The 115,343-nt window shown below is 63.3% G+C and carries 101 protein-coding genes, 1 tRNA gene and 1 pseudogene (2 of these 103 running past the window's edge); 48 read left to right on the top strand and 55 right to left on the bottom strand.

What is annotated here, in order from left to right:
• From B9N93_RS12925 to B9N93_RS12945, 5 genes are all read right to left on the bottom strand, one after another.
• Positions 1 to 3,647 carry the 5' portion of a flagellin N-terminal helical domain-containing protein gene (locus tag B9N93_RS12925; protein ID WP_085214272.1) on the bottom strand. The gene continues 499 nt to the left of window position 1, outside the view, so only the first 3,647 of its 4,146 coding nucleotides appear in the window; its start codon is at positions 3,645 to 3,647; the stop codon falls past the left edge of the window.
• Between the two features lie 138 nt (positions 3,648 to 3,785).
• Positions 3,786 to 5,000, bottom strand: a complete 1,215-nt coding sequence (locus tag B9N93_RS12930; protein ID WP_085214274.1) for an ATP-grasp domain-containing protein — start codon at positions 4,998 to 5,000, stop codon at positions 3,786 to 3,788.
• Positions 5,001 to 5,110: 110 nt separating this feature from the next.
• Complete coding sequence (locus B9N93_RS12935) at positions 5,111 to 6,220, bottom strand: J domain-containing protein (protein ID WP_085214276.1); 1,110 nt, start codon at positions 6,218 to 6,220, stop codon at positions 5,111 to 5,113.
• Positions 6,221 to 6,360: 140 nt separating this feature from the next.
• A complete protein-coding gene (locus B9N93_RS12940; RefSeq protein ID WP_085214278.1) occupies positions 6,361 to 7,047 on the bottom strand; it encodes a TMEM165/GDT1 family protein in 687 nt (228 codons plus the stop codon).
• An 11-nt stretch (positions 7,048 to 7,058) separates the two neighbouring features.
• Positions 7,059 to 7,979 (bottom strand): ZIP family metal transporter, encoded by a 921-nt coding sequence (locus tag B9N93_RS12945; RefSeq protein WP_085214280.1) that lies wholly within the window; start codon positions 7,977 to 7,979, stop codon positions 7,059 to 7,061.
• A 240-nt stretch (positions 7,980 to 8,219) separates the two neighbouring features.
• On the opposite strand from B9N93_RS12945, the gene surE reads away from it, so the two are divergent.
• The 4 genes from surE to B9N93_RS12965 all read left to right on the top strand — a co-directional run bounded on the left by surE (position 8,220) and on the right by B9N93_RS12965 (position 13,068).
• A complete protein-coding gene (gene surE, locus B9N93_RS12950; protein WP_085214282.1) occupies positions 8,220 to 8,975 on the top strand; it encodes a 5'/3'-nucleotidase SurE in 756 nt (251 codons plus the stop codon).
• A complete protein-coding gene (locus tag B9N93_RS12955; RefSeq protein WP_085214284.1) occupies positions 8,972 to 9,631 on the top strand; it encodes a protein-L-isoaspartate(D-aspartate) O-methyltransferase in 660 nt (219 codons plus the stop codon). Before surE ends, B9N93_RS12955 begins: the two co-directional genes overlap by 4 nt.
• A gap of 80 nt (positions 9,632 to 9,711) precedes the next feature.
• Positions 9,712 to 10,323 (top strand): DedA family protein, encoded by a 612-nt coding sequence (locus tag B9N93_RS12960; RefSeq protein WP_085214286.1) that lies wholly within the window; start codon positions 9,712 to 9,714, stop codon positions 10,321 to 10,323.
• Between the two features lie 51 nt (positions 10,324 to 10,374).
• The gene (locus tag B9N93_RS12965) at positions 10,375 to 13,068 is read left to right on the top strand and encodes a bifunctional acetate--CoA ligase family protein/GNAT family N-acetyltransferase (protein ID WP_085216273.1); all 2,694 of its coding nucleotides are present in this window, start codon (positions 10,375 to 10,377) and stop codon (positions 13,066 to 13,068) included.
• Positions 13,069 to 13,201: 133 nt separating this feature from the next.
• Here B9N93_RS12965 and B9N93_RS12970 read toward each other — a convergent pair.
• A pseudogene (locus tag B9N93_RS12970) lies at positions 13,202 to 14,163 on the bottom strand (IS3 family transposase); the annotation flags it as partial.
• A 462-nt stretch (positions 14,164 to 14,625) separates the two neighbouring features.
• Positions 14,626 to 14,910 carry a PilZ domain-containing protein gene (locus B9N93_RS12980; RefSeq protein ID WP_085214293.1) on the bottom strand — a complete coding sequence of 95 codons (285 nt, stop codon included), beginning with the start codon at positions 14,908 to 14,910 and terminating at the stop codon, positions 14,626 to 14,628.
• A gap of 151 nt (positions 14,911 to 15,061) precedes the next feature.
• On the opposite strand from B9N93_RS12980, the gene recB reads away from it, so the two are divergent.
• From recB to B9N93_RS12995, 3 genes are all read left to right on the top strand, one after another.
• On the top strand, positions 15,062 to 18,688 hold the full coding sequence (recB, locus tag B9N93_RS12985) for an exodeoxyribonuclease V subunit beta (RefSeq protein ID WP_085214295.1): 3,627 nt from the start codon (positions 15,062 to 15,064) through the stop codon (positions 18,686 to 18,688).
• Positions 18,689 to 18,751: 63 nt separating this feature from the next.
• Positions 18,752 to 18,946, top strand: coding sequence for an MbcA/ParS/Xre antitoxin family protein (locus B9N93_RS12990; protein ID WP_085214298.1), 195 nt, complete (start codon positions 18,752 to 18,754; stop codon positions 18,944 to 18,946).
• Between the two features lie 43 nt (positions 18,947 to 18,989).
• Positions 18,990 to 19,307, top strand: a complete 318-nt coding sequence (locus B9N93_RS12995) for an RES family NAD+ phosphorylase (protein WP_217807303.1) — start codon at positions 18,990 to 18,992, stop codon at positions 19,305 to 19,307.
• 11 nt (positions 19,308 to 19,318) lie between these two features.
• Here B9N93_RS12995 and B9N93_RS13000 read toward each other — a convergent pair whose 3' ends face one another.
• From B9N93_RS13000 to B9N93_RS13035, 9 genes are all read right to left on the bottom strand, one after another.
• Positions 19,319 to 19,543 (bottom strand): hypothetical protein, encoded by a 225-nt coding sequence (locus B9N93_RS13000; RefSeq protein ID WP_085214302.1) that lies wholly within the window; start codon positions 19,541 to 19,543, stop codon positions 19,319 to 19,321.
• A 52-nt stretch (positions 19,544 to 19,595) separates the two neighbouring features.
• Positions 19,596 to 20,186: a YcbK family protein gene (locus tag B9N93_RS13005; RefSeq protein WP_254899390.1), complete on the bottom strand. Its 591-nt coding sequence runs from the start codon at positions 20,184 to 20,186 to the stop codon at positions 19,596 to 19,598.
• A complete protein-coding gene (locus B9N93_RS24740) occupies positions 20,183 to 20,482 on the bottom strand; it encodes a hypothetical protein (protein WP_125468974.1) in 300 nt (99 codons plus the stop codon). The genes B9N93_RS13005 and B9N93_RS24740 overlap by 4 nt, the downstream gene beginning before the upstream one ends.
• Positions 20,483 to 21,163, bottom strand: coding sequence for an acireductone synthase (gene mtnC, locus B9N93_RS13010; protein WP_085214304.1), 681 nt, complete (start codon positions 21,161 to 21,163; stop codon positions 20,483 to 20,485).
• Positions 21,160 to 21,720, bottom strand: a complete 561-nt coding sequence (locus tag B9N93_RS13015) for a 1,2-dihydroxy-3-keto-5-methylthiopentene dioxygenase (protein WP_085214306.1) — start codon at positions 21,718 to 21,720, stop codon at positions 21,160 to 21,162. The genes mtnC and B9N93_RS13015 overlap by 4 nt, the downstream gene beginning before the upstream one ends.
• Positions 21,717 to 22,331 (bottom strand): methylthioribulose 1-phosphate dehydratase, encoded by a 615-nt coding sequence (locus B9N93_RS13020; RefSeq protein ID WP_085214308.1) that lies wholly within the window; start codon positions 22,329 to 22,331, stop codon positions 21,717 to 21,719. The genes B9N93_RS13015 and B9N93_RS13020 overlap by 4 nt, the downstream gene beginning before the upstream one ends.
• Before the next feature lie 108 nt (positions 22,332 to 22,439).
• Positions 22,440 to 23,693, bottom strand: a complete 1,254-nt coding sequence (locus B9N93_RS13025) for a right-handed parallel beta-helix repeat-containing protein (protein WP_085214310.1) — start codon at positions 23,691 to 23,693, stop codon at positions 22,440 to 22,442.
• Entirely contained in the window at positions 23,690 to 25,531 is a 1,842-nt protein-coding gene (recD, locus tag B9N93_RS13030; protein WP_085214312.1) for an exodeoxyribonuclease V subunit alpha, read from the bottom strand. The genes B9N93_RS13025 and recD overlap by 4 nt, the downstream gene beginning before the upstream one ends.
• Positions 25,532 to 25,583: 52 nt before the next feature.
• On the bottom strand, positions 25,584 to 26,066 hold the full coding sequence (locus B9N93_RS13035) for a thiosulfate oxidation carrier protein SoxY (RefSeq protein ID WP_085214314.1): 483 nt from the start codon (positions 26,064 to 26,066) through the stop codon (positions 25,584 to 25,586).
• A 196-nt stretch (positions 26,067 to 26,262) separates the two neighbouring features.
• Between B9N93_RS13035 and B9N93_RS13040 the strand changes: the two genes are divergently transcribed.
• The 13 genes from B9N93_RS13040 to flgL all read left to right on the top strand — a co-directional run bounded on the left by B9N93_RS13040 (position 26,263) and on the right by flgL (position 39,292).
• Positions 26,263 to 27,492 (top strand): tetratricopeptide repeat protein, encoded by a 1,230-nt coding sequence (locus B9N93_RS13040; protein ID WP_085214316.1) that lies wholly within the window; start codon positions 26,263 to 26,265, stop codon positions 27,490 to 27,492.
• A gap of 88 nt (positions 27,493 to 27,580) precedes the next feature.
• On the top strand, positions 27,581 to 28,690 hold the full coding sequence (locus tag B9N93_RS13045; RefSeq protein ID WP_085214318.1) for an LBF_2804 family protein: 1,110 nt from the start codon (positions 27,581 to 27,583) through the stop codon (positions 28,688 to 28,690).
• A gap of 235 nt (positions 28,691 to 28,925) precedes the next feature.
• Entirely contained in the window at positions 28,926 to 29,327 is a 402-nt protein-coding gene (gene flgB / locus B9N93_RS13050) for a flagellar basal body rod protein FlgB (RefSeq protein WP_085214320.1), read from the top strand.
• Between the two features lie 2 nt (positions 29,328 to 29,329).
• The gene (gene flgC / locus B9N93_RS13055) at positions 29,330 to 29,767 is read left to right on the top strand and encodes a flagellar basal body rod protein FlgC (protein WP_085214322.1); all 438 of its coding nucleotides are present in this window, start codon (positions 29,330 to 29,332) and stop codon (positions 29,765 to 29,767) included.
• A 12-nt stretch (positions 29,768 to 29,779) separates the two neighbouring features.
• The gene (locus tag B9N93_RS13060; RefSeq protein ID WP_085214324.1) at positions 29,780 to 30,463 is read left to right on the top strand and encodes a flagellar hook assembly protein FlgD; all 684 of its coding nucleotides are present in this window, start codon (positions 29,780 to 29,782) and stop codon (positions 30,461 to 30,463) included.
• 24 nt (positions 30,464 to 30,487) lie between these two features.
• A complete protein-coding gene (gene flgE / locus B9N93_RS13065) occupies positions 30,488 to 31,756 on the top strand; it encodes a flagellar hook protein FlgE (RefSeq protein WP_085214326.1) in 1,269 nt (422 codons plus the stop codon).
• A 40-nt stretch (positions 31,757 to 31,796) separates the two neighbouring features.
• A complete protein-coding gene (gene flgF / locus B9N93_RS13070; protein WP_085214328.1) occupies positions 31,797 to 32,537 on the top strand; it encodes a flagellar basal-body rod protein FlgF in 741 nt (246 codons plus the stop codon).
• Positions 32,538 to 32,575: 38 nt separating this feature from the next.
• Positions 32,576 to 33,364, top strand: coding sequence for a flagellar basal-body rod protein FlgG (gene flgG / locus B9N93_RS13075; RefSeq protein ID WP_085214329.1), 789 nt, complete (start codon positions 32,576 to 32,578; stop codon positions 33,362 to 33,364).
• A gap of 11 nt (positions 33,365 to 33,375) precedes the next feature.
• A complete protein-coding gene (flgH, locus tag B9N93_RS13080; RefSeq protein ID WP_085214331.1) occupies positions 33,376 to 34,068 on the top strand; it encodes a flagellar basal body L-ring protein FlgH in 693 nt (230 codons plus the stop codon).
• Positions 34,069 to 34,082: 14 nt separating this feature from the next.
• Positions 34,083 to 35,207: a flagellar basal body P-ring protein FlgI gene (locus B9N93_RS13085; protein WP_085214332.1), complete on the top strand. Its 1,125-nt coding sequence runs from the start codon at positions 34,083 to 34,085 to the stop codon at positions 35,205 to 35,207.
• A 12-nt stretch (positions 35,208 to 35,219) separates the two neighbouring features.
• Positions 35,220 to 36,131, top strand: a complete 912-nt coding sequence (gene flgJ / locus B9N93_RS13090; RefSeq protein WP_085214334.1) for a flagellar assembly peptidoglycan hydrolase FlgJ — start codon at positions 35,220 to 35,222, stop codon at positions 36,129 to 36,131.
• A gap of 160 nt (positions 36,132 to 36,291) precedes the next feature.
• Positions 36,292 to 37,992 carry a flagellar hook-associated protein FlgK gene (flgK, locus tag B9N93_RS13095; protein WP_125468975.1) on the top strand — a complete coding sequence of 567 codons (1,701 nt, stop codon included), beginning with the start codon at positions 36,292 to 36,294 and terminating at the stop codon, positions 37,990 to 37,992.
• 4 nt (positions 37,993 to 37,996) lie between these two features.
• On the top strand, positions 37,997 to 39,292 hold the full coding sequence (gene flgL / locus B9N93_RS13100) for a flagellar hook-associated protein FlgL (protein WP_085214338.1): 1,296 nt from the start codon (positions 37,997 to 37,999) through the stop codon (positions 39,290 to 39,292).
• 58 nt (positions 39,293 to 39,350) lie between these two features.
• Here flgL and B9N93_RS13105 read toward each other — a convergent pair whose 3' ends face one another.
• The 3 genes from B9N93_RS13105 to ilvA all read right to left on the bottom strand — a co-directional run bounded on the left by B9N93_RS13105 (position 39,351) and on the right by ilvA (position 44,817).
• A complete protein-coding gene (locus tag B9N93_RS13105; protein WP_085214340.1) occupies positions 39,351 to 40,931 on the bottom strand; it encodes a peptide chain release factor 3 in 1,581 nt (526 codons plus the stop codon).
• 93 nt (positions 40,932 to 41,024) lie between these two features.
• A complete protein-coding gene (locus B9N93_RS13110; RefSeq protein WP_085214342.1) occupies positions 41,025 to 43,118 on the bottom strand; it encodes a carbon starvation CstA family protein in 2,094 nt (697 codons plus the stop codon).
• A 175-nt stretch (positions 43,119 to 43,293) separates the two neighbouring features.
• On the bottom strand, positions 43,294 to 44,817 hold the full coding sequence (ilvA, locus tag B9N93_RS13115; protein WP_085214344.1) for a threonine ammonia-lyase, biosynthetic: 1,524 nt from the start codon (positions 44,815 to 44,817) through the stop codon (positions 43,294 to 43,296).
• 83 nt (positions 44,818 to 44,900) lie between these two features.
• On the opposite strand from ilvA, the gene rpiA reads away from it, so the two are divergent.
• The 3 genes from rpiA (at position 44,901) to B9N93_RS13130 (ending at position 49,867) form a co-directional block, all read left to right on the top strand.
• Positions 44,901 to 45,557, top strand: coding sequence for a ribose-5-phosphate isomerase RpiA (gene rpiA, locus B9N93_RS13120; protein WP_085216274.1), 657 nt, complete (start codon positions 44,901 to 44,903; stop codon positions 45,555 to 45,557).
• 120 nt (positions 45,558 to 45,677) lie between these two features.
• The gene (locus B9N93_RS13125; protein WP_085214346.1) at positions 45,678 to 49,292 is read left to right on the top strand and encodes an NACHT domain-containing protein; all 3,615 of its coding nucleotides are present in this window, start codon (positions 45,678 to 45,680) and stop codon (positions 49,290 to 49,292) included.
• A gap of 47 nt (positions 49,293 to 49,339) precedes the next feature.
• Positions 49,340 to 49,867: a metal-dependent hydrolase gene (locus B9N93_RS13130; protein ID WP_085214348.1), complete on the top strand. Its 528-nt coding sequence runs from the start codon at positions 49,340 to 49,342 to the stop codon at positions 49,865 to 49,867.
• A 111-nt stretch (positions 49,868 to 49,978) separates the two neighbouring features.
• Here the strand turns inward: B9N93_RS13130 and B9N93_RS13135 are convergent, their stop codons facing one another.
• The 6 genes from B9N93_RS13135 to B9N93_RS13160 form a co-directional block, all read right to left on the bottom strand.
• Positions 49,979 to 50,602: a glutathione S-transferase family protein gene (locus B9N93_RS13135; protein WP_085214350.1), complete on the bottom strand. Its 624-nt coding sequence runs from the start codon at positions 50,600 to 50,602 to the stop codon at positions 49,979 to 49,981.
• 100 nt (positions 50,603 to 50,702) lie between these two features.
• The gene (locus tag B9N93_RS13140) at positions 50,703 to 51,317 is read right to left on the bottom strand and encodes a TetR/AcrR family transcriptional regulator (protein ID WP_085214352.1); all 615 of its coding nucleotides are present in this window, start codon (positions 51,315 to 51,317) and stop codon (positions 50,703 to 50,705) included.
• Positions 51,318 to 51,347: 30 nt separating this feature from the next.
• Complete coding sequence (locus tag B9N93_RS13145) at positions 51,348 to 51,929, bottom strand: Uma2 family endonuclease (RefSeq protein WP_085214355.1); 582 nt, start codon at positions 51,927 to 51,929, stop codon at positions 51,348 to 51,350.
• Positions 51,930 to 51,944: 15 nt separating this feature from the next.
• A complete protein-coding gene (locus tag B9N93_RS13150; RefSeq protein ID WP_085214357.1) occupies positions 51,945 to 52,940 on the bottom strand; it encodes a zinc-dependent alcohol dehydrogenase family protein in 996 nt (331 codons plus the stop codon).
• A gap of 4 nt (positions 52,941 to 52,944) precedes the next feature.
• Positions 52,945 to 53,496 (bottom strand): C40 family peptidase, encoded by a 552-nt coding sequence (locus B9N93_RS13155; RefSeq protein WP_085214359.1) that lies wholly within the window; start codon positions 53,494 to 53,496, stop codon positions 52,945 to 52,947.
• A 44-nt stretch (positions 53,497 to 53,540) separates the two neighbouring features.
• The gene (locus tag B9N93_RS13160; protein ID WP_085216275.1) at positions 53,541 to 54,746 is read right to left on the bottom strand and encodes a type III PLP-dependent enzyme domain-containing protein; all 1,206 of its coding nucleotides are present in this window, start codon (positions 54,744 to 54,746) and stop codon (positions 53,541 to 53,543) included.
• A gap of 203 nt (positions 54,747 to 54,949) precedes the next feature.
• Between B9N93_RS13160 and B9N93_RS13165 the strand changes: the two genes are divergently transcribed.
• From B9N93_RS13165 to B9N93_RS13180, 3 genes are all read left to right on the top strand, one after another.
• Complete coding sequence (locus B9N93_RS13165) at positions 54,950 to 57,304, top strand: DUF1631 domain-containing protein (RefSeq protein WP_085214361.1); 2,355 nt, start codon at positions 54,950 to 54,952, stop codon at positions 57,302 to 57,304.
• Positions 57,305 to 57,740: 436 nt separating this feature from the next.
• Positions 57,741 to 58,625: a hypothetical protein gene (locus B9N93_RS13175; protein ID WP_085214365.1), complete on the top strand. Its 885-nt coding sequence runs from the start codon at positions 57,741 to 57,743 to the stop codon at positions 58,623 to 58,625.
• Between the two features lie 33 nt (positions 58,626 to 58,658).
• Positions 58,659 to 59,759, top strand: a complete 1,101-nt coding sequence (locus B9N93_RS13180) for a hypothetical protein (protein WP_085214367.1) — start codon at positions 58,659 to 58,661, stop codon at positions 59,757 to 59,759.
• Positions 59,760 to 59,825: 66 nt separating this feature from the next.
• On the opposite strand, the gene lspA is transcribed toward B9N93_RS13180, so the two are convergent.
• Genes lspA through murJ form a run of 4 tightly spaced genes read right to left on the bottom strand, consistent with a single transcriptional unit; the run spans position 59,826 to position 65,684 of the window.
• Positions 59,826 to 60,290: a signal peptidase II gene (gene lspA / locus B9N93_RS13185; protein WP_176225369.1), complete on the bottom strand. Its 465-nt coding sequence runs from the start codon at positions 60,288 to 60,290 to the stop codon at positions 59,826 to 59,828.
• Between the two features lie 8 nt (positions 60,291 to 60,298).
• Positions 60,299 to 63,121 (bottom strand): isoleucine--tRNA ligase, encoded by a 2,823-nt coding sequence (gene ileS / locus B9N93_RS13190; protein ID WP_085216276.1) that lies wholly within the window; start codon positions 63,119 to 63,121, stop codon positions 60,299 to 60,301.
• A 56-nt stretch (positions 63,122 to 63,177) separates the two neighbouring features.
• Entirely contained in the window at positions 63,178 to 64,110 is a 933-nt protein-coding gene (gene ribF / locus B9N93_RS13195; RefSeq protein WP_085214371.1) for a bifunctional riboflavin kinase/FAD synthetase, read from the bottom strand.
• Positions 64,111 to 64,127: 17 nt separating this feature from the next.
• Entirely contained in the window at positions 64,128 to 65,684 is a 1,557-nt protein-coding gene (gene murJ / locus B9N93_RS13200) for a murein biosynthesis integral membrane protein MurJ (protein WP_085214374.1), read from the bottom strand.
• Between the two features lie 258 nt (positions 65,685 to 65,942).
• On the opposite strand from murJ, the gene B9N93_RS13205 reads away from it, so the two are divergent.
• The 3 genes from B9N93_RS13205 to B9N93_RS13215 all read left to right on the top strand — a co-directional run bounded on the left by B9N93_RS13205 (position 65,943) and on the right by B9N93_RS13215 (position 70,394).
• Positions 65,943 to 66,659, top strand: coding sequence for a PEP-CTERM sorting domain-containing protein (locus B9N93_RS13205; RefSeq protein WP_125468976.1), 717 nt, complete (start codon positions 65,943 to 65,945; stop codon positions 66,657 to 66,659).
• A 120-nt stretch (positions 66,660 to 66,779) separates the two neighbouring features.
• On the top strand, positions 66,780 to 67,349 hold the full coding sequence (locus tag B9N93_RS13210; RefSeq protein ID WP_085214379.1) for a Uma2 family endonuclease: 570 nt from the start codon (positions 66,780 to 66,782) through the stop codon (positions 67,347 to 67,349).
• 51 nt (positions 67,350 to 67,400) lie between these two features.
• Entirely contained in the window at positions 67,401 to 70,394 is a 2,994-nt protein-coding gene (locus tag B9N93_RS13215; RefSeq protein ID WP_085214381.1) for a UvrD-helicase domain-containing protein, read from the top strand.
• A 70-nt stretch (positions 70,395 to 70,464) separates the two neighbouring features.
• On the opposite strand, the gene argJ is transcribed toward B9N93_RS13215, so the two are convergent.
• Positions 70,465 to 71,676 (bottom strand): bifunctional glutamate N-acetyltransferase/amino-acid acetyltransferase ArgJ, encoded by a 1,212-nt coding sequence (gene argJ / locus B9N93_RS13220; RefSeq protein WP_085214383.1) that lies wholly within the window; start codon positions 71,674 to 71,676, stop codon positions 70,465 to 70,467.
• 18 nt (positions 71,677 to 71,694) lie between these two features.
• The gene (gene secA / locus B9N93_RS13225) at positions 71,695 to 74,424 is read right to left on the bottom strand and encodes a preprotein translocase subunit SecA (RefSeq protein WP_085214385.1); all 2,730 of its coding nucleotides are present in this window, start codon (positions 74,422 to 74,424) and stop codon (positions 71,695 to 71,697) included.
• 142 nt (positions 74,425 to 74,566) lie between these two features.
• On the opposite strand from secA, the gene B9N93_RS13230 reads away from it, so the two are divergent.
• Entirely contained in the window at positions 74,567 to 75,076 is a 510-nt protein-coding gene (locus tag B9N93_RS13230; protein WP_085214386.1) for a DciA family protein, read from the top strand.
• Between the two features lie 139 nt (positions 75,077 to 75,215).
• On the opposite strand, the gene B9N93_RS13235 is transcribed toward B9N93_RS13230, so the two are convergent.
• From B9N93_RS13235 to B9N93_RS13255, 5 genes are all read right to left on the bottom strand, one after another.
• Complete coding sequence (locus tag B9N93_RS13235; protein ID WP_085214388.1) at positions 75,216 to 75,530, bottom strand: RNA recognition motif domain-containing protein; 315 nt, start codon at positions 75,528 to 75,530, stop codon at positions 75,216 to 75,218.
• A gap of 60 nt (positions 75,531 to 75,590) precedes the next feature.
• Positions 75,591 to 75,857 carry an RNA recognition motif domain-containing protein gene (locus B9N93_RS13240; protein WP_085214390.1) on the bottom strand — a complete coding sequence of 89 codons (267 nt, stop codon included), beginning with the start codon at positions 75,855 to 75,857 and terminating at the stop codon, positions 75,591 to 75,593.
• A 271-nt stretch (positions 75,858 to 76,128) separates the two neighbouring features.
• Complete coding sequence (locus tag B9N93_RS13245) at positions 76,129 to 76,449, bottom strand: DUF3301 domain-containing protein (RefSeq protein WP_125468977.1); 321 nt, start codon at positions 76,447 to 76,449, stop codon at positions 76,129 to 76,131.
• 126 nt (positions 76,450 to 76,575) lie between these two features.
• Positions 76,576 to 77,430: a bestrophin family protein gene (locus B9N93_RS13250; RefSeq protein ID WP_085214393.1), complete on the bottom strand. Its 855-nt coding sequence runs from the start codon at positions 77,428 to 77,430 to the stop codon at positions 76,576 to 76,578.
• A 55-nt stretch (positions 77,431 to 77,485) separates the two neighbouring features.
• On the bottom strand, positions 77,486 to 77,971 hold the full coding sequence (locus B9N93_RS13255) for a hypothetical protein (protein ID WP_085214395.1): 486 nt from the start codon (positions 77,969 to 77,971) through the stop codon (positions 77,486 to 77,488).
• A 469-nt stretch (positions 77,972 to 78,440) separates the two neighbouring features.
• Between B9N93_RS13255 and B9N93_RS13260 the strand changes: the two genes are divergently transcribed.
• Both B9N93_RS13260 and xrtE read left to right on the top strand, forming a co-directional pair.
• Positions 78,441 to 78,665 (top strand): hypothetical protein, encoded by a 225-nt coding sequence (locus B9N93_RS13260; protein WP_085214397.1) that lies wholly within the window; start codon positions 78,441 to 78,443, stop codon positions 78,663 to 78,665.
• Between the two features lie 221 nt (positions 78,666 to 78,886).
• Entirely contained in the window at positions 78,887 to 80,479 is a 1,593-nt protein-coding gene (gene xrtE / locus B9N93_RS13265; protein WP_254899391.1) for an exosortase E/protease, VPEID-CTERM system, read from the top strand.
• Positions 80,480 to 80,510: 31 nt separating this feature from the next.
• Here the strand turns inward: xrtE and gloB are convergent, their stop codons facing one another.
• Both gloB and B9N93_RS13275 read right to left on the bottom strand, forming a co-directional pair.
• Positions 80,511 to 81,275, bottom strand: coding sequence for a hydroxyacylglutathione hydrolase (gloB, locus tag B9N93_RS13270; RefSeq protein ID WP_085214402.1), 765 nt, complete (start codon positions 81,273 to 81,275; stop codon positions 80,511 to 80,513).
• A gap of 4 nt (positions 81,276 to 81,279) precedes the next feature.
• Positions 81,280 to 82,887: a MutS-related protein gene (locus B9N93_RS13275; protein WP_085214404.1), complete on the bottom strand. Its 1,608-nt coding sequence runs from the start codon at positions 82,885 to 82,887 to the stop codon at positions 81,280 to 81,282.
• A gap of 273 nt (positions 82,888 to 83,160) precedes the next feature.
• Between B9N93_RS13275 and B9N93_RS24745 the strand changes: the two genes are divergently transcribed.
• From B9N93_RS24745 to B9N93_RS13320, 10 genes are all read left to right on the top strand, one after another.
• Positions 83,161 to 83,712 (top strand): hypothetical protein, encoded by a 552-nt coding sequence (locus B9N93_RS24745; protein ID WP_125468978.1) that lies wholly within the window; start codon positions 83,161 to 83,163, stop codon positions 83,710 to 83,712.
• 142 nt (positions 83,713 to 83,854) lie between these two features.
• Entirely contained in the window at positions 83,855 to 84,061 is a 207-nt protein-coding gene (locus tag B9N93_RS13280) for a type II toxin-antitoxin system HicB family antitoxin (RefSeq protein ID WP_085214406.1), read from the top strand.
• Complete coding sequence (locus tag B9N93_RS26860; protein ID WP_085214408.1) at positions 84,061 to 84,285, top strand: type II toxin-antitoxin system HicA family toxin; 225 nt, start codon at positions 84,061 to 84,063, stop codon at positions 84,283 to 84,285. Before B9N93_RS13280 ends, B9N93_RS26860 begins: the two co-directional genes overlap by 1 nt.
• A gap of 306 nt (positions 84,286 to 84,591) precedes the next feature.
• Positions 84,592 to 86,439: a patatin-like phospholipase family protein gene (locus tag B9N93_RS13290; protein WP_085214410.1), complete on the top strand. Its 1,848-nt coding sequence runs from the start codon at positions 84,592 to 84,594 to the stop codon at positions 86,437 to 86,439.
• A gap of 175 nt (positions 86,440 to 86,614) precedes the next feature.
• On the top strand, positions 86,615 to 90,295 hold the full coding sequence (locus B9N93_RS13295; protein WP_085214413.1) for a pyridine nucleotide-disulfide oxidoreductase: 3,681 nt from the start codon (positions 86,615 to 86,617) through the stop codon (positions 90,293 to 90,295).
• Between the two features lie 33 nt (positions 90,296 to 90,328).
• On the top strand, positions 90,329 to 91,651 hold the full coding sequence (locus B9N93_RS13300) for a P-loop NTPase family protein (protein ID WP_085214415.1): 1,323 nt from the start codon (positions 90,329 to 90,331) through the stop codon (positions 91,649 to 91,651).
• Entirely contained in the window at positions 91,648 to 94,062 is a 2,415-nt protein-coding gene (locus tag B9N93_RS13305) for a tetratricopeptide repeat protein (RefSeq protein WP_085214416.1), read from the top strand. The genes B9N93_RS13300 and B9N93_RS13305 overlap by 4 nt, the downstream gene beginning before the upstream one ends.
• 70 nt (positions 94,063 to 94,132) lie before the next feature.
• Positions 94,133 to 94,420, top strand: a complete 288-nt coding sequence (locus tag B9N93_RS25505; protein WP_176225253.1) for a type II toxin-antitoxin system Phd/YefM family antitoxin — start codon at positions 94,133 to 94,135, stop codon at positions 94,418 to 94,420.
• Entirely contained in the window at positions 94,417 to 94,851 is a 435-nt protein-coding gene (locus B9N93_RS13315; RefSeq protein ID WP_085214421.1) for a type II toxin-antitoxin system VapC family toxin, read from the top strand. Before B9N93_RS25505 ends, B9N93_RS13315 begins: the two co-directional genes overlap by 4 nt.
• A 283-nt stretch (positions 94,852 to 95,134) precedes the next feature.
• Positions 95,135 to 95,503, top strand: coding sequence for a hypothetical protein (locus B9N93_RS13320; RefSeq protein ID WP_085214423.1), 369 nt, complete (start codon positions 95,135 to 95,137; stop codon positions 95,501 to 95,503).
• Positions 95,504 to 95,574: 71 nt separating this feature from the next.
• On the opposite strand, the gene icd is transcribed toward B9N93_RS13320, so the two are convergent.
• The 3 genes from icd to B9N93_RS13335 form a co-directional block, all read right to left on the bottom strand.
• Positions 95,575 to 96,810 (bottom strand): isocitrate dehydrogenase (NADP(+)), encoded by a 1,236-nt coding sequence (gene icd, locus B9N93_RS13325; RefSeq protein ID WP_085214425.1) that lies wholly within the window; start codon positions 96,808 to 96,810, stop codon positions 95,575 to 95,577.
• Between the two features lie 94 nt (positions 96,811 to 96,904).
• Positions 96,905 to 98,488, bottom strand: a complete 1,584-nt coding sequence (gene gshA / locus B9N93_RS13330; RefSeq protein ID WP_254899392.1) for a glutamate--cysteine ligase — start codon at positions 98,486 to 98,488, stop codon at positions 96,905 to 96,907.
• A gap of 49 nt (positions 98,489 to 98,537) precedes the next feature.
• A complete protein-coding gene (locus B9N93_RS13335; RefSeq protein ID WP_085214429.1) occupies positions 98,538 to 98,876 on the bottom strand; it encodes a DUF2782 domain-containing protein in 339 nt (112 codons plus the stop codon).
• Between the two features lie 143 nt (positions 98,877 to 99,019).
• Here B9N93_RS13335 and B9N93_RS13340 point away from each other — a divergent pair, with 143 nt between their 5' ends.
• Positions 99,020 to 100,258, top strand: coding sequence for a BaiN/RdsA family NAD(P)/FAD-dependent oxidoreductase (locus B9N93_RS13340; protein ID WP_085214431.1), 1,239 nt, complete (start codon positions 99,020 to 99,022; stop codon positions 100,256 to 100,258).
• A gap of 191 nt (positions 100,259 to 100,449) precedes the next feature.
• Here the strand turns inward: B9N93_RS13340 and B9N93_RS13345 are convergent, their stop codons facing one another.
• On the bottom strand, positions 100,450 to 100,638 hold the full coding sequence (locus tag B9N93_RS13345) for a hypothetical protein (protein WP_085214433.1): 189 nt from the start codon (positions 100,636 to 100,638) through the stop codon (positions 100,450 to 100,452).
• 191 nt (positions 100,639 to 100,829) lie between these two features.
• On the opposite strand from B9N93_RS13345, the gene B9N93_RS13350 reads away from it, so the two are divergent.
• The 5 genes from B9N93_RS13350 to B9N93_RS13370 all read left to right on the top strand — a co-directional run bounded on the left by B9N93_RS13350 (position 100,830) and on the right by B9N93_RS13370 (position 104,305).
• Positions 100,830 to 102,152, top strand: coding sequence for a POT family MFS transporter (locus B9N93_RS13350; protein ID WP_085214435.1), 1,323 nt, complete (start codon positions 100,830 to 100,832; stop codon positions 102,150 to 102,152).
• Between the two features lie 204 nt (positions 102,153 to 102,356).
• Complete coding sequence (locus B9N93_RS13355; RefSeq protein WP_085214437.1) at positions 102,357 to 103,082, top strand: helix-turn-helix domain-containing protein; 726 nt, start codon at positions 102,357 to 102,359, stop codon at positions 103,080 to 103,082.
• Between the two features lie 422 nt (positions 103,083 to 103,504).
• Positions 103,505 to 103,687 carry a hypothetical protein gene (locus tag B9N93_RS13360; protein ID WP_085214439.1) on the top strand — a complete coding sequence of 61 codons (183 nt, stop codon included), beginning with the start codon at positions 103,505 to 103,507 and terminating at the stop codon, positions 103,685 to 103,687.
• Between the two features lie 26 nt (positions 103,688 to 103,713).
• Positions 103,714 to 104,163: an META domain-containing protein gene (locus tag B9N93_RS13365; protein ID WP_176225254.1), complete on the top strand. Its 450-nt coding sequence runs from the start codon at positions 103,714 to 103,716 to the stop codon at positions 104,161 to 104,163.
• 68 nt (positions 104,164 to 104,231) lie between these two features.
• Positions 104,232 to 104,305: transfer RNA gene (locus tag B9N93_RS13370), tRNA-Gly, on the top strand.
• Positions 104,306 to 104,834: 529 nt separating this feature from the next.
• Here B9N93_RS13370 and B9N93_RS13375 read toward each other — a convergent pair.
• From B9N93_RS13375 to B9N93_RS13430, 13 genes are all read right to left on the bottom strand, one after another.
• Complete coding sequence (locus B9N93_RS13375) at positions 104,835 to 105,188, bottom strand: hypothetical protein (RefSeq protein ID WP_085214444.1); 354 nt, start codon at positions 105,186 to 105,188, stop codon at positions 104,835 to 104,837.
• A 280-nt stretch (positions 105,189 to 105,468) separates the two neighbouring features.
• Complete coding sequence (locus B9N93_RS13380; protein ID WP_085214447.1) at positions 105,469 to 106,269, bottom strand: S49 family peptidase; 801 nt, start codon at positions 106,267 to 106,269, stop codon at positions 105,469 to 105,471.
• Positions 106,270 to 106,286: 17 nt separating this feature from the next.
• Positions 106,287 to 106,640 (bottom strand): hypothetical protein, encoded by a 354-nt coding sequence (locus tag B9N93_RS13385; RefSeq protein ID WP_085214450.1) that lies wholly within the window; start codon positions 106,638 to 106,640, stop codon positions 106,287 to 106,289.
• Positions 106,641 to 106,652: 12 nt separating this feature from the next.
• Positions 106,653 to 107,219 carry a hypothetical protein gene (locus B9N93_RS13390; protein WP_085214452.1) on the bottom strand — a complete coding sequence of 189 codons (567 nt, stop codon included), beginning with the start codon at positions 107,217 to 107,219 and terminating at the stop codon, positions 106,653 to 106,655.
• A complete protein-coding gene (locus B9N93_RS13395; protein WP_085214454.1) occupies positions 107,219 to 107,662 on the bottom strand; it encodes a hypothetical protein in 444 nt (147 codons plus the stop codon). Before B9N93_RS13395 ends, B9N93_RS13390 begins: the two co-directional genes overlap by 1 nt.
• A gap of 41 nt (positions 107,663 to 107,703) precedes the next feature.
• Complete coding sequence (locus tag B9N93_RS13400; protein WP_085214457.1) at positions 107,704 to 108,396, bottom strand: hypothetical protein; 693 nt, start codon at positions 108,394 to 108,396, stop codon at positions 107,704 to 107,706.
• A 316-nt stretch (positions 108,397 to 108,712) separates the two neighbouring features.
• Positions 108,713 to 109,144, bottom strand: a complete 432-nt coding sequence (locus B9N93_RS13405) for a hypothetical protein (protein ID WP_085214459.1) — start codon at positions 109,142 to 109,144, stop codon at positions 108,713 to 108,715.
• Between the two features lie 156 nt (positions 109,145 to 109,300).
• On the bottom strand, positions 109,301 to 109,582 hold the full coding sequence (locus B9N93_RS13410; RefSeq protein ID WP_085214461.1) for a hypothetical protein: 282 nt from the start codon (positions 109,580 to 109,582) through the stop codon (positions 109,301 to 109,303).
• A 297-nt stretch (positions 109,583 to 109,879) separates the two neighbouring features.
• On the bottom strand, positions 109,880 to 113,095 hold the full coding sequence (locus tag B9N93_RS13415; RefSeq protein WP_085214463.1) for a PriCT-2 domain-containing protein: 3,216 nt from the start codon (positions 113,093 to 113,095) through the stop codon (positions 109,880 to 109,882).
• A gap of 168 nt (positions 113,096 to 113,263) precedes the next feature.
• A complete protein-coding gene (locus B9N93_RS13420; RefSeq protein ID WP_085214465.1) occupies positions 113,264 to 113,773 on the bottom strand; it encodes a hypothetical protein in 510 nt (169 codons plus the stop codon).
• A gap of 388 nt (positions 113,774 to 114,161) precedes the next feature.
• Positions 114,162 to 114,401 (bottom strand): helix-turn-helix domain-containing protein, encoded by a 240-nt coding sequence (locus tag B9N93_RS13425; protein ID WP_085214467.1) that lies wholly within the window; start codon positions 114,399 to 114,401, stop codon positions 114,162 to 114,164.
• Positions 114,402 to 114,553: 152 nt separating this feature from the next.
• Positions 114,554 to 115,051, bottom strand: a complete 498-nt coding sequence (locus tag B9N93_RS24750; RefSeq protein ID WP_125468979.1) for a hypothetical protein — start codon at positions 115,049 to 115,051, stop codon at positions 114,554 to 114,556.
• Positions 115,052 to 115,054: 3 nt separating this feature from the next.
• On the bottom strand, positions 115,055 to 115,343 hold the final stretch of the coding sequence (locus B9N93_RS13430) for a tyrosine-type recombinase/integrase (RefSeq protein ID WP_176225255.1). Its footprint extends 1,082 nt past the window's final position; only the last 289 of its 1,371 coding nucleotides appear in the window; its start codon lies beyond the right edge, outside the window; the stop codon is at positions 115,055 to 115,057.

Genomic DNA, 115,343 nt, shown 5'->3' on the forward strand with positions numbered 1-115,343 from the left:
CCGCCGAAATCGACCGAGATATTCTGCCCGGAAGCCGCCTTCAAGGTCAGGGCGCCGGTGGTGCTATCCGCCGTGGCGGTGACGCCGGTCTTGTCGGCGATGCTGTTGATGGCGTTGGCGAGGTCCTGCCCCTGCACGGCGCTGGTATAACCGGCCCCATCGCTGGACGAGTTCAGCGAGAACGTGCCGGTGCTGACGCCGTTGATGCTCAAGGACCCGGTCTGTTTGGCGGCCGTGGCGGTCGGCCCCGTTCCCGTCACCGTCGTGGTGGTGTTGTTCGAGACCAAGCCGGTGTTGGCCCCGCTCAAACCGCCGTTGAACTGGATGTTCACGTTCCTGCCATCGTCGGCGACGAGTTGCACCCCGCTGGTGGTGCTATTGGTATCGACCGCGCGTACCCCGGTTTGCTCGGAAATGGCGTTGATCGCCTTGACGACGTTGGCACGGGTGGTCGCAGCGTCGATATCATTGCCGCCACCGACCGAGGCGATCACGGAGGTGTTCTGGCCGTTGATCGTGATGGTGCCGGTACCGGCCGCGCTGCCGGTCATGTCGCTGCCGTCCGCCTGGGTGGCGTTCACGGTCGCGGTGACGCCGGATTTTTCCGAGATCGCGTTGATCGCCGCCACCTTGGAGATGGCGCTGGCCGCCGTCCATTTGGCGGCCTGTTCGCTGGACACCACCGAGGCGTAGTTCGACGCCGTGTCGCTGGCGGCGGTGGATGCGCCGATCAACACGCCGTTGATCTTGGCATCGCCGCTCTGGATGGCCTGGCCATTGTTGGAGGTGGTCGAAGTGTAGGCGGTCTGTGCGCTGTAGGTGCCCGACGCCAAGCCGGCATGGGCGACGCTGACCCCGGTGCCGGAACCGGCGGTGATCTCGATCTTCTCGTTGGAAGTCAGGGTATAGCTGCCGTAGTTGGTGCCCTCGGCGGCATTGCTGCCCTGGGTGTTGGACAACGAATCCAGGCCCAGTTGCCCGGCGGTCAAGGCCATGCCATTGCTCTTCGAGCCGGTCAGGTCGATGGTGCCGCCCGAGCTGGAAGTGAACACCACGCCGTCGCCGGCCTCGTTGAGGGCCGCGCTGACGCCGGTCTGGGTGGATACGCTATTGACCGCCTTCACGATGTTACCGGCGTTGGTGCCAGCGTCGGTGCTGCTCAGGTCCACGTTGGCGCTGGCTGTCACCCCGTTGACGACGATGATGGAGTTGTCGCCCAGGGTGCCGGTGTTATCGACCGTGCCACCCACGGCGTTGTTAGCGGTAGCCATATCCCGGACGGCGGTGGCCCCCTTGGAGAAATTGCCATCCACGTCCATGGTCATGCCCAGCTTGGCCGCCACGGAAGTGGTGCTGTTGTTGCCATTGATGGTCGATCCGGTCAGGTCGATCTGGCGGCCATCCTTGGAATTGAAGGTCAAGGCACCGCCGGTCTGGCTGGCGGTGATACCGGTCTGGTTGCTGATGGCGTTGACGGCGGCGACGATGGTGTCCGCATCATCACTGGAGGTTCCCGTGCCGGTGATCGCGGCGGTCTTCACACCGTTAATACTAAGCTGCAAGGTATCCGAGGCAGTGGTCGATACGGTGTTGAGACTCGTCCAGTTGTTCTCCAAACCCTTGCCGTTGGCGGTGGCCGCCGAAGCCTCGCCCGAAATGGTGAAGCCCGCGCTGACCACGTCGGTGCTGGTGTTGGAGAAGCCCAGCGTGGTGCCGGCGGTGGCGGAAGCCATGTCGCCCAGGTTGCCGCTCAACACGATGTCGCTGCCATCGGCCGCTTGCAATTGCAATTGGCCGGAGGAATCGGTCGCGGTGATGCCGGTGGTCGCGGTATCGAGGTTGATGGTCGCGGCCAGCGTCGCCGAGGTATCGGTGGTCGCGACATTGTAGGTTTTACCGTTGATGGCGAAGCTGAACGCGCTGCCGGCGGCGAACGCCGTGGCGGCCGTGGCGCCGCTGTGGATCGTCATGGTGCCGGACTGGGCCGCGTAGCCCAGGTCGTCGGCGAGCAGCGCGCCCGCGCCGGTGGTGGCATTGCCCTCCGAGCTGATCGTGATATCCCGCCCGTCGCCGGTCGCGGTGTTCATCGCCAAGGTGGCGGTGTCCGCCTTCACGCCGGTCTGTACCGACACGTTGTTGATGGCGTCGGCCAAGTCGGCGGTGAGGGTCGCGGAACCCGCGTCGAAGCTGATGGACTGGCCGTTGATGGTCAGGTTCTCGGTGTTGGCGGCACCCTCCGCCGTGGTGGTGGTGGCCGCCACCTGGGTTTGGGCCAAGGTGCTGTTGGTGCCCCGCCCCGCGCTGACGCCGGTGGTGGTGGCATCGAAGGTGCCACTCACCACGGTGCGGGAAATCTCGATCGCGCGGCCATCGGCGGCGACCAATTTCACGCCGTCGGCGTCGCTGCCGCTATCGACGGCGGTGACGCCGGTCTTGTCGGAAATCGCGTTGATGGCGGCGACCACGCTGGCGCGGGTGGTGACGGTATCGCTGGAGGTGTTGACGATGGAGGTGCCCACGCCATTGATGGTGAAGGAACCGCTGCTGTTGGCACCCGTCATCGTGGTGCCCTGCAACACATTGCCGACGCCCACACTGCTGTCCTCGGTCCCGAGCGCACGGACGCCGGTCAGGCTGGCGTCGAAGCGGGTATTGGCATCGGTCGGCGCGGAATACTTGACCGTGACATTGCGCCCGTCGGCGGCCGACAGCGACACGCCGGTGTCGGTGGAGCCAGTGTCGTTGGCGGTGATGCCGGTCTTGTCGGAAATCGCGTTGATCGCTTGCGCCACGGCGGCGCGGTTGCTGGCCAGGTCGGCGGTCAGCGAAATCTTGGCGGTCTGTACCCCGTTGATGGTGAGGGTGCCGGAACCGGCATCGCCCGCGAACTTCGGGGCGACCTGGGTGGCGCCCGCGACGGTGTTGACATCCGCCGTCGCGGTCACGCCGGTCTGGGCGGTGCTGGCATTGATGGCGGCGACCTTGGCGATGGCGCTGCTGGATTTGCTGGAAGCCGGATAGGAAGCCAAATCGTCGCTGGCGGAAGAAGACCGGATCGCCACGCCGTTGATGATGAGGTCGCCGCTGTTGATGGCGGCGCTGTTGCCCTTGGCGGTGAGGGCGGCGGCGTTGTTGGTGCCGAGCTGGCTGGCCTTGGCCCCGCTCACGTTCACGCTGATGGTCTGGCCGGCGTTGGCGCCGACCTGGAAGCTCTGCTGTTTGAAACTGCCGTCCAGGAGGGTGATGCCGTTGAATTGGGTCTGGCCCGCCACGCGGTCGATTTCCGACAGCAGCTGGCCGGCTTCCTGTTGCAGAGCAGCGCGGTCGGAAGCGGTGTTGGTGGCGTTGGACGATTGCACCGACAATTCGCGCAGGCGTTGCAGGCTGTTGGTGATCTGCCCCAAAGCGCCCGTGGCGGTCTGGGCCAGGGAGATACCGTCGTTGGCGTTGCGGACGGCCTGGTTCATGCCGGTGACCTGGGCCGACATCCTATCGGAAATCGCCAGGCCGGCGGCATCGTCGGCGGCGCTGTTGATACGCAGTCCCGAAGACAACCGGGTCATCGCTGTCTGTTGCGACATCTGCGATTTATTCAGTTGCATCTGGGTCGTCAGTGAGGTGACGTTGGTATTGATGTACATGGGCATGGCGGCGGTACTCCTTGAAGGGTGGGCCAATCCGGGCCGGTGGCCCGTTTCTTCAACTCTCGTAGGAGTTATCGGGCGGACCTGGCAAAACTTTACAGCCTGGAACGCCGCGCCGGGCGGGCCACCCGCCTCCCGCCGTTAAGCTCCCATACCCGCCGCCCGCAGCAACATCGCCCGGAAACCATCGAACAACCGCCGCAGCGCGGGCTGCTTATAAGGGAACAGGTCCACCGGGTCCAGGGCGTGGACGATCATGCAGCTATCCACCTCGAACACCAGCAATTCCCCCCAGGGCGTCTCGGCGCAGTCGATCCCGACATAATCCAACCCCGCCCGCGCGTGGATGGTCCGCAAGGCTCCGGCGTGGCGTTGAGCAAATCCAGTCTCGAACTCCACCATGGCGCGGGCTTCTTCCGCCCGCTTGTCGGCGCTGTCCGCCATCCCAGCATTCAGATAATGGATCATCCAATGCGCCGAAACCGCCATATGGCACAGATAGGGCCGACCCTGGATCAAGATGATCCGGTATTTGCGGAACAGCCCATCCGGTCCCCGGTAATCGACGAAACGCGAAAGATAAAAGCCCGCGGCGGCCGCCGTTTCCAGGTAGGCGGCCAGTTCCGCCCCATCGTCCAGCTTGGCGAGACCATGGCCCGCGTGGGAATCGACGGGCCGCACGATCAGCGGGAAATCCCCATCCGCGAGCAAGTCGGCGACAGCCGCGCCGCCGCGCGCGAGGCGTTCGAGAGCGGCCCGTTCCACCCGCGCCACCGGCGGCAACACCAAGCCGGGCGCGTCCTTGAGCCAAGCCGCCACGCCGTCCCGCGATAAACCGGCGATGCGGCCCGGCGGATTCAGCACCGGGCGCGGCCAATGCGCGACATAGGCCGCGATGGCGGCGAGCAAGGGCTGGTTGGCGTCGGATTCGGCCACGGCGACGAACAGCACATCGTGGTCGGGGACGCTAGCGGGGAAAGGCCGGTCCGGTGTCAGATAAAGCAGATGCAAATCCACATCCGACTGTTCCAGCAGGCATTCCACCGGGGAATTCGCCATCAAATCGCCCGGACCCAGGATGACCAATAGGCGCAGCGCCATTGGAGCCGGAGCCGGGAGGTGGTACAGCGGATCGATTCCCAAGGCCAAGGACTGCACCGACAGCGCTGCTTCCCGCTGGCCGCGCAACAGCAGCACGGTGGACAAATCCAGCAAGGTCGTGGCCTCGTCCGGGTATTCTCGGGCGCGGGCCAGCAATTGCTCGCCGAGGGGGGCGAGGTCTTGGTCCGCGAAGGCTAGGCGCATGAGACGGGTCAGGCCGATGAGGGGGCGGGGGGTGGGAGCGTCGGGGGTCATGGCGGATTTGGAGTGCGGGCGCGGGTTGTGGGAGCCGGGCTTTCCTGCGGGCGTTGGCATCCGAATCCCGACGGTGGAGCGCCGGGCCCGGCGCGGGAAAACGCCGACGGTCAGAATAGCTCGAAATCGGGATAGCGGGCCGGACGGCGCAAGGTGATGGTTTTCAGCCATGCCTTGGCTGACTTCACGTCGCCGGCCGCGGCCAATTGACCCTGTAGTTCATCCAAGCGGGCTTCCGTGGTGGCGATATCCTCCCGGAGCCAGGCCATGAGTACCGCCGGCGACAACTTCACGGTCGGGGCACAGCCGAATTCCATGGCGAGGCCATACCGGACCCGCTGGAGTTGTCCATCCAGTTCGCGCATTTGGTCCTTGAGTATCTTGATGTAGTGCTTGAGCCGCTGCCCCTCCAGGTTGGCCAGATGGGCCGGGTCGATGTGTTCGAGTTGGAGTTGCAGTTCCAGCAGTTCCAGCAAACCACCCCGCTCGTAGGCTTCGTTGACCCGTTGCATCAGCGCGGTCTTGCGCCGACTTTCCTCCGGGTCGGACTCCCGGTCGGGATGCAGGGCGCTGGCGAGCTTGCGGTAGATGTCCCGGAGCGACTGGGAAAGCTGCTTGGCCTCGGCCTCGCGCTGGGTTTCCCGCTCCCGTTGCTTGGCGGATGGCTTGCGCGGCTTGGACTGGGGCCGGGCTTCCGCCTGGGCTTGGAACTGCGTCCGCAGCCGCTCGAACATCGCCTCCGGCGAACGCAGGTCCAGGTCGTCGCCCAAGTCCACGCCCAGGACATCCTCGAACATGGATTTCATCTGTCCCAACTGGGCGGCTTCCTCGGCGTCGAAATCCGACTGGCTGTACTTGTTGTACAACGCCTTCATCGCCTCTTCCTGTTCGCCGTATTCGATCACTTCGCATGCCAGATTGACGATGAGGGCAGAGAGCTTGCGCCGTTCGGTCTGGGTCACGCCTTTCTGGTCGTGGACCTTGTCCAACTGCGCGGCGAGTTGGGCTTTGAGCATGGTTTCCCGTTCCAGTAACGGTTCCAAATCCTGGCCATAATGGTGCCGGAACAACGGCAGACCCGCGTCCCATTCGGCCAACCGGGCGCGCCGGTCCTCGATTTGCTTGATGAGGCGGTTGAAGGTTTTTTGGTCCGGGGTCAGCGGGGCGGAACCCGATAAGGTCAGGCCGGAGAGGGAAACGGGCTTGGAATCGGCAGTCATGTTCGGCTGTGGGTTGCGGTGAGGAGGGGCATTTTACGCCAGCGATGTAGGCCGGTCATCGCGTTTCCGTTTGTATCCGGGTCTTCCAGGATTTGAAATTCTCGATCCGCACCCGTTCAAGCATCGCCCATTCCTCCCAATCAACCGGCCCAAGCCTTAACCCAAGCCTCAGCCAAATCCCACCACCCCGGCGGCACCGCCTCATGCGCCGCGAACAGCGCGAACCCCAGGAACAACACCCCGCCGATCCGGTGTATCACATGCTGCGGCAGTTTCCGTAACACCGTCCGCCCGGCCCAGATACCGAGGGCCGAAGTGGTGGACAAGGCCAAGGTCGCGCCCAGCCACACCGGCACCACGGGTTCCGCCGCGCCCAACCCCGCCACCGCGATCTGGGTCTTATCGCCAAACTCGGCCAGGAAGATCATCAGGAAGGTGGTCACGAAGATGCCATGCCCGGTCTTTTCCTCGACCTCGCCGTCCGCGTCTTCCTCTTGCGCGAGCAAGGCGCGGATGCCGAACCCCGCGAACAACACCGCCACCCCACCCGCCACCACATTTGGCGGCAACCATTCCCCCGCCGCCGCGCCGAAAGCCACGGCGATCAGATTCAACAAAGCGAACGCCAGCACCGAACCCCACAACACCGGGCTATGCCGATGCCGTGCCGCCAGCGCCATGCACACCAGTTGGCTCTTGTCGCCGAATTCCGCCGCGCCCACCAGGGCGAAGGTGGTCCCCGCCGCGCCCCAGCCCCGCGCCCAATCCAAGGCGGGCAAGGTCCGCTCCGCCCAGGCCGCAACCTCGGCAATCAATCCGCACGCCATCGCCGCCCCGCTCAGGTCAAGAGGTTGTCGAGGATCATCATGACGATGAAGCCGAACAGCACCGCGAAGGTGGCGTAACGGGCCTTACCCCGCGATTGGGTCTCGGGGATGATATCGTCGCTGATGACGAACAGCATCGCCCCCGCCGCGAACGCCATGCCGATGGGCAGCAAGGGCAGGAACACCGTCACCATCGCCACGCCCAGGAACCCGCCCACCGGCTCGATCAAGCCGGTCAGCAAGGCGATCAAGGCCGCTTGTTCGCGCTTATAGCCCAGGGCCACCAAGGGCATCGCCACCGCCAAGCCTTCCGGGATATTCTGCAAACCGACGGCGATGGCGATGGCAACCCCGTTATGCCAATCGCCGCTGCCGAAACTCACGCCCACCGCCCCGCCTTCCGGCAGGTTGTGCAGGACGATGGCGGCGATGAACAGCCAGACCTTGCGCAGCGAATCGAAGCGCTCGCCCTCTTCCAGGTATTTTTCGTAGGGCAGCCATTGATCGGCCAGCACCAGGAACACCGCCCCGGCCATGATCCCCGCCGCCACCACGTACACCCCCCAGCCCGGCCACAACTGGTTGCCGAACTGAATCCCCGGCACGATCAGCGAAAATGCCGTCGCCGCCAGCATCACCCCGGCGGCACCGCCCAGCATGGCGTTCAAGGCGGTGCGCGACACCTCCTTGACGAACAGCGCGGGCAAAGCCCCCAAGCCGGTGGCGAGTCCCGCCAGGATGCTGGCCAAGGCGCCCAGGGCGATGATGCGGTCCACGAAGTAATAGAGGAAGGCCAGGAGGGCCGTGGCGAAAAAGGCGAGCGAGCCGACCAGCACCAGTTTTTGGGCCAAGGGCGGCAAGGCGGCGTATTTCCGATAAAGCGGCTGGGTTTTGATTTTGGCGGCGAAGGCGCAGCAAGCGTTCGGGTTCATGGTCCGCGTTCCTGGGTAAGATAAGGGCCGCTCACGGCGGGGGACCGGCAATGGTCGGGGAATCCACCCCGCAGCGTCAAGGCGGATGATCAAGGAACCACCAAGTTCCCACGGCCCGGTATTCCCTGTCTCCCCGGCATGACAAGCCAACCTGCCATCCCCGGAAAAACCCCGGAACACGCCCGTCCCGTCTCCGCCGTTCTTGTGTAGAATGCCTGCAATCTTAGGGAGTTAACGGATATGCATATCTTGTTGAGCAACGACGATGGCTATGCCGCCGAGGGTCTGGCGGCCTTGGCGCAAGCCCTCAAACCACTGGCCGATTTGACCGTGGTCGCCCCCGAGCGCAACCGCAGCGGCGCGAGCAATTCCCTGACCCTGGACCGCCCGCTGCGGGTCGGGAAAGCCCACAATGGCTTCCTCAAGGTGGACGGCACGCCCACCGATTGCGTACACCTCGCCATCACCGGCCTGTTGGAACGGGAACCGGACATGGTGTTCGCCGGCATCAACCACGGGGCCAACCTGGGCGACGATGTGATCTATTCCGGCACCGTGGCCGCCGCCACCGAAGGCCGGTTCCTGGGCCTGCCCGCCGTCGCCATTTCCCTGGCCGGCAACAACCCCAGCCATTTCGACACGGCGGGCCGGGTCGCCGTGGCCTTGCTCAAGCGCATAGAGGCCCAGCCGCTGCCGCCCGACACCTTGCTCAACGTCAACGTGCCCGACCTGCCCTGGGACAGCCTCAAAGGCTTCCGCTCCACCCGCCTGGGCCAGCGCCACAAGGCCGAACCCGTGGTCCGCACCAGCGATCCCAGGGGTCGGGAAATCTACTGGGTCGGCTGCGCCGGCCCCGAGCAGGACGCCGGGCCGGGCACCGACTTCCACGCCATCCGCCACCACTATGTCTCGGTCACGCCCTTGCAGATCGACCTGACCCGCTACGAGAGCCTGGACCCGCTGGGGGATTGGCTACCCCAGGAGATCGACTTATGAACCAACGCCTTCAGGGCATCGGGATGACCTCCCGCCGTACCCGGGAGCGCATGATCCACCGCCTGAAAGAACAAGGCATCACCCATCCGGCGGTGTTGAAAGTCATGCTGGAAACCCCCCGGCATATCTTCGTGGAGGAAGCCCTGGAAAGCCGGGCCTACGAAGACACCGCCCTGCCCATCGGCTTCAACCAGACCATTTCCCAACCCTATATCGTGGCGCGGATGACCGAGTTGCTGCTGGAACCCGGCGTCCCCGACAAGGTGCTGGAAGTCGGCACCGGCTCCGGCTACCAAACCGCCATCCTGGCCCAACTCGCCAAGCGGGTGCATACGGTGGAGCGCATCTATCCCCTGCAACAGCGCGCCCGCCGTTGCCTGCAAGACCTCAACCTCCGCAACGTGCGCATGAAACACAGCGACGGCGGCTGGGGCTGGGAGGAATACGCGCCCTACGACGCCATCATCGTCACCGCCGCCCCCGCCGAAATCCCGCCCGCCCTGCTCGAACAAATGGCCCGGCGCAGCGTCATGGTGATCCCGGTCGGCGATGGCCGGGCGCAGATGTTGAAGCGGGTGGTCCGCACCGAGGTCGGCTACCAGGCGGAGGAGGTGGAGCCGGTGATCTTCGTGCCGCTGTTGCCGGGTGTGGTCTAAACCCAGACCGCGCCGATTGGATACGGCCCGAATCCGGCATAACCGGGCGCACCGCCTCTTCAACCTCCACAAGGAATCCCATGCACGAACTCATCAACTGGCTGGTAGAAACCATCGGCACCCTGGGCTATCCCGGCATCTTCCTGCTCATGGCGATGGAAAGCTCGATCTTCCCCATCCCCAGCGAAGTGGTGATGCCTCCCGCAGGCTACCTCGCCCAGCAGGGCAAGATGGATATGACCCTGGTCATCCTCTGCGGCACCCTGGGTAGCCTGGCGGGTGCCTATGCCAATTATTTCGTGGCGCGGTGGCTGGGGCGGCCCTTGGTCATCAAATACGGGCGCTATGTCTGGATCACCGAACAACATTTCGACCGGGTGGAAAGCTTCTTCCTGCGCCATGGCGAAATCTCCACCTTCATTGGGCGCTTGCTGCCGGTGATCCGGCACTTGATTTCGATCCCGGCCGGCATCGCCCGCATGGACCATCTCAGGTTTTCGCTCTACACCACGGTGGGCGCGGGACTATGGGTATCGATCCTGAGTTGGATCGGTTATTTCATCGGCGCGGAACGGGAATTGATCGTGCGCTATTCGCATCAGGCGGTGTTGGGCGCGGTGGGATTCAGCGCGGTGCTGGTGGCGGTCTATGTCGTCCTACATCGGCGCAAGCTGGCCAAAGCCGCCCAGTAACCCGTCGCCCGGATTCCGTTGCCCCCCCGGGCCACCTCGATGGCACCCACCATGAGCCAGCATTACCTGCAACCCCTGTTCGCCCCACAAGCCATCGCCGTATTCGGTGCCTCCGACCAAACCGGCACGGTAGGCGGACGGGTCTACCGCAACCTCGTGGCGGGCGCTTACGGCGGGCCGATCTACCCGATCCAGCCCGGACCGGCCACGCTCGGCGACCGGCCTTGTTTCCCCAGTCTCGAAGCCCTCCCGGCGCGGGTGGACCTCGCCATCCTCGCGGTCCCGGCAACGGCGGCTCCCAAACTCATCCACGCCTGTGGCGCGGCGGGGGTGAAAGCGGCCTTGATCCTGCCCGAAGACCACGAGGACGCCACCAGCCCGGCCCTGGAACGCCCTTTACAGGAAGCCGCCACCCGCCAGGGCGTCCGTCTGCTCTGCCCCCGCGGTTTCGGCTTCATGCGGCCCGGACTCGGCCTCAACGCCACCGACAGCCACAACACCGCCGAACCCGGCTCGCTGGCCCTGGTTTCACAATCGGGGGCGATGTGTACCGCGATCCTGGATTGGGCCTGCGCCCATCGGATCGGCTTTTCCGCCGTGGTCGCGGTGGGCGGCGGGCCGGGGGTGGATTTCGGCGATACCCTGGACTATCTGGCCCTGGACCCCCACACCCGCAGCATCCTGGTCTATCTCGAAGGACTGCGGGACGCCCGCCGCTTCATGAGCGGCCTCAGGGCGGCGGCGCGGCTCAAACCGGTCATCGCCATCAAGGCCGGGCGCTATGCCGAGGGTTCCCGCGCCGCGCTATCACATACCGGGGCGTTGATCGGCAGCGACGATGTGTTCGACGCGGCCCTGCGCCGGGCCGGCGTGGTACGGGCCAAGAGCATCGAGCAGATGTTCGCCGCCGCGCAATTGTTCGCCACCCGCCACCGCCTGCGCGGCCAACGGCTCGCCATCGTCACCAATGCCGGCGGTCCCGGCGTGATGGCGACCGACCGGGCGGTCGAACAAAACATCCGCCTCGCCGAACCCGGCCCGGCCACCCTGGCACAACTCGACGCCGACCTGCCCGCCACCTGGTCCCGCGCCAACCCGGTGGACCTCTCGGACGCCGCCACACCCGAACACTACGCCGCCGCCGTCACCGCCTGCCTGAAAGATGAACAGGTCGATGGCGTCCTCGTCCTGCTGACACCGCAGGCCACCACCCAACCCACCCAAGCCGCCGCAGCCGTGATCCAGGCGGCGGCGCACACCAGCAAGCCCCTCCTGGCCTGCTGGCTGGGCGCGGCCCAGGTCCAGGAAGGCCGCGAATTGTTCGCCCACCATAAAATCCCCAGCTTCACCAACCCGGAAAGCGCCCTCGAAGCCTTCGCCTTCCTCGCCGCCTTCCACGACAACCAAAAGCTGCTGCTGCAAGCCCCCGGTCCGCTCGCCAGCCAGACCCCGCCGGATATCGTGGGTGCCCGCCTGATCGTCGAAGGCGCATTATCGGAACGCCGCAGCCAGCTCAGCGACCTGGAAACCCGCGCTCTGCTCCGCGCCTTCCACATCCCCATGGCCCCGGCCCTCACCGTGCATACGCCCAACGAGGCGCTGGCGGCGGCGGAATACCTGGGCTTCCCGGTGGCGCTGAAAATCCTCGCGCCCGAGTTGGTCCATAAATCCGACGTGGACGGGGTCAAACTCAATGTCGAGGGGGCCGGGACCGTGCGCCCGGCCTATAACGATCTGCTGGCGGCGGTCCGCGCCCGGCGTCCCGGCCTCCAAATCGAGGGCGTCACGGTGGAAAAGATGTACCGCGACCCCAAAGGCCGGGAACTGCTGGTCGGCATCGTCGACGACCCGGTGTTCGGCCCGGTCATCGCCTTCGGCGCGGGCGGGACCACAGTGGAAGTGCTGCGCGACCGCGCCGTCGCCCTGCCGCCGCTCAATGAACATCTGGCCGAGACCCTGATCCAGGCAACCCGCACCGCCAAACTGTTGGATGCCTTCCGCAACCTGCCCCCGGTCGATCACGCGGCCCTGGTCGGCGTGTTGCTGAGATTGTCGGAACTGGCCTGCGAACTCCCGGAAATCAAGGAACTGGACATCAACCCGCTGATGGCCGACGACCGCGGCGTCCTGGCCCTGGACGCCCGCATCGTGGTCCAGCCCCGCCCGGCGGGACGCCACCGCTACGGCCATATGGCGATCCACCCCTATCCCCTGCATTGGGTCGAACACCTGCAACTCAACGACGGCACCGATATCCAAATCCGCCCGATCCGCCCGGAAGACGCCGAACTGGAACGGGCCTTCGTGCGCGGCTTGTCGCCGGAAGCCCGCTTCTTCCGCTTCATGAACACGATCCAGGATTTGAGCCAGGATTTGCTGATCCGCCTGACCCAGTTGGACTACGACCGCGAACTGGCCCTGCTCGCCACCACCGTGCAGGACGGGCGCGAAACCGCGCTGGGCGTGGCCCGCTACGCCACCAACCCGGATGGACGCACCGCCGAATTCGCCCTGGTCATCGCCGACGGCTGGCAACAGCACGGCCTGGGCACGCGCTTGATGCACAGCCTGATCGAAGCGGCGCGGGATAAGGGTTATGTGGCTTTGGAAGGCGAGGTGTTGGCGAACAATACCAAGATGCTGGGCTTGATGAAGAAGCTGGGTTTCGCCAGCCGGATCAGCCCGGAAGATGCGGGTTTGATGTGGGTCAGCAAGGCGCTTTTATCCGGGGCGTTGAATGAATAGCGGGAGTGGCGAGTTGTTCTTTTTATTGTCAAAACTATCGGACTGTATTTTGATTTGCGTGCGTTATTCGTGACATTAAGCGGATTATTTTCCTAACATCCCGATTCAGGGTGTTAGGCAGGTCCGCCGCTCACAGCCGTTCGACGAAGATGTTGTCCAGGGCCCGCCCGCGCCCGTCCATGCTGATGGCGACGCCGTGCTCCTTCAGCTTTCCCGTGAAGGCGTCCGAAGTGAACTGGCAGCCTTGGTCGCTGTTGAAAATCTCCGGGGCACCGTAGGCACCCAGCGCCTGTGCCAGGCAGTCCACGCAGAAGCCGCTGTCCAGCGTGTTCGAGACCCGCCACGCCAGCACCTTGCGCGAGTACCAGTCGATCACGGCCACCAGGTAGACGAAACCGCGCGGCAAACGCACGTAGGTGATGTCGGCTGACCAGACCTGGTTTGGACGGTCGATCTCCACGCCGCGCAGCAGATAGGGATAGATTTTGTGCCGGGGATGCGGCTGGCTGGTGTTCGGCCCCGGCGCCATTCCCGCCAGCCCCAACTTCCGCATCAGCCGCTGGACCCGCTTGCGGTTGACCCGGTGCCCCAGGTCGCGCAGGTGGCGCACCATCCGGCGGCTGCCGTAGAACGGATGCCGGGTGTATTCCGCGTCGATCAGCGCCAGGAGTTCCAGGTCCCGGGCGCTGGGCTCACGCTCGCGGCGGGGCGCGTACAGCGCCGAGCGGGACACCCCCGCCAAGGCGCACTGACGGCTCGGCGCTAATGGCCCTCCCCGGTCGATCCAGCCCTGGCGTTCCCTCAGTGGCCGATCCCGGACTTTTTTTTCAACCAGTCCAATTCCATCTTCAGCCGCCCGATCTCCGAGTACAGCCGCTCGGCGCTCGCCGACTCGTCCACCACCTTCGGACCCCGCTTGGCCTCGAACAGGCTTCCCGCCTGCTCCTGGAGTTCCTTCTTCCACAGCCCCACCTGGGTCGGATGCACCCCGAACTCCTGGGCGATCTGGTTGACCGTGCTCACCCCCCGAATCGCCTCCAAGGCCACCTTCGCCTTGAATTCCCCACTGAACACCTTGCGTTTCTTCTCGCTCACTTTTGACTCCGGTTTCTCCACCGTCACCATCTTAAATGACTGTCCGGAAAACGGGGTCCACTATAAAGTCCCTCTTCCGCCACGGACTCGACTTCCTTCGCAACACCGTCTTGAACCTCGCCGAAAAATTCGCCAACTTCATCTGGGCTTTGAAGATTTTGTCCTGTACTTAGGCCTTTTTGTTTTTCCGAAAAAAATTCCGAAAATCATTCCTTCCCGGCGGGTTTCGCCCTCCCCGGCTTGCGGTTGTAGACCCGTTCCGTAATCTTTGGATCGGTGTGCCCTGCCCCGGCCCGGCGCTCGGCTTCCTCGGTGTCGGCAAGTGTTCAACAGGGCTGCGGAATGGACGCGACCGGGATCGCATCGGCTCCGCCAGGACGAAAGGGGAAGCGGTTCGAGCCGATATTTATGGGATGGCAGGCTCGCCCTGGGATTTAGACCTGGAAACCGCGCCTTGCCCGCCTACACCGGCTTCCGGGTCGAAGGGTCGAAATGGAAACCGGCATAATACCGGCCTTTGTCGAGGGGAGTGAGCCGGGTCAAGGTGGCCCAGACTTCAAGGTCCAGGCTGGGTAGCTTCATCCGTACCACGCTACCGGCCTCCAACAGGGGGTCGCCGTTGAAATAACCCCCACAGCCATCCAGAGACAAATCCCGCACGCATAATTGCGGCGAGCCTCCTTGCCGGAGGACCAAGGCGGTGGACCTGAAAGGCCGACGATAATGTTGTCTACGATTTGCATACATGACACCCTCCTTTTATAGCGATTTTATAATGATTATTGAACGTCAGCGAGCCATGCATCCCTGGAATGACTATAACCGCGCCCGATAAGGGTTTTGGCAAGACTTTCATGACCCAAAGCTTATTTTAACGCATCCCTAATCGGACCCATATATGGCCATCTCGCCCAACTCTGAATTCAACGTCTATCAAGCCGAACTCTCCGGGCTCACCCTGGTCGAGGCCAGCGCCGGCACCGGCAAAACCTGGACCATTTCCGGGCTTTACACCCGCTTGATCCTGGAACCCGGCTTGAGCGTGGATCAAATCCTGGTCGTGACCTATACCAAAGCCGCCACCGCCGAGCTACAGGACCGCATCCGCAAGCGTCTCAGGGACGTACTAGCGGCGTTGGAAACCGGCGATGCCAATGGCGACGAATTCTGCCGCGCCATGCTCGAATTCCACCTCCCCAACAAAGCGTTGGCGATCCGGCGCTTGACCCGCGCCATCGGCGGTTTCGACCAGGCGGCGGTGTTCACCATCCATGGCTTCTGCCAGCGGCTCCTGAGCGAGAGCGCCTTCGAGTCGGGCAGCGATTTCGATTGCGAAATCCTGCCCGACGAAACCGAGTTGCTGCGCGAAATCGTCGATGATTTTTGGCGGTGCGAAGTCTATCCCGCCGCGGAAGCCTGGGCCGGGTTCCTGCTCGAACAAAAGCAATCGCCCGATCTTTGGCTGGGGGAAATCGCCGGGCATGTCGGCAAGCCCTTTTTGAAAGTGCTGGGCGCGGAGGACCGGGCCGACACGGCGGCGCTGGAAGCCGCCTTCCACGCCGCCATGCGGCGGACCGCCCTGGCTTGGCATCGAGACCGGGCGGGCATTGCGGCATTGCTGCTGAATCATCGCGGCTTCAATGGCAAGAAGATCACCGCCGCCAAGCTCAAACTGTGGCTGGCCGAGGCCGACGCCTATCTCGCGCCCTGGCCGCTGGACGGTACGGCGGGCCTGCCTAGCCTCGCCCTGCCCGAAGGCATCACCAAGCTGGGCGCGGCCACCCTGGCGACCTGCATGAACAAGGGCCACGAGCCGCCGCAGCATCCGTTCTGCGAAGCTTGCCAAGCCCTCATGAGCGCCGCCGAGTGTTTGCGCACCGCCTATGCCGCCCGGCTCTTGGCCTTGAAACCGCGCTTGCTGGACTTCTGCGACAAGGAATTAGTACGGCGCAAGACCCTGGCCCGCGTGTTCTCCTACAACGATTTGCTGAACCGGCTGGCGACGGCGCTGGACGCCGGACAGGGCGAACGGCTGGCCGCGACCATCCGCCGCCGCTACCAAGCCGCCCTGATCGACGAATTCCAGGACACCGACCCGGTGCAATACCGCATCTTCCGCCGGGTGTACGGCGATGGCGGCCAGCCGGTATTCTTCGTGGGCGATCCCAAGCAGGCGATCTACGGTTTCCGGGGCGCGGACGTGTTCAGCTATCTGGAGGCGCGCGGGGCCGACAACATCCGGCGCGGGACGCTGATGCGCAACCAGCGTTCCGAACCCGGCTTGATCCGGGCGGTGAACGCCTTGTTCCTGGGCCGGGAGCGCCCGTTCCTGCTGGACGATATCCCCTACCCGGAAGTCGCGCCCGCCCACCGCGCCCGCGAGCCGCTGCGCATCCCGGACGATGGCGGCGAACCCTTGCGTTTCCTGATATTGCCCGCCGAGCAGGATAAAGAAGGCGATCCGGTTCCATTGGGCAAAGGCACCGCCGCCAGCCTCGCGGCGGAAGGCACGGCCCACGCCATCGCCCGGCTCTTGCGTGGCGCGGCGGCGGGCCATAACCGCCTGGGCGAGCGCCCGCTCAACGGCGGCGATATCGCCGTCCTGGTGGCGACCCACCACCAAGCCCGGCAGGTCGAGGCGGCCCTGCGCCTGTGCGGCGTGCCCAGCGTGCGCCAGGGCCAGGACAATGTGTTCGAGAGCGGCGAAGCCTTGGAATTGGAACGGGTGCTGCTCGCCATCGCGTCGCCGGGCCGCGAATCCCTGATGAAAGCCGCCCTCGCCACCGAAGTGATGGGCTATAGCGCCAACGCCATCCACCGGCTGCAACAGGACGAACCGGGCTGGGAAAAACTGTTCGAGCGCTTCCAGACTTATCATCAGCTCTGGTTACGCGAAGGTTTCATGCCCATGTTCCGGCGCTGGTTCGAGGAAACGGGCGTCACCCGGAACCTTCCCGACTACCGCGACGGCGAACGCCGCCTGACCAACCTTTTGCACCTCGCCGAACTACTGCAAGTCGAAAGCCGCCGCAAAGCCGGTATCGACACCTTGTTGACCTGGTTCGGCCATACCCTCCGCCAAACCGCGAAAGCCGGCGAAGCCGCCCAACTGCGCCTCGAAAGCGACGCCCAGCGGGTGAAGATCGTCACCGTCCACACCAGCAAGGGCTTGGAATATCCCATCGTGTTCTGTCCCTTCGTCTGGGATGGGCGCTTGATGCAGCGCCTCGCCACGGCCATCCTGTTCCACGACGGCTGCGAGCCAGTGCTGGACCTGGGTTCGCCCCAGATCGAAACCCACCGCGCCCAGGCGGTGTTGGAGGAAATGTCGGAGAAGCTCCGGCTGTTGTATGTAGCGCTGACCCGCGCTATCTACCGCTGCCATGTGGTGTGGGGCGATGTGCGGAACGGGCGCGATCCGGGCGAAGGCTTGCATACCACCGCCCTGGGCTGGCTGTTGCACGGCAATCCCGGGATCGACGTCGCCGCAGATCCCGCCGCCGCGCTGGCACAACGGCTCGCGCAAGGCGGCCATCCCCTGATCCTCAAGGATGTGCAAGCGTTCGCGGCCAAACTGGACGGCGGGGCCAGTGTGGAACCCCTGGATTGCGCGCCATTGAACTATCGCGCCGCCGACATCGACCCGGCCCCGGAACCCGCGGCCCGTGGCTTTTCACGCAAAGGGCTTTATCCCAGTTGGCGCATGAGCAGTTTCACCGGGCTCGCCACCGGCCGCCACAGCGAAGACCCCGATTACGACCTGTCCGCCGAACCCGACACCGACGACGAAGTACCGGCCAGCGATTCCATGTTCGCCTTCCCGCGCGGGGCCAAGGCCGGGACGTGTTTGCACGCCATCCTGGAGGATTGGGATTTCACCCATCCCGACGGCGACAAACTGGGCGAATGGGTGAAACGCAAGCTCAAGGCCCACGGCCTGGACGAAGCCTGGACCGCCACCGTCCGCAAGAACATCGAAGCCCTGCTGGCGACCCCGCTCAACAAGGAAGGCGTGCGCTTGGGCGCGATCCCGCCGGAACAGCGGCTGGTGGAAATGGAATTCACTTATACGATCCGGGGCGGTTCGGGGCGGCGGTTCCAACAACTGTTGGAAAACCCGGAGCACGGCTGCGACCCGCGCTTCGCCCAGGCGGCGCGGCACCTGGATTTCAAGTACATCGAAGGCTATATGAAGGGCTTCATCGATCTGGTATTCGAGGCGGGTGGGCGCTATTACCTGGCGGATTACAAATCCAACTGGCTCGGCAACGCCTATGCCAAATACGCCCCGGCCCGCTTGGGCGCGGCCATCGCCCGCGACCATTATTATCTGCAATACCTGATCTATACCGTGGCTCTGCACCGCTATCTGGGACAACGGCTGCCGGGCTACGACTACGGGCGGGATTTCGGCGGGGTGTTCTACCTGTTCCTGCGCGGCATCAAGCCGGGGCAGAAGACCGGGATTTACTGGGATAGGCCGGGGTTGGCCTTGGTGGAGGGATTGGATGGGGTGATCGGATAGCGGGATGTCCCGCCCCACCGGATTGGTTTACCCTATCCCCTGGTATTCATCGGAGGTCGCACCATGGCAAACATGGAACCCATCGGTTTTCTTGTGCGGGCATCGGGGGAATCAGACCGCCTTGGCCGGATATTGGCCCACGCCAAACGGGTCTTGGGTGCGCGGGATAAAGCATCGGAATGGCTGCACCGCCCCAACCGCGCCCTGGATGGCACGACTCCCCTGGCCTTGCTCGACACCGACAACGGCGCGGCCTAGGTCGATGACATGCTGGGGTGGTGGGGGAACACGGGGTTTTCAGTTGATCCGGGCTTGGTGGTTATGCCAAACGGCGCACGGGGCCGGGGCGTTCGATGGCGAGGATGCCCGGCGGTATGGCGGGCGCTGGAATCACAAGGAAAGTGCGGTCGTCTATACCGCCGCGACCCAATCCCTGGCGGCACTGGAAATCCTGGTCCATACGGATAGCGGTTTGCTGGCGGTAGAATATCTGGCGGTTCCATCCGCGATTATTCCCACCGAAACCAACGATCTCCTCAATCCGGCGCACCGGGATTTCGCCCAGCTGCGGATCGGCGAACCTTCCAACTTCACCTTCGACCCACGGCTCCGGCGCTGAACCCAGCGGCGTTATCCCTCAAAATCCCCTTCGCCCATTAAATCGAACACCAAAGTCACCGTCTTGCCGGTCTTGGTGTTGGTGGCGGTGAAGGTGGCCGCGCCGCCCTCCATCCCCACGCTCTCGATCTCGACCGGCGGATCGTCGTATTCCTCTTCCGGGATATCCAGTTCGTCCATCAAGGATTGATTCTCCTCGGCGCTCAGTTCCATATTGCCATCTTCGTCGATACGCATCGCTGCTACTCCTTAAAATTCAAAAAAGCCGAGGGATCAAGGCCGGTCCCGCTTACCAGGAGCGCACGTCGCCGGTATCCAGATGCACGAAATCATGGCGTGGATAATAACCGACTCCGCCCTGTTGCAGCGCCAAACCCACCCGGCGGATGGTGTGGGTATCCACGTCGGTCATGCGGATGTCCACCGCCTTGCCTTCGATATGCATGGAATGCTCGGCCACGCCGTGGCTGATCTTGCGGAGCCAGCTATTGGTTTCGGGCGAGCGGTAGGCGGAAATGATCTTGAACGTGCCGTTGCTGCCGGTGAAGACCGACACGGCGAAGAGAAGGTCCAACAAAGCCGGGTCCATGGGCCGGGACACCTCGGCGTGGTGGTCGCGCAGGAAATAGTTGAGGCGTTCCAGGAGACGGGCATCGTATTGCTGCTCGGGACAGCACAGGATGTTCATCTCCTCGTCGGTATTCACGTTATGGAACGAGAGCAGGCGTTCGCGGCTGAAGCTCTTGGCGACGGCCTCGGCGGAGGGCAACAGCATCGCGCCGACGGCGGCGGCACCCGCCCGCTTAAGGAAACCGCGGCGCGACAGGCCACGGACCGGAAAATCCTGGCGGTCCAGGACGAGTTTGGATGGGTTGCTCACGGGAAGTCCTCTTCGATGGAAAAGAAGCAAGCGGTCTTCGCATAAGCATCGAGGAATTCTCCGTAGCCCCCTGACACAAGCGGGTGCGGTTGGGCGGGGAATTCTTCGATACTTGGGCGGGAAATATTTCCCTGGTCGAAAGCCGGGCACTTTACTTGGAAAGCCACGGCAGGATCAACCTTTAATTGCGACGAACTACAAAGCACGAACCGCGCCACCCCGGAACCGGCCCGCCGTGGACCAAGGACTCCGGGAATGGACAAAAACAGCATGAAAAACAATGGATTGGCGGACAATCAGGCTATTTCCGCGATGGCGTCGAAATCCGGCACGGCGGGGTGGATTGCAGGACCGGGCCGGGCCGGGCCGCGCACCAGCCAGCGGGTGGCGAATCCCGCCGCCCGGGCCGCGTCCAGTTCGGCGACGATATCGGACAGGAACAGGATCGCGCCGGGTTCCAGGCCGATCTGGCGGGCGATTGCCCGGTAGGCATCCGGCGCCTGCTTGGGGCCGGTGCGGGTATCGAAATAACCCGAGAACAAGGGCGTCAAATCGCCATATCCGGTATGGGCGAACAGCAGTTGCTGAGCCTGGACCGAGCCGGAGGAAAACACGTACAGGGCCAGCCCCGCCGCGTGCCACTCCTTCAACTTCCGCGCCGCATCCTCGTAGACATGGCCGAAGAACGCGCCGGAACGATAGCCTTCTGCCCAGATCATCCCTTGCAGCGCCTTGAGCGGCGGGGCTTTGCGGTCTTCCGCGATCCAAGCCAAAAGCTGGGCGATAGCCCGTTCACACTCCGGCGCGAAACCGCCCAACGCACTGGTTTCGTCCAGCAAACGCACCACTTCGGGATCGTCGCCATGGGCGCGGACGAATCCTGGCAAGCGTTCGCGGGCATAGGGGAACAGCACATCCTTGACGAAGGACAGCGAGGAAGTCGTGCCTTCGATATCGGTGAGGATCGCCTTAATCATGCGTAGGCGGCCAGATATTGCTCGAACTTGGGGAAGCTTGCGGCAATGGCCGAGCCGGTGAAATTAGCGACCCAGCCCTCGGGCGTGGCGAAGAAGCGGATGCATTTGAAAGCGGGATTTTCGCCCATGTCGAACCAGTGCTGGATGTTGTCCGGCACGCTGATGAGGTCGCCCTGTTCGCATAGCACGGCGTAGACCTTGCCCTCGGCGTGCAGGTAGAACAGCCCCCGGCCCTCGACGAAGAAACGCACCTCGAAATCGTCGTGGGTGTGTTCGCTGAGGAATTTGGCGCGGAGTTCATCTTTCTGGGGATGGTCGGGCTTGAGGCTGACCACATCGACCGAATGGAATTCGTAGCGGTCGATCAGCCGGTCGATGGAATGGCGGTAGGCGGCGATCACCGTGTCTTGATCGGCCTCGTGGGAGAATTCATGCTCGGCCTGCCAGCGCTCGAACAGGACGCCGATCTCCCACAGCCGTTCAGCCATGAGGTCGGGATCGGTGATGCGTTCGGCCTGGGCCGGGTTATCGGCGGGGTGTATGGTGAGTACGCTCATAGGGTTTTGACTCCGTGCAAGCGGATTTCAAGATCGAACAGGAATTCCAAAGCCTCGACATGGCGCAGGGCGTCGGCGACCGAGTCGCCCCAGGTATAGAAACCATGCCCGGCGATGATGTAGCCATAAATATCGCCGTGCAGTTCCAGGTATTCCTCGACCCTGAGGGCCAGCCTCGGGATATTCTGGTCGTTGGGGAAGATCGGGATGGCGATGCGGCTTTCGTGGGTGGCAATCCCGGCCAGCGCCTTCAGCAGTTCATAATCCTCCAGCACCACCTCATCGCGGAACAGTCGGGACACCAGGGTGGCGCTGGGACCGTGCGGATGCAGCACCGCGCCCATCGCGGGATAACGGCGGTAGAGCGAGGTATGCAGCAGGGTTTCGGCGGAGGGCTTTTTGCCGTCGAGGGAACGGCCCTCGGCGTCGATCAGCATGATATCGTCCGGGGTGAGTTGGCCCTTGTGGCGGCCCGAGACGGTGATGGCGATGCGGCCATCAGCCAGGCGGGCGGAGAAATTGCCACTGGTGGCGGGCGCCCAGCCCTTGCCGTGGATGAAACGGCCGGCCTCGATGATCTCGTCGGCGCGGCGCTGGAATTCGTCGTTCATGGATTGCCGGATAGCGCTGAGAAACGCCGCATTGTAGTCGCCGCCAAGGGATGGCTCAATGCGAAGCGATGCTGAGCTTATCGCGGAAATCCCGCCAGCCCATCCATTTCATAAGGCACCGCCCGGCTTCGGCAGCGATTCCAGGGAGCCATCGAATGGCGGCAAACCCGCTTTTTGCCGGTCGTCGAACCAGTGGTCGCCGATTTCGCGGATGGTATCCAAACCGGGCGCGTCCACGCCGACCAGCCGGTTCCCCACCAGGGCGATGGGTCCGAGTTCCCGCCCCCGCAACAACAGCTTGCGCCAACGCCCGCCCGCATCGAACACCACCCAGTTATCCTCCAGCGTGAGCGAATGGCCTCCGGCCAGCATCCGCCCCGGCTCCAAACCCAGCCCGATCATGTCGTTGTTATCCGAATGCGGTCCTTGTTGGATCACGCTGCGCCGCACCACGAGGTTGCCGCCGCCATAGGCGTCGATGGCGCGGGAATTATGGCCGTCCAGGGCGGCGAGGACGCTATCCTCGACCGTCAGTTGACCCAGGCCGGTCTTGAGGGTGTGGCCTTGGTGCTGGATCGACAGGATACGGGTGCGCCGGATCAGGGCCGCGTCGCCCCAAAGATAGAACCCATGCCCGAATTTGCCATGGGTCTGGCCGCCGCGATCCCCGATGAAGGTCGAATCCTCCACCGTCAAGCGCCCGCCGACCTGGCCCAACAATCCATCCTGCACCACATGGCAATGGATATCCCGGATCGTCAAATCGCGGGTGCCGGGATCGAGCCGGACGCACGCCCCGTTGCCGTCCTCGACCTCGGCCCCGGTGATCTCGAAGCCCTCGATGACGATGCCCGTCGCTGCCGTCACCAAGGGCGCTTTGCCCATGCACACCCCGCCTGCCAGGTGGGCGCGTCGCCCATCGGCCCCGCGCAGCCCCTTGAGGACGAGCGGCTTGTCGATGACCGCGCAATCGCCATGGGTCTCCGCCGCGACCCGGATTTCGCCGCCGGGCGCGACCTGCCGCACCGCGCTTTGCAAATCGCGGGCATCGCAGCCCTGGGCGCAGACGCTGAGGCTGGCGCGGGAGGGCGGCGGCGCGGTTGGCGGAGGCGGTGGGACGGACGCGGGCCGGGCCGCTTCGGCACGCGATTCGGGCGGGGCCAGACGTTTGATGGCATCTTCCAACTCGCGCAGACGGCGCTCCTGCGCGGCCATCGCCTGCCGGAACTCCTGGCGCAGGGACTCGACCTGTTGCGCGACCCCGCCATCGCCCGGACAAGCCGGTTCCGGCGCGGCCCCGACCCCGCCCGTCGCACTCAAAACCAGCGCCAGCGCGGCGGCTCTGGCCGATTCGCGGCTCATTGGCCACCACGCCACAAACGTTCCCCCAAGCCCGAAGACGGACGCGGCGAACTTTTGATCGCCCCTTCCAACACCGCGGGCAAACCGCGGATTTCAGCTTTGTGGCGGGCGCGGGTGATGGCGGTATAAACCAAGGGCCGGTCCAATACCGGGCTTTCAGCCTCGGGCAGCAGTAGCAAAACCTCGTCGAATTCCGAACCCTGGCTCTTATGCACGGTCATGGCGTACACGGTCTCATGTTCGGGCAACCGCCCCGGCGCGAAGCCGCGCACCCGGCCATCGGCATCCTCGAAATAGACCCGGAGCTCCCCTTCCAGGAACAAAGCCACGCCGATATCACCGTTGAACAAGCGCAGGTCGTAATCGTTGCGGGTCACGATGACCGGACGCCCGGCATACCAGCGGGTACCGGGCCACAACCGCCGCTGCGCCCATAGCCGCTCCTCGAATTGCCGGTTCACACCCCGCGCCCCGCGTCCGCCCTCGCGATGGGCGGTCAGCACGCGGAAGCGGTCGAAGGCCCGCAGGGTTTCCCGCGGCTCGGCTTCGGCGTCCACCGCCGCGAAATAAGCGGCGTAGCCCTGCGCCATGCGCTCGGCCAAGTCCTGGACCTGCTTGCCGCGCTCGCGCACAAAAGCCAGATCGGCATGATCGCCCTTGTTCAACAAATCCAGCGCGGGCTTGGGGCGGCCTTCGTTGACCAAGCGGGCCAGGGCACCGATGCCGCTGTCCTCGCGGAAGCGATGGCTATGGGTCAGCAGGGCCACGCAATTGGAAAGCGCCGGGGGGAACATATCGCTGCTGGCGACCGGCACGCCCGACGCCTCGCGCAATTGCGCGGCGAAATCCAGGCCGTAGCCCTGGCTGGCGCAAAGATCGCCAAACACCGAACCCGCCTCCACCGCCGCGAGTTGGTCCTTGTCGCCCAAGAGAATCAAGCGGGCGTGTTCCGGCAGGGCATCGACCAGCTTCGCCATCAGGGCAAGGTCGATCATCGAGGCCTCGTCCACCACGGCCACATCAACGGGCAGCGGATTGTCGCGATGATGGCGGAAATACACCGAATCGGGCCGCGCGCCCAGCAAGCGGTGCAAGGTGCAGGCGGTGTCGGGGATGGCGGCGCGGAGGGCGTCGGGGCAATCCAGTTTTTGCTTTTGGTTGCGGATGGCTTCCTGCACCCTGGCGGCGGCTTTGCCGGTAGGGGCGGCGAGGGCGATACGCAAAGGCCGGTCCCCGGCCTGGGCTTGCAGGGCGGCGAGGATACGCACCACGGTCGAAGTCTTGCCGGTACCCGGCCCCCCCGAAATCACGCAAAACCGCCGCAACACCGCCACCGCCGCCGCCAATTTCTGGCGGTCGGGGATTTCCCGGTTATGGGCGAACAAACGGTCGAGATCGGCCCGGAGGCGCGGGAGGTCGATACCTGCCGCAGGGCTTTCGGCCAAATCCAACAACCGCTCGGCCAGTTTGCGCTCGTAATTCCAATAGCGGGCCAGATAGAGGCGCGAACCCGTATCGAGGATCAAGGGCGCGAACTGGCCGGGCGGGCCGACCAAGCGCGAGCGCCCCAACCGTGCCTGCCACTCGGCGAGGGCGGGCAGTTCGACCGGATCGGTCCCGTCCTCGGGCAGGATCGTGGTACCGGCATAATCGGCGAGGCGCAGGCAAACCTGGCCTCCGGCCACCGCCAGACAGGCCAGCCGCACAGCCCAAGCCACCGCCGGATCGTCCTCGCCGCCCAAACGGCACAGATAGGCGGCGAATTGCCGACCCAGAGGTGAACCCTCCGGCACGGGCGGTGGGACGGCGGGTTTGACGGCGGGGGTTTCGGCACTCATGGCACACTCGGCGGAAAGCTTGGGATGCGGAATGATAGGTCGAAACCCCGCCTCAACCACAACCGCCCACCATCACCCTGACCTGTCGGCTCGCGCCATAAAACCGGCCCCCGGCCTCGACGAGGGCCAGCACCGGACCGGAGGCGTTGAGCTTGACCCGGAGCGAGGCGTAACCGTCCGCGCCGTGCTCGAAATCGAAGCGGGCCAACAGCGGTCCGGGATTGTTCTCAGCGAAGATGAACAACCGCGTGGTATCGGGCAAGCGGCTTTCGACCGTGACCGGCACAATGGCCCCGTTCTCGGCCAGGGACGGAACCTCCAGAGCGACCGCCGGGGATTCGGTCCAATCACGCCCGCCCAAGACCGCGGCCAAAGCCGCCGGGAACGCCCCGGATGGCGGGTCGCCCCCTCCGGCGGTGGCCGACCGCGCCGCCCCCCATAGCGGACGTCCACCCGCCAGCGCCGCCGCCCAGCCCGCCAACCACCGCAAAAACCCCCGCCGCGTCCCGGCCCCGTCTTGCGCTTGCATCGTCATATCCACTCCTTAAAATTTCCGCCAAACCGCGTTCGTCCGGTCCCGCCCGCCTGGGAAAAACCGATTGTCTTGTATACTTGCCCCGCCTATCGTACCGTCCGCCCCAACACCCATGAACCCCACCCGCCCCGGTCCGCAAGCACCACGGCGGGCTTATACTTAACCTTCCAAACCGCAGCCCATCCAAGGTAAGCCTATGAGTCTATGGAAAAAATTGCTAAAAATCGGTCGGACGGAACCCGCCAAGCCAGAACCGCAACCCACAGCGGAAGCCACCCCGTCCGCCGCGTCCTCCGATCCGGCTCCCACCGATCCGTCGGAAACTGACGCCCTCATCCAGGAGCCCGAAACCGAAGCGGAACCCACAGCGGTGGAAGAAGAAGCCGAAGACACGGTCGAAGACCCCACCGGGCCACGGCCTGGCGCGACGGCCCAGCGCGGTGCGAAAACCAGGGAATCCGACGCGGTTCTCGCCCAACGCGAAGTCCTCAGGCGCTCCCCAGACGCGGCCGGCTTCGCCCAGTTGGCCCGGCTGCTGATCGAGGATAAAGCCCTCCAGACCGCACTCGCGGAAACCGTGCGGAGCTTGACGCAATACCCGGATTCCACCGAACTCCTCGCGCTCAAGGGCGACATCCATCTGGGGATCAAGCAATGGGCCGAAGCCGAAACCGCCTTCCGGCAAGCCCTGGCGCAAGCCCCCGAGTGGCCCGCCGCCCTGCGCGGCCTCGCCCTGCTGGCGGAAAAGGCCAAGGACTGGGAACAAGCCCTGGTCCGCTGGCAAACCTGCCAACAGTACCATCCCGACCATCCCGACGCCGCCGACTGGCGGGCTGCCGAGGTGCGGGCGCTGATCCGTCTAGGACGTCATGAAACGGCGGAAACCCTGGCTACCGAACTGGCCGCAAGCCATCCCGAGCGGGCGGCCGGCCCTGTCGCCCTCGCCCAAACCGCCGCCGCCCGCCAGGATTGGGAGGCCGCCATCCAGCGTTGGCAAACCTGCCTGGAACGCTTCCCGGACCATGGCGACGCCGCCGATTGGCGGGTCGAACTGGCCGCGGCCCTGGTCCAAGCCGGCCACCATGGCGCAGCGAAACAGCATTACCGGACCCTGCTGGACCAAAACAGCCACCTGCTGGACGCCTACGAAGGCTTGGCCACCATCGCCGAGGCGCAAGACCAAGCCGACAAGGCCATCGACCGCTACCAGGATTGCCTCGCCCTGCGGCCCAAGCATCCCAAGGCCAAGCGCTGGCGGTTCAAGATCGGCAACCTGCTGATGAAGCTCGGCAAGCTCGAAGCGGCGGAATGCGAATTCCAAGCCCTGGCCGACCAATACCCCGGCGAAGCCCTGGGCGAGAAAGGCTTGCAGAGAATCGCCAAGCTGCGCAGCCGACCCACCAAGCCAGCGGCGAAGGCGGAATAGGCGCTCCCCGCCCCGCGGATTCCTTGGAATCCGCGGGGCGGCCCCCCGCGCCCCCGCCGCCGATTTCCCCAAGGCCCAGAGCCCAGCCATGGAACGCCTCTACCATCGCTTCTTCGACGCCCTGCCGATCCGCTTCCCGCACAGCGACGAAGACCTGCATCTGCTGACCCCGGAGGAACTGCGGCGGGTGCGCCGCACCGAACGCCGGGCCATGGTGGCGGCGGTCCTGATCGAACTGGTGGCCTATCTCGCGATCTTCCTGCCGATCTACGCCTTCCCGGATGTCTTCGAAGGCCAAGCCGGGCGTATCGGCGGGCCGTTCCTGCACCTCGGGAACGGCATCCACTGGGAACGCGGGCTTTGGATGCTGGGCATAACCCTGTTGGAATTGTACGCGCTGTTGCTCCTGAATCTCGCGGCGGTCCACGGCATCGCGGTGGCGACCGGCTATATCCGGCGCGACCGGCGGGCCGGGGAAACCCACGGCCTGATCCGCATCGCCCTGGAACGGCGCTCGGGCGAGCAACGGGTCTACGGCATCGACCCGTTCGAGGGCTTGACGCCCTGGCTGGTCTATCTCTACCTGTTGTTCAACCGGCTCAAGGGCTTGATCGGCAGCGCCCTGATGCGGGCGGCGCTGTCGAACCTGTTCGGGCGGGAGTTGCTGCGGGTCTACCTGGATTTCTCGGGGATGCCGATCTACATGGCGGTCAACGCCTACACCACCCATACGATCCTGCGCAACGCCAGGGTGGTGGTGATGGGCCAGACCTCCATCGATCTCATCGTGCGGCGCTTGCCGGAATTCCGGCCCGAGCCTGCGGAACTGGGGCTGATCTACGACACCCTGCAATATATCGCGGTCAACAAGCGCGATTTCCACGCCAACCATTACCATCTCACCAAGGCCGTGGTCGAGTGGTTCGGCATCCCGGTCGAACCCTACCATCCGCTGCCGCCGGATTATCTCCAAAAGCTCAAGACGGCCCGCCCGCGGGTCGCCGATATCTGCCATCTCATCATCGTGCTGGGCTTCCTGCTGGACGGGCGCTTGTCCGGGCGGGAGCGCCGCCAACTGGCCCGGTTGCGGGAACTGGGGGTGTTGGACCTGAGCGCGGCGGACTTGGAAGACTACCTGCGCGATTTCGTCGATGGGCAGGGACTGGAAGCGGTCACGGCCCGCTATCTCGGCGGTTAGCGCCAGGAATCCGTCACTGCTACATTGGCAAATCCTACCCACCCGCACCGCGCCATCCGGCCCGCGACCGGATCGTGCCACCGGCCCTCCGCACCTCATATCTCTTTGAATTCAAAGAATTAGCCTGGGCAAGCGGTCGCGGAACCCGCCCTCCCCGCCCGTCCGAATTCCGCCATTCCCCACTCGTGGCACGGCTTCTGCAAAATCCGTCGCAACCGTACACGAGGATTCCGCCATGGGCAGCATCAGTTTCGCCAACGCCTTAGGGATACACCCGCTCGCGCTCAAGCTGCGCGACCGCCGCACCGAACTCCTGGCCTCCAACCTGGCGAACGTCGATACGCCGCATTACAAGGCCCGCGATATCGATTTCCGCAAGGTGCTGAAGGGCGTGACCGACCCCGACCCCGCGCTCGGCCTGAGCCTGACCCATCCCGCCCATATCGATATCGACCCCATCCCCAAGGAACCCCCGACCCTCTACCGCATCCCGGCCCAGCCCAGCATGGACGGCAACACCGTGGAATCGGAGCAGGAACATGTCCGCTTCGGCGAAAACGCCCTGCAATACGAAGCTTCGCTGAATTTCGTCGGCAGCGATTTCGCCGGTCTCAAAACCGCCATCAAAGGAGAATAACCATGCCTTCCTTCAAGATTTTCGACATCGCCAGCTCCGGCATGGCGGCCCAGACCGTGCGCCTCAACCTGGTGGCGAGCAACCTCGCCAATGCCGAGACCGTCAGCAGCAGCATCAACAACACCTACCGCTCGCGCCAGCCGGTGTTCGCGGCCCAGCTCAAAGACGCTCTGGGCCAAAGGGTGGACAAGGGCCAGGCCGACGAAGCCGTGGGCGTCGAGGTCTTGGGCGTGGTGGAGAGCCAGACACCGATGCGGGTGGAATACGTCCCCAGCCATCCCTTGGCCAACAAGGACGGTTATATCTTCCGGCCCAACGTCAACCCCATCGAAGAACTCACCAACATGATGTCCGCCTCGCGTTCCTACCAGGACAACACCGAGGTGGTGAACACCGCCAAGCAGCTGATGCTGCAAACCCTGCGCATGGGCCAAGCCTAAGGAGCAACCGCCATGGCCGTGGATACCAATACCTTGCAAGCCCTGGGGCTCTCGCCCGCCGCGACGGCGGCGACGAGCGGCACCCGCACCGCCAACAACAAGCTGGTCAGCCAGGACCAATTCCTCAAGCTGATGACCGCCCAGCTCAACAACCAAAACCCGATGAGCCCGCAGGACAGCACCCAATTCCTCAGCCAGATGGCCCAGTTCAGCATGGTCAGCGGCATCCAGGATTTGCAGTCCTCGTTCAACAGCTTTTCCGGCGCGATCCAACAAAACCAATCGCTGTCGGCGTCCAATCTGGTCGGGCATTCGGCTTCGGTCGCCTCGGACAAGGCGATGCTGCCGGGCAATGGCACGCTGAAGGGCGAGATGGTGCTGCCCGCCGCCGCTTCCGCGGTGACGCTGCGGATCACCGACAGCAACGGAACCTTGATGAAGGTGGAAAACCTGGGACCGCAAAGCCAAGGCAACCTACCCTTCGCCTGGGACGGCACCCAGGACGGCGGCGGCCTGGCCCAGCCGGGGCTTTACACCGTCAAGGCCGAGGCGGTCATCGGCGGCCAAACCACGGCCCTGACCACCCAGGCCACCGCGCCAGTGACCGGCGTGACCTTGGGCGGGGCCAAGGGGATGCAGGTGGAACTGCAAGGGCTCGGCAGCTACGCCCTGAGCGATATCCAATCCGTGAATTAACCCGAACGACACGAGGTCGCCCCCATGAGCTTCAGCATCGCCCTCAGCGGACTCACCGCCGCCCAGAACCTCCTCTCCGTGACCGGCAACAATATCGCCAACGCCAATAGCACGGGCTTCAAGGAATCGCGCTCGGAATTCGCCGATATGTACGCCAGCACCTTCGCCAATATCACGGCGACCACGCCGGGGATGGGCGTGCGTATCGCCAACGACGCCCAGCAATTCCGCCAAGGCACCCTGGACAGCACCGGCAACACCTTGGATTTAGGCATCAATGGCGAAGGTTTCTTCGTGCTGGGCCAGAGCCTCGACAACACCCAGGCCCAGCTCTACAGCCGCAACGGCACATTCCACGCCAACCAGGACGGCTACGTGGTGAATAACGACAACCAGCCCTTGCTGCTCCACACCGCCAATGGCGACACCGCCGCCGCCGGCTTCAGCAGTTCGCTACAAGCCCTGCGGCTCGACACCACGCAAAGCGCCCCCCAGGCCACCACGACCGTCAACGAATCGGTGAACCTGAATTCCAACAGCAAGACCCCGGTGGACGCCAACGGCGCCACCCTGGCCTTCAACGCCAACGACGCGACCACCTACAACTGGTCGAACGCCATCACCACCTATGATTCGCTGGGCGATAGCCATCTGGTGACCAATTATTTCGTGAAGGATTTGAACACCGCCGGGCAGTGGAACATGTACAGCGCCATCGACGGCACCGTCCTTTCGACCACCTCGACCCCGCTGGCCTTCGACAGCAACGGCAACCTGACCAATGTCAACGGGGCCGCCTCGACCACGCTCGCCCTGCCCGAATACACCATCCCCGACAGCAACGCCGCCGCGCTCAACATCACCCTGGATCTGGCCAAAAGCACCCAGCTGTCGGGAAGCTCCAGGGTGCTCGGCGTCACCCAGGACGGCTTGCCGGTCGGCAACCTGAGCGGGGTCAGCATCGACAAAACCGGCATCGTCTCCGCCAATTACAGCAACGGCGCAACCAAGACCCTGGGCCAAGTGGCCCTGGCCCGGTTCCAGAACGTGCAGGGCTTGCAGAAGATCGGCGACACCGAATGGACCCAGACCATCAACTCCGGCCCGGCCATCATCGGCGAGGCCGGGACCAGCGGTTTCGGGGCGATCAATTCGGGTTCCCTGGAACAATCGAACGTGGACATCGCCCAGCAGCTCATCAAGCTGATCGTGGCCCAGCAGTCCTACCAAGCCAATGCCCAGAGCATCACCACCGAGAACCAAGCCATCGATTCGGTCCTGAACATCCGCTGATCGGGGTGGGCGCAAGCATTCATAGAGAGGAGCCAAGACCATGGACCGCGGCCTTTACATCGCGATGAGCGGTGCCAAGCAAATCCTGCATTCCCAGGATTCCAACTCCAACAACCTCGCGAACGCCAACACCACCGGCTTCCGCGCCGACCTCGACCAATTCAGGACCATGCCGATGTTCGGCGTGGGCCATCCCAGCCGGGTCTACGCGATGTCGGAACGGCCCGGCGTCAACTTTTCGGCGGCGGCTTTGCAAACCACGGGACGGGAATTGGACGTGGCCATCGATGGCGAGGGCTGGATCGCCGTGCGATCCAAGGACGGCAGCGAGGCCTATACCCGGGCAGGGGACTTGCATATCACCGCCCAAGGACAATTGGTGACGGGCAACGGACTCCAGGTCATGGGCAACAACGGCCCCATCGCCATCCCGCCGCAGGAAAAGATCGAGATCGACCGCGACGGCAGCATCAACATCGTGCCGCAGGCCACGCCCATCGCCAACCTAGCCGTGATCGACCGGATCAAGCTGGTGAAGCCGCCCTTGGACCAGATGGAAAAAGGTACCGACGGCCTGTTCCGGGTCAAGGGCGGACAACCCGCCCCCGCCGACGCCGGCGTGAAGCTGACCACGGGCACCCTGGAAGGCAGCAATGTCAGCACGGTCGGCGAGATGGTGCAGATGATCCAACTGGCCCGGCAGTTCGAGCATCAGATCAAGATGATGAAGACCATCGACGAGGATGGCGGGGCCAGCGCCCAGATCATGCGGATGGGCTGAAGCGACCCAAGAACCGAACCACACAATAGGCAACGACCATGACCACCCCCTCCCTCTGGATCGCCAAAACCGGCCTCGACGCCCAGCAAACCCAAATGGCGGTGATCTCCAACAACCTCGCCAACAGCAACACCTACGGGTTCAAGAAGGAGCGGGCCTTGTTCGAGGACTTGCTATACCAGAACGTCCGTCAGGTCGGCGCCCAATCCACCCAGAACACCACCCTGCCCTCCGGCCTGCAACTCGGCACCGGCGTCCGCACCGTCGCCACCGAGAAAATCCACACCCAGGGCAATATCGTCCAGACCCAGAATTCCCTCGACATGGCGATCAATGGCCGGGGTTATTTCCAAATCCTGATGCCCGACGGCAGCTTGTCCTATAGCCGCGACGGCAGCTTCAAGCTGGATTCCAACGGCCAGATCGTCACCAACGGCGGCTACGCCCTGGAACCCGCCATGACCGTACCGCAAGGGGCGCAAAGCATCACCGTCGGCACCGATGGCACGGTGTCGGTCCTCTCGCCCGGCAATACCGCGCCCACCGTGATCGGCAATCTCCAAATCGCCGATTTCGTGAATCCCACCGGACTCCAGCCGGTTGGCGAAAACCTGTTCAAGGAATCCCTGGCCAGCGGTGCCCCCATCGTCGCCACCCCCGGCCAGGACGGCGCGGGCACCATCCAACAAGGAGCGCTGGAAACCTCCAACGTCAACGTGGTGGAAGAGCTGGTCAACATGATCGAGACCCAACGGGCCTACGAGATGAACTCCAAGGCCATCTCCACCACCGACCAGATGTTGAGCTTCGCCTCCAACAACATGTGAGGACCGCCGCCATGACCGCCTTCCGCGCTTCCGCCCACGCCGCCCTGTGCGCGTGCTTGCTGCTGACCGGCTGCGCCGACCTGCTGCATCCGCCACCCAAGCGCGACCCCAACTACGCCCCCACCCGCGCCGAGGATTCGACGCCGCCCTTGACCAATATGGGCGCGATCTTCCAGCCCGGCTACGAAATCCGCTTGTTCGAGGACGCCAAGGCCCGCCGGATCGGCGACACCCTGACCATCCTGCTGAGCGAGCAGACCAAGGCCCAGAAGAGCGCCAACAGCAGCGCCAGCCGCGAAGGCACCACCACCGTGGACGCCCCGGTGATCCTGGGCCAGCAAGCCGCGCAAATCCTCGGCCACAGCCTGGAAAGCAGCCTGAAGGCCAGCAACGATTTCACCGGCAAGGGCACCAGCAACCAAAACAACGCCCTGACCGGCAGCATCACCGTGACCGTGGTCGAGGTCTTGCCCAACGGCAACCTCCGCATCCAGGGCGAAAAGCGCTTAGGGCTCAACCAGGGCAACGAATACATCAAGCTGTCCGGCATCGTGCGCCCCCTCGACATCGACCCCGCCAACACCGTGGATTCCAGCAAGGTGGCCGACGCCACCATGGTCTACAACGGCGAGGGCCAGATCGACGACGCCAACCGCATGGGCTGGCTGCAACGCTTCTTCACCAGCGTCATCTTCCCCTATTGATCCAGGAACCGGCCATGAATACCCATACATTGTTTCAGACCACGGCCCGCGCCTTGCTCGCGGCCTTGATGCTCTGGGGTTTTGCCGCCAGCGCCCAGGCCGAACGGGTCAAGGACATCGCCGGCGTGGCCGGGGTCCGCAGCAACCAATTGATCGGCTATGGCCTCGTGGTCGGGCTCACCGGCACCGGCGACAAGAACCCCAACCGCTTCACCAGCCAGACCCTCCGCGACATGCTGCTGCAAATGAACATACAACTGCCCGCCGGATTGGACCTCAAATCCCGCAACGTGGCGGCGGTGTCGGTACAGGCCGAACTGCCGCCTTTCTCCAAATCGGGCCAGACCATCGATGTCACCGTGGCGTCCTTGGGCGATTCCAAGAGCCTCCGGGGCGGCAGCCTGCTGATGACCCCGCTCAAAGGCGCGGACGGCCAAATCTACGCCATCGCCCAGGGCAACCTGGTGGTGGGCGGACTCGCCGCCCAAGGCTTGGACGGCTCCAAGATCACCGTGAACGTGCCCAGCGCGGGCCGCATCCCCAACGGGGCCACGGTCGAGCGCGAGGTGCCGACCGGCTTCGCCCAGGGCGGGCATATCCTGCTGAACCTGCACAATCCCGATTTCACCACCGCCAACCGGCTGGCCGAGGAAATCAACCGCACCTATGGCGGCGAAGTGGCCCGCCCCATCGACGCCGCCACGGTCCAGGTCCAAGCCCCCCGCGATCCCTCGCAGCGGGTGTCGTTCACCTCCATGGTCGAGAACCTGGAAATCTCCCCCGGCGAAACCCCGGCCAAGATCATCGTCAACTCGCGCACCGGCACCGTGGTCATCAGCAGCCATGTCAGGGTCCAGCCCGCCGCCGTCACCCATGGCAACCTGTCGGTGACGATCAGCGAAAAGCCGGTGGTGAGCCAGCCCGGCCCCTTCTCCAACGGCCAGACGGCGGTGGTGCCGCGTTCCGATATTTCGGTGAAGGAGGACGCCAACCGCATGTTCGTGTTCAAGCCGGGCGTCTCGCTGGACGAGATCGTCAAGGCGGTCAACAACGTGGGCGCGGCCCCCAGCGATCTGGTCGCCATCCTCGAAGCCCTCAAGAGCGCCGGGGCGCTTAGGGCCGAACTCATCGTCATCTAAGGGGATGCGGCCATGATCAAATCCAGCGGCTTGGCCGATGTCTACACCGATTTCAAAGGCACGGCGGCGCTCCGCACCCAGGCCAAACAAGACCCCAAGGCAGCGCTGAAGGAAACCGCCCAGCAATTCGAGTCGCTGTTCGTGCAGATGGCGCTGAAAAGCATGCGGCAGGCCACGCTGAAATCCGGCCTGACCGACAGCCCGCAATCCGAGACCTTCCAGGAAATGCACGACCAACAACTGGCCGTGGAATTGGGCAAGCATTCCAAGCTGGGCATCGCCAACATGCTGGAACGCCAACTCGGCGGCGGCGCGGCCCCCTCCAGTGGATTGAACGGCAAGAGCCTGGACGATTACCGGCAAACGCCCTACTACCGCCCGCGCGGCATGGCGGCGGGCGTCCAGCACACCGGCACCCGCGCCCCGGTGGACATGCCGACCGCGAATCCAGGCTCCGGCGAATTCGACCACCGCGATCAATTCGTGGCGGCGGTCTGGCCCCATGCCCAAAAGGCGGCGGCGGAAATCGGCGTCGATCCCAAGCTCCTGGTGGCCCAGGCCGCGCTGGAAACCGGCTGGGGCAAATCCCGCAACGGCAACAACCTGTTCGGCATCAAGGCCGACCGCCATTGGCAAGGCGCGAAACTGACGGCAGGCACCACCGAATTCGTCGGCGGCGCCCAGGTGCGGGAGCAAGCCGCGTTCCGGGCCTATGGCAGCCCCGCCGACAGCTTCCGGGACTACGTCGGTTTCCTCAAGAGCAACCCGCGCTACCAGGCAGCTTTGCAACACGCCGAGAACCCGCGCCAATTCATCGCCGGGCTACAGAAGGCGGGCTATGCCACCGACCCGGCCTATGCGCGGAAAGTGATGGCGATCTACCAGGATGGCAACGCCTTCGATCAAGTGCCGGAGATTTTTTGAAAACGGACTGGAGCGCGAACTTCAGTTTGCATGGCGCAAACCCCAGCCTGCGCCCCAAGGAAGGGCGGCAATCTCAGGAAAGGCGCGAGGATGCCGATAGATTTGGATGGGATAATGGCTTGCCACGGGCGCAAACCCCGTGGCCCCCAAGGTGGAACCCATGGCGGACGGACTTCTAGGCATCGCGGCATCGGGGCTATTAGCGGCGCAACGCGCCCTCGCCACCACCGGCAACAACATCAGCAACGCCAACACCGACGGCTATAACCGCCAGCGGGTCGAAACCAGCGAGCGCGATTCGACCTATACCGCCGGAGGCTATCTCGGCAACGGCGTCAATATCGACACCGTCGCCCGCCTCTACGACAACTTCCTCAACACCCAGGTCCGCACCAGCCAATCCGCCAGCGGCGGTGCCACGGCCTACAACCAGCTGACTTCCCAGATCAACAGCTTCATCGGCGACCGCAGCGCCAGCCTGTCCGCTCCGCTGCAATCCTTCTTCAACGCCGCCCAGGACGTGGCGAACGATCCCAGCGCCATCGCCGCCCGCCAAGTCCTCCTGACCCAGGGCGACAGCGTGGCCCAGCGCTTCAACGTCCTCGACACCCAGTTCAACACCCTGCGCGCCCAGGTCCAGCAAACCCTGAGTTCCGACGTGGACCAGATCAATACCTGGGCCGAGACCATCGCCCAGCTCAACACCCAGATCGTGTCCCAATCCGCCAGCGGCACCGGCCAGCCGCCCAACGACCTGCTCGACCAGCGCAACCTGTTGTTGGAAAAGCTGTCGGGCAAGGTCGATACCAGCGTCATGACCGAGGCCGACGGGGCCATCGACGTGTTCATCGGCAACGGCCAGAGCCTCATCATGGGCTCGGCCTATAACCGCCTGCAAACCCAGCCCTCGGCCTACGACGCCCGTGCCGACGACATCGTCCTTTCCAGCGGCGGCGACCAAGGCGCCATCGTCGTCACCCACGCCCTGACCGGCGGCGAAATGGGGGGACTGCTGAAATTCAGCCACGACGTGCTGGACCCCGCCCAGAACAGCCTGGGCCGCATCGCCGCCGGTTTCGCCCTGGCGGTCAACGCCCAGCACCGCCAGGGCAGCGACCTCAAGGGCAATGCCGGGCAGGATTTCTTCACCGACCCCACCACGCCCACCGATGGCTGGTTCGCCAAGCAAACCAACGGCGGCGACGCCCAACTGCGCGTGGCTTTCGACAATACCCCGGCCACCGCCACCACCCCGGCCAACACCCCCGCCCAGCTCACCGCCAGCGATTACCGCCTGGACTACGACAGCGGCGGCAACGCCGTCCTGACCCGGCTCAGCGACAACACCAAGTTCACCGACAACCCGGCGGGTTCGGGCGGGTTCCAGGTCGATGGGCTCAAGATCGGCATCGCCAGCGGCACGGCCAAAGCGGGCGATAGCTTCCTGATCCAGCCGTTCCGCACCCCGGCGGGCACCATCCAAGCGGCCCTGGACGATCCCAACCAAGTCGCCGCCGCCGGTTCGCCCTCGACCGGACCCGGCGACAACGTCAACGCCAGCGCCCTCGTCAACCTGCAACAAACCAAGGGGATGCTGGAAGGCAAAGCCAGCTTCCAAGGCGCCTATAACCAATTGATCGGCGAGGTCGGGGTCAAGGCCAATGCCGCCACCCTGGACAACACGGCCCAGAAGAACCTGCTCGACCAAGTCACCCAGTCCCGCGAATCGGTGTCGGGCGTGAACCTGGACGAGGAAGCGGCCAATCTGGTCAAATTCCAGCAAGCCTATCAGGCTTCGGCGCAATTGATCCCGGCGCTGAACAACACTTTCGACGCGCTGATGGCGGCGGTCAGGAGCTAGGGCCATGCGGATATCGAGCGGTTGGATACAACAACTGGGCGTCAATTCGATGCTGAACCAGCAATCCCTGGTGTCCCAGACCCAGATGCAGCTATCCACCGGCCTGCGGGTGTTGACCCCGGCGGACGATCCGGGCGGGGCGGTCGGCGCCCAGATCATGACGGAATCGCTCAAGACCACCCAGCAATACCAAACCAACCTGACCACGGCGCAAGGCCGCTTGCAACTCGAAGACTCCGCCCTGGATTCGGTGGATACCCTGTTGCAGCGGATCAAGGAAGTGGCGGTGCGCGGACTCAACGACACCCTCACCGCCAGCGACCGCCAAGCCCTGGGCGATCAAACCCAGCAATACCTCGACGAAATCACCGGGCTCGCCAACACCAAGAACGCCAACGGCGAATACATCTTCGGCGGCTACCGCACCGATACCCCGCCCTATGTGTTCGACGACCAGCGGACGCCGCCCAGTTATGTCTATCAAGGCGGTCAACAGCAGCGCTCGCTGCGGATCGGCGATCTGCGCAACATCGAGGATGGCGATACCGGATTCCGGGTATTCGAGGACGTGCCCTCGACGGCGGGCAAGCTCGGCATCGCCAATGTCGATGGCAAGCAAAGCCTCCTCAACACGGTCTACACCCTGGCCCAGGCGCTCAAAGGGGATTTGACCGGCACCCATGGCACGCTCACCGGCACGGCGAACCTCGCGGGCGGGAAGGATTATTCGGCGGGACCGGCAAGCTTCGATCTGGCGGTGGACGGCGGCACGGCGGAAACGATCACCATTCCGGCCCAGAACTACCCCTCGGCCCAAGCCTTGGCCGATGCCATCAACACCCAAATCAGCGCGGGACCGCTCCGGGACAAAGTGGCGGCGCAAGTCAGCAACGGGGCGATCCAATTCGCATCGGTCCAGATCGGTCCCAACGCCAGCGTCACCGTCAGCCAGGGCACGCCCGGCTTCCTGGCCGACGCCGGGCTAGCCGATCCCTCGACCGGCACCGGATCGACCACCGAATTCCACGCCACCGCCAGCGCGGCGCTGGCCGATATCGACACCGGCCTGGAGCGGGTCTTGGATATCCGCGCCAGCGTGGGCGCCCGCCTGAACGCCTTGGACGAGCAAGACTCCCTGCAAAGCAAGTTCATCATCGACACCCAGGCCAACCTGTCCAAGGTGCAAGACCTCGACTACGCCGAGGCCATCAGCCGGTTCAGCCAACAGCAAACGGTGCTGCAAGCCTCGATGACAGCGTTCTCGCAGGTGCAGAAGCTGTCCTTGTTCAATTATCTGTGATCCCGCCAAGCCATAAAAAAACTGCCGCCGGAGAAAATGCGGTTTTTTCTGCCCAAAGTTATAGCTCCCGCGTCGCGCTGAATTTCACCTCCGGCCAACGCTCCTGCGCCAAGGCCAGATTCACCCGGCTGCTGGCGAGATAGACCAGATAGCCGCTGCCGTCCTCCGCCAGATTGTCGAACAACTTGCGCTTGAATTCCTCCAGCTTTTTGGGATCGTCGCAAGTCACCCACCGCGCCGTGGTCACCGACACATTGTCGTAGACGCATTCGACGTTGTACTCGGATTTCAGGCGGAACGCGGTCACGTCGAACTGCAACACCCCCACCGCGCCCAGGATCAAATCATTGTTCTTCAAAGGCTTGAACAACTGGGTCGCGCCCTCCTCGGTCAATTGCTGCAAACCCTTTTGCAGCGCCTTGGCCCGGAGCGGGTCTTTCAGCACCACGCGGCGGAACAATTCCGGGGCGAAATACGGCACGCCCTCGTATTTCAGGGTTTCGCCCTGGCTGAAGGTGTCGCCGACCTGGATGGTGCCGTGATTGTGCAGACCGATGATATCGCCCGCGTAAGCATCCTCGACATTCACCCGGCTATCGGCCTGGAAAGTGATGGCGTTGGCGATCTGCACCGCTTTGCCGATGCGGACATGGTGCATCTTCATGCCCTTAGTGTATTTCCCCGAGCAGATGCGCAGGAAGGCGATGCGGTCGCGATGGGCCGGGTCCATGTTCGCCTGGATTTTGAAGACGAAGCCGCTGAATTTTTCCTCCTCGGCTTCGACCGTGCGCTCCCGCGCCTGCCGCGATTGCGGCCCCGGCGCGAAATCGGCGAAGGCGTCCAACAGGTCCAGCACGCCGAAATTATTGATGGCCGAGCCGAAGAACACCGGCGTCTGCTTGCCCGCCAGATAGGCGGCATGGTCGAAGGTGTGGCTCGCGCCCTGCACCAGTTCGATTTCGGTGCGGAGTTCGTCGGCCTGATCGCCCAGCACCTCGTCCAAACGGGGATTATCCAAACCCTGGATTTTCTCGCCCTCGACGATGCGGTCGCCATGCGAGGGGCTGAACAGATGCACGGCGTCCTCGGCCAGGTTGTAGACACCCTTGAAACGCTTGCCCATGCCGATGGGCCAAGTGATGGGCGCGCACTGGATTTTGAGGACCGATTCGACCTCGTCCAGCAGTTCGATGGGCTCGCGGCCTTCGCGGTCCAGCTTGTTGATAAAGGTGAGGATGGGCGTGTCGCGCAAGCGGCAGACTTCCATCAGCTTGATGGTGCGGTCCTCGACGCCCTTGGCGCTGTCGATCACCATCAGGGCCGAATCCACGGCGGTCAGGGTGCGGTAGGTGTCTTCCGAGAAATCTTCGTGGCCGGGGGTGTCGAGCAGGTTGAAGATGCGGTCCTTATGCTCGAACTGCATGACGGACGTGGTCACGGAGATTCCGCGCTGTTTTTCCATCTCCATCCAGTCGGAAGTCGCGTGGCGGGCGGCTTTGCGGCCCTTGACCGAACCCGCGAGTTGGATCGCGCCGCCGAACAGCAGCAGTTTTTCAGTGAGGGTGGTTTTACCGGCGTCGGGGTGGGAAATGATGGCGAAGGTGCGCCGCCGTTGGAGTTCCTGGAGGGTTTCGGACATGGGGCTTGGGGGTGGGGAAAAGGCGGCATTATAGCCGGATCGGCGCGGGGGGCGGGTCGTTACGCCACGGCTCCACGCCGATCCGGCGGAATATCAATCCCGCACCCAATCCTCCACCAAGCGGCTCGGAATATGCGCCGACTCGCTGGACGGCGGATGCGGCTTCTTCACGACGATGGCCCAGCACACCCGCAAGGTATCGCCCGCCAAGGTCCACGACACCAGCAAGAACAGCGCCGTCAGCCCGGCATCCAGATAATCGTTAAAGATCAACTGCGGAGCCTTGGCGGCTTGTTCGGCGGGCAAGGCACCCGCCGCCAGTTTGTCGGCCATATCCCGCGCATGGGCCAGGAAGCCGATGCGCAATTCCGGGCTGAACAGCTTTTCCAGCGCCGCCGTGGTGGTCACGATCAACAGCCAGGACAACGGCACCGCCGTCACCCAGGCATAGCGCAGCTTGCCGCTCTTGACGATGATGGTGGTGGCGACACACAGCGCGATACCGGCCAACATCTGATTGGCGATGCCGAACAACGGCCACAGGCTGTTGATACCGCCCAAGGGATCAATGACGCCGATATACAAGAGATAACCCCAGCCGGACACGACCATGGCCGAGGTCAAAATCACCCCCGGATACCAAGACGTGCGCCCCAGCGCCGGAATCCAATTGCCCAGGATATCCTGCAACATGAAGCGGGCCACCCGCGTCCCGGCGTCCAGCGTGGTGAGGATGAACAGCGCCTCGAACATAATGGCGAAGTGGTACCACAGCGACAGCATGCTCTGACCAAAGGCGCTGGCGAACAACGACGCCATCCCCACCGCCAGCGACGGTGCACCGCCAGTGCGGGCGAACAGCGTGGTTTCGCCCATCTCGCGGGCCAGGAATTGCATCTGCTCCACCGTCACCGGGAAGCCCCAACCGGAAATCTTCGCCACCGCGTCCACGGCTTCCTTGCCCACCACGCCCGCCGGGCTGTTGATGGCGAAATAAACGCCAGGGTCCAACACGGTCGCCGCCACCATCGCCATGATCGCCACGAAGGATTCCATCATCATCGCGCCATAGCCGATGAAGCGGGCGTCGGCCTCGTTCGCCAATAGCTTAGGCGTGGTGCCGGAGGAAATCAGCGAATGGAACCCGGAAATCGCCCCGCAGGCGATGGTGATAAACACGAACGGAAACAGCTTGCCGCCGAAGATCGGGCCGGTGCCATCGACGAAGCGGGTCAGCGCGGGCATCTTGATTTCCGGGTGCAGGAACAGGATCGCCACGGCCAGGGCGGCGATGGTGCCGAGCTTCATGAAGGTGGAGAGATAATCGCGCGGGGCCAACAGCAACCACACCGGCAACACCGCCGCCGCGAAACCATAGGCGATGACCATGAAGGCCAAAGGCTGCCCATCGTAATCGAAGGCTTGGCGCAGCCCCGGCATTCCATCGACCACCCCGCCACCCCAGACCGACAACAACAGCAGCGACACCCCCAACACCGTGGCTTCGATCACCCGCCCCGGCCTGAGTTTGGACATATAGACCCCGATCACCATGGCGATGGGAATGGTCGCGCCCACGGTGGAGGTGGCCCAGGGGCTGTGCTTCATAGCGTTGACCACCACCAAGCCCAGCACCGCGATCAGGATAATCATGATGCACATCACCCCGAGCAGGGCCGCGCCGCCGCCGATGGGACCGAGTTCGTCGCGGGCCATCTGCCCCAGCGAACGCCCGTCGCGGCGGATGGAACAAAACAGGATCACGAAATCCTGCACGCAACCGCCCAGCACCGCCCCGACCAGAATCCACAAAGTGCCGGGCAGATAGCCGAATTGCGCGGCCAGGGTCGGCCCGATCAACGGCCCCGGCCCGGCGATGGCGGCGAAATGATGGCCGAACACCACCCATTTATTGGTCGGCACGAAGTCGCGACCATCGTCGAAACGTTCGGCGGGCGTGGCGCGGGAGCCATCCAGCACCAGCACCTGGGTCGCCACGAAGGCGCTGTAGAAGCGGTAGCCCAGCGCGTACACGCACACCGCCGCCGTCACGAACCAAATGCTGTTGACACTTTCGCCGCGGTTGAGGGCGATGCCGCCCACCGCCGCCGCGCCGAGCAGCGCCACCGCCAGCCATAGGGCGAGGGAGCGCCAGCGCGGTTTGTCTTGTTGTTGATCCTGGATCATGGTCGTCGATCTCTGCCGTGTGTCCGAAAGCGGCACAGGATACGGGGAATGGGTGGGGTGGGAAAGCCAGCGCGACCCGGCCTCGAGCGGCCATCGTTATGATGCCCGGCCTTAACGCGCCGCAAACAACGCCGTCAATTGGCGGACGAACTGTAGCCCGCGCTTAAAACCGACCTCACCCCCGCTCGCTCGCCCCCGCGAACAAGCGATAGGCCGGATTCTGCGTCTCCTCCCGATAGGCGAAACCCACGGTATCAAGGAATTGCCGGAAGATTTTGCGCTCAGCCTTGGGCACCTGGATGCCCATCAACACCCGCCCGAACGCCGCGCCATGGTTGCGGTAATGGAACAGGCTGATATTCCAGCGCCCGCTCATCGCCTCCAGGAACTTCAGCAAGGCACCGGGCCGCTCGGGAAACTCGAAGCTGTAGACGACCTCGTGCAATAGCTTGGGCGCGTGTCCGCCGACCATGTAGCGGATATGCTCGACCGCCGCCTCGTTGCCCGCCAAATCCAGCACTTGATAGCCCCGCTCCCGCAACTGGGCGAGTAACTCCCGGCCATCGCCGCCGCCGGTCCTGACGCCCACGAACAAATGCGCGGCGCTGTCATCGGAATAGCGGTAGTTGAACTCGGTGACGCCACGCCGCCCCAACACCCGGCAGAATTCCAGGAAACTGCCGGGCCGCTCGGGCGTGGTCACGGCCATCAGCAATTCGCGCTGTTCGCCCACCTCGGCCCGCTCGGCGACATGGCGCAGGCGGTCGAAATTGACATTCGCGCCGCTCTCGATGGCGATCAGGGTTTGGCCCTGGAGGCCGGTAGTTTCGGCGTATTTCTTGGCCCCGGCCACGCCCAAAGCCCCGGCGGGTTCGGCCACCGAACGGGTGTCGTCGAAAATATCCTTGATGGCCGCGCAAATCTCATCGGTGTTGACCGTGACCACTTCGTCCACGTACTGATGGGCGATATGGAACGGCTCCCGCCCCACCTGCTTCACCGCCACCCCGTCGGCGAACAAGCCCACCTGTTTCAGCACCACCCGCCGTTCGGCTTTCAGGGCGCGGCGCAAGCCATCGGCATCGTCCGGTTCCACGCCGATGATCTTGATGTCGGGCCGCACGAATTTGACATAGGCCGCGATCCCGGCGATCAAGCCACCACCGCCCACGGGGACGAAAATGGCGTGGATATCGCCCTGGTGCTGGCGCAGGATTTCCACGCCGACAGTGGCCTGCCCCGCGATGACCTCCGGGTCGTCGTAGGGGTGGACGAAGGTCAGGTTTTGCTCGTCGGCGAGGCGCAGGGCGTGTTCGTAGGCTTCGTCGTAGGCGTCGCCGTGCAGCACGGTTTCGCCACCGAGGTTCCGCACCGCGTCCACCTTGATGGCGGGCGTGGTGCAGGGCATCACGATCAAGGCGCGGATGCCGAGTTTTTGGGCCGAGAGCGCCACGCCCTGGGCGTGGTTCCCTGCGGATGCGGCGATCACCCCGGCTTGCCGCGCTGCCTCGGACAGCCCGGCGATCTTGTTGTAGGCACCGCGCAGCTTGAAGGAAAATACCGGTTGCAGGTCTTCCCGCTTGATGAGGATGCGGTTGCCGAAACGGCGGCTGAGTCCTGGCGCGGCATCCAAGGGGGTTTCGACGGCCACGTCGTAGACCCGTGCGCGCAGGATGCGCTTGATATATTTGTGCAGCATCAAAATCTTAAAATTCCAAAAAAACCGGAAACAAGCCGGTATTATCCCCGAATCGACCCGTTAACCCCATGTTGGAGAGCAAAATGACCCAAGACCAGTTGAAGAGAAAAGTGGCGGAAGCTTCCTTGGAATATATCAAGGGCTATTCGGTGCTGGGGATCGGCACCGGCTCGACCGTGAACCACTTGATCGATTGCCTCGCCGACATCAAGCACGACATCGAAGCCACGGTCTCCAGTTCGGTCAACAGCACGGAGCGCCTGAAGAAACTGGGCATCCCGGTGCTGGACCTGAACGAGGTCGGTACGCTCGACATCTACCTGGACGGCGCGGACGAGATCAACCCGCACAAGCAGCTCATCAAGGGCGGCGGCGCGGCCTTGACCCGCGAGAAGATCATCGCCGCCGCCAGCCGTAAGTTCATCTGCATCGCCGACGACAGTAAGTGCGTGGATGTCTTGGGCAAATTCCCGCTGCCGGTCGAAGTCATCCCGATGGCGCGAAGCTATGTGGCCCGCGAACTGGTGAAGCTCGGCGGCCAGCCGGTCTACCGCGAACATTGCGTGACCGACAACGGCGGCCACATCCTCGATGTGCATAACCTCTCCATCGTCGATCCCATCGCCTTGGAGAAAGCAATCAACAACATCGTGGGCGTGATTACTTGCGGGATTTTCGCGATGCGGCCCGCCGATATGGTGTTGTTGGCGACGGCGGATGGGGTGAGAAAGATCGATTGATGATACCCCGGTGGATGGAACCTCCCTTCCATCCACCCAACAACACGATGTCCCGTAAGCCTCAGCTCCCTTCCCCCACCATTCGGCGAATCCGGCCCGGATGGATTATCTAAAAACAACATGTCGCCATGGACCCCCGCCTCCTTCTCCGAGGAATACGCCGACGCGGCCAAGCCCAAAGATGACTTCCAGCGCTTCGTGGCCGAATTATTTTGGGATGACTATCCCGGCCTCGTGGCCTATCAAACCGGCGGGCGCGATGGCGGCATCGACTTGTTCCAGCCCGATCAAGGCGTGGTTTTCGAGTGCAAATTCACCAGCGAGCGGGGATTCGACGCGGCGTTGAAACGCTGGAAGGAAGTCAAGCGGCATTTCGACACCCACCTCACGGCCAACGGTCCCGGCCAAAGCCAATACGCACCCTGGTTCAGTCCAACCCCGCGCATCACCACCTACCTGTTCTGCCTTAGCCATGAGTTGGAAAACGACAGTCGGCGGCAGGAATTGGAACGGGAAATCCGCTCGGCCTTCGTCGCCTTGTCTGCCCGCGCTGCCTCGCTCGGCCATTTGTCCGCGATCCGGGTCGAAATCTGGTGTTGGGATAGGCTCTGGCCGAAATTGCAACAGCGACCCGAACTGCTGTTGCGCTGGTTCCCCAAGCTGAAGCCGCCGGGCCTCGACCCGCTGGACCCCGATGAACCGCTGAAAAACAATTTCCGCGACTATCTGAACCCGTTGCGCTTGAGTTTCATGCCTTTGCCGGAACTGGCCGTGGCCGACATCCTGGCGGTCATCGATAGCGAATTCACCGGCTTGGTGTTGCACGGGAAAGGTGGCATAGGCAAAACCCGGCTGATGCGCGAAGTCGGCTTGCATGCGCTACGGGAAGGTTGGGCGGTGCTTTTGGTCAATGTCCGGCTGTGCAAAACCGAGAGCATCGCCCAATTGACCCAGCGCTTGGCGGGGGCGCGGATATTGTTGTTGTTGGATTATCTGGAAAGCTGTCCGGGCTTCGACGAACTGGCCGCGCAGATCGACGAATGCAATGCACGGGGTGGGCATTTGCGCCTGCTCGCCACTTGCCGGGATAGTTATTTCGCCCAGTCGCCCCCGGAAACCCTGGGCGAGCGCAACCTGGACGCCCTCCCCCATGAAGCCGTGATCACGCATATCCTGGAACCCGTGCCGGAAGCGGAGCGGCTGCGGACGATTTGCGGCGGGATTCCGATTTTCGCGGTCTTCGTGCGCTATTTGCACGACCACAAACAAACCGACAGCCTGCGTGAATTATTGGCCGATGGCGATTTCAAGCAGTGGTGGAAGAAGCGCCTGCCTACCGCCAGTACCTTAGCGACCGGGGCCGCCAAGCCAAGCAGCCGTTTGTTCGCCGCCTATCCTTGCGCCGACCCGGCCCTGGACGCCTTGGAGCAACGTTGCCCGCCGACCGGCGAATTGCATAGGGCGCTGTGCCAGGATGGTTGGGTTTATCAGGACGAGGGCAGCGGCCTGTGGAATCTGGCGCACGACCTCCTAGCCGACCGTAGCTTGCTCGACGAACTGCTTCACGCCACGACCCGCCGCCGCGCCTTGCGGCAAATCTTGGACGATGCCGAGACTTGCGATTTCCGCGATAGCGCCCTCCAAGCCTTGAGCCGCATCGCCGCCGAATTGCCCGATACGCCTTGGTTCGCTTTGTTCCAAGAGCGCCCGGAGCAGTGGAAACCGTGTATCGCCGCCTTGCTGGTCAGTGTTTTGTTCAGTCCGGCGGAAAAGCTGCGATTGCTGGAAGCCCAGGCCGAGGATCGGGAGCGCTTGGCCGCCGTTCCGGTCATCGCGAACACTTTGGGCTTCATCGCCCGCATTTGCTCGAAGCAACCGGAAGCCAGCGCCGGGATCGATCAAGCGGCATTGCGAGCTTGGCTGGATGCCGCCGTGAGCCAAGACCATCCGTTCAATTTCATGCTGACCCAGGCGGTGTATTTGGATGGCCCGCGCTATCAAGCCGCCGCCCAGGCTTGGCTGGCAGCCCACCCGCCCTCGCTCCAAACTCACTACCTGCTTTGTGCTTGGCTACGGCAAAAGCTTCCCGCTGAGGAAATACTCAGCCATGTACTCGATTGGTTGGACGATTGGTGGAGCAGCCGATGGGCGACTTTCATATTCAAGGCTTGGCTGGACGCCACCCAAGGACAGGCCGAATTTCAGCCCTTGCTGCGAAATCAGGGCGTTATCTATTTCCGTATCAGGGGCTGGCTGAGGCTTGACCACAACCGCATCCGGCCCGAAGCGGAATTCGTCTTCGCATCCTGGCTGGACGCCACCCAGGACCGGGCGCTGGTCCAGGACGCCCTCCGCGACTGGCTGGCCGTGGAAACTAACCGCATCCTCCCCGATGCGGAATTCGTCTTCAAATCCTGGCTGAACGCCACCCAGGACCGGGCGCTGGTCCAGGACGCCCTCCGCGACTGGCTGGCCGTGGAAACCAACCGCATCCTCCCCGAAGCGCGATTCGTCTTCAAATCCTGGCTGGACGCCACCCAGGATCGGACGCTGGTCGAGGCCGCCCTCCGCGACTGGCTGGCCGTGGCAACCAACCGCATCCTCCCCGAAGCGCAATTCGTCTTCAAATCCTGGCTGGACGCCACCCAGGACCGGGTGCTGGTCCAAGACGCCATCCACGACTGGCTGGCCGTGGAAATCAACCGCATCCTCCCCGAAGCGCGATTCGTCTTCAAATCCTGGCTGGACGCCACCCAGGACCGGGTGCTGGTCGAGGCCGCCCTCCGCGACTGGCTGGCCGTGGAAACCAACCGCATCCTCCCAGAAGCGCAATTCGTCTTCAAATCCTGGCTGGACGCCACCCAGGACCGGGCGCTGGTCCAGGACGCCATCTGCGACTGGCTGGCCGTGGAAACCAACCGCCTCGGCATCGAAGCGTCGTTCGTCTTCAAATCCTGGCTGGACGCCGAAGGCGAGCGGGCCTTCATCGAAAGCGAGGCGCTGCATTGGTTGGGACATGGCGAAAATGCTGTCTTATCCGGTGCCGATTTCATATATCGCGCCTGGGGCGGCGCCGAGAAGAAACTACCCGCGCCGATGCTGTCCTATGCCTGTGCTTGGGTACGCGCTCATCAGCACGAAAAAGACGCTGATTTTTGCATCACCCATGTAGCCGAAACCGACCAATTAGATGAGCAAACGGTTCGGGCAATTTTATTTTGGTGCGACTGTTATTTTTCACACCCAGAAGCCATAAATCGCATGGGCCGCTTAGGGAATAACCTGTTGGCGCTCACAGCGAACGAAACCATTACGGTTTGGGAAAAACTGCTGATGTTCCGCTTTATCAAGGCAGACGGCATTCATGAATGGCATGAATTCAAGCGCTTGCAGCGGACCTTCCCGGTTTTATTCCGCTTGGCTCTTCGGGATGGAGACGAAACAAACTTGACCACATTGGTCCGCCTACTCGCTTGGTGCTTGCAGGAAACCGCCTGCTTCGACTCAGACTCGAAGCCGGACAAAGGCGCAGCACGAGATGAAACCTATCCCACCCTCATGGCCCTGCTGCTCCGCCGCATGAAACCGCCAACGCGACCATTGGCGCAAGGCATCCGGGAATGCCTGGCTTGGTTCGATACTTGGACGGCGGAAGAAAAAGCCCAGTATTGCGGCGAGCTGCGGACGGAGTTACAGAACCGGATTGTTAAAGGCTGGCCGCATTCCGAACCATGACCCTAACTTTTGCGCCACCAATCCACACACAAACATCGGACAAAACCATGCCCTTCACCCCCTTCCACCTGGGTCCGGGCCTCGCCCTCAAGGCCGTGGGCGGACGCCATTTCAGCCTGACGCTGTTCGGCGCGGCCCAAGTCGCCATGGACGTGGAACCCCTGTTCCACCTGCTGCGCGGCGACGCCATCCTGCACGGCCCCACCCACAGCTATGCGGGCGCGACCTTGATCGCCTTCGCCACGCTGGCCTTGGGCTGGCCTTTCTGCCGGATGATTTTGGCGGGATGGAATCGGGTCGCCGGATTACGCGGGCTGGGTGGGCTACGGGTAGCCGCGGAGATAGGCCGGATTCCAGCGCTCACCGGCGCATTCCTCGGCACTTATTCGCATGTGTTCCTCGACAGCCTGATGCACGCCGATATGCGGCCCTGGTGGCCGTTCGCCGCCGGGAATGGCCTGCTCCATGCCATTCCGGTGGGCTGGCTACATCTACTTTGCTTGGGTTTGGGCGGGGTGGGCGGGATGGTTCTGGTAGCGGTGTTCGTCTGGCATAAAATCGCCATCGAAGTCTGAGCCGGGTCAATCGTCCGGTTCGCAACGCCTCGTCCCGCTCTGCCTCCAATGCCGCCCAGTCCGGCCCTCCCTGGCAAGCCGCACCGCCTTCCCTGGCGGCGCGGCCCTCCATCAGGCGGCGGGCGGCGCGGTGGCGGCCCAGGCCGGCAAGGCTTGGACCTGGCCGAACCAACGGGCGATGTTGGCATAGCCCTCCAAGGGATATTTCCCCGGCACGGCGTACATCAGCGAAGCGGCCACCGAAACATCCGCCAGGGTGATGCCATCCCCCACCAGCCAGTCGCGCCCGGCCAGATGGCCATCCAGCACCTTGGCGAAACGGTGGAATTTCTCCTCGACCTTGGCCAGTTCCGCCGGGTCCGGCTCGCCCCGGCCCAACATCGGCTTCAGGATGTTTTCATTCACATAGACCATGCAGACCTGCGACCAACTGGAAGACTCCCAGAACAGCCAGCGGGCGATATCGGCCCGGACCTTCACATCGTCCGGGTACAACGCGGTATCGCCCTGCTTCGCGGCGAGGTATTGGAGGATGGCGTTGGATTCCCACAGCGAAAAATCGCCATCCACCAGGGTCGGCACCTTGCCGTGCGGGTTGAGCTTGAGGAATTCGGGCACCTGCCCTTTTCCCGCGAACAAATCGACGAACTCGGTTTCCAGTTCCAGGCCCAGCAAATGCGCGACGATCCTGGGTTTACGGGCGAAGGGCGAAGCGGGGTGGAAGTACAGTTTCATACGGATTCCCTCGGTGGATTCAGCGATGGTTGAATGCGAGCGCACGTCCCAGCGGGACGGGGCATATCAGAACATATATTCTGGAATCCGTAAAGCAAAATCAGAACATCCGTTCTGATTCCCGGCCCGCCGGAGAGTCCAGGGTGGACAAAGCTACGCCCACCATATTACCGATGGCCGCAGGTTCGACCCCGGCGCGGGCCATCATCGGCAAGGCGTGCATGACGCCGAACAGGAAATCGGCCTCGCGCTCCACATCGTAGCCGGGCGGCAGTTCGCCGCGCCGCACGGCGTTGTCCAGCATCCGCCGCAACCCCGCCCGCAGGCGCTCGCGGGCGGCGATGACGGTCGCCGCCACCGCCTCGTCGCATTGCCCCAATTCGTGCATGGAATTGAAGATCAAGCAGCCCAATGGGCTGCCCGGTTGGCTCATGAAGCAGCGCAAGGTATCGAACAGGACTTTGACCGCGTCGAGTCCGGCGTCGGGCGGTTCGATGATGTCCAGCAAGGGCCGGAGGATGGTGGCGCGGTAATGTTCCAAGGCGGCGTGGAACAAGCCGCTCTTGCCGCCGAATTCGCCATAGAGCCCATAGCGGCTAACCCCGGTGGCATTCACCAAGTCCTCGATGGAAGTGCCGCCATAGCCCTTTTCCCAAAATACCCGCATCGCCTTGTCCAGGGCCGTGTCGGGGCAGAATTCCCGGCTACGCGCCATCTCCCCTCCCCCGCCGTCTCATATCCGGCTTCATGCTTGGAACAACCCCGCCACGTCCAGCGCGGCCTCGGGAAAGGCGATGGGGGTCAAACGGCCCGCCGTCAACTTCTGGATTTGGCGATAAACCCCGTCCTCGGGCTGGGCATAGACCTCGACGCAGCGGGCGGGGATATCGACCAGCCAGTATTCCGGGATGGCGTGCCTAGCGTAGAGCGGGGCTTTGATTTCGCGGTCGGTGCGGACGCTGGTATCGGCGATTTCGACCACCAGCAGCACATCGGCGGCGGTGGGCAGGGCGGTTTTGTAAAAATCGGCGCGGAATCTCAACAAGGCGAAATCCGGCTGCGGCGCGGAATAGCGCGACAAGCGGATGGGATATTGCACCCAGCCTATCGCCCGGCCCAATAGCTGGTTCATCAACCGGGCCGGGATTTCACTGCCCACGCCCGCATGGAAACACCCTATCGGCGACATCTCGATCACCTCCCCCTCGATCAACTCCACCCGGTCTTCGAGACCGAAAATCCCCGCCTCGCCCATACGGTAATAATCATCGACCGTGAGCTTGTAATGCGGTGCCGGGACCGGCGGATTATTCATGACGGCGGCCATGGGCCTTTCCTCCGTTCAATCGATTTTCAAGACCAGCTTGCCCAGGGTATGCCCGGTTTCGAGCTGGGTATGGGCGGCGGCGGCTTGTTCCAAGGGCAGGGTCTGGCTGACGTGCAGTTTCAATTGGCCCTGGTTCATCCACTCGGCGTAGCGCTCCAGGATTTCGGCGTGATGGGCGCGGGCGGCGGGCAAATCGCGCAGCATCGGGGTCAGCATCAACTCGAAGCCGATGCGGAGATTGCGCAGCCGGGCCTCCTTGAACGAGAACTCGCCCGGATCGAGCAGGGTCACGAGATCGCCGAAATGGGCGGTGCATTCGACGCTGCGCCGGAACACTTCCGCGCCCACCGTATCGACCACCAGATCGGCCCCGGCCCCGCCGGTCAGCCGGTTGGTTTCGGCCACGAAATCCTGTTCGCGGTAATCGATGACCTCGTCGGCACCGCATGCCTTGGCGAAGGCGGCATTCTCCGCCGATCCCACCGTGGTCAGCGCCCGCGCCCCTTTGAGCTTGGCCAATTGCAGGGCCACATGCCCCACCCCGCCCGCGCCGCCGTGGATCAGCACCGTCTGTCCCGCTTGCAAGCGGCCCCGGTCGTACAACATGCCCCAGGCCGTGATCAGCACCAGCGGACCCGCCGCCGCTTGCACGAAATCCAAGGCCCTGGGCATCGCCGCCGCCCAGCGCTGATCCAGCACGGTGTATTCGGCGTAATTGCCCGGTTCCGCGCCCAGCCCGCCGTGGCAGAACCACACCCGGTCGCCGCGCTGGAAACGGGTGGCTTCGGCCCCGGTCTCGACCACTACGCCCGCGCCGTCGCAGCCCAGCACGGCGGGCAGCGCGTCGGGATAGAACAACCCGCCCCGGCGCAGTTTGGTATCGATGGGATTGACCCCGGCGGCATGGAGCTTGACCTTGATCTGGGTGGACGTGGCGATGGCGGGTTCGGGAATGTCCCGCAGGACCAGCACCTCGGGTCCGCCGACGGCGGTCATCACGATGGCTTTCATGGTGTTATCTCCTTGGATTGTTCGAGCGGCGATCCCGGCCCAACGGCGCGGCGGAATCCAGCCAGCGCTCCAACTGGCCGGGCCGCCGGATGCCCAGCAGATGCTCCCACCAGTAGGGCTTGTCCAGGCTGGAAACGATCACCCCGCCCTTGGCGCTGCTGGAATGCACGAAGGCGTTATGGCCGATATAGATGCCGACATGGGAATAGGGTTCGCCCGTGGTGTTGAAGAACAACAAATCGCCGGGCCGCTTGTCGCGCCGGTCCAAAGGCGGCAGGGCTTCGGCCATTTGGCGGGCGGTGCGCGGCAGGCGGACGCCATGGCGGCGGTAGACATGCTGCACGAAGCCACTGCAATCGAAACCGCCCTCCTCCATCGATTCCCCGCCCCAGACATAAGGCGTGCCTTGCAGGCTGAGGGCATAATCGATCACCGGACCCATGTGGGCGCGGCTGGCGGCGGGTCGGGGCGGCGGCGGCTTGGGCGTACTGGCGCAACCGGCCAGCAGCGCGGGCAACAACAACGGCAACAGCAAACGATAGGGTATGGCAGGCATGGTAGTTTGGGCGCAATCAGGAAAAGCGACACGGCGGCTTAAAGTTAAATGTCCGGCCCGCTCCCGTCCAGCGGCGCGGCCTCGTCGGCGGCCCACAACCGCCGGTAGTCTCCGTAACCATAGCGCTTCGCCAGCCGCAGGCTGCCGTCCGCTCCGCGCAGATAGAGCGCGGGCAGATCGTAGCCATTGAAGCGGCTGGCCTTGACCAGGGCGTAAGCCCCGACGTTCTCGAACACCACGGCGTCGCCCACTTGCACAGGCCGGTCGAAGCGGTATTCCCCGAACACATCCCCCGCCAGGCAGGTACAACCCACCAACAGGCAGGCATGCCCGCCGTCCGGGCGGTGTTCCCGCAGGACGGGGGCTTTTTGGTACTCGAACACCTCGGGCAGGTGGTGGACGCCGGTATCCAGCACCGCCACCGCCTTGCCCCCGCGCTCGAAGCGGTCGATCACGCGGGTGGCCAGACTCCCGGCCCGCCCGACGACGGCCTTGCCCGGCTCGAAAAACACGTCGAGATCGTGGCGGCGCTTGAAGTCGAGGACCACCCCGGCCAAATCCCGCACATCCCGCTCGGTTTCGAGCAGATAGCCACCGCCCAGGTTGATCCAACGCAGCCCATCCAGGCGCGGACCCAGGCCTTGTTCCAAGTGGGCCAGGGTTTCCCGCAATGGCGCGAAGCTTGCTGACTCAAACAAGGTATGGAAATGTAACCCTTCGATCCGGGCGGCGATTCCAGGCTCCCCGGCCAGCGCGGCGGCGAATTCCGCCAAAGGCACGCCCAGCTTGGAATACGGGCGACAAGGGTCGTAACGTGGATCGTCCAGGAAGGAAAGCCCCGGATTGACACGGATTCCGGGCGACACCCGCGCCGGCAGCCCCGGCAGGAACCGCCGCCACTGCTCCAAAGAATTGAAGCTGAGATAATCGCAAACCGACGCGATGCCATCCATGTCCCCGGCGCGGAAACCGGGCGTGGTGATGTGCAATCCGACCCTTCGCGGTGCGGAATGCGCGAACTCGGCGGCCCAGCGGGCCTCGAACAGCGAACTCGCCGAGAATCCATCCACCTCCGGCAGCACGGCCTCCAGCAGCGCCTCCCAGGGCAGCGCCTTGACCGAATACAACAGCCGCGCCCCCGAGCGCCGCCGGACCTCGGCCAACAGGGCGAGCTGGCGGGCGATGCGGGACTCATCGTAGACGAAGGCCGGGGTATATTCGGGGATAAAGTGCGGGATTTGATCGTGCATATCGGGAATAATGCGGTGGGCGTGGATGAAACGCGAGCGCTCCGGCGTTTCCGCCCCCGCGGATTGCAAAGCTACTGACAAGCCCGCGCGCTTGGTCTATAGTTCCGTGACACCTGTCACCGGATGATAAAGGCATAACAAATTAGCGTAAACGCGGCCACCCACGTCCATATCGCGTCGGATCGCAGCGTCGAGGTGTATCAATGTTGACACAAGACCCCAAGATCATCAGCTTCGAAACCGTACAAGCCAAACAAAAAGAAGCACCCAAATTCCCCACCCAGCGCATCGCGGCGGAAATCCGCAATCTACAAGCGAAAATCCTGACCGAACTGCTCCAATACTTCTTCACCGTCATCGACGACGAACTGTTCAAACGCTCGGGTTCGGAATCGGTCCACCAGCAAACCCTCTACTTCGAAACCATGCGCCGGGTCCGGGTGGAATCCGCCACCCTCCAGGCCAATTTCCACGAGCGGGTGGCCCGCCAGCTCGACGAATTCTTCAGGAAAAAACCCGCGCCCGCCAGCGATGGCGGCAACGCCACGCCCGCTCTCGGCGATCTCGGCTTCTCGCTGGTGGAAAACGAGGTGCTGGAAGAGGAAATCGCCCTCACCGCCATGACCGAAAAGGGCAACAACCTGTTCCAAACCCATTTGTTCAGCCTCAACAAGCGCTTCGCCAGCCTGATCGAACGCGAGGAACTCGACAACCAGGACAATCCCCTCGCACCCCGCGCCCTCTGCCATACCTTCGCCGAGGCGTTGAAGCCGCTGACCCTGGACGTCGTGGTCAAGCTCCTGATCTACAAGCTGTTCGACCAAGCCGTGATCGGCGGACTCGGCAAGCTCTACCTGGAATTGAACAACCACCTGGTCAACGAGGGCGTGCTGCCCAACCTGACCCGCAACCCCAAACGCCCCATGATGCCCGGCTCGCCCTACGCACCCCGGCCCGCGCCCGGCGGCGGCCCGGCCCGCGGCCTGGCCGACGAGGGCGTGAACGACAATCCCCAAGCCTACCTGGAAGTATTCCAGAGCATGCAAGCCCTGCTCAACGGCTGGCGCGGCCAAATGGGGATGCCCGGTGGCGATTTCGGCGAAGGCTACCCGCAGGGACCGGCGCTGGACACCGGCGAGGTGGTCAGCGTCCTCAGCATGATGCAAGCCCCGGCCCTGGCGGCGGAGGGGCAATCCGGCACCAGCGCCGAGGAACTGAAGGCCTTCCTGCTCCAGCGCCAAGCCCAGGCCGGCGAGGCCCGGCCCCTGGCCCGCTCGGACGAGGATATCATCGATATGGTGGCCTTGATCTTCGATTTCATCCTGGAGGACCGCAACCTGCCCGACCCGGTCAAGGGCTTGATCGCCCGCCTGCAAATCCCGGTGGTCAAGGTCGCGATGCTGGAGAAATCCTTCTTCGGGCGCAAGAACCATCCGGTGCGGCTACTGCTGAACGCCCTGGCCCAGGGCGGCATCGGCCTGGATTCCAGCGAGAACGTGATCGACACCCCGGTCTACAAGAAGATCGAATCGGTGGTGAACCGCATCCTCGACGAATTCGACCAGAACGTCGGGCTGTTCTCCGACCTCCTCGACGAATTCATGGCCTTCCTGGAAAAGGACGGCCAGCGCAGCCGCATCGCCGAAGAACGCACCCGCCAAGTCACCCAGAGCAAGGAACAGGTCCAACTCGCCAAGCGCAAGATCGCCTACGAAATCGCCTCCCGCCTCGAAGGCAAATCCACCCCGGCGGCGGTGCGCTCCTTCCTCTACAACACCTGGAAGGACGTGATGGTGCTGTCCTACCTGCGGCGCGACAAGCAACCGGGGGATTGGGAAGTCGCACTGGAGGTCATGGACAAGCTGATCTGGAGCGTGGTCCCGCCCGAGGACGCCCAGGCCCGCAAAGCCATCATCCAGACCATCCCCAAGCTCATCAAGGCGATCCGGGCCGGGCTGGAATCGATCTCCCTCGACCCGCAGTCGGTGGCGAACGCGATCAAGGAACTCGAAGCCAGCCACGTCACCTGCCTGTCCAACCCGATGGGCGCGACCGCCACGGAAGGCGACGCCGCCAAGGCCGAGACCGCGTTCCCGGAAGAACCCCAGGTGGAAATCCGCGACCCGGAACTGGCCGAGGCCATCATCCAAATCCGCTCCAACCTGCCGGATATCGAAAACCTCACCCTCCAGGACTTGAGCCGCCCGACGGACGATATCGGCGTGGAAGAGTACGCCCTGTCCGATTTCGTGGTCGAGGACGAATACCTGTTCAAGGCGCGCGAACTCCAGGTGGGCGAATGGGTGGAATTCGACGAGGAAGGCGGGCACAAGAAGCTGCGCGGCAAGCTCTCCTGGAAAAGCCAGGTCACGTCCACCTATGTCTTCGTCAACCGCAAGGGCACGAAGGTGCTGGAAATCCCCCTGGGCGAACTGGCGCGGCGGATGGGCGCCCACCAGGCCAGGGTGATCGAGGACGCCGCCGCGCCGCTGATGGATCGCGCCTTCGGCGCCCTGATGAGCAAGCTACGCACTTCCCCCGCCCCCAAGAGCGCCTGAGCGGGACCGGCCCGCCACCCCTCCCGGCGGCGGGCCATCCCTCCTCAAAAACCGGTGCATAACACCCCAACCTTCCCGGCAATCTCGGTGGATATACGCCGATAAGCCAAACGCCACGGCGCACCCGGTCCCATAGGCCCATGAAACCCGCCCCCGGTACCCTACCACCCCTCAAAACGGGTGCATAACACCCGAATTTCCCCGGCGATCATGGTGGATATGCGCCGATAAGCCAAACGCCACGGTACGTCTAGTATTTTAGACACATCACCCTCCTCCCCAGGGAACATCTTCCCCACCGACAAGCCTTTTTTACAAAGCATCCATATTTTGGCACGGACAATGCCACCGGGTATCGCGGACGGGATGCGGATAAGCATTGCCTGACCTCCGACCCACGACACGGGTCTATGCCATCGGATATCAAGGAGACATTATGAAACACTGCTTGCCTTTCCAAGCCGGGGCCGTGCTAGCGCTGTGCCTGGCCCAGCCCGCGCTGGCCCATGTCCAATACTTGGACCTCGACGCCGCACCGTCCCTGGTCACCACCACCTTCAGCGGCGCCGCCATCACTGACCCCTGCGCCAGCTATTCCAGCGGCTGCCAAAGCGCCAACGACCTGACCGATTTCGGCTGGATCAACGGCACCCTGGCCACCCTGGGCGACAGCCATATGCTGTCGGTCAACGCCAAGTTCTGGAAATTCCACCTGAGCCAGACTTCCACCGTCACCATCACCTTCACCCAAGGGCAGGCCAAACTGGACCCGGCGTTCAGCCTGTATTCCGGGCTGTTGCCGACCGGCTCCCACGACGATACCAGCTACGACTCCCTCAACGGCACCAACACCGTGGACGCCCCGCCCGGCGGCACGCCCTGCAATCCGCATAATGGCTACCGCGACACCACCACCCATTGCGCCACCGGCGGAGTCAACTACTGGGGCCAGTTCGACGCCTTCGCCGATTGGAGCATGGCCAACAACAGCAGCACCTGGGCCAAGATCACCTACGTCACCTCGGTCAGCAACTACGGCAATTCCAACTTCAACGGCCTGACCCCGGGAATCTCCGGCATTTCGCTGCACTACACCGGCAACCAGAACACCACGGCCGACACCGGCGAGAGCGTGACGATCAGCAACCTGCCGGCCGGCGACTACACCATCGCCGGGGCGGGCGAGGTCTGCACCGCCACCCCGACCACCATCCTGGGCAGCACCTACACCAAGCTCACCCAGTACAACAACAACACCGGCATCACCTGCGCCACCGGCAGCCGCTATTACGGCACGGTCACCTACACCCACACCCCTTGATCCCATCCAAAACAATCAATAGAGGTTCCTAGGATGAAACAAAACCAATTGGTCCGCGCCCTGGCCCTGGCCGGCCTGGGCTTCGGCGGCGACGCGGCCCTGGCCCATGTCTGCAACGTCGATATCGGCTCCGGCGAACCCACGCTCTGCGGCGATAGTCCGCAATTCTCGGTCTATACCCCGACCGTGGACAAGCATGGGGCCGTCGTGCTGCCCGCCCTGCCCAATCCGTTCCCGGCGGGCTTCACCGGCGACCCCAACTGCCCCTACGGCGGCACCGACGCCAGCGGCAACGCCTGCGTCTACGGCAAAGCCGGCCTGATCAACTTCAGCGGCTATGGCTGGCTGATGGGCACCACCCCCCTCCTGGGCGATTCCCACAACCTGCACGGCGGCACCTTCTTCACCTTCACCCTGGCCGAATCCCACACCGTCCGCATCACCCTGGCCGGCGACACCTACTTCGGCAACGGGGCGGGACTCGACCCCGCCTTCTCGCTGTACGCGGGCCGCCTGCCGGACGACGCCCACGACGGCGTCGGCTACGATTCCACGGACCCGGTCGATGATAGCTGCGGCCTGCCCATCGCCTCCAAGACCGACCAAGCCCCCGGCGACCCCGGCATCCCCCAATACCTGGTCGATCCCGACACCTGCGTCGCCTCCCCCAATCCGGCGTTCACCGTCAAGGTCCAAAGGCAATACGCCAAACTCTACAGGAGGCCCAACGGTCCCTATCGCGACACCCTCAACTATATCCAGACCGGGGGCTTGGACGAGACCGACAACCCCCTCCACCTGTTCAACGGCCAGTTCAACGCCAAGGGCGGCTGGAGCATGGCCAACGAGGACGCCATCCCCGGCGACCCGAGCCAGACCATGGTCACCAATCCCGACGGCACCCGCGCCACCTATAAGCCCCTGCCCGATGGCTCGCAGGAACTGGTCTGGTCCGAACTACGCTTCATCAAGGCCAAGAACGCCCATACCGGCCCGCAGATGGAAGCGATGACCATCGCCCTACCCGCCGGCCACTACACCGTCGCGGCCTCGGGGGCCAACTGCAACGACCAAAGCATCGCCTGCGTCGCGCCACACTATGGTGGCAAGATCACCTTCAAGATCATCGAATAAGCCTGCCCGGAAACGACAAAGCCGCCCCCGCCCGGCATGGGCGGGGGCGGCTTTTCATCGCCCGCGTCAAGCCGCCGGGCGCGGTCTGAACGAATCGAGCAACAGCAGGGCGACGCCCACGGTGATGGCCGAATCGGCCACATTGAAGGCCGGGAAATGCCATTCCCCGTAAAACACATCCAGGAAATCGATCACATAGCCATAGAGGCTGCGGTCGATCAGATTGCCCAGCGCCCCGCCCAGCACCAAGGCCCAGGCGGCGGCTTCCCAAGCCTTCGATTGATCCAGCTTCGCCAGCCAATAGCAGATGAACCCACTGGCGGCGACGCCCAGGGCGATGAAGAACCAGCGCTGCCAGCCCCCCGCCTGCGCCAGGAAACTGAACGCCGCGCCCTGGTTGCGGAGATAGGTCAGTTGGAAGAACGGCAACAGTTCGATGGATTGGTAAAGCCGCATCGAGCCATCGACCAGCCACTTGGTGGCCTGGTCGAGCGCGATCACCCCGGCGGACAGCCACAGCCAACGCAGCATGGCGGCGGTCACGCGAAATGGCGGGTTTCGCCGCCACCGGCCACGTTCTCGACGCAGCGCCCGCAGATTTCCGGGTGGTCGGGATGGCTGCCGACATTGGCGCGGTGGTGCCAGCAGCGCACGCATTTGGCGTGCGGGGAGGCCACGGCCCTGAGTTCCAGCCCTTCGATTTCGGTGGGCAGGGTGTTTTCGGCACCAGCCAAGGGCGACAGCTTCACGCCGGAGGTGATGAACACGAAGCGCAGTTCCTCGCCGACCGGGGCCAGTTTTTCCAGCACGGGTTCGCTGGCGTAAAGCTCGACCTCCGCGCCCAGCGAGGAGCCGATTTCGTTGCGGACCCGCAGCACTTCCAATTCCTTGCCGACGGCTTCCCGCACCTTCAGCACGAAATCCCAGAAGCCGCGATCCAGGGCCGCGCCCTCGTCCAGCGGGAACAGGCCGGTGTACCAAGTCTCCAGGAACACCGATTCGGCACGTTCGCCCGGCAGGTAGCGCCAGATTTCATCGGCGGTGTAACTCAGGATCGGGGCCAGCCAGCGCACCAGGGCTTCGGCGATATGGAACATCGCGGTTTGCCCGGAGCGGCGCGGCAGGCCGTCCTCGGCGCAGGTGTACTGGCGGTCCTTCAGCACGTCGAGATAGAAGCTCCCGAGGTCCACCGAACAGAAATGATGCACCCGCTGATAAACCCGGTGGAACTGGTAGCTTTCGTAAGCCTCGGCGACTTCCCGCTGCAACTGGTAGGCGCGGTCCACGGCCCAGCGGTCCAGGGCCAGCATGTTTTCCGGCGCGACCACGTGCTTGGCGGGATCGAAGCCATTCAGGTTCGCCAGCAGATAGCGGGCGGTATTGCGGAGGCGGCGGTAGACATCGGCGGTGCGTTTCAAGATTTCGTCGGAAACGCTCATCTCGGCTTCGTAGTCGGTGGACGACACCCACAGCCGCAGCACGTCCGCGCCCAGGTTTTTCATCACCTGTTGGGGCGCGACCACGTTGCCCTTGGACTTGGACATCTTCTTGCCCTGCGCGTCCACCGTGAACCCATGGGTCAAGACCTGCCGGTACGGGGCGCTGCCATTGACCGCCACCGCCGCCAACAGCGAGGACTGGAACCAACCGCGGTGCTGATCGGAGCCTTCCAGGTACAAATCGGCGGGATAGCCGAGCGTGTCGTCGCGGTTCAACACGCAGTAATGGGTGACGCCGGAATCGAACCACACGTCCAGGGTGTCGGTGGTCTTGCGGTACTGGGCCGCTTCCGCGCCCAGCAATTCCGCCGGGTCGAGATCGAACCACGCCTCGATGCCGCGCTGCTCGATGCGCTGGGCGACTTGCTCGTTCAAGGCCAGGGTGTCGGGATGGAGTTCGCCGGTTTCCTTGTGGATGAACAAGGCGATGGGCACGCCCCAATTACGCTGGCGGGACACGCACCAATCCGGGCGGTTGCCGACCATGGCTTCGATGCGGGCCTGACCCCAATCGGGAATCCAGCACACCTTTTGGATTGCCTCCAAGGCCGCTTTCCGCAAGTGGTTCTTCTCCATGGCGATGAACCATTGCGGGGTGGCGCGGAAGATGACCGGAGTCTTATGCCGCCAGCAGTGCGGATAGCTGTGTTCGATACGGGCCTCGTGCAGCAAGTTGCCGTGTTCCTTCAACACCTCGATCACCCGCGGATTGGCGCTCATCACATGCTGGCCCGCGAACAAGGGCGTATTGGGCAGGAATTTGCCATCGTCGCCCACCGGATTATCCACCGGCAGGCCATAGGCTTGGCCCACCACGTAGTCTTCCTGGCCGTGGCCGGGCGCGGTGTGGACGGCCCCGGTCCCGGCATCCAGGGTGACATGGTCGCCCAGGATGATCGGCACCAGCCGCTCGTAGAACGGATGCTTGAGCTTCAAGCCTTCCAGCACCGAACCCTTGCAATAGGCCACGACCCGGTAATTCTCGATCCCGGCCCGTAGCATTACATCCTTCATCAGGGCGTCAGCCACCAAGAAACGCTCGTCCTGGTCGGGACAATCGACCACCACGTATTCCACCTCCGGCCCCAGCGCCACGCCCTGGTTGGCAGGCAGGGTCCAGGGCGTGGTGGTCCAGATCACCACCGACAGCGGCCCCGAACCCACCGCCCCCGGCACGCTATGGCAGCGCCGGATCAAATCCATCTCGTCCAGCACCCGGAACTTCACATCGATGGCCGGGGAATGCTTGTTCTCGTATTCGACCTCGGCCTCGGCCAGGGCCGAGCCACAATCGGTACACCAATGCACCGGCTTGGCCCCCTTGGTCAAATGGCCGTTGGCGCAGATGCGGCCCAAGGCGCGGACGATATCGGCCTCGAAGCGGAAATCCATGGTCAGATAGGGCTTGAACCAATCGCCGAACACCCCCAGCCGGATGAACGCCTCGCGCTGGATATCCACCTGCTCGGCGGCATAGGCCCGGCAGGCCTTGCGGAATTCGGCGGCCTCGACCTTGACCCCGGCCTTGCCGATCTTCTTTTCGACCATCAGCTCGATGGGCAGCCCGTGGCAATCCCACCCTGGCACATAGGGCGCGTCGAACCCGGCGAAACCCTTGCTCTTGACGATGATGTCCTTTAACACCTTGTTGACGGCGTGGCCGATGTGGATTTCGCCGTTGGCGTAGGGCGGGCCATCGTGCAGCACGAACTTGGGGCGGCCTTGGAAAGTCTCGCGGATGCGCTGGTACAACCCCAGACTCCGCCAGCGTTCGAGCTGCTCCGGCTCGCGTTGCGGCAGGTTGGCCTTCATGGGGAAATCGGTGGCGGGGAGGTTGAGGGTGGCTTTGTAGTCGGTGGTCATGGCTCGAAACAGGGAATGGATACTGAACGCCCGCTCCGCCCGGAAGCGGGCCAAACTCATCGGCCCTGGAAATATTCCCTGGCCGCCGTAACGTCTTTCCCGATCTGGACGCGGAGTGCCTCGATCCCGGCGAACCTGCGCTCGTCGCGGATTTTGCGGTGGAAGATCACCTCCACCAAGCGCCCGTAGATATCCTCGGAAAAATCGAACAAAAAGGTTTCCAGCAACACCCGCTGCCCACCGCCCACCGTGGGCCGGAGCCCGACGTTGGCGATACCGGGCCGGGGTGCCGCGCCAAGACCGGCCATTGTAACGGCAAACACCCCCTGCACAGGAGTATTTTTCCGCCGCATCAATAAGTTGGCGGTGGGAAAACCCAGGGTGCGGCCCAGCTTGGCCCCATGCACCACCCGCCCACAGACCAGATAAGGCCGCCCCAGCAGCCGCGCCGCCCGCTCCAAATCGCCCACGGCCAAAGCCTCGCGGATCAAGGTGCTGCTCACCCGCTCGCCCTCGACCAAGACCGAGGCCGTGTCCACCACCTCGAACCCCCGGCGCAGGCCGAATTCCCGCAGCATCGCGAAATCGCCCCGGCGGCGCTGGCCGAAGCGGAAATCATCGCCCACCACCAGATATTTCACGCCCAGCTTGCCGATGAGGATATCCTCGATGAAGGTTTCGGGCGGCAAGTCGGCCAGGGCGCGGTTGAAGCGCAGCAGCAGGACGTAATCGACCGGCAATTCGGCCAACCGGTCCAGTTTCTCGCGGAGGCGCATCAAACGCGGCGGCGCGTCCTCCGGGCTGAAATATTCCCGCGGCTGTGGCTCGAACAACACCACGCAGGTCGGCAAGCCCAAGCGCCTTCCCGCCGCCGCCAAACCCTCGACCACGGCGCGATGGCCGACATGGACGCCGTCGAAATTGCCGATGGTGGCGACGCAGCCCCGTTCGGACAGCGGCGCGGAAGCGGAACCCAGGATCAAATGCATAGGAAAACCCGTGGTATTCAGGCGGTTTCGGCCAAGAGAAGGTGGCGGGGACGCAGCCCAGAAACGGCGAGGCAAGCCAGATAGGCGGCGAATCCCAGCCCGATCCACAGCCCCAGGTGTAGCGCCCGCGCCTTCAGCGTCCATTCGGGCCAAGCATAAGCCCCGGCGGCGTGGATCAACAGCCCGGCCATGACGGCACAGGCCAACCCCACCCGCAGCAGGAACCCAGGCCAACCCGGCTCGGGCCGGTAAACCCGCTCCCGCACCAGCCGTGCCAGTAACAGCCCGGCATTGAACAGCGCCGCCAGCGCCGTGGCCAAAGCCAGGCCGGCGTGCCCCAATCCCCAAGGCGCGGCCAGCCACACCAACAGCAAGCCGGTCGCGAGATTGACGCCGACGGTGTAGACCCCGAACCGGGCCGGGGTCGCCAAATCCTGCCGGGCGCTGAACCCCGGCACCAGCACCTTGACCCCGAGGAAACCCAGCAAACCCACCGCATAGCCCATCAGGCTCAAGGCCGCCATCTCGGCATCGTGGGCGGAAAAACGCTCGTATTGGAACAAGGTATAGACCAAGGGCTGGGCCAGCAGCGCCAGCCCCAAGGCCGCGGGCAGGCCGATCAACACCATCCAGCGCAAAGCCCAATCCAGGGCGCGGGAAAAGGCTGCGGGGTCGAGGTTGGCGTGCTGTTTGGACAAATGCGGCAGGATCACCGTGCCGATGGCGACCCCGAAAATCCCCAAGGGGAATTCCACCAGCCGGTCGGAATAATAAAGCCAGGACACGCTGCCCGACACCAGGAACGAGGCGATCAAGGTATTCAGCAGCAGGTTGAGCTGCCCCACCGAAGTCCCGAACACGGCGGGAGCCATCAGCCGGGCGATGCGCCGCACGCCCGGATCGTCCCATCCCAGGCGCGGGCGCGGCAGCAATCCCAGCCGCCACAGCGCGGGCAATTGGAAGCCCAGTTGCAACCCACCCGCCAACAATACACCGAACGCCAGGGCCACGATGGGCTGCGGCAGTTGCGGCGACCACCACAGCGCCGCCGCGATCATCGACAGGTTCAACAAGACCGGGGTGAAGGCCGGCACCGCGAAGTGCCCATAGGTGTTGAGGACGCCACCCGAGAACGCGGCCAGACAGATGAAAAACAGATAAGGGAAGACGATCCGCAACATCTCCACGCTTAGCCCGTATTGCTCGGGGTTTTGATAGAAACCGGGCGCGAACAGGAGGATCAACAGCGGCGCGGCCAGGGTACCGACCCCGACCGCCAGGGCCAGGATCAAGGCCAGGGTTCCAGCGGTGCGGTCGAGGAAAGCACGGGTGGCATCGAGTCCCCGGTTTTCCCGATAATCGGCCAGCACCGGCACGAAGGCTTGCGAGAACGCTCCCTCGGCGAACAAGCGCCGGAACAAGTTGGGCACTTTGAACGCCACGAAGAAGGCGTCGGTCCCGGCATCCGCACCGAAATAACGGGCGATGACCACGTCGCGGATGAAGCCCAGGATGCGCGAACCCAGGGTCATGCCGCCAACCACGGCGGTGGATTTGAGGAGATGCTTGCTCAGGACCGGGAACCTGCGTGCTTCAAAGAAAGCGGCGGATTATAAAGCAGGCCGGGGCGGAGCGCCGCCCCGGCCACACGGGCGAAACACGGATGGCCGGTGTATCGTGTGGCGTCATAAAAAGCGACACCTCTAACGACCTGGAAGAGCTATTCCCTTTTTTTCGATTTCATGTCTTTGAACCAGTTCTCATTTTGAGAAATGGATTAAAATTTGCCGATGGGATTTTGCAAACCAATGCATCGCAAACTAGAGGCGATTATGAAACCGTATTCATCGATGACCCTGCTGGGCTTGGCCCTGGCCCTAGCCCAACCGCAAGCTTCCGCCAGTTCGCTGGCGGGCACGGTCACTCTGGGAGGCACCTACTCCGGCACCCTCCAAATGCGCGTGAATGGCAATACCACTTCGCAAGGCGAAGGCGGCGGCAATATCGGCGGCTCCTCCGCCGTGATCGGTGGCCATAGCCTCGCCTTCTCGCAGTTTTACTGCGTGGACCTGTTCACCAATGCCTCCTTGAACGCCACCTACAACGCCAGCTTCAACACCGACGGCCTGATCAACGGGAACGCAGTCACCAATGCCGGTCAAGTGGCTTGGTTGCTGACCCATATCGGGCCGACCGCGACCACCCAGCCCCAGTTCCAAGCCCTGCAAGGCTTGATCTGGCACCTCGAAAACGGCAACAACGCCATCTTCGACCAGATCGGCAATAGCGCGGCGGCGGTGGGTTATTACAACCAATATGTCAGCGCCCTGGGCAACCACACCGCTCCGGTGAATTCGGTGATCTGGATCAATCCCCTCAACAGCAGCGGCCATTATGGCTACCAAGGCTTCGCCGCCGTGCCGTCCACCACCACGGTCGCGGCTTTGTTCAATGTTCCGGTGCCGGCCACCGTTTACCTCCTGGGCGCGGGGCTGATGGGCTGGACCTTCGGCCAGCGCAGGCCGGTCCGCCATCCGCTGTCGGCGTAGGCTGGGTTGACGTCCCGCGGGAGCGGAAACTTCCGCGGCAGACGGTATTTCCGCATCAACCATGGGAACGATGGACGAGGGGCGATAAAATCGAGCGCCACGCCCCCGGAATCCACGCCCATGAGCCTCGCCCAGCAACTCCCCACCCCCAGCCTCTACGAGCAGCTTTGCGCCCTGCCGGACAATCTTGTCGGCGAAATCCTCGACCACACGCTCCACACCCAGCCGCGCCCGACCGGACGCCACGGCCTGGCCGGGCGCGGCCTGAGCGTCAATCTGGCCGGTCCCTACGACCTGGGCCGGGGCGGTCCCGGCGGCTGGTGGATCATCGCCGAACCCGAAGTCCACTTCGTCCGCGATATCGAAATCGCCGTGCCCGACCTCGCGGGTTGGCGGCGCGAACAGATGCCGGGCATCCCCGACGGCCACCGCTTCGAAGTGGTGCCCGATTGGGTCTGCGAAATCCTCTCCCCCGGCACCGCCAAAAAAGACCGGACCCTCAAACTTCCCCTGTACGCCCGCCACGGCATCCCGCATTGCTGGCTGGTCGATCCCGTGGAACGGACCCTCGAAGCCTACGAACTGCGGCAAGGCTTCTGGACCCTGCTGGCGACCCTCAAGGACGACGATCCCGTGTCCCTGCCCCCCTTCGACGCGATAAGCTTCGCCCTGGCCGAATTGTGGGCCTGAACCCACGGCGGCGCTTTCACGCATGGCATAACACCTTCATCCACCCGACCCATGAAAATCCTCGAATACACCGGACTCGATATCGGCAAACACAAGGCCCAGTACCAGAAAATCCTCGACGCCCTCGCCCGCGACGATTTCCGCCAAGCCGAGGTCAAGAAGCTCGCCAACATCGCCCACGGCAAGTTCTATCGGGCCAAGCTGGACGCCGCCAACCGGCTGCTGTTCTCGCTGGTGCGGCATGAGGGCACGGTCTACGCCCTGATGCTGGAAGTGATCGAAAACCACGCCTACGACAAATCCCGCTTCCTGCGCGGGGCCGAGGTAGACGAGGACAAACTGCCCGCCGTCGATTCGCGGGACGCCGTCCAGGACGCCGACCCGGTGCGCTACATCCACCCCGACCGGCGCGAAATCCACCTGCTGGACAAGGTCATCTCCTTCGACGACGCCCAGGAAGCCGTCTACCGCCTGCCACCGCCCTTGATCGTGGTGGGTTCGGCGGGCAGCGGCAAGACCGCCCTCACCCTGGAAAAGCTCAAGCACACCGAAGGCGAAGTACTCTACGTCACCCACTCCGCCTATCTGGCCCAGAGCGCCCGCGATCTTTATTACGGCCACGGCTTCGACAAGGAAGGCCAGGACACCACCTTCTTCTCCTATCGCGAATTCCTGGAAAGCCTACAGGTACCGGAAGGCCGCGAAGCCGGATGGCGCGATTTCGCCGCCTGGTTCGGACGGATGCGCCAGCAGTTCAAGGGTATCGAGGCCCATCAGGCGTTCGAGGAAATCCGCGGCGTCATCGCCGCCGACGCGGGCGGGGTCTTGGCGCGGGAAACCTACCGGGACTTGGGCGTGCGGCAATCGATCTTCCCGCAGGAACAGCGCGACCCACTGTACGATTTATTCGAGAAATACCGGGCCTGGCTGGCCGAGGCCAAGCTCTACGACCTCAACCTCGTGGCCCATGAATGGACCCCGGCCGCCGCGCCCCGCTACGATTTCGTGGTGGTGGACGAGGTGCAAGACCTCACCACCGCCCAACTGGCCCTGATCCTCAAGACCCTCAAGAAACCGGGCCATTTCCTGCTGTGCGGCGATTCCAACCAGATCGTCCATCCCAATTTCTTCTCTTGGAGCAAGGTGAAAAGCCTGTTCTGGCGCGATCCCGAGTTGGCGGCGCGGCAGGAACTCCGGGTGCTGCGGGCCAATTTCCGCAACAGCCACGAGGCCACCCGCGTCGCCAACACCTTGCTCAAGATCAAGCACCGCCGTTTCGGCTCCATCGACCGCGAGAGCAATTTCCTGGTGGACGCGGTGGCGGGCGAAACCGGGGCCGTGACCGTCCTCAACGACAAGGACGCGGTGAAGAAGGAACTTAACCAGAAGACCAAGTCCTCGACCCAGTTCGCCGTGCTGGTCATGCGCGACGAGGACAAGGCCGAGGCCCGCCGGTTCTTCCAAACGCCCTTGATCTTCTCCATCCACGAGGCCAAGGGGCTGGAATACGAGAACATCATCCTGTACCGCTTCGTCTCCGACCACCGGGCCGAATTCTCCGATATCGCCGAGGGCGTGACCCCCGAGGATTTAAAAAGCGACGACCTCGAATACCGCCGCGCCAAGGACAAGGCCGACAAATCGCTGGAAATCTACAAGTTCTACATCAACGCCCTGTACGTGGCCCTGACCCGCGCCATCCAGAACGTCTACCTGATCGAATCCGACAGCCGCCATCCCTTGCTGGGCCTACTCGACACCCGCGCCGGCAGCGACAAGGTGGAAGTCGCGGCCAAGAACTCCACCCTGGACGATTGGCAGCGCGAAGCCCGCAAGCTGGAATTGCAGGGCAAGCAGGAACAGGCCGACGCCATCCGCGCCAATATCCTCAAGCAAACGCCGGTGCCCTGGCCGGTGTTCGACGAAGCCCGGCTGCGCGATACCCTGGTCAAGGTGTTCCGCGAGCAAGTGCCCGGCTCCAAGCTCAAGCAGCAACTCTACGAATACGCCACCTGCTATGACGAGACGGTCCTGGCCGTTTTGCTCGGCCAGGAAGCCGGGTACGAAGCCGCCCGCAATTTCCACAAGCAACGCGCCACCCTGGGTTACAAATACCTGATGCCGTATTACGGCAAAGTGTCCAAGGAGGTCTTGCAGCAATGCGAGCGCCACGGCATCGACCACCGCACGGCAATGAACCTGACGCCCCTGATGGCGGCTTCGGTGGCGGGCAATGTGGCCTTGGTCGAAGCCCTGCTGGAACGCGGGGCCAACCCGGAACTCACCGACCACCTGGGCCGCAACGCCTTGCACTGGGCCATGGTCGAGGCGTTCCGCGAACCCAAATTCGCCAAGGGACCGTTCGCCGCCATCTACGAGCGCATCGCCCCGACCAGCATCGACCTGCGGGTCGGCGGGCGGCTGGTGCGCATCGACCGCCACCTGACCGAGTATTTCTTGTTCCAAACCCTGTGGGCGCAATTCAGGAGCCGGTTCCTCAAGCACGAATGGGGCGATTTCCCCTCGTTCGATACCGGCACGATCCTGGAGACCTGGCAACATCTGCCCAAGCACGTGCTGAAACCCGAGCGCAACAAGCGCCAGCATCTTTCCAATGTGCTGTCGCGCAACGAGATGGACCGGGATTACGCCTACAACCGGCGCTTGTTCAAGCGGATGCGCCAGGGCTGGTATCTGTTCAACCCCGAACTATCGATCCGGCGCAAGACCGCGGAGGGCGAAACCTGGGTTCCGGTGTACGAGGCACTGAACCTCAAGCTGGTGAAGGAATTCGCCCAGCCGCCGCTGTGGGCCTATATCGACAACCTGCTGAACAGCGCGGGAATCGAACCGCCGGAGGGCGTGCCGGTCGCCTGCGAGCGGCGGGAACGGCGTTTGCAGCACGACCGCGAGGCGGAAGCGGCGGCGCGGGCGCGGATGCAGGCCGACGCGGAACGGAAGCAGCGGGAACGGGAGGAGGAAGCCCGGCGGATGCTGGAGGCTTATCAGCGGCAGAAGCCGGCGGGCAAGGGGAAGAAGAAATAGATGCGCTGGTTCCCACGCCTGGCTTGGGAACCTCACCCCGCAAGCCCCGCCTACCTGGCGGAGCCTCCCATCAAGTCCGGTATTCGGCGTTGATCCTGACGTAATCGTAGGAAAAATCGCAGGTCAGCACGGTCTGGCTGGCTACGCCCCGGCCCAGGGCCACGCGGACCAGGATATCGGGCCGGGCCATGACGGCGGCACCGGCTTCCTCGGTGTAGCCGGGGGCGCGGCCCCCGTGTTCGACGATCAAGACATCGCCCAGCCAGATCGACACGCCGTCGATGTCCAGCCCCACGCACCCGGCCCGCCCCACGGCGGCGAGGATGCGGCCCCAATTGGGATCGCTGGCGAAGAAGGCGGTCTTGACCAAGGGCGAATGGGCGATGGTCTTGGCGACAGCATGGGCCTCGGCCTCGTCCTGGGCCTCATCGACCTGGACCCGGATAAACTTGGTGGCCCCTTCCCCGTCGCGGACGATGGCCTCGGCCAGATCGGCGCAGACTTCCCGCACCGCCTCGGCGAACAGGGGGAACCCGACGCTGTCGAGGCGCAATTCCAGGTTGCCCGCCGCGCCCGAAGCCAGCAGCACGCAGGCGTCATTGGTGGAGGTGTCGCCATCCACGGTGATGCAGTTGAAGGTGACATCGACCGCCTTGCCCAAGGCCGCTTGCAGGCTGGCCGCTTCGACCTGGGCATCGGTGGCGACGAAGGCCAGCAGGGTCGCCATATTGGGCTGGATCATGCCCGCGCCCTTGGCGATGCCGGTGATCGTCACCGTATGGCCGTCGAGTTCCAAGGTCCGGCTGGCCAGCTTGGGCCGGGTATCGGTGGTCATGATGGCGCGGGCGGCACGTTCCCAGCCGTTTTCGGTCAGCGCGGCCAGGGCGGCGGGCAAGGCTGTTTCGATCTTGTCCACCGGCAGATATTCGCCGATGACCCCGGTCGAGAACGGCATCACCTGCTCGGCGGCACCACCGGCCAATCCGGCCAGGAGACCGCAGGTGGCACGGGCATCCGCCAAGCCACGCGGGCCGGTGCCGGCATTGGCATTGCCCGAATTGATCAGCAGCCAGCGCGGCTGCCGGGCCAGATGCTCGCGGGCCACGATCACCGGCGCGGCGCAAAAGGCGTTGCGGGTAAACACGGCAGCGGCGCTCGAACCCTCCGCCGCTTCGATTACCAGCACATCGTCCCGGCCCGCCCGTTTGATGGCGGCTCCCGCCGCGCCCAGGCGGATACCCCGGACCGGCAAGGCTTCTATGGATTTGACGATTCGGCTCAACTCCCTACCCTCCCCAGTTCAGGCCAGCTTGCCGTGGCATTGCTTGAATTTCATGCCGGAACCGCAAGGACAAGGATCGTTGCGGCCCACCTTGGCGAACGGGCTGGTCGAAGGAACCGCCGGACGGGGTTGCGGTGCGGCGGGAGAAGCCATTCCAGGCTCGGCCTCGGTGCCGATTTCCAGGGCGCTACCCGCTTCGGCATGCTGGAATTGCATTTCCACAGGGGCGTTGCGCTGTTCCTCCATGACCTTGACCTCCTCCTCGCTGCGCACATGCACCTTGGAGACGATGCCGATGACCTCGTGCTTGATGCCATCCAGCATGGAGGTGAACATCTCGAAGGCTTCGCGCTTGTATTCCTGCTTGGGGTCTTTCTGGGCGTAGCCGCGCAGGTGGATACCCTGGCGCAGATGGTCCATGGCGGCGAGATGGTCCTTCCAGGCGCTATCCAACACCTGCAACATCACGGTCTTCTCGAAATGCCGCATGATCTGCACGCCGACGGACTCGACCTTGGCTTCGTAGAGCGCGTGCAATTCCTCGATGAGCTTTTGCTTGAGGCGGTCTTCGTACAAATGGGTATCCGCGTCCAACCAAGCCTGGACCGGCACCTTGGAACCCAGGTCGCGTTCCAAGGCTTCCTCCAAGCCCTTGACATCCCATTGCTCTTCCAAGGTGTGGGGCGGGATGAACTGCTCGAACAACTGCGCGGCCACGGCTTCGCGGGCTTCGGTGATGGCGGCGGAAATATCCTCGACCTGCATCAGTTCGTCGCGCATGTGGTAGATCACCTTGCGCTGGTCGTTGGCGACGTTGTCGTATTCCAACAATTGCTTGCGGATATCGAAGTTGCGGGCCTCGACCTTGCGCTGGGCGTTCTCGATGGCGCGGGTAACCCAAGGATGCTCGATGGCCTCGCCCTGCTGCATCCCCAACTTCTGCATCAAAGCCGCCACCCGGTCGGAGGCGAAAATCCGCATCAAGGGGTCTTGCAGCGAGAGGTAGAAGCGCGAGGAACCGGGGTCGCCCTGACGGCCCGAACGCCCGCGCAACTGGTTGTCGATGCGGCGCGATTCATGGCGTTCGGAACCGATGACGTGCAAGCCGCCAGAAGCCACCACGTCTTCGTGGCGCTGTTTCCATTCGGCCTTGATGCGGGCGACGGCGGCCTCGTCGTTGGGATCGATGCCGCGCATGTCCTCCTCCACGCTACCGCCCAGCACGATGTCGGTACCGCGCCCGGCCATATTGGTGGCGATGGTGATGGTGCCGGGCTTGCCGGCCTGGGCCACGATATGGGCTTCCTGCTCGTGGTGCTTGGCGTTCAAGACCTGATGGGCAATGCCCTCGCGGCGCAGCAACTGGGAAATGACTTCGGAATTCTCGATGGAGGTGGTGCCGACCAGGACCGGCTGGCGGCGTTGCACGCAATCGCGGATATCCTCGACGATGGCGCCGTGTTTTTCCTCGACCGTGAGATAGACCAAATCGCCCAAATCCTTGCGCGATACCGGCCGGTTGGCCGGGATGCACACCACTTCCAGGCCGTAGATTTGGTGGAACTCGGTGGCTTCGGTATCGGCGGTGCCGGTCATGCCGGACAGCTTGCCGTAGAGGCGGAAATAGTTCTGGAAGGTGATCGCGGCCAGGGTTTGGCTTTCGTTCTGGACCTGGACGTTTTCCTTGGCCTCGACGGCTTGGTGCAGACCTTCCGACCAGCGCCGACCCGGCATGGCCCGGCCCGTGAATTCGTCCACGATGATGACCTGGCCCTCGCGCACGATGTAGTCCACATCGCGCTGGAAGATGGCGTGGGCCTTGAGCGAGGCGTTGATGTAATGCATCAAGCGGATGTTGACGGCATCGTACAGGCTCTCGTTGGGCTGGATCAGGCCATGCTGGACCAGGAGCTTCTCGATGTGTTCGTGGCCGGTCTCGGTCAGGTAGACCTGGCGCGATTTCTCGTCCACCGAGTAATCGCCGGGGCCGTGTTCCTTTTCCTGCTTGGTCAAATGCGGCATGAGGACGTTGACCTTCTGGTAGAGGTCGCTGCGGTCCTCGGAAGTGCCGGAGATAATCAGGGGCGTCCGCGCCTCGTCGATGAGGATGGAATCCACCTCGTCCACGATGGCGAAGAATTTGTCGCGCTGGACCCGCTGTTCCTGGCTGAAGGCCATGTTGTCGCGCAGGTAGTCGAAGCCGAATTCGTTGTTGGTGCCGTAGGTGATATCGGCGGCGTAGGCTTCGCGGCGCTCTTCGTTGGACAGGTTGGTGACAATGGTCCCGACCGTGAGTCCCAGGAATTGATAGATGCGGCCCATCCAGTCCGAGTCGCGGCGGGCGAGGTAGTCGTTCACCGTCACCACATGCACGCCCTTGCCAGGGAGGGCGTTGAGATAGGCGGCCAAGGTCGCGACCAGGGTCTTGCCTTCGCCGGTCTTCATCTCGGCGATCTTGCCGTCGTTCAACACCATGCCGCCGATCAACTGCACATCGAAATGGCGCATGTTGAGGACACGCCAAGAGGCTTCCCGCACGGTGGCGAAGGCTTCGGGCAACAAGGAATCGAGGGTTTCGCCCCGCGCCAGCCGTTCGCGGAATTCCTGGGTCTTGGCGCTGAGGGCGGCATCGGACAGCTGCTGGAACTCCGGCTCCAGGGCATTGATCCGTTTGACTATTTTGGTTTTTTTTCTGACGATGCGATCGTTGCGGCTACCAACGATACTTTTGACCAGCTTGCCTAGCATTGCGGGTGATTCCCAATCCGAACTACAGAATCCGGGGATGATACCGTAAAAGCGTGGCGTTTATAATGATTCGAGTTTCCGCGGTGCTTTCCAGGGGTAGCCCAACCCGCGCCGATACCCCACCTTCCCCCCGGTTCCCACCATGGCCGACCAGCCCGAACCCGTCCGTCAACACCTGCGTAGCGAGGGCCTGGCGGCGCTCCGCACCGAATTGGACAAGCAAGCCCGCCTGCTCCAGATCGTGCGCCAAACCCTGCCGGAATCCATGCGCGAGCATTGCCGCCATTGTCTGCTGGAGGCGGGCGGCAAGCTGCTGCTCTACACCGAATCCGCCGCCTTCGCCTACCAACTCAGGTTCTACGGTCCCGCCGTCGCCGCCCAGGTCGCCGAAGCCGCCGGCCTCGACACCCCGCCCGAGGTGCGGGTCCGCAACCTGACCCCCAACGGCGCGGAGCAAGCCCGCTATGCCAAACCCAAGGTCTTCCAGCCCCCGCCCGCGAACGTCGCCGAGCTATTGCGGGAAAACGCCGCCGCCACCCCGCACGAAGACCTGCGGGAAGCCTTGTTGCGCCTGAGCCGGACCGTGGACGAACTCAACCGGCGCGGCCCGCAAGAACCGGACGGCCCGCCCAAAACCGGGCCGGGACGCTAGACCCGGCCACGCCCCGACCCAACGGCGGGCCGCTCCAAGCGCAAAAAAGCCGCCATGCCCAGGCATGGCGGCTTTCTCCTATTCCAGCCTCGCCCGCCGGGGACGGGAATCGCCGATCCCGCCCCGGCGCTATCCGCGCTTAGAAACGGCGTCCGGCACCGAAGCCACCCCGGCCACCGCCGAAGCCACCACCGGCGGGACGATCCTCGCGCGGACGGGCTTCGTTGACGGTCAGGTTGCGGCCTTCGACATCCTTGCCGTGCAGCGCGGCGATGGCGGCCTGGGCCTCCTGGTCGCTGCCCATCTCGACAAAGCCGAAGCCTTTGGAACGGCCCGTTTCGCGGTCCATGATGACGTTGGCGGACTGCACCACGCCATGCGGGGCGAACATCGCTTCGAGATCGCTGTTGCCGATCCGGTAGCTCAGGTTGCCGACATACAGTTTCTTGCTCATAAAAACTCCAAGGGACAAAAAGACAAATACGTAAAGGGTTGGGGTGGGATCCGGCGGGTATCAGCGACGCTTCCGGCCGCCGCGCCCACCGGGGCGTTCTTCGTTAACACGCAGACTGTTGCCGCGTAGGTTGAATCCGTTCAGGGCGCTGATCGCGGCCCGGGCCTCGTGGCCCTCCATTTCGATAAAGCCGAAGCCGCGGCAACGGCCTGTGAATATGTCGCGCGCCAGGTTCATCGACCGGACCCGTCCGTGTTCGGCGAACAGCGCGGTGAATTCCTGCTCGGTGAGGTCGGGCGGCAAATTGCCCGCGTATATTCTCAGCATAAGATTCCTCGGGTTGTGGCCCGGTGCCTTGGGGCACGACGCCAATCCTGGCGCGGGCGGGCGATAAAGATGACCACAGGATCGCTTCCAGGGGAGGCATCGCGTGCGGTTTGCGGGAGGAGGCGGGGCTAGCAGAGAGGTGCCGGGAGGCAGTGACTGACGGGAAGTTCCGAATCCTCGGGGCGCGGGCCAAACCCCGCGCCGCCGACAAACTTGCGACAGCATACGCTGTTTCTGGGAAAACGCCTAATCCTAATCGGGTTTCCGGTGTTCAACGGGAAGCCACCAGCCTGAGTCCGACATTCAACAAAGTCACCCGTCCCCCCAAGAGATGCACGCCGCCCCGGCGGCGGTTGTCGCCGGTGTCGCTGTACTCGAATTCGTAGACGCGCCACCAAGCGATCCAGCCGTCGGCGGTACGGGTCGGCCGCAAGCGGGTCAGGGCGACGGTTTCGTCCAGGAGTTGCAAGCCTTCGGCCCGGCAGGCTTCGCGCACGGCGGCGAGGGCGGTTTCCCGCGCCTGGGTGTTTTCGTACCACAGCCAGCCGCATCCGGCCACGGCCATGAAGATCAGTATTTCCACGGTGTTCATATCGGGTTCGCGAACAGGTTCATTGGTGGCTGCCCTGCGTGCCAGCGGTAGCGTTTGGGTTGGGATTCAGCAAACCTTGTCCAGGCCGGGAGCCGGGTCTTGGGTGGGATGGCGGCACGGGCGGGGTCACGCCCTGGGCGCGGCACCGTTGCCGACCAGGATATCCCGGACATTGGCGGCGATGGTCTGGGCGAGATCGTCGGTGGGCAGATCGTTGGCATCGGTGCCGAAGGGATTTTCCACTTCCTCGGCGATGATTTCCAAACTACCCAGGACGTAGAAGATGAAGGTGGTGAACAACGCCGTCCAATAACCGAAGGAATCCACGAACACGAAGGGCATGGACACGATGTAGGCGAACACGAACTTCTTGATGAACAGGCTATACGAATAAGGGATCGGGGTTTTCTTGATCCGCTCGCAGGCCCCGCAAATCTCGGTGAGTTGGGTCAGGTCGGGGTTCAGCATCAGGACGTGTTCGGCGGTCAGGTCGCCGCGCCGGTAAAGGCCGTCGATCTCGGCGAACAAATAGGCGGCGACGGCGTTGGGGGCATGGCGGATCGGGCCTTTGTGGGGCGGATTGGCGTCGCGCAAATGGTCCTTGAGGGTCGCGGCGTAGGCACCCAGTTGGGTGGCGAGCGCGGCGCGGACGGGATGGCCCTTGCGCAGATAGGCATTGAGCTTCAAAGCCAGATTGCGCGAGGTATTGACCAGAGAACCCCAAAGCTTGCGCCCTTCCCACCAGCGTTCGTAGGCGGTGTTGGTGCGGAACACCAGGAGCAGCGAAATCACGAAACCCAGCAGCGAATGCACCGCCGTGGTGGAACTCAGGTGTTCCGGCCAGAGTTCCCGGTCCACGAAGGCGATCCCCCCCGAGAACACCCCGACCGTCGCCATGGCCGGCAGCAAGCGCCTGAAGGTGTCGCTCTTGTGGAATTTGAAAATCAGTCCCCACCAGGATTTAGGATCGTAGGTAATCACGCCGGGCTCCCCGTCAATTCGACCAGGGCCGGATTATAAACGGCCCGGCCCGGTTTCACCCCGTCCGCCGTCCCAACCGCCCCACTCCCCAGAACAACAAACCGAGGCCCAACAGCCCCGGCCCGATCTGCCGGGTCAGGAACCATTTCACATTCGGCACCCGCGACACGAAGCCCCAGAATTGGTGGCGGGCCGCGGAAAAATCGTTGGGCAGGAAACAGGCCCGGTAGCTGTAAAGATCGCCATCGAACACGAAGCACATCGCGCCCTCCTTCATGAAAGCATCGACATAGCCCGGCTTGATCGAATAATCGCCATAGACCGACTGGAACACATGCATCGCCGCCCGCCGCCGCCCACTTTCGGGACCGGGGTTCCGCTCGAATTCGAAAGTATGGTTCTCGCCGGTCTGCTCGACCGTATAGGGATAGCGCTGGCCTTGGTATTCGTAGACATGGTTTTCCCCGGCCCGGCCATCGGCGGCCAGGGCCAGGGCCAGGAGGGCGAGGCGGCGAAATCGGGCCGGTGTGATCTGGTGCATAGCTTGAAGCCTCTTGTTGTGGTTCTAGAACATTTCCGGTTTGGGTGTACGGTCTTCAGCAAGAGTGGTCACGGAATACGCATCCACCCTACAGAAAACATGAAAATGCCCTAGCCCAAGGTAGACCTGGGCTTTATGAGTATAAGCGGGGTGGCGGACCGGACTATAAATCCCGGCCCGGCGCTGCGCCGGACGGGGCAGGATCGCGGAAATCGCGGCAGGGGCGACGCCCCGCCCCACCGGGATAACACGAACCCCGCCGCGCTCCCGGCATGGACGCGGAATCCAATACCCTGCCGCTCCCACGTCATCCCCATCCTTGATAGGTAGTCTCCACTATGGCGGCGTGGTTGGCGTTTTTAGTATAAATATCCGGCATGATTAAGTTTGGGTGTTCGCGCCCAGCCCCCAAGCCGATTATGCCATGCAGATATGTTTTCAACATGTCGTATAACAGGGAGATACATCTATGAAAACCCGATATCGCTTGGCGGTGGGATTGGCGGTCCTGGCCTTATCCATGGGCACAGCCACGGCCAAGCCCTTCGGCCCGATACCAGGCGGGGGCAAGCCCTGGCCCAGGGCACCGGAAATCAGCACCGCCGCCGGACCCGGTGCGGTCGCGCTTATTACCGGAATACTTTTGCTCCGGAGCGAGCGCTCGAAAACCCGGCGCTCCTCCGATCCCCGTTGACCCTAGACCCTGGGATGGTGGCCCGGACCCAGGGCCGCCATCCCATCCCGGATTCTTCCGGGTACCGGTCAAATCCGCCATAAATAACCCTAGGCTTAGGATATTAGCCCAGCCGATAGCCCGCGCATGCCATGTCAGCACTTGTCTACCCACCCTGGCCATGGGATAAGGGTATCCCCTGGTTATTTTTATCCGCTCTCCTCATCGCCGAATTCGTCGGCATGAAATCGAGCTACACAGTACCCAGCCTGTTTTCCCCGATACCCCGGTTCGCGCAAGATACCTATGGCCCGGTGGCGCTCTTCCACCATACCAAGGAAATCTGGAAACTCGGGCTATGGCTGGGCAGCGGCGGCCTGTTGCTCCTGGCCCCGCGCCATGCCCACCTGCTCGGGGAGTTCCGGCGACAATCCCGCTATCATCGTTGGCAAGGCTGGCTGTGCGGCCAGTGCCTGGCCTTCGTGGCGCTGGTGGCAACCACCGCCTATCTATTCGCCCAACCCACCCAGGCCGAGCGCCTCGACCTGGGCGGGGCCGTGGTTTGGGCCGCGCTGTTGGGCGCGACCCTGTGGCTCTGGCTGCTCGCGCTGGCACCAGCCCGGTTCTGGGCTTGGTTGGTCCGCCGTGAAGCCCCGGCCTTGGTGGCGGGGATGGTATTGGGTTATTGCGCTTCCCGTGTCGTGGAACAACTGGTATGGCAAGAAGCCCCGCTGGCCCAAAAAGAGTTATGGGGTATCCTATCCGGTTATACCTTGGCGCTGGTCCATACCCTATTGGGCTGGATTTACCCAGATAGGGTTTATATACCGGAATCCGCCGTGGTCGGCACGCCTGATTTCGCAGTGGAAATCACCTATGCCTGTTCGGGGATCGAAGGTATCAGCCTCATTGTCTTATTCATCGCGTTATATCTCGGCTTATTCCACAAGGAACTGAGGTTTCCGCAATCGTTCTGGTTATTTCCCTTGGGTATCTGCGCGATCTGGCTGGGGAACGCCTTGCGTATCGCCGCCCTGATTATCCTGGGCAGCGAGATTTCGCCGGAATTGGCCAGCGAGGGTTTCCATGCCCAAGCCGGCTGGATCATGCTGATCCTTATCATCCTGGGCCTGCTGTGGGTTTCCCATCGCTGGCACTATTTCGCCACCAGCCCGGCCTATTCCCCGTCCAAGGGCGGGGCGATACGGCTGGAAACCGGCCTACTCCTACCCTTGCTAGCCTTGCTGGCGACCACGATGATAACCGCGGCGTTTTCCAGCGGCGGCTTCGATAGCCTATACCCACTGAAAGTGCTGGTCACGCTGGCGGTCCTGGGGTATTGCTGGAACGCCTATACCCGGCTCGGCTGGCATTGGGATTGGCAGGCTCCGCTGATCGGCGGCGCGGTCTTCGCGGTCTGGATGGCCTTGGAACCCGACTCCGGCGCGGACGGGGCCGGGTTGGCCCAGGGTTTGGCCGGATTATCGGGCGGGCCGGCGGCGCTGTGGTTGGTATTCCGGGTGTTGGGTTCGGTGGTCGCCGTGCCCTTGGCGGAGGAATTGGCGTTCCGCGGCTATTTGCTCCGCAAGCTGATCGCCCGCGATATCGAAACCGTCCCGCCGGGGCGGTTCACCTGGGTGTCGTTCCTGGCGAGCTCGGTACTGTTCGGGCTATTGCATGAGCGTTGGCTGGCCGGGAGCCTGGCCGGGATGGGTTACGCGCTGGCGCTGTACCGGCGCGGGCGGATCGGGGATGCCGTGGTGGCGCATATGACCACCAACGGCTTGATCGCCCTGACCGTGTTGGCGCGGGGACGCTGGGGTTTGTGGACCTGAAACCGTAAACCGCGGAATCCGGGTTACGGGATCAAAAGGCGTCCTTGCGCCGCCGCGTTTCGGCGAACACCCGCATCGGCTCCGCGCCGCGCAGGCCCAGCGTGGCCTGGATTTCGGCGCTGTCCGGGCGGAGGAAGGGATTGGTCGCCCGCTCTTCCAGCAACGACGAAGGCACGGTCGGCCTGCCGTCGCGCCTCAGTGCCCGCACGCGGGCCATGCGCTCGACCAGGGCTGGATTATCCGGCTCCAGCGTCAGGGCGAAACGGCCATTGGCCTCGGTATATTCGTGGGCGCAGTAGATAAGGGTCTCGTCCGGCAAGTCGCGGATGCAGCCCAAGGAGTTCCACATCTGCTCCGCTGTGCCGCCCAGCAAGCGCCCGCAGCCCATCGCGAACAGCGTATCCCCGCAAAACAAGGCCCGATCCGCCTTGAACCAATAGGCCAGATGGCCTTGGGTATGGCCCGGCACCGCCATCACCAGGGCGGTCATCGCGCCCAACGCCACCACATCGCCCTCCCCTAGCGCCACATCCAGGCCGGGAATATCGCCCCGGTCGCGGGCCGCGCCGTAGACCTTGCAGCCGGTCGCTTGCTTCAGCGCCAGGTTGCCATCCACATGGTCCCAATGGTGGTGGGTATTGAGGATGTGGCTGAGTTTCCAGCCGGTCCGCGCCAAAGCCGCCAGCACCGGCTCCGCTGCCGCCGGATCGACCACCGCCGTGGCCCCAGTGGCCGGATCGCGCAGCAGGTAGACATAATTGTCCCGCATCACCAGGATTTGATGGATATCGAGCATGGCCCTACCTCCCGGTCAAATAGCGCGCGATATCTTCCTTGGAAAAACCGATCTTCTTCGCCACCCGGTCGGCGTGGCTGACCCTGGAAATGCCTTCGATCAAACGATAGGTCGGTTGGTCGTTCTTGAATTCGACCTGCCGGGCCAGTCCGACTTTTTTCTCCTGGAAGCGGTCCACCAGTTCGTGGTTGTGGGTGATGAGGAGGGTGCTATTACCCTTCTGGCGGAAACCGTCGAGGATGTTCATGGAGATTTCGATCTTCTCCTCGTGGGTGGTGCCTTCGGACAATTCGTCCATCACGATCAGGCTTTGCGGGCTGCTGCTGAGGAAGATTTCCTTGGTGCGGCGCAATTCGGTGCCGAAACGGCCTTCGCCGTCGGCGAGATGGCTGATTTCGGGCATCTGGTAATAGATACGGTCGGCGGGCGAAAGCTCGGCCTGTTCGGCGGGCACGTAGCTTCCGATCTGGGCCAGTAGCTGGGTTTGGGTCAGGGTCTTGCAGAAGGCGGTTTTGCCGCCGCTATTGGGTCCGGTGACGAGGGTCAGGCGTTCCTCGCGCAGGGTAAGATCGTTGCCCACATAATCGCGGTTGTCCTTGCCGAGGATGGGATTCCGCACATTCTTCACTTCCAGGGTGTGGCGGTCGGTGTCGAGGATTTTGGGCAGGGTCATGGGATGGGGGAAGTTTTCCTTGAGGCGGACGAAACTCAGCAGTTCGTCGAGTTTGCCCAGGGAATCCAAAAGATTCTGCACATCGTTGGATTTCCTGAAAATCAGGCGCAAGGGATAGATGCAAGCATCGCGGTCGAAACCGCCAACCACGGGGATATACAGCAGGGACAGCGGGGCGATGAACAACCAAATGGTGGGGCCGATGGAATCGAACATCTCGAACACGATGGGGATGAGTTCCATCAACACCAGGAACAACACGCCGACGAGGCCGAGCAAGCCGGGCTTGAACAAGCTGGGCTTGAACTTGATGCCGGGCACGAACCAGCCTTTCTCGGCCTTGGTGGCCATGCCTTTTTCGGTGCGGTAGGCCGGGCCATGGGCCAAGGCGTAGGCGCGGGATTTCGAGAAGCCCTTGAGGTCGTCGACCAGGGTGGCGAGGTATTCGCTTTGCGGGGTGGGCAGGCGGTGGGCGGCGTCCACCAGGTTCAGCATGAAGCGGGTGCCCCGGATATAGCTGGCGTAGCCGTAACCTTCGATTTCCAGCTTGTGGGCGGGCGAGGACAGCATCCCGACGAAGGTGCCGAACAGCAGGTCGTAGAAGTCCTTTTCGGTGTCTCTGGCCTGTTTGATGAGGTTCTCCAAGCGTTGGCGGATTTCGCCGCTGGTTTCGATCTCGCGCACGGCGTCTTGCTTGGCGCGGATCAGGCCGGCGTCGGCCAAGGGGCGGGTAAGCGAGCGGTAGAGGGTGGCTTGGCCCGCGACGGTGCTGGCGTGGTTGACGCTGTCGAACAGCTTATCGACCTCCATGGATTGGAAGCTGGTGGGATCGATGACGTTTTGGTTGGCCTTGGCCGGTGGCGGGCGGCGGATCGGTGGGGGTTCGACGGCGTCGGATTGCAGCAGGGTGGGATACAGGGCGTTCACGATTTCTTTCATGGGGGCGGGAACCTCGTTTTATTAGTGGCAGCTAACCTAGCACTTCGTTGTCCATGGCTTCAACCGGGTTGGGCCGGGACTTGGGTTGGGGTGGGGATTGGGGGGAATGGTTCCGTGGGTGGGACTCAACGGTTGATATCGGTCTTAATAAAATGCAAACTACTCTACAAATAAGGTAAGCAGGCTCTTGAATCCTCTTACTTCCGAAATAAAACCAATATTAACATCAAAAATATAGATACCGCAATACCAAAAACAGTTGGATTTATTTATATGAAAACACAAGTATATAAAAATATCTTATTAACTATAATTGCTATATTTTTAATTTTGATTTTTGCTCAAAATGAAATTAGCGGCAATGGATTATTTGTTGGCCGGAAAAAATCCGAATTAGATTCAAATATACCACAATCATCTTTGATTGCCGAACAACAACGAGAAAAACTAGCTACAGATAAGCTGCCTTTAATAGTTAATTGCCTGAAAGGTCACTTCGGAAAGGGAGATAAAATTTTAAGCGGACCAACTTTCACCCTGGAAAAAACAAACTCTATTATATTCCCCTACAGTAGCTCTGTATCAATTGACGTAGAAAGCACTCGCGCACAATCTAAAGATAATGAGAACCCATCATATGGTTTTGAATATATCCTCCAATTGAAGTTTTCTAAAGCCAGCAATGAATGGGTTGTTGATACGAAAAAGCAAAGATTCGTTAGCTTTTTTAAAGTTAATGAATTTGAAATAAAAAAATATAGTATTCCTAAAAATGAATGGCAGTCATCGTCTGGCGAATATATATGCACCCCAGAAGATCTTTAAATTTAAAGCGGTGCCCCCCCCAAAATACCCTTCTCCGTAGCCCGTAGGATACGCTGAGTTTGCGAAGCGCATCAATCACGACCCGATGCGCCCCCTCTGCCCAGCACATCCCACAAGCCCATCGAAACCCAGGAGCAACCCCATGAAATTCAACGTGACCATCGACCGCGACGAAGACGGCATCTGGATCGTGGAATGCCCATCGATCCCCGGTTGTATCTCCCAAGGCGAAACCAAGGACGAGGCGCTAAAAAACATCGAAGACGCCATCGCCCAATGCTTGCAGGTACGCGCCGAAATGGGATTGCCGTTAACTCTGGAAACCCGCTTGATCGAAGTGGCCGCGTAATGGGTCCAGTCCTCCCCAGCTTAAATGGGCGGGAAGTAGTCCGGGTTTTCCAAAGCTTGGGATGGCGGGTTGTCCGGCAAAATGGGAGCCATATCGTCATGGTTAAGCCGGGTGAAATGGCAACCCTATCAGTCCCAGACCACCGGGAAGTAGCAAAAGGTACGCTACGCGGATTGATCCGTGCCGCAGGACTGACCGTGCCTGAGTTTCTCTCGAAGATTTAAAATGGGCTGTCCCGTAGCCCGTAGGGCGGAATAGCGCAGCATATTCCGCCCTACATCAAATAGCGCATCCATCGCGACCCGATGCGCTCACCCACCGCCCAATCCCCGCAACACCCCGCCCACCTTTCCGCGCCCGCTCCTGAATTTTTCAGAGACACCCGCCTCCGCCCCGTTGCCCAAATCCCCCAAGCACGCGACAATCGCCCGCGATGGAAGCACCGCCCATCGCCACGGAATGGATGCGCCCCGAACGCGGCCATCACAGCCGCCTTCCACCTACTCAAATCATCGACGAGGTATGGACCAATGGCAGAAGAATCCCCATCCACTTTCCGCATCGGGCTGGTCATGGCCGGTGCTGTTTCCGCCGGGGCGTACACCGCCGGCGTCGTGGACTTCCTCATGGAAGCCCTCGAAATCTGGGAACGCAAGAAACGCGAATCCGGCGTCCCCACCCACACCGCCCGCATCGACGTCGTGACCGGCGCTTCGGCGGGTTCCATCGCCGGGGCCGTGTTCGCCTCCGCCATCCGCGACCAGAACTATCCCGACCTCCGTCCCCAAGAGCAGCGCCAACCGACCCAACTCTACCGCGCCTGGGTGCAAAAGGTGGACATCCGCCCCATGCTCGGTCTGGACGACCTGGAGAAAACCGCCGTCCAAGACCCCCGCAACTGGCTCCGGCGCACGGCCTGCTGTTTGTTCGGCTGGTGCGGCGACACCGCGCCGCCCCAGCCCGGCGCGGTGGCCTCGATCCTGAATTCCGACGCCCTCGACGCCATCGCCAACCAAGTCATCAACGTGGCCTGGACCCGCGCCGACTGGCCGGGCTATCTACGCGCCCCATTGGCCTTGTACTTCACCGTCACCAACCTGCGCGGCGTCCCCTATTCCATCAATTTTACCGGGGAACAGGGCAGCGTGTTCGGCATGTCCCAGCACGCCGATTACATGAGTTTCCTCGCCAATAGCGACGGGCAGGGACACCCCGGAACCTATCTGCCCCTGGGCCGTATCGGCGAATACGACGGCCTCGGCGGCAATTGGGACATGCTCAAGCGCTCGGCCCTCGCCAGCGGCGCGTTCCCGGTCGGCCTAGCGGCGCGGGTGTTGGAACGCACCGGCACTGCCGCCTACGACCAACGTTGTTGGTCCATCCCCCATGCCCCCCAAGCCGACGAACCCTGCGTCTGCAAGACCCTGGAACCCATCGAACCGTCCTGGCCCCAGTGTATCGAGCCGAAGGAATCGTATGTCTACGAATTCGTCAACGTGGACGGCGGGGTCGCCAACAACGAGCCGTTCGAACTGGCGCGGCGTTTCCTCGCCAACGACCTGGACGTCATGTCCTGTATCCCCGGCACCGCCGCCACCGACAAGCACCTGCCGCGCAGCGCCATCGAGGCCAACGCCAGCGTGCTGATGGTCGATCCCTTCCCCAACGATTTGACCTACGATTGCGGCTACGCCCCCGACACCGGCCTGATTCCGGTCCTCAAGGGCCTGGTCGGGGCCATGCTCTCGCAATTGCGCTTCAAGACCGAGGATTTGGAACTGGCCAAGCGCGGCGATGTGCATAGCCGCTGGATCGTCTCGCCCAAGCGTTCGGGGATGGGACCTGGGAATCCGGCCATCGCCTCGGCCACGCTGGGGGCGTTCGGCGGCTTCATGCACTGGCGGTTCCGCGACCACGACTACCAACTGGGCCGCCGCAACTGCCAGCGCTTCCTCCAGACCACCTTCCTGCTGCACCGGGACAACCCGGTGTTCGCGGGCCAGTGGCCGGACCCGGCCATCGCGCAATTCGGCACCGAGCGCGCGTTCCAAGACGGCACAGCCCTCTTCCTGCCCATCATCCCGCTCTATGGGGAATGCGCCCAGACCGTGCCGGAACCGGCATGGCCCAAGGACGCCCTGACCGATTTCACCGAACTGCATAAGCTGGTCAAGGCCCGTGCCCAAGCCCTGACCGGGCGCTTGATCGAAACCAATGTCGATAGCTGCCTGGACCGCGGCCTCATGAAACTGGGCCTCGGGATCATCAACCTGCGCCGCCAGTTGTCTGGCAAGGACAACATCATCGCGGATGGCGTCATCGCCGCCATCAAAGCGGACTTGCAGAAAAACAACCTGTTGAGCCAGGAGACCCCATAAGCCCCGGCGGGTGGGCGCCCCGCGCCCACCCCCATGCCCGCGAAATCGACTTCATCCCGCCGTTTGCCTTAAAATTCCCGCCCTTCCCCCTACGCCCACGATACCGACGCGGCGGCGCGGACGGTCTCCACCGCCCGCACGGGCAACCCCATTCCTGCATCATCAGCCAAAGACCATGACCGATTCCCCTAGCACACACCTGACCTTGGGCCTGCCCGGCTACACCTATGCCGATTTGTACGATCCCGCCCGTTTGGCGGCCCTGTCGGCGGACTTCGATGCCCAAGTCCAAGCCGGCCAACCCGAACTGTTCGCCGAATTCGCGCAATACCGCGCCAGCCACGGCGCGGGCATGAAACCCGAACAAATCTCCGACCTGTTGGTCCGCATGGCCCCGGAAGTCGGCGGCTTCGTGGCCCGCCTGTTCGGCGTCGAGGCCGAGCGGGCCGCGCAGATCGCCGCCATCCGCGCCGATTTCGACGGCGTGTTCGCCTATAAGAACGACATCGTCGGCAAGGTCGCCAGCCGTTACAAAGGCGTGGACCCCGCGACCTGGGACGCGGCGGAATTGCGCCAGCAATTCACCACCCTGCTGGCCGTCGCGGTCGAGGACAGCCCGCTCAAGGCCGACCGCGAAGCCGCCGTGGCCGGGCTGGCCGTGGCCCTCAAACACGCCAGCGCAGGCGCGGATACCGGCCTTGCCGCCACCCTGCGCGGGCGGTTGCTGGCCCACGACAGCGCCCCGGCCCTGTTCGAGAACCTGCTAAGCCAGGACGACGCCGGACTCGCTGCGGGCCTTTACGACGTGGTATGCCGCTGGACCTTCGCCGCGACCCGGCTCCCCGAATTCCAGGCTGAAGTTTCCGGCTGGCTCAGCTTCAAATCCCCGGCCAAATCCGATTTCGCCCATCTGGTCCACCACGCCACCCGCGAGATCGACGGCTATTCGATCTGGTCCGGCCCCGAGGAACACCACCGCCGCCGCGACGGCTTCGGCCTGACCGATCCGCGTTTCGGCCAGCGCCGCACGCTGTACGAGGTGGACCATTGCATCTACTGCCACGACCGCGACACCGATTCCTGCTCCAAGGGCATGCGGAACAAGAAGGACGGCAGCTACAAGAGCAATCCCTTGGGCGTCACCATCACCGGCTGTCCCTTGGAGGAAAAAATCTCCGAGATGCACGCGGTCAAGCGCGAGGGCGACAACATCGGCTCCCTGGCCCTCATCACCATCGACAATCCGCTGTGTCCCGGCACCGGCCACCGGATTTGCAACGATTGCATGAAGGGCTGCATCTACCAGAAGACCGAGCCGGTCAACATCCCGCAGATCGAAACCAACGTCCTCACCGACGTGCTGTTCATGCCCTGGGGTTTCGAGATTTATTCGCTGCTGACGCGCTGGAATCCCTTGAACCTCAAGCGCCCGCACGCCCTGGCCTACAACGGCAAGAACGTGCTGGTCGCGGGCATGGGTCCGGCGGGCTATACCCTGTCGCATTACCTCCTGAACGAAGGTTTCGGCGTGGTCGGCATCGACGGCCTCAAGATCGAACCGCTGCCGAAAGCCCTGACCGGCGACGCCCACACCCCGCCGCAACCGATCCGCGATTTCCGCGACCTCTACGAAGCTTTGGATAAGCGCATCATGCTGGGCTTCGGCGGCGTGGCCGAATACGGCATCACCGTGCGCTGGGATAAGAATTTCCTCAAGGTGATCTATCTCAACCTGCTGCGCCGCCACAACTTCCGCATCTATGGCGGCGTGCGTTTCGGTGGGACGCTGACCATCAACGAGGCTTGGGATTTGGGCTTCGACCATATCGCCATCGCCTCCGGCGCGGGCAAGCCCACCGTCATCGATCTCAAGAACAACTTGATCCGCGGCATCCGCAAGGCGTCGGATTTCCTGATGGGCCTGCAATTGACCGGCGCGGCCAAGGAATCCTCCCTCGCCAATATGCAAGTCCGCCTGCCGGCCGGGGTCATCGGCGGCGGCCTGACCGCCATCGACACCTGCACCGAAGCCCTGGCCTATTACCCGGTGCAGGTGGAAAAGGTGCTGCACCGCTATGAAAAGCTGTGCTACATCCACGGCGAAGCCGCCGTCCGCGCCCGCTACGACGCCGAGGAAACCGCCATCCTCGACGAGTTCCTCGAACATGGCCGCATCATCCAGGCCGAGCGCCAACGCGCCGAGGCCGCCGGGGAAAAACCCCACTTCCTGCCGTTCCTGGAGGCTTGGGGCGGGGTGACGATGTTCTACCGCAAGGGCATCGAGGATGCCCCGGCCTACCGCCAGAACGCCGAGGAAATCAAGGAAGCCCTGGACGAAGGCATCCGCCTCGCCCCCGGCATGAATCCGCTGGAAGCCCTCGAAGACCCCTACGGCCACCTCCGCGCTGTGAAATTCGAGCGGCTGGAATTGCAAGACGGCAAGTGGCGCAAGGCCGAGGAATTGGAAGTACCGCTCAGGAGCCTGTTCGTCGCCGCCGGGACCTCGCCCAACACCATCTACGAATCCGAACACCCGGACAGCTTCGAGATGGATAAGAAGTTCTATCAGCGCTACCAGCCAAATTGGGAATCCCTGGGCGCGAAGGATGGGGATTTCGAGTGGGAACCGATGCACGACCAGACGATGCCCAAGCTGGGCAAGCCCGCGCCGTTCACCTCCTATCGCCGCCAAGGCCGCTTCATCACCTTCTACGGCGACAACCATCCGGTCTACGCCGGCAACGTGGTGAAGGCGATGGCCAGCGCCAAGGACGGTTATCCCTACATCGCCAAGCTCTACGAAAAAGAGCTGGCGGCGCTCGACGCCAGCCGCCAAGCCGAGCGCGACCAGAAGCTCAAAGCCTTCCAACACAGCCTGGACGACAAGCTCCTGGCCCACATCGTCGAAATCAACCGGATCACACCGACCATCATCGAAGTCATCGTGCGGGCGCCCTTGGCCGCCAAGCATTTCTGTCCCGGCCAGTTCTACCGGGTGCAGAATTTCGAGGCTTATGCCCCGGTGGTCGAAGGCACCACGCTCCTGGCCGAAGGTCTGGCCCTGACCGGCGCGTGGGTGGATAAGGAACAAGGCCTGGTCTCGCTGATCGCCCTGGAGATGGGCTCGTCCTCGCGCCTGCTGGCGCAGTGGAAACCGGGTGATCCCGTCATCGTCATGGGCGTGACCGGCGCTCCGACCGAAATCCACGCCGGGCAGACCGTGGCCCTGTTGGGCGGCGGTTTGGGCAACGCGGTGTTGTTCTCCATCGGCAAGGCGCTACGGGCGGCGGGTAGCCAAGTGGTGTATTTCGCGGGCTATCGCAAGCGCGAGGACGTGTTCAAAATCCAGGAGATCGAAGCGGCGTCGGACGTGGTGGTCTGGTCGGTGGACAAGCTCCCCGGTGCCGAGCCGATCCAGCCCTTGCGCCCGCAGGATAAAACCTTCGTCGGCAATATCGTCGAGGCCATGGTGGCCTACGCCGAAGGCCAACTCGGCCCGACCCCGGTGCATTTGGACGATGTGGACCATCTCATCGTCATCGGCTCCGACCGGATGATGGCGGCGGTGAAAGCGGCCCGCTTCGGCATCCTCAAGCCCTATCTCAAGCCGCACCACAGCGCCATCGGCTCCATCAACTCGCCCATGCAGTGCATGATGAAAGGCGTCTGCGCCCAATGTCTGTGCAAGCATGTCGATCCCGAAACCGGCAAGGAATACTTCGTGTATTCCTGCTACAACCAGGACCAGGAACTCGACCGGGTGGATTTCCCGAACCTGAACGCCCGTTTGCGGCAGAATTCGGTGCAGGAGAAGTTGTCGGGCTTGTGGTTGGAGTATTTGTTGTCGAAGCGGTAAGCAGGCATTTTCCGCGATCCTCCCGGAGGAACCATGACGCTGACACCCGATCAACAGACCGATCTCAAACACTTCTACAACCAGTTGGAATACTTCCCGTTGGAACCCGACGATCCCCGCTATGTGCCTTTCCTGGAGCAAGGTTCGGACTACGATCCCATCGAGTCGCTGTGGGCGCGGATCGTCACCAGCGAAGCCGCCAGCGTCAACCTGCTGTCCGGGCAACGGGGCAGCGGCAAAAGTACAGAGTTGCGACGCCTACGCAAAAAGCTGATCGACGAGGGCTGCGTGGTGCTGCTATGCGATATGCAGAACCATTTGAACCTGACCCAACCCCTGGAAATCAGCGATTTCATGATCTCGCTGATGGTGGCGTTCAACTTGGAATTGAAAGCGATCTATGGACAGGATTGCACCCGGCGCAGTTATTGGGATCGCCTGATCGAGTTCTTGAGCCAGGAAGTCCAGATCAAGGATTTGAAGCTGGAAGGCGAATTGGCCGAACCCGAGCTATTGGGCGGCAAATTCAAGGTGGGCATCGGTGCCGCGCTGCGGGACGATCCCAGCTTCAAAACCCGGCTGCAAGAACATCTGCGCGGCCACGTCGTGGAATTGATCCGGCAAGCCCACGGGTTCGCGGCGGAAGCGGTGCAATCCATCCGCCAACGGGATGGCGACCGGGACCGGAAAGTCGTGCTGTTGGTGGATTCGATGGAGCAAATCCGGGGCGTGGGCACGGAAGCCCACAAAGTCCACGAGAGCGTGGAAAACCTGTTCGCCGCCCATGCCGACATGCTCAGGATTCCACTGCTGCATGTGGTCTATACCATCCCGCCCTATCTGCCGCCGCTGGTGCCGGCCATCGGCCAGATTCTCGGCGGCAACCCGGTGTGCAACCTGCCTTCGGTGCATATCCGGGACCGGAATGGCAGCCCCGACCCCGTGGGCCTGACCGTCATGCGGCAGATTTTGGAGAAGCGTCATACCGGCTATCGGGAAATCCTGCTCGACGGGCAGGTGGACCGGCTGGCCTTGTCCGCCGGGGGCGATTTCCGGGGATTTTTCCGCTTGGTGCGGGATTGCCTCATCAAGGCGCTGACCCGGAAAACCCTGCCCGTGCCCGAGGCCGCCGTGATCGACGCCGAAAATCATCTACGGCGGGAAATGCTACCCTTGGCGGAGGACGATAAGGACTGGCTGCGGCATATCGCCCAGCATCAAGAGTGCCGGTTGCCGAATACCGGCCAACTGCCCCGCCTCGCCCGCTTCTTCGACACCCATCTGGTCTACAACTACCGCAACGGCGAGGACTGGTACGACGTGCATCCCTTGCTGCGTTCCGAACTCGGCGCATGACCGCGCCCAAGCCGTTGACAGCACGCGGCGAGGAAGTCTGGGAGAGCTTCCGCCGCCATGTCGATTGGTGCGAGCGATTCGGTTTGTTCTTCCTGTTCTGCTCGGCGCCGGTGTTGGCGGATGAATTCTACCGGCGGCTGGACGAACTGTTCCGCTTCAAGATCGCCCCCATGGACCGCATCGTTCCCAGCGCACCCGAAGCCGCTGCCGAGGAAATCCTCGGCTGGATCGCCCGCTACCCCAAGGACCGTGGCTACCGCTCGCCCATTTGGCTAGACCTGAGCCTGGACCACAACCCCGCTTGGCCTGACGCCCGCGCTTACCTCTTGGCCCGGCTCAACGAGCGGCGCGAGCCGATCCGCCGCAAGCTGGGCGGTCCGCTCATCGTCGTATTGCCTGGGGATTACCGGCCCAGCTTGCGGGAACTGGCCCCGGACCTGTGGTCGATCCGCCAGTACAGCCTGGAACTCACGGTGGAAGAGCATCTGTCCGCCGCCGCGCCCGAATCCGCCGCCCGCCCGCCCACCCCCCCCAAAAAACCGCTCGCCCGGTTGCGGGAAAAGTTTTGCGCTTGGCTACCCTTCCTGCGCCCGCCGGAACCGCCGTTGGAAGACCATGGCCTGCCTACCGTGATCGAATGGAAGCGGCTGCGGGCCAAGGGCGCACAGGGCCGGGATGTGTGGCTGGCGGGAGCAGCAGCCTTTGAATCGGCCTATGCCGAGCGACGTTTGGAAACCGCCCGCCGCATCGCCGCCGACATGCTGGGCTTGGCCCGCCGCCTGGGCGACACCCCAGAAGCCCTGCGCGATTTGAGCATCTCCCTCGATAATGTCGGGCGGGTCGCGGAAAATCTGGGCCGCTTCGAGGACGCCGAAACCGCCTACCGCGAAAGCCTCGGCCTCCGCCGCGACTTGCGCCAGCGCCTGGGCGACACCCCAGAAGCCCTGCGCGATTTGAGCATCTCTTTGAACAATGTCGGGCGGGTCGCGGTAAATCTGGGCCGCTTCGAGGACGCCGAAACCGCCTACCGCGAAAGCCTCGGCCTCAGCCGCGACTTGTGCCAGCGCCTGGGCGACACCCCAGAAGCCCTGCGCGATTTGAGCATCTCTTTGAACAATGTCGGGCGGGTCGCGGTAAATCTGGGCCGCTTCGAGGACGCCGAAACCGCCTACCGCGAAAGCCTCGGCCTCCGCCGCGACTTGTGCCAGCGCCTGGGCGACACCCCAGAAGCCCTGCGCGATTTGAGCATCTCCCTCGATAATGTCGGGCGGGTCGCGGTAAATCTGGGCCGCTTCGAGGACGCCGAAACCGCCTACCGCGAAAGCCTCGGCCTCCGCCGCGACTTGCGCCAGCGCCTGGGCGACACCCCAGAAGCCCTGCGCGATTTGAGCATCTCCCTCGATAATGTCGGGCGGGTCGCGGTAAATCTGGGCCGCTTCGAGGACGCCGAAACCGCCTACCGCGAAAGCCTCGGCCTCAGCCGCGACTTGCGCCAGCGCCTGGGCGACACCCCAGAAGCCCTGCGCGATTTGAGCATCTCCCTCGATAATGTCGGGCGGGTCGCGGAAAATCTGGGCCGCTTCGAGGACGCCGAAACCGCCTACCGCGAAAGCCTCGGCCTCCGCCGCGACTTGCGCCAGCGCCTGGGCGACACCCCAGAAGCCCTGCGCGATTTGAGCATCTCTTTGAACAATGTCGGGCGGGTCGCGGTAAATCTGGGCCGCTTCGAGGACGCCGAAACCGCCTACCGCGAAAGCCTCGGCCTCAGCCGCGACTTGCGCCAGCGCCTGGGCGACACCCCAGAAGCCCTGCGCGATTTGAGCATCTCCCTCGATAATGTCGGGCGGGTCGCGGTAAATCTGGGCCGCTTCGAGGACGCCGAAACCGCCTACCGCGAAAGCCTCGGCCTCAGCCGCGACTTGTGCCAGCGCCTGGGCGACACCCCAGAAGCCCTGCGCGATTTGAGCATCTCTTTGAACAATGTCGGGCGGGTCGCGGTAAATCTGGGCCGCTTCGAGGACGCCGAAACCGCCTACCGCGAAAGCCTCGGCCTCCGCCGCGACTTGTGCCAGCGCCTGGGCGACACCCCAGAAGCCCTGCGCGATTTGAGCATCTCCCTCGATAATGTCGGGCGGGTCGCGGTAAATCTGGGCCGCTTCGAGGACGCCGAAACCGCCTACCGCGAAAGCCTCGGCCTCCGCCGCGACTTGCGCCAGCGCCTGGGCGACAACCTGCAAACCATCCGCGACCTCGCCATTGCCCTGGACAACATGGCCCGAGCGCTGGCAAGCCAGGACCGGAGGAATGAAGCACAGCCCTTCCGCGCCGAAGCCAGGACGCTCTGGCAACGCCTCGCCAAAGCCTTCCCCGACCACCCCGAATTCGCCGCCCAAGCCCAGCGCGACGCCTGAATCCCGCCCTTCCCGACCACCCCGCCACCGCCTACAATCCAACGTACTCCACCACACAAGGCCCAAGCCCATGGAAGCCACCCTCCGCGAAGTCCAAGCCCACCTGGCCGAATATGTCGCCCGCGCCCAGGCCGGCGAAGAACTGACCATCACCGACAACGGCCTGCCGGTGGCGCGGTTGATGCCCTTGCCCAAAACCCTGGAGCAACTCGAACGGGAAGCCATCGCCCGCCTGGACGCCCAAACCTGGATCAGACCTCCGGTCAAAGACGGCAAGGTCAACGGGGGCGACCCTCCCGTCCCCTGGAATCCGGGAGAAAAAACCCTCTCCGACCTCGTGCTTGAGGATCGGCCATGATCCTCTACCTGGATACCACGGCCTTCCTCAAACTCTATGTCGCCGCCCAGGAAAGCCCGGCCATGCATGTGGCGAGCGCCTCGGCCCAGGCCATGTACACCCATTCGCTGGCCTACGCCGAAATACGGGCGGGCCTCGCCAAGGCGGTGCGCGAAAAATACATCACCGCCACCGCGTTGCCCGGCCTGATCTCCACCTTCGAGGAGGACTGGGCGCGGTTGCGGATCGTGCAGGCTTCCGAAGCCCTGATCCGCCGGGCGGGCGATTTGGCCCAGGGCTTCGGCCTGCGCGGCCACGACAGCATCCACCTCGCCGCCGCCGAGGCGGTGGGCCGGGCCTTGCCGGAAATGGATTACCGGCTCGCCTTGCTCGATGGCAAACTCGCCGACGCGGCCCGGGGTTTGGGCATGAACGTATTGAACATCCGCTGACCCCGGCGTTGCGCGGCGGGTGCCGCGCCCGCCGAAACCCTGATCCGCCACCCTTCCCACGCCAAATCCCACGCCGATACACGCTAAATCCCGCAAATTCCACGTATAAACGCATGACAAGCGCCGGGAAGTCTTTTATATTGGCGTGAGTTGACGCCAAGCCACACAGCGGTACCGCGGGATTTCCCACGCAACCACCACGACGGCCCTCCGCGCATCAACTTCGCCACCAACAAACAACGACTTGGTTATCCAAGGCGATAACCAGAGGAGAAGCTAGAAGATGAAAATTAAGAACCTCACCAAGGTACTGGGCGCTTTCGTGTTGACGAGCATCATGTCGGGCAGCGTCTTCGCCGCCGAAAGCGCCGGCGGCGTAGCCGCGGCTTTCGACGACCTGGTCAAGAACGCCACCGCCGCCGCCGACAGCGCCAAGGCTGGTGACAAGGACGGCTGCCTGAACGGCGCCAAAGCCGCCAAGCAGGACTACAAGCAACTGACCGGCGCCGCCACCGGCAAGGCGATGCAGGACACCATCACCAAGCTGAGCCAAGGCAAGGACCTGTGCAGCGAGGGCAAGGTCGCCGAAGCCGCCCCCATCCTGGCCGAAGTCGCCGCGACCCTGGCCAAGCTGCGCTCCGAACTGAAGTAAGCAGCGCCAGCGGGCCCTACCGCGCCAAGGCCGCGCCCACCGGGAGGTGGGCGCGGCCTTTTCTTCGCGCCTCAGTCCATCCGCGCCACCACCGCGGCGGCGAATGCGCTGGTCTTCACCTCGTCGGCCCCCTGCATCTGGCGGGCGAAATCGTAGGTCACGATCTTGTCGGCCACGGTCCGGGCATAGGCCGTTTCCACCAGACGCGCCGCCTCGCCCCACCCCAGGTAGTCCAACAACATCACCCCGCTGAACAGCAGCGATCCGGGATTAGCGACATCCTTGCCCGCGTACTTGGGGGCCGAGCCATGGGTCGCCTCGAACACCGCGATGAAATCGCCGATATTGCCGCCGGGCGCGATGCCCACCCCGCCCACTTCCGCCGCCACCGCGTCGGAGAGGTAATCGCCGTTGAGGTTGGGCGTGGCGATCACGTCGAACTCGGCGGGCCGGAGCAGCATTTGCTGGAACATGATATCGGCGATGCGGTCCTTGATGACGATCCTGCCCTCCGCCGACGCGCCGTTGCCGACCTCTTCCTCCGTCACCGTGAATTCCCCGAATTCCTCGCGGGCCAGTTCGTAGCCCCACTTGCGGAACGCGCCCTCGGTGTATTTCATGATGTTGCCCTTGTGGACCAGGGTCACGCTGTTGCGGCCCCGTTCGATGGCGTGGCGGATGGCCTTGCGGATCAGGCGCTTGCAGCCGAATTCGCTCATGGGCTTGACCCCGAGGGCGCTGCCTTCGCGGATATTGGCCCCGAGCTCCTGCCGGAGGAAATTTTCCAGCTTGAGCGCCTGGGGCGAACCCGCCGGATATTCGATCCCGGCGTAAACGTCCTCGGTGTTCTCGCGGAAGATCACCACGTCCACCAATTCGGGATGCCGCAAGGGCGAGGGCACGCCGGGGAAATGCCGCACCGGCCTGACGCAGGCGTAGAGGTCGAGGGTTTGGCGCAGGGCGACATTGATGGAGCGCATCCCGCCGCCCACGGGCGTGGTCAGCGGTCCCTTGATGGAGACGGTGAGGTCGGAGAACGCCTGGATGGCCTCGTCGGGGAAAGGTTCGCCGTAGAGCGCGGCGGCCTTGTCGCCCAGGAACACCTCGCACCACTGGATGGCGCGTCGACCGCCGTAGGCCTTGGCGACGGCGGCGTTCCAGATTTCAAGGGAGGCGCGGGTGATATCGGGACCGATGCCGTCGCCTTCGACATAGCCGACGATGGGCTGGTCGGGGACGTGCATCCGGCCTGCGCGGACGCTGATTTTCTCGCCGGTGGCGGGCAGGCGGATATGCTGGTAAGCCATGGGGAACCTCCTGGAGATAGGCGGAAACGCGACCACCGCCCCAGGGCGATTCCGTCCCGCCAGAAGGCGTTGGCCTCGGCGGGTATTATCCTCCTCAGCCCCCGGCTTGGGCGAAATAAGCTTGGATGTACTCGTCGAACGACACCCGGTCGGCGGCTTCGACCCGGCGCTGCTCTTCCCAGGATGCCTCGGCCTCGCGGGTGAAACGCCGGAGGGTTTCGGCGCTCAAAGGCCGGTCGCGCAAGGTGGCGGCGTGGCGGCGCGATAACCTGAGCGTGTATTCCTCATAGGATTCGCGGTTGCCGCTCATTTCCTCCAGCAGCAGGGCCGAAGGGGTTTTATCGGGATCGGCGATGCTGGCTTCCTTGGCGTCCAGACAGCGGGCATAGGGCCGCTCGGGATCGTGACCGTCCAGCGCCTTCGCCACCGCCCGCATCCCGCCGAGAATCTCGTAGGCCCAATCCTTCAGCGGCACCTCGGCCCCGGCCCGGAACAGCCGGAAACCTGGGGTGCGCCCGCAACAGGCCACGGCCAGGCTGTTGCGGGACGCCTCGGCCTTTTCCGCCACGCTCAGGAACGGGCTGTCGGCCAGCACGCAGTAGAGCATGAAGATTTCCAGGAAGCGCAGTTCGTCCAGGCCGACGCCGACCGGGCTGCGCCAACCCAAATCCATGCAGCGGAGTTCCAGATAGCGCACACCGCGCCGCTTCAAGGCCAGGGTGGGTTTCTCGCCGGAACGCGCTACCTGCTTGGGCCGGACCGAACTGTAATATTCGTTCTCGATTTGCAGGATATTGGCGTTGAGCTGGCGGTATTCGCCATCGACCTTAATGCCGATGCGCTCATATTCGGGATAGGGCTGGCCGATGGCGGCGGTGAGGCTGGCGACGTAATCGTCGAGCTTGTCGAAAGAGATATCCAGGCTGGCCTGGCTGTCGTTGCGGTAGCCGATATCGCTCATCCTCAGCGAGGTCGCATAGGGCCGGAACAGCGTCCCCGCATCGAATTCGGGGAAGGCGGCGGCGATCTGTTCCCGCCCGGCGAAGAACGACTTGGACACGGCGGGCGAACTGCCGAACAGATAGATCGGCAACCACACATGGCGGTGGACATTGCGCACCGCGCCGAAATAGCCATCGGCGATGAACTGGGCCAAAGGATCGGTGTTCCCTGCCAGCTTTTGCAGCGCGGGCCACAAATCCTCGTCCACCGAATAATTGAAATGCAGCCCGGCGATGACCTGCATGGCCCGCCCATAGCGATAGGCCAGCCCGCGCCGGTAGACATGCTTCATCTGGCCGATGTTGGAGGTGCCATAGCGGGCGATGGGGATGCTGTCGTCGCCCGCGATACCGCAGGGCATGGAATTCGCCAGCAGGAATTCATCGCCCAGATGGCGGTAGACGAAGGTATGGAGGTCTTCCAACTGGCCGAGGGCCGTGGCGGCGTCCGGGCTGGGCGGGGTGATCAACTCGATCAGGGCTTCGGAATAATCGGTGGTGATCGAGGGATGGGTCAGGGCCGAACCCAGCGCTTTTGGATGCGGGGTCTGGGCCAGCTTGCCAGCGGGGGACATGCGGAGGCTTTCCTTCTCCAGCCCCTTGAGGCCGCTGCGCAATAAATGATGTTGTCCGGCCTGGCCGAGTCGGTCCAGCCGGGTTTCATGGCCTGAATTCACGGGGCGTTGGTCCTTGGGTTGGAGGGGGTTGGCGCGGCGGGCAAAGTCTTCACCAGCTGAACAACACCCATTGGTTGACGTTGGGGTTCTGCTCGCCGGATTCGAAATTGCGCCGCACATCCATATTGCCATCGCCGTCCTTGTCCAGCAGATAATAGGCCGGCCCGATGACCGGCTTGACCTTGATCATGTACAGCCGGTTGTTGATCCGGTGTTCCTCGACCACCTCGCCGCCTTCCTTCCTGATGACGGTGACATCCGGCTCCATCGGCTGGCCGCTCTGGACCGGGGGCGGGAGATCGGGGGGATCGGGCAGGAGTTCCGGGGCTTCGTCGGCCCGGACGGGCAGCGCGATCCACAGCGACAATAGGGCGATAATCCGCAGCATGGTGACTCCTTGGCATCCGGGGCTGAATCTACGCCCATGATATTACAGATCGGGGCGTTAAAACCGCCCGCTTCGGCACCCATCCGGGTCCGAACCCTCCGCCCATGGCAAGATAGCCGCTGCCCCAACCCATCCGGTACACGATGAAATCCCTCCCAGAAATCCGCCTCGCCATCGTCGGCGGCGGTCCCGCCGGGCTCATGGCTGCGGAAACCGCCGCGGGCCTCGGCGTATCCGTCGAACTCTACGACGCCATGCCCTCGGTGGGCCGCAAATTCCTATTGGCCGGCAAAGGCGGCCTGAACCTCACCCACGCCGAACCCTGGGAAGATTTCCTCGGGCGCTACGGCACGCGCCGGGCCGAACTCGAACCTCTGCTCGCTGCCTTCGGCCCGGAGGATTTACGGCGCTGGGCGCTGGGTTTGGGCGTCGCAACCTTCGTCGGCAGTTCCGGGCGGGTGTTCCCGGTCGGGATGAAGGCCGCGCCGCTGCTAAGGGCTTGGCTGCGGCGCTTGCGCGAGGGCGGCGTGGCGTTCCACATGCGCCACCGCTGGCAAGGTTTCGAGCCGGACGGCGGCTTGCGGTTCGCGACGGCGGAAGGGCCGCGCACCGTGCGGGCCGAAGCCGTGATCTTGGCCCTGGGCGGCGGCAGTTGGGCGCGGCTGGGTTCGGATGGGGCATGGGTGCCGCTGTTGGCGCAACGCGGCCTCCACATCGCGCCCTTGCGTCCGGCCAATTGCGGCTTCGACGTGGCTTGGAGCGCATATTTTAGCGGGCGCTACCAGGGCGCGGCGGTCAAGCCGGTGGTCGCCGCCCACACCGGACCGGACGGCGTGGCACAGCGCCGCCAGGGCGAATTCATCGTCACCGCCACCGGCATTGAGGGCGGTTTGATCTACGCCCTGTCGGCGGCGATCCGGGACACGCTCGCGGCGGGATTCCCGGCGACCTTGTGGCTGGACCTCGCGCCGGGCCGGAGCCTGGAACGGCTAACGGCGGAACTCTCGCGCCCACGCGGCTCGCTCAGCACGGCGAACTGGCTGAAACAGCGGACCGGGTTGGGTGGCGTCAAAGCCGGGCTGCTGCGCGAAATCCTGCCACAGGAAACCTTCGCCGATCCCGGCCGGCTCGCCGCCGCCATCAAGGCGCTGCCGCTGCGGCCCACGGCCCCACGGCCTTTGGACGAAGCCATCAGCAGCGCAGGCGGCGTGGATTTCGGCGAACTCGACCACCGGCTGATGCTCAAGGCCAGCCCCGGTCTTTTCTGCGCGGGGGAAATGCTGGATTGGGAAGCGCCCACCGGGGGCTATTTATTGACGGCCAGCCTCGCAACCGGCCAGGCCGCAGGCGCGGGGGCCGCCGCTTGGCTGGCGGGAAAATAATGCTGGAAAGACACGAATGGCGGGGGTGGCCGGAATCCGGCCCCTCCCCCGCCCCGTTCGGATTATCCACCGCCCCAGGTCGAACCCCGGCGGACTGGAATATCCGGTTGGCTCCGGGTGCTAGATTCGGCTTATTCAGCCAAGCCCAGGCCAAGTATTGGCAGGATCGGCAATGGGATTAATCCTTGGGATTATTCGCGCCCGGAAGGCACGTTAACGGCGCGGTAGGCGGAATTGGCGGAATCTTCGGAGATAGCTTTTTGCGCGGTGACATACTTATCATGCTCGCTACCTTTCACCATCATCAAAACGGTCATCACAGCGATAATCACGCCGCCAATGTATAACCAGAAATTATCTTTCTCTTGGTTCTGTTCCATTGTCTCTACCTCGTTCTTGAATAGTTATTAACCGGCGGTCGCATCGACCGCGTGCAAACATTACAGAACTCGGAAAAAGTGTTTCTTGATCCCGGTCAGTTTTTCGGCATAATCCGGCAGCGCACCCGGCGGTCCGCCCTATCCGGGCCGATTCCCCGCCCCTCCCAACCCTATTTCGGATAACCCGCCCCATGTCCCGACCCTACCGCACCGAACCCCTGCCCATCCCCGGCCCGCCGCCCGGCATCCCCTACATCGTCGGCAACGAGGCGGCGGAACGCTTCAGCTATTACGGCATGAGGGCGGTGCTGGTGGTGTTCATGACCCAATACCTGATGGGGACCGACGGTCAGCCCGCCCCCATGGGCGAGGACGAGGCCAAGGGCTGGTTCCATTTGTTCGTGTCGGCGGCCTATTTCACACCCTTGTTGGGAGCCTTGCTGGCGGATGGCTGGCTCGGCAAATACCGCACCATCATCGCCCTGTCCCTGGTGTACTGCCTGGGCCATCTGGCCTTGGCCCTGGACGACACCCGCGCCGGGCTGCTGCTCGGGCAAAGCCTGATCGCGCTGGGGGCGGGCGGTATCAAGCCCTGCGTCTCGGCCCATCTCGGCGACCAGTTCGCCGACACCAACCGCCACCGGATGGGCCGCATCTATAGCTGGTTCTATTTCGCCATCAACCTGGGCGCGTTCGCCTCCATGCTGGTGACGCCCTGGCTGTTGCAACACCACGGTCCCCAGGTGGCCTTCGCGGTGCCGGGCCTGTTGATGCTGGTGGCGACGCTGATTTTCTGGGCCGGGCGCTACCGCTTCACCCACATCCCGGCGGGCGGGGCGCGGCGCATCAAAGCCAGTTTGGACAGAGCCGGACTCCGCGACCTGGGCCATCTGGGCGTCATCTACGCCTTTGTGGCGGTGTTTTGGGCGCTGTTCGACCAGACGGGATCGTCCTGGGTGTTGCAGGCGCGCAATATGGAGCAAGCACTTTGGGGGATCGAGGTACTACCTTCGCAGATACAAGCGGCCAATCCCTTGCTTATCATGGTGTTGACGCCCGCGTTCTATTACGGGCTTTACCCCTGGCTGGAAACCCGCGTCCGGGTGACGCCTCTGCGCAAGATCGGCGCGGGGATGTTCCTGGCCGGGCTGGCCTTCGTGCTGGCGGCGTGGCTGCAACAAAGGATCGACGCGGGCGGCAAGCCCTCCATCGCCTGGCAATTGCTGGATTATCTGATCCTCACTTCGGCGGAAGTGATGGTGTCCATCACCTGCCTGGAGTTTTCCTACGCCCAAGCGCCCAAGGCCATGAAATCCTTGGTCATGGCTTGCTTCATGATGTCGGTGGCGCTGGGGAATTTGTTCACCGGGGCGGTGAATTTCTTCATCCACAACCCGGATGGCAGCTCGAAACTGGCCGGGGCGGCCTATTTCTGGTTCTTCGCCGGGCTGATGCTGGGGACGGCGTGTTTGTTCGCACTGGCGGGCCGCCACTACCGGGAACACACGGCGTAGAGACCCGGACACGGCGCGGCGGAATCCACCCGCAGGGACCGGAACCGCCGCTCACCGATAATAATACGGTTATCTCCCCGGCCCGCCCATGATCGACCCAATACCTTTTTCATCGCCATACTAAACCCCCTCCCCGGCCCGGCGGGCTTGACTCAACGCATCCTAGGCGATACTTTCCTTGTCCTTTTCATCCCATCCGACCTGATGTCCGCCAAGCCGCCCTTCCGCCCCGGTGCCACGCCCAAAATCACCTGCGACGAATGCCACCTGAGCAAACTATGTATCCCCAAGGGGCTGACCCAGGAGGAAGTTAATTCCCTGAGCCGGATCGTCCGGCGCAACCGCACCCTGGGCAAAGGCACGGTGCTTTATCAATATGGCGAATGGCACCACGGCATCCTGGCCCTCAAAACCGGCACCGTGAAACTGGTGAGTTTGGACCGCCAGGGCAACGAGTATGTGGTGGATTTCCTGCTGCCCGGCGATATACTCGGTTTCGATGGTTTCTCAACCCAGCGCCATACCTGCTCCGCCATCGCCCTCGAAACCGTGAGCTATTGCGAAATACCCGCCCATCAAATCGATATCCTCACCCGCGAAATACCCGGTTTGCTGCAAGTCTTGCTGCAACACTCGGGCAACCAGTTCGAACTCGGGGTGCAGCGCCTGATCCTGAGCCGCCGCTCCGCCGAGGAACGGCTGGCGAGCTTCCTGGCCCACCTCTCCGAGCGCTACCGGCAGCGCGGATTCTCGCCCCTGGAATTCAGGTTCAGCATGACCCGGCAGGAAATCGGCAATTATCTGGGGTTGGCCCCGGAAACCATCAGCCGTTTGCTGGGTCAATTCGAGGCGACAGGGCTGGTCGAGGTGCAGAGCAAACTGATCCGCATCCTGGATATGCCCGGCCTCTTGGCCTTCTGCGGCCATTGAGGGCGCGGTATCCGGCCAAAATTGATCCGGCTCAGATTTAGGGCCGGTCCACCCTGATCCGGCTCAGGCCACGCTTTCGGCACAAGGCTTATCCTATTCCCCGGATTTCGATGGGCCTGCGCGTCCACCGCGGGAAGCGGCGAACGGGATCGGCCCCCTCCGCGAGACGACGTGCCTCACTGTTTTTTACCTCAGCAGACTTTCCGTAGTTGCTGATTCCTGAGCCGTCCCGGCCATTCCATCCGGGGCGGTTTTTTTTGCCTTCCACCGGCGGCCCCGGACAATACCTTCCTTCCGGCACCCGCCACGCCCACCGGTGTAACGACCGCCGGTGCGTGGAAACCAGCGCCCCGTCAGCGAACCCTTGCGTCCAGCCCAGGTCTCAACGACTGTTTCCCTCCACACTACCGGATAAGCCCACCATGACAATGAAACACACGGCGAATGGTTTGTTAGGTTTGGGGCTGGCGATGCTGGCCGCTTATTTCGTGATCGGCCTTAGAGCGGGGGCGGCGTTCGTCCACCATCCTTTCGTGATGTTCGTAGGCGGGGTGGTCCTGGTGCTGGGCGGTTGGGTGGGGCGCTTCGTCCTGCCCAGGCTATGATCCCATCCAACACAGCGGGGAAACCGATGCGCCTTCCCATCAAAGCCGGCTTCTTGGCCGCGACGCTCCTCTCCGCCTGCGCCGCTTGCCAAGGCGGCGGCAAACCACCCGCGGCCCAGGCCGACCCCGTCGGTCCATCATGGACCTTGGTCCGACTCGGCGGCGAAACCCTCCAACTCCTTCCCGGCACCCGGCCCATCGGCTTCACCTTGGTCGCGCAGGGCAACCGCGTCCAGGGCGACACTGGCTGCAACCGCATGACGGGCGGCTATACCCTACAAGGCGACCGGCTCGGCTTCGGCCAGGTCGCCACCACCCGCATGGCCTGTGCCGATCCCGAGGTATCGCGCTGGGAGATGGGCTTCCTCAAGGCGCTGGACGCGACCGCGCGTTGGGAAATCCGGGGCGGAAGCCTGGAACTGCTCGATAGCCTGGGCAAACCCTTGGCGCGTTTGGAGTCGCCGTCCCCGCGCTGAAAGATGGCGGCGCGGGAATGCTTGATTCCCGCGCCGCCCGCACATACAATCACCGCCCTCGACACCTCGCGGGTGTAGTTCAATGGTAGAACTTCGGCTTCCCAAGCCGATAGCGTGGGTTCGATTCCCATCACCCGCTCCAATAAAATCAAAGGGTTGGCTTCGGCCAGCCCTTTTTTATTTCTGCGGTGCAACCGTGGTGCAACCTTTTTGCTAAGCCGTGGAGTTGCAGGGGCTGCAACTCCAAGGGAATTCGCCCTTCCCCCTGCCATCCATGCCCCACCATACACTCATAACCCTATGTCCTATATGTCCGTGGGAGTGGGGAGAGTGGGGAAAACCGCTGAAAGCCACGGCTGGCGCGGCTTCCAGCCTCCCCACCGTGTTTTTTGGGTGGGGAATCTCCCCACTCGGAGTGGGGAGCGCCTTGTCTGCGTACCCTTAGCAGTGAGAAATCCTCACTTCTAAAAATCTCGCGCACCGCATCCCGGCCTTCCTTGTTGATGGTTGGGCGGGTCCGCGACATGGCGGTCGATGATGACGCCGGGTGGCCCCAGGGCAACACAACGGGCGGGGTTGTGCCGGATCGGATCGGAAAGGCTGCACGCCCTGGTGCTGTGCTGGTATCGGTAACTTAGAGCGGTCCGCAGGTTTCAATCACATGAACGGACCTACCCGCCCATCTTCGCCGCCGCCCGCTTCATCCGTAAGCGCTTGGCTTCCTGTTCGCGCCGCCGATGGGACAAAAGCGCCGCTTCCGCCGCCTTCGTCCAGTCGATACCCACCCCATCCGGGCCGGGGAATGCCTCCCGCAATTTCATAGCCACGGCATCCGGGATTTCCGGTAGAGCCTCCCGCTTGTTTTCCGGTAGAGCGCACTTGCCTACCAGTAAACCCCGGATGGCTTCCGCCCTGGTGCCGCCCAGACCGTCCAGCTTCGCCAATTCTTCGGGGTCTAGGTAGATTTCTACGCGGCTTTTTTGAACTTTCGCCCGCCACGCGGCTTGATGTTTGGTGTTCGCCATAATTTTTCAATATTCCGGTAGATAATTGTCGAATGTTTTCCGGTAGATTTTTTACAAGTCTACCGGAATAAATGGCCGGGATGGGCCATGGTGTCCGGTGCCGATGCCACGCTTGGTTTTTAAATACGGGATTTCCCCGTATTTGCGCGGCGGCTCTGGGTGGCAAAAAGAAACCCGGCCTAAGCCGGGTTCCGATGCGGTCGTATGGCGTCCCCAACGCCGGGTAGACCGCCCCCCTATGTCGGCGGCATGGATGACCGCCGACAATTCCAATAGCGGCCTAGAACCGCCTCAATATGCCTTCAAGCGAACCCACCCTATCGGCCATGCCCGCCTTGACGGCATCGGCCCCAACCAATATGCCACCCTTGCCGAAGTCGGACAGCACGGTATCGGTGGAGACTCCCCGGTAGCGGCCCACCGCCTCGACAAACACCTGTGCCAGGGAATCGACCGTCGCCTGCATCTTGGCCCGCCCGGCATCGGTGCCGGGATCAAGCCGCTTGTCCGGGCTTTGGCTGGACACGATTTCGACCGAACCGTCATCCTTGCGGATGTTGGCGCGGGTCACGGTGCCGATGGAACCCAAAAGGGCGGTATCGGCGACGACGATTTCCGAAGCCGCCGCTGTGATCCAGTAGCAGGCCGAAGCGGCCATATGCGAGACGTAGCCAATCACGGGCTTCACACTGGTGGCATCTCGGACCATGGCCGCGAATTCGGAAACGCCCGCCACCATGCCGCCGGGCGAATCGACCTCCAAGACGATGGCCTTGACGGTGGGGTCTCCCATGGCCGCGCCGAAGTCGGTCGCCAGGGTTTGAATGCTCGTGGCCCCAGAAACCTGGGTAAACAGGTTCGCATAACGAAAGATCGGCCCGGTGATGGGCAGGACGGCCACGTCACCGCGCCGTGTCATGCTCTGGGTGTTTTCGAGTGGCCGCCCCAGTTTGGCGGCCACGGCCTCGGGGGCTTCCCCGAAGCCTTGGGCGATGGCGATAACCTGGTGCAAGGCCTCGGGCGTGATGGCCCATAGCTCGGCTTGGATCGCCGCTAATATCCTGGTGTGGGATTCGGTCATGGGCCAAGCTCCGGGGGTTAGTGGTTGACCTTGGCGAAGGCCGCTTCCCAACCCTTACCGGCCTCAGTTTGGCCGGATGGAGTCGATTCCTTCCCGTCATGTTGCGCGGCTTGCTGGGTTGCCACTGTTTGGCCCCCTGCGCGACGCAAGGCATCTGTCATACCCATGGCGCTAGGCCGCTCGTCGGTACGCGGCCTGCCGCCGTCCTGGCCGTTGCCCGCCTGGGTTCCGCCGACCTCGGTCCAATGCAAGCGCCCAATCCGGTCGATGGTCAAGTATTCAACCGGCCCAGCGCCAAACTTCCGGCTGAGGGTTACTGAACCATCCGCTTCCACGGTTTCGGTGACAAGAAATTGTGATTGCTTGCTCATACTGCTTGACTCCTATTTGAAAACGCCGATGACCGCAGCCGGATTCACGTCTGCGCGGCGGTGGATTTCCAATCCTTGGGTTTCGGCGTATTCGATCAATGCTTCCTCTTGGATTTCATAATCGAACAGGCGTTTTTCCAGGTCGGCTATTAGCCTTTTCCTTTCGCCCTTGGGCGGGCCACATACCAAGGTTTTTGCATACGCCTCCAATTCCGCATGCATGAATGCCTTCATATGCTCGGGAAATAGGGTTATCAATATCGGCCCGAAGTCGATAAAGCATTTCCCCAGCCCATCCCAGACTGTTCCTTCCTGTTTGAATGCCTCGACAAAACGATGCCTGCTGTTTTTCTCAACTTCGGCAGCATCATCGGGCCTAAAAAAAGCCGCCAGCCGATTCCTAACTTGATCGGCGCGGCTGGCATTTTCGATCAACGAATCTATTCTTTCCATCACCTCGGACAAGGGTAATGGGGCGTTTTCCAGGTTGGATATCTGGCTTTTGATTTCCTCGATACCGGCCCTGACTTTCGATACTTCCGCGCCGATGTTTAAATTTGGTTCATAGTGCTGTTTCATCACAATCCCCCCGTTTGTCCAGCCTGTTCGGCGAATCCCCTGAGCGCTGGCAGGCAGGAGTTCCTATTGCTCCAAAGTTCCCTGGCGGCTTCGGACGCTTGTTCAAGGCGCTCCACCTCGGCCCGCATTTGATCGATTTCGCTCAACTCACCGAACACTATCGACCGTTTCCAACGAACCTCGTCCGATTCATTTTCCTTGCCGTACTGCGGCGCAAAGACCGGACTCATTACCCGGAGATCAACTTCGGGCCAATGGGCTTGGATTTCGTTCCATATTGCATGGCCATTGGTGGCACGCAAGATACTTGATTTGACTTCCAAAGAATAACGGTCAAGGTTGCTTTTTGCTTCTCGATGCCGCTCCCGCACATCATCAAAAGCGGCGCGGGCTTGGAGAGCCTTTTCCTCCAACCGCTTAAGCTTTGCTAAATTGATTTTCATGGCATTGCTCCTGGTTACAGAATTCCATAATAACCATTGAATTACTCGGTATGAATAGCCCGCATGTCGAGTATATACAGGGATTTGAAGTCCGGGCCGGGAGGGGAGAGTGTGCGCGGCGTAAGTTTCGGCGTGTGGGTTATATATCCCAGGAAGTCAGCGGACAGAGCCAGGGTTCCGCCGTGGCCTTGGCGGGGGCCGGATCGAAGGCAAGGCCGGTGCCCACATCCTGGTGAGGCTGCCCCAGGCCGGAGGCCCATGCCCTCGGGGTCGGCGCTGGCCGGGAGGTCCATGCCGGTGGCCAGGGCCGCGCCCTCGGGGTCGGCGCTGGCCGGGAGGTCCATGCCGGTGGCCAGGGCCGCGCCCTCGGGGTCGGCGCTGGCCGGGAGGTCCATGCCGGTGGCCAGGCTGGCCGGGGTCCATGCCGGTGGCCAGGTCCGCCGCCCCGCGCCCTCGGGGTCGGCGCTGGCCGGGAGGTCCATGCCGGTGGCCAAGGCCGCGCCCTCGGGTCGGCGCTGGCCGGGAGGTCCATGCCGGTGGCCAAGGCCGCGCCCTCGGGGTCGGCGCTGGCCGGGAGGTCCATGCCGGTGGCCAAGGCCGCGCCCGGGGTCGGCGCTGGCCGGGAGGTCCATGCCGGTGGCCAAGGCCGCGCCCTCGGGGTCGGCGCTGGCCGGGAGGTCCATGCCGGTGGCCAAGGCCGCGCCCTCGGGGTCGGCGCTGGCCGGGAGGTCCATGCCGGTGGCCAGGCCGCCAAGCCGCGCCCTCGGGGTCGGCGCTGGCCGGGAGGTCCATGCCGGTGGCCAAGGCCTCGGCTGGCCGGGAGGTCCATGCCGGTGGCCAAGGCCGCGCCCTCGGGGTCGGCGCTGGCCGGGAGGTCCATGCCGGTGGCCAGGGCCGGTTGCACAACGTGGTGATCCCGGCGCGGATCGGCAAGGCCGGTGCCCACATCCTGGTGAGGCTGCCCCAGGCCGGAGGCCCATGCCCTCGGGGTCGGCGCTGGCCGGGAGGTCCATGCCGGTGGCCAAGGCCGCGCCGGGTGGCTGGGGCCGTCTACCGTTCGGACAGGATTTCAGAAAGGCGGTTGGGGGATTCGGGAACCTTACCGGGGCGGGCTTTGAACGCCCCGAAGATTTCCCGGTCGAGGGGGGTTAGGCAGTCTGGAGCCTCGGTGTATTCGCGCAATTTGGGCCAGCGGTAGGCCCGGAACTTCTGGATTTCTCTGACCAGCAATTTCGCCCGCGCCCAAGCGGTCGTTTCGGGTAGAAGTCCGGCGGCGCGGTGAAGATGGCGCCTCATCTTTCTGAGGTTGACGGCCTCCCTGGCCCCACGGGGGTGAACGCGGTTCAGAGATAGTCCTTGTTCCAAGGGAACGCCTTCATCGATCAGTTGGCACATGCCTTTTTGCATCCACGCCACGGCTTCCGGGGTTGGCCTGCCTTCATAGAACTGCTCGATGTAGTCCAATATCTCATGGTCTCTCATAGCCTGGAATCCTGTGAAATTGCGAACTAAGCCGCCCACTAAGCGCGAATGCGTACCAAGTCGCGTACTTTGTGGCTAGCCAAATATCGGGGATCGAACTACCCGTAACGGGCAAGGCCGGGGAAGGACCCGCAAGGCATCCCCCGCCCCATCCGCTCAATGAATCTCCCCGCTAGGGTGGACGCCCACGAACTGGAACCCCATGGCGGGCTGTAGCTTGGCCAGCACGTCCACAACCTGGGTGGGGGTTGAACAGGCGACGGCGATCAAGCCATCGTGGAACGCCCCGTACAGCGTCAGCCCGTCCAGCACGGCGACGGACCTGCCATCCCGCTGGGCTTGGCGCAAGGGTGCCCAGCAGCCTGCCCGCTTCGCCATGGCCTCGACCTGCTGGTCTTCGGTGATGAGTTCTAGGCCGGTGATGTGTTGTCTATTCATAAGTAAGGCTGTGCCCTATATGTCCGTGGGAGTGGGGAGAGTGGGGAAAACCGCTGAAAGCCACGGCTGGCGCGGCTTCCAGCCTCCCCACCGTGTTTTTTGGGTGGGGAATCTCCCCACTCGGAGTGGGGAGCGGAACCGAAGCCTTGCCGTTCCAACCCGGCCCGCGCCGTCCATCTCCCCTCCTGGCCTCCCCACTCAAGTGGGGAAACTCCCCACTCGGTTTTTCTGAGTGGGGAGCGGGAAAGCCACGGTTGGCGCGGCTTCCGGCCATATCTCCCCGCTTTCCCCACTCCATTAAACAGATAAGTCCTCTATGGTTCGTCGGGTCATGACGTAGACGCGCCTGGAAACCCCGGCTATCGTCCGCTTGGGCGTGAGCCTGAGCTTGCCGCCTTCCTTCTGCACGTCCAGCAATAGGCCGCGCTCATGAATCCGCTTCCATAGGGTCCGCTGTGTGATAGGCAGGTTCTCGCCCGTGGCCTTGGCGAGTTCCTGGACCGCAGCGAAGGCCGCGTTCCCATCCAACAAGACACGGGTGGAATCGACCCATCCCACCCGTTCCCCTTGGGGCTTCTCAATGGCTGGAACGCCTTCATCGGTGGACGGGATGACACGCCAACCCCAAAAGCTGGGATGCTCTGCCGGTGCGCCCTGGTGCAGGGAATCCGAGAAATGGCAGTAGCCCGCATTCAGGGCGGAACGTAGGAACCCGAAGAACTGCGCTACCTCGTCTTGATCCGCCTGGAAATCGCCTTGAGCCGACACCATGGCCTTCAAGGTCGTTTCGCAGCGCTCGAACAGGGACGCACACGCCGCACGATCCGCCGCGCCCACATGCACCGCGAAATCGAGGAACAGGTCCAAACCGATGATGAAGGAAGCGTAAATATCCGCGGCCCTTGGATGGCTGTGGGTGAAGCCTTCGGTGTTGGCGCGGTCGCGGATGGCCCTCAGTTGGGCCGGGAGCGAGGTTTTATGTTCATCCATGATGGGGGCCAGCCAAGCCAGATAACCGGCCATGGCGGTTTCCAATCTGCCCACGCGGGCCGATTCCTGTAGCTCGCTCAGCACAGTGTTGTCGATGTCGCTCAAACTCAATTCGACCACGGCCATACGCGCCCGGAGGGACGCCCCGCGTGGGATGTCTTCGCCGGTCGCCAGTACCAAGCCGCGTGGGTGGAACGCCGCCCGCTGCTTCATGTCGCTGGTACGCCGCCCCCGGCCCGATTGGTTGCCCACGGCCCTTATCAGCCGGTCGGCCTTGACGTGGAGTTTATGCACGTCGCTGGACGCCCCTCGGGGTTTGAAGTCATCGACCACGAATAGGCAATCCTTGGCCCCGTGGCCTTTGGCCTCCAGATCGCTTTCGGAATCGTCCCAGTTCGCCGGGAAGTGGCGGGCATCGAAACCGCGCCCGAAGTGGGCCAGGGCCACACCAGCGGCTTCCGACTTTCGGGAACCCGTCTGGCCAGCCAGGAACAACCCATGGTCGATGGTCGCCGCCTCCCCCAAAGGAGCGCGGTAGACCGCCGCCAGCAACGCCACGCCCAAAGCCAGGTTGTTCGGCGCAAGGTCCAAGAGGCGCAGGCTCGCCCGCACCACTTCCACCAGGTCGCCGCCGCCGGCCTCGAATCCATAGCGCCGCATGTTGCCCTCGCCCGCCCGGACTTCGATGTCCGCCCGGTGCCCATCGGCGGAAATCGCGCCGCCCCCGTGCAAGAACCCCCATCGGCCATCGATCAACCGCCAGCCGGTGTGTCCGTAGACGGTGCGCCGCCCGAAATCCTTGGAAAGTCCTTGGATGGCTGTGCGGAGGTGGTCCTTGATGCTGTTCCCGGCGTGGACCAAAGCCCGCGCCCCCCATTGCGCCGTAACCCAGGACAGTCCTGCGTACTTGGACGCCGCAACCTCGATGGCGGGCAAGGCCGTGCCATCGCTCAAACGGCCCTCGATGCGGAATAGGCAATCCTCTTCCAGGCCGTTGTCGTAGATGACTTCTTCGGTGATCGTGGCGACGAAGTTGCAGAGCGGGCGCTGTCCCTGCTCATCAATCAAGAACAGTTGGTGGCCAATGACACGGTAAGGGAGGAATTTGGGATCGGCCCGGCCCCGGCCCGGCCCGTCACCGCCGCCGCCCGGCACCAGTTCCCGGAGGCTTTCCAGGTTGGTGTCGGTTTTGCGGGCGATGATTTTCAAAAGACGGGTTTGGGTGGCCTTGCGGAGTATGGACGCCTGGATTTCCGGGGCCAGCACATAAATCAACTGGCCGGGATCGCCCCCGGCTTCCTCAATCCGGGTTTGATACGCCTGAAGCGCTGCGTATTCGGCGATCAAATCAACCACGGGGCCGGTTCGGCGGGCATCCATTGCCGGGGGTGAGACGGGCGCGGCTGTCGTGCCCTGGTGTCCGTCCGGGGGTTGTCCGCTCGCTTGAGGAACGGCCCCCATATCCCCCGCCGCGCCCAGCTGTGCGGCTACCGCGCCCAGTCCGGCCAGAACGTGCAAATCATTCCAGTCCTTGGGCGGTTTGCCGTGTTGGTGCTGGAAAGCCTCGATTTCCTCGGGTGTGAACTCGGGCACGGCCAGCGCCGCGCCCGCAACCTTTGCCGCCCGCTCGGCATCTTTCAACCCATTGCCCACGTCCCCCAGCGCCAGCAAGCGGGCTTTCGGGTAGAGGTTGCGCAGGAATTCCGCGACCTTGGGCAGGTTACTCGACGAGAGCGCCGCGAAAACCGGCCATTTCGTCGCCTCACGGCACGACAGTACCGTCCCGACACCTTCCCCAAAGGCGAGCGTCAGCCCGTCCCCGTCGCCCTTGGGGAAACTCTGCGCGGCCCACAGCCCACCCGACTTGAGACCGCCCGCAATAGTGGTTTTGCAGCCCTGTTCGTCGATGAGTTCCGCCGTGGACAATTTGCCATCGATCTTGACCGGGACCACAAGCACGCGCCCGGCCAGGGGTTCGCCGTCACTCTTGGGTGGATAACCCAGAATCGAAGCGGCTTGTTCCGCCGTGGTCTCGCGCAAGGTGCTGGGGGGGATGGTTCCGGGAAGCTTCCGGGCAAGGTAGGGATGGTCGGGTATCGCTGGGGCCGATGCCTTCCACAGTGCGGAGGCTTTGGCCGCGGCTTTTTTCGCGGCCTCGGCCTCCTGTTTCTCTGCCTGTTCGGCCCGCGCCTTCCGCTTCCGCTCGCGTTCCAGGCGTTCGGCTTCGGTTTCCTGGTGCGCTTCGGTGTCCGGCTTCCACCCGTTGTCGAGTGCCGTCCGCCAGAGCGTGGCGACGGTGACTTTCCCGCCCGGTTTGGCGGATTTCCAGGCGTCCCGGAAATCCGTCTTGCTGTAGCTGTCGCCCTCTTGACTCCAAGAGTCGGCAATCTCGCGGCCATCCTCGCCCAAGGCATCCTTGATCGCCGCCAGCACGCGGAACCATGTAGCCCTGTCGCAGCTTGGCGAGACGTGCCGTAGCGCGTCCCGCACGTTGCCGGGTGTCGTGGGAATTTGCCGCCTCATGATTGCCCCCTATCAGCTTGGTGGCCCACCAAGACAAGGCCATGCTCGGTACGGATGAACCTGCGGAAATCTTCCAGGCAATAGGTGATGTCGGTGGTATGATGGCTGCGCGTTGAATTTGAATATGCCCCGCTCCCACCGTTGGTCCCGGTGGGGCGGGGTTTTTCTTTATAGGCCATGGCCGCGCCCCTCCCGTTGAGCTTTGCGGGTGGCTTCGTAGATCACAGCCCGCTGTGCTATGGGTAAATCCGTCGCCATTAACAACTGTTGGGCGCGGCGGCTGCCGTTGTTATAGGCGAAAAACAACTGGCCGACTCGTGCCTTATCAGCGGGCGATAACATCAGGGATTGATAGACGAAGCGGGCGGTCTTGGCGCTCATCTCTGGTCGTATCCCCAAAAGCCAGCGGTCGCAAACTTGCAGGTGGTGCGACAGTTGGCAAAAGCGCCCAACCCAGGCAGGCATGGAGCGACCCGAAAGGTATCGCATCGCAGTGTACAGGCTGATTTCGCACGCTTGGGCGACTATGCCGGGCCGGGCCAAGGGGTGGACTCCATCCAAGTCGAAAGCCGCATTGAGGCGGGCCGCGAATTCGGCATGTTCTCGGGCTTTCGCGGCGGGGATAGGATTGCGGCGGTTTTTGGGCGCGACTTGGGCGCGGGGGGTCTTGGAAGACATGGGACGGACTCCGTAAGTTTGATTTGGAGCCGTCGCCGTTACGTTCGACTGTAATTTGGCGACGGATCGGGCGGGGGTCGAACGCCAAGACACGGCCCTTACGGCTAGCCGCGTCAGGCACCCCGCTCGACCCGTCATGGAGATGGGCAGGTCGGACCGCAAGGCACAAAAAAAGCGCCCCGGTTTGCAAGATGGCGCTGTGCGCCGTAAGAGTTGGTGAGGGTTCGACGCCTCACTTTCAGGATGGGCGAAGGGGGACGGGTTTGTCAAGGGGATCATTTTTTTCCCCTTGTCCAGCCCCGCTTGACGCGGCGGTTCGCCCGGCTGGGCTTTGTGGTGGGCCAGCCGAAAGGGTACGGCACGGGCGGGGAGTTGGGGCGCTTGCGGCTCATGCGGCCACCTCCGTCCGGCTGGCAATGAAGGCGTCCAAGGTGGATTTTTTGATCCGCACCAGACGGCCCACCTTGACGGCGGGCAGGGTGTAGCGGCCCGTGGCCCGCCAGTTGTTCAACGTCTGCGGTTGAATGTTCAGATAGGCCGCAGCTTCGGGGATCGTTAACAGGGGGTCGGCATTCGCGATGCCGGTGCCCTGGATTAGAGCGGATTTACGGGGGGCGGGGATCGACATTTCAGACTCCTGTTTAGTGCCGCCGGGATGGTGGCGGTAAAACAAGAGTCTGCCGGTAAGGTCGTAGCTGTGTTATGCGGAAAAAGCGGTTTTATTCAGTCGATTTTTCTCGATTTTTGGCACATTCATTTTGTTACATTTTGCCTCAAATTTCATTCAACTTCAAACCTCCATGCATGCATCTTGACCAATCGGGATGGGGATATCCCAAGCCACTTGGCGAAGTTCGCTTTTTTAAATTCTTCCGGCGAAAGGCAAACAATCATATTTCTTTCATGGTTACGTCCTATAAAACAACCTTCCTTTGATAGTTTTTTAATTCTGGCGATTACTTTTGATATGTACGAATCATCAACCCCTAATACGTCAGCTAAAATGCCGCGTAAATTCATTTTTGAAACAATAAACCCATCTCCAAACAATACCCAAAAAGTCAATATTATTTTGTAGTTATTTTCGCGATCTTCTGATTTTGGCCTACCTTTTTTTCCTTTTTTCTTCTCAAGTGGCTTGTTTTTTCTTGGTCTCCCGCGCTTGCGTTCGCTTTGTATTTCTTGCCCCAATTTGGATACTTCTTCCCCGGCTTGCTCTATAGTGATTTCACCGTTTTTGTGTTTTTCCAATATCTCTAAAAGAGATTCTTTATCCATAATTCATTCCTGCCTTTTTGTGCGGGTAGGGGGTTGCTGGGACGGTTTAAGGCTTACAACATTTCCGGCCTCGGTCACGCCCCCATGGGCCAGCATCGCCGATAACCCGCGTTCCATGGCATCAAGCACCGGATCGGTGTGCAGCCGGGCGTAAACGTGGGTGGCATCGCTGGAACGGTGCCCCAAGGCCCGCCCCACGATGGCCAGGGAAGCGCCCTGCATCGCCGTCCAACTGCCCAAGGAACGCCGTAGATCGTGCAACCGCACATCTTCCAAGCCCGCGGCCTTCAAC

The sequence above is a fragment of the Methylomagnum ishizawai genome (assembly GCF_900155475.1).
Lineage (GTDB): Bacteria > Pseudomonadota > Gammaproteobacteria > Methylococcales > Methylococcaceae > Methylomagnum > Methylomagnum ishizawai_A.

Bases quoted from the DNA above. Each gene is read 5' to 3' on its own strand.
- B9N93_RS13380 (WP_085214447.1), bottom strand. From the start codon at position 106,269: ATGACCGAATCCCACACCAGGATATTAGCGGCGATCCAAGCCGAGCTA.
- B9N93_RS13305 (WP_085214416.1), top strand. From the start codon at position 91,648: ATGACCGCGCCCAAGCCGTTGACAGCACGCGGCGAGGAAGTCTGGGAG.
- B9N93_RS12980 (WP_085214293.1), bottom strand. From the start codon at position 14,910: ATGTATGCAAATCGTAGACAACATTATCGTCGGCCTTTCAGGTCCACC.
- B9N93_RS13045 (WP_085214318.1), top strand. From the start codon at position 27,581: ATGGAACGCCTCTACCATCGCTTCTTCGACGCCCTGCCGATCCGCTTC.
- B9N93_RS24745 (WP_125468978.1), top strand. From the start codon at position 83,161: ATGAAAACACAAGTATATAAAAATATCTTATTAACTATAATTGCTATA.
- B9N93_RS13375 (WP_085214444.1), bottom strand. From the start codon at position 105,188: ATGGCGAACACCAAACATCAAGCCGCGTGGCGGGCGAAAGTTCAAAAA.
- B9N93_RS12955 (WP_085214284.1), top strand. From the start codon at position 8,972: ATGAACCAACGCCTTCAGGGCATCGGGATGACCTCCCGCCGTACCCGG.
- B9N93_RS13315 (WP_085214421.1), top strand. From the start codon at position 94,417: ATGATCCTCTACCTGGATACCACGGCCTTCCTCAAACTCTATGTCGCC.
- B9N93_RS13020 (WP_085214308.1), bottom strand. From the start codon at position 22,331: ATGAACGACGAATTCCAGCGCCGCGCCGACGAGATCATCGAGGCCGGC.
- flgC (WP_085214322.1), top strand. From the start codon at position 29,330: ATGCCTTCCTTCAAGATTTTCGACATCGCCAGCTCCGGCATGGCGGCC.
- B9N93_RS13255 (WP_085214395.1), bottom strand. From the start codon at position 77,971: ATGCACCAGATCACACCGGCCCGATTTCGCCGCCTCGCCCTCCTGGCC.
- B9N93_RS13165 (WP_085214361.1), top strand. From the start codon at position 54,950: ATGTTGACACAAGACCCCAAGATCATCAGCTTCGAAACCGTACAAGCC.
- icd (WP_085214425.1), bottom strand. From the start codon at position 96,810: ATGGCTTACCAGCATATCCGCCTGCCCGCCACCGGCGAGAAAATCAGC.
- B9N93_RS13345 (WP_085214433.1), bottom strand. From the start codon at position 100,638: ATGGAACAGAACCAAGAGAAAGATAATTTCTGGTTATACATTGGCGGC.
- B9N93_RS12940 (WP_085214278.1), bottom strand. From the start codon at position 7,047: ATGGCGTGCGGATTGATTGCCGAGGTTGCGGCCTGGGCGGAGCGGACC.
- flgL (WP_085214338.1), top strand. From the start codon at position 37,997: ATGCGGATATCGAGCGGTTGGATACAACAACTGGGCGTCAATTCGATG.
- B9N93_RS13390 (WP_085214452.1), bottom strand. From the start codon at position 107,219: ATGAAACAGCACTATGAACCAAATTTAAACATCGGCGCGGAAGTATCG.
- B9N93_RS13035 (WP_085214314.1), bottom strand. From the start codon at position 26,066: ATGACGATGCAAGCGCAAGACGGGGCCGGGACGCGGCGGGGGTTTTTG.
- flgE (WP_085214326.1), top strand. From the start codon at position 30,488: ATGAGCTTCAGCATCGCCCTCAGCGGACTCACCGCCGCCCAGAACCTC.
- B9N93_RS13230 (WP_085214386.1), top strand. From the start codon at position 74,567: ATGGCCGACCAGCCCGAACCCGTCCGTCAACACCTGCGTAGCGAGGGC.
- B9N93_RS13260 (WP_085214397.1), top strand. From the start codon at position 78,441: ATGAAAACCCGATATCGCTTGGCGGTGGGATTGGCGGTCCTGGCCTTA.
- B9N93_RS13365 (WP_176225254.1), top strand. From the start codon at position 103,714: ATGCGCCTTCCCATCAAAGCCGGCTTCTTGGCCGCGACGCTCCTCTCC.
- B9N93_RS13360 (WP_085214439.1), top strand. From the start codon at position 103,505: ATGACAATGAAACACACGGCGAATGGTTTGTTAGGTTTGGGGCTGGCG.
- B9N93_RS13135 (WP_085214350.1), bottom strand. From the start codon at position 50,602: ATGAAACTGTACTTCCACCCCGCTTCGCCCTTCGCCCGTAAACCCAGG.
- rpiA (WP_085216274.1), top strand. From the start codon at position 44,901: ATGACCCAAGACCAGTTGAAGAGAAAAGTGGCGGAAGCTTCCTTGGAA.
- ribF (WP_085214371.1), bottom strand. From the start codon at position 64,110: ATGCATTTGATCCTGGGTTCCGCTTCCGCGCCGCTGTCCGAACGGGGC.
- B9N93_RS24750 (WP_125468979.1), bottom strand. From the start codon at position 115,051: ATGGATAAAGAATCTCTTTTAGAGATATTGGAAAAACACAAAAACGGT.
- B9N93_RS12990 (WP_085214298.1), top strand. From the start codon at position 18,752: ATGGCAAACATGGAACCCATCGGTTTTCTTGTGCGGGCATCGGGGGAA.
- B9N93_RS13410 (WP_085214461.1), bottom strand. From the start codon at position 109,582: ATGAATAGACAACACATCACCGGCCTAGAACTCATCACCGAAGACCAG.
- B9N93_RS13235 (WP_085214388.1), bottom strand. From the start codon at position 75,530: ATGAGCAAGAAACTGTATGTCGGCAACCTGAGCTACCGGATCGGCAAC.
- B9N93_RS13280 (WP_085214406.1), top strand. From the start codon at position 83,855: ATGAAATTCAACGTGACCATCGACCGCGACGAAGACGGCATCTGGATC.
- B9N93_RS13110 (WP_085214342.1), bottom strand. From the start codon at position 43,118: ATGATCCAGGATCAACAACAAGACAAACCGCGCTGGCGCTCCCTCGCC.
- B9N93_RS13340 (WP_085214431.1), top strand. From the start codon at position 99,020: ATGAAATCCCTCCCAGAAATCCGCCTCGCCATCGTCGGCGGCGGTCCC.
- gloB (WP_085214402.1), bottom strand. From the start codon at position 81,275: ATGCTCGATATCCATCAAATCCTGGTGATGCGGGACAATTATGTCTAC.
- flgF (WP_085214328.1), top strand. From the start codon at position 31,797: ATGGACCGCGGCCTTTACATCGCGATGAGCGGTGCCAAGCAAATCCTG.
- flgH (WP_085214331.1), top strand. From the start codon at position 33,376: ATGACCGCCTTCCGCGCTTCCGCCCACGCCGCCCTGTGCGCGTGCTTG.
- recB (WP_085214295.1), top strand. From the start codon at position 15,062: ATGGCCATCTCGCCCAACTCTGAATTCAACGTCTATCAAGCCGAACTC.
- B9N93_RS12945 (WP_085214280.1), bottom strand. From the start codon at position 7,979: ATGAACCCGAACGCTTGCTGCGCCTTCGCCGCCAAAATCAAAACCCAG.
- B9N93_RS26860 (WP_085214408.1), top strand. From the start codon at position 84,061: ATGGGTCCAGTCCTCCCCAGCTTAAATGGGCGGGAAGTAGTCCGGGTT.
- B9N93_RS12930 (WP_085214274.1), bottom strand. From the start codon at position 5,000: ATGACCCCCGACGCTCCCACCCCCCGCCCCCTCATCGGCCTGACCCGT.
- B9N93_RS13040 (WP_085214316.1), top strand. From the start codon at position 26,263: ATGAGTCTATGGAAAAAATTGCTAAAAATCGGTCGGACGGAACCCGCC.
- B9N93_RS13240 (WP_085214390.1), bottom strand. From the start codon at position 75,857: ATGCTGAGAATATACGCGGGCAATTTGCCGCCCGACCTCACCGAGCAG.
- B9N93_RS13320 (WP_085214423.1), top strand. From the start codon at position 95,135: ATGAAAATTAAGAACCTCACCAAGGTACTGGGCGCTTTCGTGTTGACG.
- B9N93_RS13395 (WP_085214454.1), bottom strand. From the start codon at position 107,662: ATGAAAATCAATTTAGCAAAGCTTAAGCGGTTGGAGGAAAAGGCTCTC.
- B9N93_RS13300 (WP_085214415.1), top strand. From the start codon at position 90,329: ATGACGCTGACACCCGATCAACAGACCGATCTCAAACACTTCTACAAC.
- B9N93_RS13275 (WP_085214404.1), bottom strand. From the start codon at position 82,887: ATGAAAGAAATCGTGAACGCCCTGTATCCCACCCTGCTGCAATCCGAC.
- B9N93_RS25505 (WP_176225253.1), top strand. From the start codon at position 94,133: ATGGAAGCCACCCTCCGCGAAGTCCAAGCCCACCTGGCCGAATATGTC.
- B9N93_RS13425 (WP_085214467.1), bottom strand. From the start codon at position 114,401: ATGTCGATCCCCGCCCCCCGTAAATCCGCTCTAATCCAGGGCACCGGC.
- B9N93_RS12935 (WP_085214276.1), bottom strand. From the start codon at position 6,220: ATGACTGCCGATTCCAAGCCCGTTTCCCTCTCCGGCCTGACCTTATCG.
- secA (WP_085214385.1), bottom strand. From the start codon at position 74,424: ATGCTAGGCAAGCTGGTCAAAAGTATCGTTGGTAGCCGCAACGATCGC.
- B9N93_RS12965 (WP_085216273.1), top strand. From the start codon at position 10,375: ATGAGCCAGCATTACCTGCAACCCCTGTTCGCCCCACAAGCCATCGCC.
- ilvA (WP_085214344.1), bottom strand. From the start codon at position 44,817: ATGCTGCACAAATATATCAAGCGCATCCTGCGCGCACGGGTCTACGAC.
- mtnC (WP_085214304.1), bottom strand. From the start codon at position 21,163: ATGATTAAGGCGATCCTCACCGATATCGAAGGCACGACTTCCTCGCTG.
- B9N93_RS13130 (WP_085214348.1), top strand. From the start codon at position 49,340: ATGCCCTTCACCCCCTTCCACCTGGGTCCGGGCCTCGCCCTCAAGGCC.
- B9N93_RS13215 (WP_085214381.1), top strand. From the start codon at position 67,401: ATGAAAATCCTCGAATACACCGGACTCGATATCGGCAAACACAAGGCC.
- B9N93_RS13000 (WP_085214302.1), bottom strand. From the start codon at position 19,543: ATGCGTATCGACGAAGATGGCAATATGGAACTGAGCGCCGAGGAGAAT.
- B9N93_RS13025 (WP_085214310.1), bottom strand. From the start codon at position 23,693: ATGAGCCGCGAATCGGCCAGAGCCGCCGCGCTGGCGCTGGTTTTGAGT.
- B9N93_RS13140 (WP_085214352.1), bottom strand. From the start codon at position 51,317: ATGGCGCGTAGCCGGGAATTCTGCCCCGACACGGCCCTGGACAAGGCG.
- B9N93_RS13015 (WP_085214306.1), bottom strand. From the start codon at position 21,720: ATGAGCGTACTCACCATACACCCCGCCGATAACCCGGCCCAGGCCGAA.
- B9N93_RS13405 (WP_085214459.1), bottom strand. From the start codon at position 109,144: ATGAGAGACCATGAGATATTGGACTACATCGAGCAGTTCTATGAAGGC.
- B9N93_RS13245 (WP_125468977.1), bottom strand. From the start codon at position 76,449: ATGAACACCGTGGAAATACTGATCTTCATGGCCGTGGCCGGATGCGGC.
- ileS (WP_085216276.1), bottom strand. From the start codon at position 63,121: ATGACCACCGACTACAAAGCCACCCTCAACCTCCCCGCCACCGATTTC.
- B9N93_RS13125 (WP_085214346.1), top strand. From the start codon at position 45,678: ATGTCGCCATGGACCCCCGCCTCCTTCTCCGAGGAATACGCCGACGCG.
- flgJ (WP_085214334.1), top strand. From the start codon at position 35,220: ATGATCAAATCCAGCGGCTTGGCCGATGTCTACACCGATTTCAAAGGC.
- B9N93_RS13350 (WP_085214435.1), top strand. From the start codon at position 100,830: ATGTCCCGACCCTACCGCACCGAACCCCTGCCCATCCCCGGCCCGCCG.
- B9N93_RS13150 (WP_085214357.1), bottom strand. From the start codon at position 52,940: ATGAAAGCCATCGTGATGACCGCCGTCGGCGGACCCGAGGTGCTGGTC.
- B9N93_RS13210 (WP_085214379.1), top strand. From the start codon at position 66,780: ATGAGCCTCGCCCAGCAACTCCCCACCCCCAGCCTCTACGAGCAGCTT.
- B9N93_RS13175 (WP_085214365.1), top strand. From the start codon at position 57,741: ATGAAACACTGCTTGCCTTTCCAAGCCGGGGCCGTGCTAGCGCTGTGC.
- B9N93_RS13205 (WP_125468976.1), top strand. From the start codon at position 65,943: ATGAAACCGTATTCATCGATGACCCTGCTGGGCTTGGCCCTGGCCCTA.
- surE (WP_085214282.1), top strand. From the start codon at position 8,220: ATGCATATCTTGTTGAGCAACGACGATGGCTATGCCGCCGAGGGTCTG.
- B9N93_RS13105 (WP_085214340.1), bottom strand. From the start codon at position 40,931: ATGTCCGAAACCCTCCAGGAACTCCAACGGCGGCGCACCTTCGCCATC.
- B9N93_RS13145 (WP_085214355.1), bottom strand. From the start codon at position 51,929: ATGGCCGCCGTCATGAATAATCCGCCGGTCCCGGCACCGCATTACAAG.
- B9N93_RS13290 (WP_085214410.1), top strand. From the start codon at position 84,592: ATGGCAGAAGAATCCCCATCCACTTTCCGCATCGGGCTGGTCATGGCC.
- B9N93_RS13060 (WP_085214324.1), top strand. From the start codon at position 29,780: ATGGCCGTGGATACCAATACCTTGCAAGCCCTGGGGCTCTCGCCCGCC.
- B9N93_RS13295 (WP_085214413.1), top strand. From the start codon at position 86,615: ATGACCGATTCCCCTAGCACACACCTGACCTTGGGCCTGCCCGGCTAC.
- recD (WP_085214312.1), bottom strand. From the start codon at position 25,531: ATGAGTGCCGAAACCCCCGCCGTCAAACCCGCCGTCCCACCGCCCGTG.
- xrtE (WP_254899391.1), top strand. From the start codon at position 78,887: ATGAAATCGAGCTACACAGTACCCAGCCTGTTTTCCCCGATACCCCGG.
- flgB (WP_085214320.1), top strand. From the start codon at position 28,926: ATGGGCAGCATCAGTTTCGCCAACGCCTTAGGGATACACCCGCTCGCG.
- B9N93_RS13335 (WP_085214429.1), bottom strand. From the start codon at position 98,876: ATGCTGCGGATTATCGCCCTATTGTCGCTGTGGATCGCGCTGCCCGTC.
- B9N93_RS13180 (WP_085214367.1), top strand. From the start codon at position 58,659: ATGAAACAAAACCAATTGGTCCGCGCCCTGGCCCTGGCCGGCCTGGGC.
- B9N93_RS12960 (WP_085214286.1), top strand. From the start codon at position 9,712: ATGCACGAACTCATCAACTGGCTGGTAGAAACCATCGGCACCCTGGGC.
- flgK (WP_125468975.1), top strand. From the start codon at position 36,292: ATGGCGGACGGACTTCTAGGCATCGCGGCATCGGGGCTATTAGCGGCG.
- B9N93_RS13155 (WP_085214359.1), bottom strand. From the start codon at position 53,496: ATGCCTGCCATACCCTATCGTTTGCTGTTGCCGTTGTTGTTGCCCGCG.
- B9N93_RS13420 (WP_085214465.1), bottom strand. From the start codon at position 113,773: ATGTCTTCCAAGACCCCCCGCGCCCAAGTCGCGCCCAAAAACCGCCGC.
- flgG (WP_085214329.1), top strand. From the start codon at position 32,576: ATGACCACCCCCTCCCTCTGGATCGCCAAAACCGGCCTCGACGCCCAG.
- B9N93_RS13400 (WP_085214457.1), bottom strand. From the start codon at position 108,396: ATGGACCTCCCGGCCAGCGCCGACCCCGAGGGCGCGGCCTTGGCCACC.
- B9N93_RS13355 (WP_085214437.1), top strand. From the start codon at position 102,357: ATGTCCGCCAAGCCGCCCTTCCGCCCCGGTGCCACGCCCAAAATCACC.
- B9N93_RS13160 (WP_085216275.1), bottom strand. From the start codon at position 54,746: ATGCACGATCAAATCCCGCACTTTATCCCCGAATATACCCCGGCCTTC.
- B9N93_RS13085 (WP_085214332.1), top strand. From the start codon at position 34,083: ATGAATACCCATACATTGTTTCAGACCACGGCCCGCGCCTTGCTCGCG.
- lspA (WP_176225369.1), bottom strand. From the start codon at position 60,290: ATGCTGCGTTGGCTGTGGCTGTCCGCCGGGGTGATCGCGCTCGACCAG.
- B9N93_RS13385 (WP_085214450.1), bottom strand. From the start codon at position 106,640: ATGAGCAAGCAATCACAATTTCTTGTCACCGAAACCGTGGAAGCGGAT.
- B9N93_RS13415 (WP_085214463.1), bottom strand. From the start codon at position 113,095: ATGAGGCGGCAAATTCCCACGACACCCGGCAACGTGCGGGACGCGCTA.